Source organism: Ruegeria sp. HKCCA5491 (assembly GCF_013034565.1).
Taxonomy (GTDB): domain Bacteria; phylum Pseudomonadota; class Alphaproteobacteria; order Rhodobacterales; family Rhodobacteraceae; genus Ruegeria.
The window spans coordinates 223375-338717 of record NZ_WQGG01000002.1 but is presented as its reverse complement, the minus strand read 5'-3'; the positions used below and the strand labels follow the sequence as shown (position 1 = coordinate 338717).

At 58.2% G+C, this 115343-nt stretch carries 109 protein-coding genes and 3 tRNA genes (2 of these 112 only partly in view); 46 read left to right on the top strand and 66 right to left on the bottom strand.

Translation table 11 applies throughout. The annotated features are described in order from the left end of the window. The 12 genes from GOV88_RS05395 to GOV88_RS05345 all read right to left on the bottom strand — a co-directional run. Positions 1-1082 carry the 5' portion of an NADH-quinone oxidoreductase subunit D gene (locus tag GOV88_RS05395; RefSeq protein ID WP_171120779.1) on the bottom strand. The gene continues 142 nt to the left of window position 1, outside the view, so the window shows 1082 of its 1224 coding nt (coding positions 1-1082); it begins with the start codon at positions 1080-1082; its stop codon lies off the left edge, out of view. Beyond that, on the bottom strand, positions 1082-1204 hold the full coding sequence (locus tag GOV88_RS20600; RefSeq protein ID WP_255431592.1) for a hypothetical protein: 123 nt from the start codon (positions 1202-1204) through the stop codon (positions 1082-1084). Before GOV88_RS20600 ends, GOV88_RS05395 begins: the two co-directional genes overlap by 1 nt. A 1-nt stretch (position 1205) precedes the next feature. After that, complete coding sequence (locus GOV88_RS05390; RefSeq protein ID WP_171120778.1) at positions 1206-1382, bottom strand: hypothetical protein; 177 nt, start codon at positions 1380-1382, stop codon at positions 1206-1208. 5 nt (positions 1383-1387) lie between these two features. Continuing rightward, the gene (locus tag GOV88_RS05385) at positions 1388-1987 is read right to left on the bottom strand and encodes an NADH-quinone oxidoreductase subunit C (protein ID WP_171120776.1); all 600 of its coding nucleotides are present in this window, start codon (positions 1985-1987) and stop codon (positions 1388-1390) included. Positions 1988-1999: 12 nt separating this feature from the next. Beyond that, positions 2000-2533, bottom strand: a complete 534-nt coding sequence (locus GOV88_RS05380) for an NADH-quinone oxidoreductase subunit B family protein (protein ID WP_171239760.1) — start codon at positions 2531-2533, stop codon at positions 2000-2002. Then, on the bottom strand, positions 2524-2889 hold the full coding sequence (locus tag GOV88_RS05375) for an NADH-quinone oxidoreductase subunit A (RefSeq protein ID WP_050602775.1): 366 nt from the start codon (positions 2887-2889) through the stop codon (positions 2524-2526). The genes GOV88_RS05380 and GOV88_RS05375 overlap by 10 nt, the downstream gene beginning before the upstream one ends. Positions 2890-3076: 187 nt before the next feature. After that, positions 3077-3865: a crotonase/enoyl-CoA hydratase family protein gene (locus tag GOV88_RS05370; RefSeq protein WP_171239759.1), complete on the bottom strand. Its 789-nt coding sequence runs from the start codon at positions 3863-3865 to the stop codon at positions 3077-3079. A gap of 8 nt (positions 3866-3873) precedes the next feature. Continuing rightward, the gene (locus tag GOV88_RS05365) at positions 3874-4728 is read right to left on the bottom strand and encodes a hydroxymethylglutaryl-CoA lyase (RefSeq protein WP_171239758.1); all 855 of its coding nucleotides are present in this window, start codon (positions 4726-4728) and stop codon (positions 3874-3876) included. Positions 4729-4794: 66 nt separating this feature from the next. Continuing rightward, a complete protein-coding gene (locus tag GOV88_RS05360) occupies positions 4795-6723 on the bottom strand; it encodes an acetyl/propionyl/methylcrotonyl-CoA carboxylase subunit alpha (RefSeq protein ID WP_171239757.1) in 1929 nt (642 codons plus the stop codon). A 5-nt stretch (positions 6724-6728) separates the two neighbouring features. After that, positions 6729-7148 (bottom strand): ASCH domain-containing protein, encoded by a 420-nt coding sequence (locus GOV88_RS05355; protein WP_171239756.1) that lies wholly within the window; start codon positions 7146-7148, stop codon positions 6729-6731. A 5-nt stretch (positions 7149-7153) separates the two neighbouring features. Further along, positions 7154-8758, bottom strand: a complete 1605-nt coding sequence (locus GOV88_RS05350) for a carboxyl transferase domain-containing protein (RefSeq protein WP_171239755.1) — start codon at positions 8756-8758, stop codon at positions 7154-7156. Next, positions 8759-10288, bottom strand: coding sequence for an AMP-binding protein (locus GOV88_RS05345; protein WP_171239754.1), 1530 nt, complete (start codon positions 10286-10288; stop codon positions 8759-8761). Between the two features lie 136 nt (positions 10289-10424). On the opposite strand from GOV88_RS05345, the gene GOV88_RS05340 reads away from it, so the two are divergent. Further along, positions 10425-11033 (top strand): OmpW family protein, encoded by a 609-nt coding sequence (locus tag GOV88_RS05340; RefSeq protein WP_171239753.1) that lies wholly within the window; start codon positions 10425-10427, stop codon positions 11031-11033. Positions 11034-11083: 50 nt separating this feature from the next. Here GOV88_RS05340 and GOV88_RS05335 read toward each other — a convergent pair whose 3' ends face one another. From GOV88_RS05335 to GOV88_RS05325, 3 genes are all read right to left on the bottom strand, one after another. Beyond that, positions 11084-12247: an isovaleryl-CoA dehydrogenase gene (locus GOV88_RS05335; RefSeq protein ID WP_171239752.1), complete on the bottom strand. Its 1164-nt coding sequence runs from the start codon at positions 12245-12247 to the stop codon at positions 11084-11086. A 155-nt stretch (positions 12248-12402) separates the two neighbouring features. Beyond that, the gene (locus GOV88_RS05330; protein ID WP_171120758.1) at positions 12403-13593 is read right to left on the bottom strand and encodes a DegT/DnrJ/EryC1/StrS aminotransferase family protein; all 1191 of its coding nucleotides are present in this window, start codon (positions 13591-13593) and stop codon (positions 12403-12405) included. 39 nt (positions 13594-13632) lie between these two features. Continuing rightward, on the bottom strand, positions 13633-14304 hold the full coding sequence (locus GOV88_RS05325; RefSeq protein WP_171239751.1) for an HAD-IA family hydrolase: 672 nt from the start codon (positions 14302-14304) through the stop codon (positions 13633-13635). Positions 14305-14438: 134 nt separating this feature from the next. Between GOV88_RS05325 and glmU the strand changes: the two genes are divergently transcribed. The 3 genes from glmU to GOV88_RS05310 are packed head-to-tail and all read left to right on the top strand — an operon-like array spanning position 14439 to position 18305. Beyond that, a complete protein-coding gene (glmU, locus tag GOV88_RS05320; RefSeq protein ID WP_171239750.1) occupies positions 14439-15791 on the top strand; it encodes a bifunctional UDP-N-acetylglucosamine diphosphorylase/glucosamine-1-phosphate N-acetyltransferase GlmU in 1353 nt (450 codons plus the stop codon). A gap of 3 nt (positions 15792-15794) precedes the next feature. Beyond that, positions 15795-17615 (top strand): glutamine--fructose-6-phosphate transaminase (isomerizing), encoded by a 1821-nt coding sequence (gene glmS / locus GOV88_RS05315; protein WP_171239749.1) that lies wholly within the window; start codon positions 15795-15797, stop codon positions 17613-17615. Positions 17616-17621: 6 nt separating this feature from the next. Then, a complete protein-coding gene (locus GOV88_RS05310; protein ID WP_171122589.1) occupies positions 17622-18305 on the top strand; it encodes a DNA alkylation repair protein in 684 nt (227 codons plus the stop codon). Here the strand turns inward: GOV88_RS05310 and GOV88_RS05305 are convergent. After that, entirely contained in the window at positions 18293-18715 is a 423-nt protein-coding gene (locus GOV88_RS05305; RefSeq protein ID WP_171120749.1) for a hypothetical protein, read from the bottom strand. The genes GOV88_RS05310 and GOV88_RS05305 overlap by 13 nt on opposite strands. Positions 18716-18805: 90 nt before the next feature. On the opposite strand from GOV88_RS05305, the gene moaA reads away from it, so the two are divergent. Beyond that, positions 18806-19816 carry a GTP 3',8-cyclase MoaA gene (gene moaA / locus GOV88_RS05300; protein WP_171122585.1) on the top strand — a complete coding sequence of 337 codons (1011 nt, stop codon included), beginning with the start codon at positions 18806-18808 and terminating at the stop codon, positions 19814-19816. 1 nt (position 19817) lies between these two features. Further along, on the top strand, positions 19818-21140 hold the full coding sequence (locus GOV88_RS05295; protein WP_171239748.1) for a 3-deoxy-D-manno-octulosonic acid transferase: 1323 nt from the start codon (positions 19818-19820) through the stop codon (positions 21138-21140). A 46-nt stretch (positions 21141-21186) separates the two neighbouring features. On the opposite strand, the gene GOV88_RS05290 is transcribed toward GOV88_RS05295, so the two are convergent. The 7 genes from GOV88_RS05290 to GOV88_RS05260 form a co-directional block, all read right to left on the bottom strand. Then, a complete protein-coding gene (locus GOV88_RS05290; RefSeq protein WP_171239747.1) occupies positions 21187-22350 on the bottom strand; it encodes a M20 aminoacylase family protein in 1164 nt (387 codons plus the stop codon). A gap of 40 nt (positions 22351-22390) precedes the next feature. Then, positions 22391-23533 carry an MFS transporter gene (locus tag GOV88_RS05285; protein ID WP_371808216.1) on the bottom strand — a complete coding sequence of 381 codons (1143 nt, stop codon included), beginning with the start codon at positions 23531-23533 and terminating at the stop codon, positions 22391-22393. A 69-nt stretch (positions 23534-23602) separates the two neighbouring features. Then, the gene (locus GOV88_RS05280; RefSeq protein WP_171120741.1) at positions 23603-24880 is read right to left on the bottom strand and encodes a DUF3422 family protein; all 1278 of its coding nucleotides are present in this window, start codon (positions 24878-24880) and stop codon (positions 23603-23605) included. A gap of 108 nt (positions 24881-24988) precedes the next feature. Further along, positions 24989-25345, bottom strand: coding sequence for a VOC family protein (locus GOV88_RS05275; protein ID WP_171120739.1), 357 nt, complete (start codon positions 25343-25345; stop codon positions 24989-24991). Positions 25346-25508: 163 nt separating this feature from the next. Beyond that, on the bottom strand, positions 25509-26960 hold the full coding sequence (locus GOV88_RS05270) for an NAD(P)(+) transhydrogenase (Re/Si-specific) subunit beta (RefSeq protein WP_171239746.1): 1452 nt from the start codon (positions 26958-26960) through the stop codon (positions 25509-25511). Positions 26961-26973: 13 nt separating this feature from the next. Next, entirely contained in the window at positions 26974-28545 is a 1572-nt protein-coding gene (locus GOV88_RS05265; RefSeq protein ID WP_171120734.1) for a Re/Si-specific NAD(P)(+) transhydrogenase subunit alpha, read from the bottom strand. Positions 28546-28676: 131 nt separating this feature from the next. Further along, positions 28677-29126 carry an isoprenylcysteine carboxylmethyltransferase family protein gene (locus GOV88_RS05260; RefSeq protein ID WP_171239745.1) on the bottom strand — a complete coding sequence of 150 codons (450 nt, stop codon included), beginning with the start codon at positions 29124-29126 and terminating at the stop codon, positions 28677-28679. Between the two features lie 195 nt (positions 29127-29321). On the opposite strand from GOV88_RS05260, the gene kynU reads away from it, so the two are divergent. Next, the gene (gene kynU / locus GOV88_RS05255; protein ID WP_171239744.1) at positions 29322-30515 is read left to right on the top strand and encodes a kynureninase; all 1194 of its coding nucleotides are present in this window, start codon (positions 29322-29324) and stop codon (positions 30513-30515) included. Here kynU and GOV88_RS05250 read toward each other — a convergent pair. Further along, the gene (locus tag GOV88_RS05250; RefSeq protein WP_171122568.1) at positions 30508-31101 is read right to left on the bottom strand and encodes a TetR/AcrR family transcriptional regulator; all 594 of its coding nucleotides are present in this window, start codon (positions 31099-31101) and stop codon (positions 30508-30510) included. The two genes, kynU and GOV88_RS05250, sit on opposite strands and share 8 nt — an antisense overlap. Before the next feature lie 82 nt (positions 31102-31183). On the opposite strand from GOV88_RS05250, the gene GOV88_RS05245 reads away from it, so the two are divergent. Both GOV88_RS05245 and GOV88_RS05240 read left to right on the top strand, forming a co-directional pair. Next, on the top strand, positions 31184-31648 hold the full coding sequence (locus GOV88_RS05245) for a (2Fe-2S)-binding protein (RefSeq protein ID WP_171120729.1): 465 nt from the start codon (positions 31184-31186) through the stop codon (positions 31646-31648). A 3-nt stretch (positions 31649-31651) separates the two neighbouring features. After that, positions 31652-33892 (top strand): xanthine dehydrogenase family protein molybdopterin-binding subunit, encoded by a 2241-nt coding sequence (locus GOV88_RS05240; RefSeq protein ID WP_171239743.1) that lies wholly within the window; start codon positions 31652-31654, stop codon positions 33890-33892. A 46-nt stretch (positions 33893-33938) separates the two neighbouring features. On the opposite strand, the gene GOV88_RS05235 is transcribed toward GOV88_RS05240, so the two are convergent. The 3 genes from GOV88_RS05235 to GOV88_RS05225 all read right to left on the bottom strand — a co-directional run bounded on the left by GOV88_RS05235 (position 33939) and on the right by GOV88_RS05225 (position 37566). Continuing rightward, positions 33939-34718, bottom strand: coding sequence for a gamma-glutamyl-gamma-aminobutyrate hydrolase family protein (locus GOV88_RS05235; RefSeq protein WP_171120725.1), 780 nt, complete (start codon positions 34716-34718; stop codon positions 33939-33941). 204 nt (positions 34719-34922) lie between these two features. Beyond that, positions 34923-35348 carry a heme-binding protein gene (locus GOV88_RS05230; protein ID WP_171239742.1) on the bottom strand — a complete coding sequence of 142 codons (426 nt, stop codon included), beginning with the start codon at positions 35346-35348 and terminating at the stop codon, positions 34923-34925. A gap of 82 nt (positions 35349-35430) precedes the next feature. Next, positions 35431-37566 carry a malate synthase G gene (locus GOV88_RS05225; protein WP_171239741.1) on the bottom strand — a complete coding sequence of 712 codons (2136 nt, stop codon included), beginning with the start codon at positions 37564-37566 and terminating at the stop codon, positions 35431-35433. A 204-nt stretch (positions 37567-37770) separates the two neighbouring features. Between GOV88_RS05225 and pepN the strand changes: the two genes are divergently transcribed. From pepN to GOV88_RS05200, 5 genes are all read left to right on the top strand, one after another. Continuing rightward, positions 37771-40323: an aminopeptidase N gene (pepN, locus tag GOV88_RS05220; protein WP_171239740.1), complete on the top strand. Its 2553-nt coding sequence runs from the start codon at positions 37771-37773 to the stop codon at positions 40321-40323. Beyond that, on the top strand, positions 40320-40748 hold the full coding sequence (locus tag GOV88_RS05215; RefSeq protein ID WP_171210442.1) for a hypothetical protein: 429 nt from the start codon (positions 40320-40322) through the stop codon (positions 40746-40748). The genes pepN and GOV88_RS05215 overlap by 4 nt, the downstream gene beginning before the upstream one ends. A gap of 131 nt (positions 40749-40879) precedes the next feature. Next, positions 40880-42136, top strand: a complete 1257-nt coding sequence (locus tag GOV88_RS05210; RefSeq protein ID WP_171239739.1) for a hypothetical protein — start codon at positions 40880-40882, stop codon at positions 42134-42136. Positions 42137-42207: 71 nt separating this feature from the next. Continuing rightward, positions 42208-43779 carry an Asp-tRNA(Asn)/Glu-tRNA(Gln) amidotransferase subunit GatB gene (gene gatB / locus GOV88_RS05205; RefSeq protein ID WP_171239738.1) on the top strand — a complete coding sequence of 524 codons (1572 nt, stop codon included), beginning with the start codon at positions 42208-42210 and terminating at the stop codon, positions 43777-43779. Positions 43780-43937: 158 nt separating this feature from the next. Next, entirely contained in the window at positions 43938-44345 is a 408-nt protein-coding gene (locus GOV88_RS05200; RefSeq protein ID WP_171239737.1) for a DUF4177 domain-containing protein, read from the top strand. 12 nt (positions 44346-44357) lie between these two features. On the opposite strand, the gene GOV88_RS20445 is transcribed toward GOV88_RS05200, so the two are convergent. Both GOV88_RS20445 and GOV88_RS05195 read right to left on the bottom strand, forming a co-directional pair. Beyond that, positions 44358-44582, bottom strand: coding sequence for a GDCCVxC domain-containing (seleno)protein (locus GOV88_RS20445; RefSeq protein WP_254449169.1), 225 nt, complete (start codon positions 44580-44582; stop codon positions 44358-44360). A 31-nt stretch (positions 44583-44613) separates the two neighbouring features. Continuing rightward, the gene (locus GOV88_RS05195; protein ID WP_171120708.1) at positions 44614-44868 is read right to left on the bottom strand and encodes a BolA family transcriptional regulator; all 255 of its coding nucleotides are present in this window, start codon (positions 44866-44868) and stop codon (positions 44614-44616) included. A gap of 107 nt (positions 44869-44975) precedes the next feature. Here GOV88_RS05195 and GOV88_RS05190 point away from each other — a divergent pair, with 107 nt between their 5' ends. After that, positions 44976-45602, top strand: a complete 627-nt coding sequence (locus GOV88_RS05190; RefSeq protein WP_171120706.1) for a J domain-containing protein — start codon at positions 44976-44978, stop codon at positions 45600-45602. A gap of 12 nt (positions 45603-45614) precedes the next feature. On the opposite strand, the gene GOV88_RS05185 is transcribed toward GOV88_RS05190, so the two are convergent. Then, positions 45615-46496: a Hint domain-containing protein gene (locus GOV88_RS05185; protein WP_171239736.1), complete on the bottom strand. Its 882-nt coding sequence runs from the start codon at positions 46494-46496 to the stop codon at positions 45615-45617. Positions 46497-46989: 493 nt separating this feature from the next. On the opposite strand from GOV88_RS05185, the gene cobS reads away from it, so the two are divergent. From cobS to GOV88_RS05155, 6 genes are all read left to right on the top strand, one after another. Next, positions 46990-47973 carry a cobaltochelatase subunit CobS gene (gene cobS / locus GOV88_RS05180; protein WP_171122549.1) on the top strand — a complete coding sequence of 328 codons (984 nt, stop codon included), beginning with the start codon at positions 46990-46992 and terminating at the stop codon, positions 47971-47973. A 7-nt stretch (positions 47974-47980) separates the two neighbouring features. Next, complete coding sequence (locus GOV88_RS05175) at positions 47981-49465, top strand: glycosyltransferase family 25 protein (protein WP_171239735.1); 1485 nt, start codon at positions 47981-47983, stop codon at positions 49463-49465. Positions 49466-49634: 169 nt separating this feature from the next. Further along, on the top strand, positions 49635-50012 hold the full coding sequence (locus tag GOV88_RS05170) for a hypothetical protein (RefSeq protein WP_171120696.1): 378 nt from the start codon (positions 49635-49637) through the stop codon (positions 50010-50012). A 92-nt stretch (positions 50013-50104) separates the two neighbouring features. Beyond that, a complete protein-coding gene (gene cobT, locus GOV88_RS05165) occupies positions 50105-51982 on the top strand; it encodes a cobaltochelatase subunit CobT (protein WP_171239734.1) in 1878 nt (625 codons plus the stop codon). Positions 51983-52036: 54 nt separating this feature from the next. Next, complete coding sequence (locus tag GOV88_RS05160; RefSeq protein ID WP_171239733.1) at positions 52037-53818, top strand: aminopeptidase P family protein; 1782 nt, start codon at positions 52037-52039, stop codon at positions 53816-53818. 60 nt (positions 53819-53878) lie between these two features. Continuing rightward, positions 53879-54220, top strand: a complete 342-nt coding sequence (locus GOV88_RS05155; protein ID WP_171120690.1) for a DUF427 domain-containing protein — start codon at positions 53879-53881, stop codon at positions 54218-54220. On the opposite strand, the gene GOV88_RS05150 is transcribed toward GOV88_RS05155, so the two are convergent. Beyond that, the gene (locus GOV88_RS05150; RefSeq protein WP_171239732.1) at positions 54217-55542 is read right to left on the bottom strand and encodes a hypothetical protein; all 1326 of its coding nucleotides are present in this window, start codon (positions 55540-55542) and stop codon (positions 54217-54219) included. The two genes, GOV88_RS05155 and GOV88_RS05150, sit on opposite strands and share 4 nt — an antisense overlap. 599 nt (positions 55543-56141) lie before the next feature. After that, positions 56142-57767 (bottom strand): PQQ-dependent sugar dehydrogenase, encoded by a 1626-nt coding sequence (locus GOV88_RS05145; RefSeq protein ID WP_171122535.1) that lies wholly within the window; start codon positions 57765-57767, stop codon positions 56142-56144. A gap of 239 nt (positions 57768-58006) precedes the next feature. Between GOV88_RS05145 and GOV88_RS05140 the strand changes: the two genes are divergently transcribed. After that, positions 58007-59374: a DUF3179 domain-containing protein gene (locus GOV88_RS05140; RefSeq protein WP_171239731.1), complete on the top strand. Its 1368-nt coding sequence runs from the start codon at positions 58007-58009 to the stop codon at positions 59372-59374. Here the strand turns inward: GOV88_RS05140 and GOV88_RS05135 are convergent. From GOV88_RS05135 to GOV88_RS05060, 16 genes are all read right to left on the bottom strand, one after another. Then, positions 59371-61056, bottom strand: coding sequence for a chloride channel protein (locus tag GOV88_RS05135; RefSeq protein ID WP_171239730.1), 1686 nt, complete (start codon positions 61054-61056; stop codon positions 59371-59373). The two genes, GOV88_RS05140 and GOV88_RS05135, sit on opposite strands and share 4 nt — an antisense overlap. 80 nt (positions 61057-61136) lie before the next feature. Next, positions 61137-62786, bottom strand: coding sequence for a DNA repair protein RecN (gene recN / locus GOV88_RS05130; RefSeq protein WP_171239729.1), 1650 nt, complete (start codon positions 62784-62786; stop codon positions 61137-61139). Positions 62787-62821: 35 nt separating this feature from the next. Beyond that, positions 62822-63664, bottom strand: coding sequence for an outer membrane protein assembly factor BamD (locus GOV88_RS05125; protein ID WP_171210427.1), 843 nt, complete (start codon positions 63662-63664; stop codon positions 62822-62824). A 127-nt stretch (positions 63665-63791) separates the two neighbouring features. Next, complete coding sequence (gene lpxC, locus GOV88_RS05120; protein ID WP_171210426.1) at positions 63792-64712, bottom strand: UDP-3-O-acyl-N-acetylglucosamine deacetylase; 921 nt, start codon at positions 64710-64712, stop codon at positions 63792-63794. A gap of 213 nt (positions 64713-64925) precedes the next feature. Next, positions 64926-66548, bottom strand: coding sequence for a cell division protein FtsZ (ftsZ, locus tag GOV88_RS05115; RefSeq protein WP_171239728.1), 1623 nt, complete (start codon positions 66546-66548; stop codon positions 64926-64928). A 347-nt stretch (positions 66549-66895) separates the two neighbouring features. Then, positions 66896-67309, bottom strand: coding sequence for a hypothetical protein (locus GOV88_RS05110; protein ID WP_171239727.1), 414 nt, complete (start codon positions 67307-67309; stop codon positions 66896-66898). After that, positions 67296-68630, bottom strand: coding sequence for a cell division protein FtsA (gene ftsA / locus GOV88_RS05105; protein WP_171239791.1), 1335 nt, complete (start codon positions 68628-68630; stop codon positions 67296-67298). The genes GOV88_RS05110 and ftsA overlap by 14 nt, the downstream gene beginning before the upstream one ends. A gap of 8 nt (positions 68631-68638) precedes the next feature. Then, positions 68639-69640 carry a cell division protein FtsQ/DivIB gene (locus tag GOV88_RS05100; protein ID WP_171239726.1) on the bottom strand — a complete coding sequence of 334 codons (1002 nt, stop codon included), beginning with the start codon at positions 69638-69640 and terminating at the stop codon, positions 68639-68641. Continuing rightward, positions 69628-70551 (bottom strand): D-alanine--D-alanine ligase, encoded by a 924-nt coding sequence (locus tag GOV88_RS05095; RefSeq protein WP_171239725.1) that lies wholly within the window; start codon positions 70549-70551, stop codon positions 69628-69630. The genes GOV88_RS05100 and GOV88_RS05095 overlap by 13 nt, the downstream gene beginning before the upstream one ends. Before the next feature lie 101 nt (positions 70552-70652). Then, on the bottom strand, positions 70653-71579 hold the full coding sequence (gene murB, locus GOV88_RS05090; protein WP_171122509.1) for a UDP-N-acetylmuramate dehydrogenase: 927 nt from the start codon (positions 71577-71579) through the stop codon (positions 70653-70655). A 45-nt stretch (positions 71580-71624) separates the two neighbouring features. After that, positions 71625-71879 carry a DUF2484 family protein gene (locus tag GOV88_RS05085; protein ID WP_171120664.1) on the bottom strand — a complete coding sequence of 85 codons (255 nt, stop codon included), beginning with the start codon at positions 71877-71879 and terminating at the stop codon, positions 71625-71627. Continuing rightward, a complete protein-coding gene (locus tag GOV88_RS05080; protein ID WP_171210420.1) occupies positions 71876-72124 on the bottom strand; it encodes a DUF2484 family protein in 249 nt (82 codons plus the stop codon). Before GOV88_RS05080 ends, GOV88_RS05085 begins: the two co-directional genes overlap by 4 nt. A 73-nt stretch (positions 72125-72197) precedes the next feature. Beyond that, entirely contained in the window at positions 72198-73607 is a 1410-nt protein-coding gene (gene murC / locus GOV88_RS05075) for a UDP-N-acetylmuramate--L-alanine ligase (protein WP_171239724.1), read from the bottom strand. Continuing rightward, positions 73604-74701: a UDP-N-acetylglucosamine--N-acetylmuramyl-(pentapeptide) pyrophosphoryl-undecaprenol N-acetylglucosamine transferase gene (locus tag GOV88_RS05070; RefSeq protein ID WP_171122502.1), complete on the bottom strand. Its 1098-nt coding sequence runs from the start codon at positions 74699-74701 to the stop codon at positions 73604-73606. The genes murC and GOV88_RS05070 overlap by 4 nt, the downstream gene beginning before the upstream one ends. After that, positions 74701-75864: a putative lipid II flippase FtsW gene (gene ftsW / locus GOV88_RS05065; protein WP_171120656.1), complete on the bottom strand. Its 1164-nt coding sequence runs from the start codon at positions 75862-75864 to the stop codon at positions 74701-74703. Before ftsW ends, GOV88_RS05070 begins: the two co-directional genes overlap by 1 nt. A 173-nt stretch (positions 75865-76037) precedes the next feature. Then, complete coding sequence (locus GOV88_RS05060; RefSeq protein WP_171122500.1) at positions 76038-76436, bottom strand: rhodanese-like domain-containing protein; 399 nt, start codon at positions 76434-76436, stop codon at positions 76038-76040. Positions 76437-76575: 139 nt separating this feature from the next. On the opposite strand from GOV88_RS05060, the gene GOV88_RS05055 reads away from it, so the two are divergent. Further along, the gene (locus GOV88_RS05055; protein ID WP_171239723.1) at positions 76576-77754 is read left to right on the top strand and encodes an NAD(P)/FAD-dependent oxidoreductase; all 1179 of its coding nucleotides are present in this window, start codon (positions 76576-76578) and stop codon (positions 77752-77754) included. Here GOV88_RS05055 and GOV88_RS05050 read toward each other — a convergent pair. The 9 genes from GOV88_RS05050 to mraZ all read right to left on the bottom strand — a co-directional run bounded on the left by GOV88_RS05050 (position 77751) and on the right by mraZ (position 87433). Then, a complete protein-coding gene (locus GOV88_RS05050) occupies positions 77751-78125 on the bottom strand; it encodes a glycine zipper family protein (protein WP_254428667.1) in 375 nt (124 codons plus the stop codon). The two genes, GOV88_RS05055 and GOV88_RS05050, sit on opposite strands and share 4 nt — an antisense overlap. A gap of 105 nt (positions 78126-78230) precedes the next feature. Further along, entirely contained in the window at positions 78231-79631 is a 1401-nt protein-coding gene (gene murD / locus GOV88_RS05045; protein WP_171239722.1) for a UDP-N-acetylmuramoyl-L-alanine--D-glutamate ligase, read from the bottom strand. A 150-nt stretch (positions 79632-79781) separates the two neighbouring features. Further along, positions 79782-80864, bottom strand: coding sequence for a phospho-N-acetylmuramoyl-pentapeptide-transferase (gene mraY, locus GOV88_RS05040; RefSeq protein ID WP_171239721.1), 1083 nt, complete (start codon positions 80862-80864; stop codon positions 79782-79784). A 24-nt stretch (positions 80865-80888) separates the two neighbouring features. After that, a complete protein-coding gene (gene murF, locus GOV88_RS05035; RefSeq protein WP_171120641.1) occupies positions 80889-82283 on the bottom strand; it encodes a UDP-N-acetylmuramoyl-tripeptide--D-alanyl-D-alanine ligase in 1395 nt (464 codons plus the stop codon). Then, on the bottom strand, positions 82280-83761 hold the full coding sequence (locus GOV88_RS05030) for a UDP-N-acetylmuramoyl-L-alanyl-D-glutamate--2,6-diaminopimelate ligase (RefSeq protein WP_171239720.1): 1482 nt from the start codon (positions 83759-83761) through the stop codon (positions 82280-82282). The genes murF and GOV88_RS05030 overlap by 4 nt, the downstream gene beginning before the upstream one ends. A 22-nt stretch (positions 83762-83783) precedes the next feature. Next, positions 83784-85571: a penicillin-binding protein 2 gene (locus GOV88_RS05025; RefSeq protein WP_171239719.1), complete on the bottom strand. Its 1788-nt coding sequence runs from the start codon at positions 85569-85571 to the stop codon at positions 83784-83786. Beyond that, entirely contained in the window at positions 85568-85936 is a 369-nt protein-coding gene (locus GOV88_RS05020; protein ID WP_171120635.1) for a cell division protein FtsL, read from the bottom strand. The genes GOV88_RS05025 and GOV88_RS05020 overlap by 4 nt, the downstream gene beginning before the upstream one ends. Next, a complete protein-coding gene (gene rsmH, locus GOV88_RS05015; protein ID WP_171239718.1) occupies positions 85933-86925 on the bottom strand; it encodes a 16S rRNA (cytosine(1402)-N(4))-methyltransferase RsmH in 993 nt (330 codons plus the stop codon). Before rsmH ends, GOV88_RS05020 begins: the two co-directional genes overlap by 4 nt. Before the next feature lie 4 nt (positions 86926-86929). Beyond that, on the bottom strand, positions 86930-87433 hold the full coding sequence (mraZ, locus tag GOV88_RS05010) for a division/cell wall cluster transcriptional repressor MraZ (protein ID WP_170384396.1): 504 nt from the start codon (positions 87431-87433) through the stop codon (positions 86930-86932). A 913-nt stretch (positions 87434-88346) separates the two neighbouring features. Between mraZ and GOV88_RS05005 the strand changes: the two genes are divergently transcribed. Next, the gene (locus GOV88_RS05005; protein ID WP_171122487.1) at positions 88347-88571 is read left to right on the top strand and encodes a DUF1127 domain-containing protein; all 225 of its coding nucleotides are present in this window, start codon (positions 88347-88349) and stop codon (positions 88569-88571) included. A 523-nt stretch (positions 88572-89094) separates the two neighbouring features. On the opposite strand, the gene GOV88_RS05000 is transcribed toward GOV88_RS05005, so the two are convergent. Continuing rightward, complete coding sequence (locus tag GOV88_RS05000) at positions 89095-91488, bottom strand: ATP-dependent helicase (protein WP_171210409.1); 2394 nt, start codon at positions 91486-91488, stop codon at positions 89095-89097. A 246-nt stretch (positions 91489-91734) separates the two neighbouring features. Here GOV88_RS05000 and GOV88_RS04995 point away from each other — a divergent pair, with 246 nt between their 5' ends. The 7 genes from GOV88_RS04995 to GOV88_RS04965 all read left to right on the top strand — a co-directional run bounded on the left by GOV88_RS04995 (position 91735) and on the right by GOV88_RS04965 (position 99045). Continuing rightward, positions 91735-92871, top strand: a complete 1137-nt coding sequence (locus GOV88_RS04995) for an alpha-hydroxy acid oxidase (RefSeq protein ID WP_171239717.1) — start codon at positions 91735-91737, stop codon at positions 92869-92871. A 146-nt stretch (positions 92872-93017) separates the two neighbouring features. Then, entirely contained in the window at positions 93018-96455 is a 3438-nt protein-coding gene (locus tag GOV88_RS04990; protein ID WP_171239716.1) for a pyruvate carboxylase, read from the top strand. Positions 96456-96532: 77 nt separating this feature from the next. Next, positions 96533-96916: an MAPEG family protein gene (locus GOV88_RS04985; protein WP_171120624.1), complete on the top strand. Its 384-nt coding sequence runs from the start codon at positions 96533-96535 to the stop codon at positions 96914-96916. Positions 96917-97248: 332 nt separating this feature from the next. Beyond that, positions 97249-97323 (top strand) — tRNA-Gly (locus tag GOV88_RS04980). A gap of 37 nt (positions 97324-97360) precedes the next feature. Next, positions 97361-97435: transfer RNA gene (locus tag GOV88_RS04975), tRNA-Gly, on the top strand. Between the two features lie 84 nt (positions 97436-97519). Beyond that, positions 97520-98386, top strand: coding sequence for a GNAT family N-acetyltransferase (locus tag GOV88_RS04970; RefSeq protein WP_171239715.1), 867 nt, complete (start codon positions 97520-97522; stop codon positions 98384-98386). A 56-nt stretch (positions 98387-98442) separates the two neighbouring features. Beyond that, a complete protein-coding gene (locus GOV88_RS04965) occupies positions 98443-99045 on the top strand; it encodes a hypothetical protein (protein ID WP_171239714.1) in 603 nt (200 codons plus the stop codon). 1 nt (position 99046) lies between these two features. Here GOV88_RS04965 and GOV88_RS04960 read toward each other — a convergent pair whose 3' ends face one another. Continuing rightward, the gene (locus GOV88_RS04960) at positions 99047-99286 is read right to left on the bottom strand and encodes an Lrp/AsnC family transcriptional regulator (RefSeq protein ID WP_050602861.1); all 240 of its coding nucleotides are present in this window, start codon (positions 99284-99286) and stop codon (positions 99047-99049) included. A gap of 155 nt (positions 99287-99441) precedes the next feature. Here GOV88_RS04960 and hisB point away from each other — a divergent pair, with 155 nt between their 5' ends. Beyond that, entirely contained in the window at positions 99442-100029 is a 588-nt protein-coding gene (hisB, locus tag GOV88_RS04955) for an imidazoleglycerol-phosphate dehydratase HisB (RefSeq protein ID WP_171120619.1), read from the top strand. Continuing rightward, positions 100030-100668: an imidazole glycerol phosphate synthase subunit HisH gene (gene hisH / locus GOV88_RS04950; RefSeq protein WP_171239713.1), complete on the top strand. Its 639-nt coding sequence runs from the start codon at positions 100030-100032 to the stop codon at positions 100666-100668. It abuts the gene before it with no gap. Between the two features lie 4 nt (positions 100669-100672). Here hisH and GOV88_RS04945 read toward each other — a convergent pair whose 3' ends face one another. Continuing rightward, positions 100673-101074, bottom strand: a complete 402-nt coding sequence (locus tag GOV88_RS04945) for a DUF2147 domain-containing protein (RefSeq protein ID WP_171120614.1) — start codon at positions 101072-101074, stop codon at positions 100673-100675. Between the two features lie 134 nt (positions 101075-101208). Between GOV88_RS04945 and hisA the strand changes: the two genes are divergently transcribed. After that, positions 101209-101928: a 1-(5-phosphoribosyl)-5-[(5-phosphoribosylamino)methylideneamino]imidazole-4-carboxamide isomerase gene (gene hisA, locus GOV88_RS04940; protein WP_171122473.1), complete on the top strand. Its 720-nt coding sequence runs from the start codon at positions 101209-101211 to the stop codon at positions 101926-101928. 1 nt (position 101929) lies between these two features. Here hisA and GOV88_RS04935 read toward each other — a convergent pair whose 3' ends face one another. After that, on the bottom strand, positions 101930-102376 hold the full coding sequence (locus GOV88_RS04935; protein WP_254449168.1) for a DUF302 domain-containing protein: 447 nt from the start codon (positions 102374-102376) through the stop codon (positions 101930-101932). Between the two features lie 118 nt (positions 102377-102494). Here GOV88_RS04935 and hisF point away from each other — a divergent pair, with 118 nt between their 5' ends. From hisF to GOV88_RS04920, 3 genes are read left to right on the top strand one after another with little or no spacing between them, the layout of a single operon-like run. Continuing rightward, the gene (gene hisF / locus GOV88_RS04930; RefSeq protein WP_170384425.1) at positions 102495-103256 is read left to right on the top strand and encodes an imidazole glycerol phosphate synthase subunit HisF; all 762 of its coding nucleotides are present in this window, start codon (positions 102495-102497) and stop codon (positions 103254-103256) included. Then, the gene (locus GOV88_RS04925; RefSeq protein ID WP_171120606.1) at positions 103253-103570 is read left to right on the top strand and encodes a phosphoribosyl-ATP diphosphatase; all 318 of its coding nucleotides are present in this window, start codon (positions 103253-103255) and stop codon (positions 103568-103570) included. Before hisF ends, GOV88_RS04925 begins: the two co-directional genes overlap by 4 nt. Before the next feature lie 60 nt (positions 103571-103630). Further along, complete coding sequence (locus GOV88_RS04920; protein WP_171122471.1) at positions 103631-104197, top strand: hypothetical protein; 567 nt, start codon at positions 103631-103633, stop codon at positions 104195-104197. Positions 104198-104201: 4 nt separating this feature from the next. Here the strand turns inward: GOV88_RS04920 and GOV88_RS04915 are convergent, their stop codons facing one another. The 4 genes from GOV88_RS04915 to rlmB all read right to left on the bottom strand — a co-directional run bounded on the left by GOV88_RS04915 (position 104202) and on the right by rlmB (position 106498). Beyond that, complete coding sequence (locus tag GOV88_RS04915; protein WP_171122469.1) at positions 104202-104672, bottom strand: CoA-binding protein; 471 nt, start codon at positions 104670-104672, stop codon at positions 104202-104204. 199 nt (positions 104673-104871) lie between these two features. After that, positions 104872-105321 carry a YHS domain-containing (seleno)protein gene (locus tag GOV88_RS04910; RefSeq protein WP_254428665.1) on the bottom strand — a complete coding sequence of 150 codons (450 nt, stop codon included), beginning with the start codon at positions 105319-105321 and terminating at the stop codon, positions 104872-104874. A 108-nt stretch (positions 105322-105429) separates the two neighbouring features. Beyond that, positions 105430-105744 carry a hypothetical protein gene (locus tag GOV88_RS04905; protein WP_171239712.1) on the bottom strand — a complete coding sequence of 105 codons (315 nt, stop codon included), beginning with the start codon at positions 105742-105744 and terminating at the stop codon, positions 105430-105432. Then, on the bottom strand, positions 105725-106498 hold the full coding sequence (gene rlmB / locus GOV88_RS04900; RefSeq protein WP_171239711.1) for a 23S rRNA (guanosine(2251)-2'-O)-methyltransferase RlmB: 774 nt from the start codon (positions 106496-106498) through the stop codon (positions 105725-105727). Before rlmB ends, GOV88_RS04905 begins: the two co-directional genes overlap by 20 nt. Positions 106499-106614: 116 nt before the next feature. Here rlmB and GOV88_RS04895 point away from each other — a divergent pair. From GOV88_RS04895 to GOV88_RS04855, 9 genes are all read left to right on the top strand, one after another. Continuing rightward, positions 106615-106698 (top strand) — tRNA-Tyr (locus GOV88_RS04895). Positions 106699-106926: 228 nt separating this feature from the next. Next, positions 106927-108360 (top strand): site-specific integrase, encoded by a 1434-nt coding sequence (locus GOV88_RS04890; protein WP_171239710.1) that lies wholly within the window; start codon positions 106927-106929, stop codon positions 108358-108360. Beyond that, positions 108357-108908 (top strand): hypothetical protein, encoded by a 552-nt coding sequence (locus tag GOV88_RS04885; protein WP_171239709.1) that lies wholly within the window; start codon positions 108357-108359, stop codon positions 108906-108908. Before GOV88_RS04890 ends, GOV88_RS04885 begins: the two co-directional genes overlap by 4 nt. Positions 108909-109151: 243 nt before the next feature. Next, positions 109152-109403 carry a hypothetical protein gene (locus GOV88_RS04880; RefSeq protein WP_171239708.1) on the top strand — a complete coding sequence of 84 codons (252 nt, stop codon included), beginning with the start codon at positions 109152-109154 and terminating at the stop codon, positions 109401-109403. Position 109404: 1 nt separating this feature from the next. After that, positions 109405-109851 carry a hypothetical protein gene (locus tag GOV88_RS04875; protein WP_171239707.1) on the top strand — a complete coding sequence of 149 codons (447 nt, stop codon included), beginning with the start codon at positions 109405-109407 and terminating at the stop codon, positions 109849-109851. Next, positions 109848-110705: a bifunctional DNA primase/polymerase gene (locus GOV88_RS04870; protein ID WP_171239706.1), complete on the top strand. Its 858-nt coding sequence runs from the start codon at positions 109848-109850 to the stop codon at positions 110703-110705. Before GOV88_RS04875 ends, GOV88_RS04870 begins: the two co-directional genes overlap by 4 nt. A gap of 90 nt (positions 110706-110795) precedes the next feature. Beyond that, complete coding sequence (locus GOV88_RS04865; protein ID WP_171239705.1) at positions 110796-112466, top strand: hypothetical protein; 1671 nt, start codon at positions 110796-110798, stop codon at positions 112464-112466. Then, entirely contained in the window at positions 112463-114706 is a 2244-nt protein-coding gene (locus tag GOV88_RS04860) for a DNA polymerase (RefSeq protein ID WP_171239704.1), read from the top strand. The genes GOV88_RS04865 and GOV88_RS04860 overlap by 4 nt, the downstream gene beginning before the upstream one ends. Next, positions 114703-114987, top strand: a complete 285-nt coding sequence (locus GOV88_RS04855; protein WP_171239703.1) for a hypothetical protein — start codon at positions 114703-114705, stop codon at positions 114985-114987. The genes GOV88_RS04860 and GOV88_RS04855 overlap by 4 nt, the downstream gene beginning before the upstream one ends. A 146-nt stretch (positions 114988-115133) precedes the next feature. Here GOV88_RS04855 and GOV88_RS04850 read toward each other — a convergent pair whose 3' ends face one another. Next, positions 115134-115343 carry the 3' end of a hypothetical protein gene (locus GOV88_RS04850; protein WP_171239702.1) on the bottom strand. 309 nt of this gene lie beyond the right edge of the window, so only the last 210 of its 519 coding nucleotides appear in the window; its start codon lies off the right edge, out of view; it ends in the stop codon at positions 115134-115136.

The following is a 115343-nucleotide window of genomic DNA, read 5'->3' as shown; positions in this document are numbered from 1 at the left end:
TTGGTGCCATCGGCGACGAGATAGACGCCGAACTCGCCCTTAGGGGCTTCGACGGCGGCATAGACCTCGCCCGCGGGGACGTGGAAGCCTTCGGTGTACAGCTTGAAGTGATGGATCAGGCTTTCCATCGAGGTCTTCATGTCCGAGCGTTTCGGCGGGGTGATTTTGCCGCGGGCCAGAACGTCGCCCGGGCATTCGCGGATCTTGGCGATGGCCTGACGGATGATGTGCAGCGACTGGCGCATCTCTTCCATCCGAACCAAATAGCGGTCATAGCAATCACCATTCTTGCCGACGGGGATTTGGAACTCGAACTCGTCATAGCATTCATAGGGCTGCGCGCGGCGCAAATCCCAAGCCAGACCCGATCCGCGCACCATTACGCCGGAGAAGCCGTATTTCTGGATGTCATCTTCGGTCACGATGCCAATATCGGCGTTACGCTGTTTGAAGATGCGGTTTTCGGTCAGCAGACCGTCAATATCGTCCAGAACGGCGGGGAATTCGTGGCTCCACGCCTCGATATCGTCCAGCAGTTCTGGCGGCAGGTCCTGATGCACACCACCGGGGCGGAAATAGGCGGCGTGGAGGCGCGCACCACAGGCACGCTCATAGAACACCATCAGCTTTTCGCGTTCCTCAAACCCCCACAGCGGTGGAGTCAGGGCGCCAACATCCATCGCCTGCGTCGTCACGTTCAGCAAGTGGTTCAGGATGCGCCCGATCTCAGAATACAGAACTCGGATCAGCGAACCTCGGCGCGGTACCTCGACCCCGGTCAGCTTTTCGATGGCCAAGCACCAGGCATGTTCCTGGTTCATCGGTGCCACGTAATCCAGACGGTCGAAATACGGCAGGTTTTGCAGATACGTCCGGCTTTCCATCAGCTTTTCGGTGCCACGGTGCAGCAGACCGATATGCGGGTCGCAACGTTCAACAATCTCACCGTCCAGCTCAAGAACAAGGCGAAGAACCCCATGCGCCGCAGGGTGTTGCGGGCCGAAGTTAATGTTGAAATTGCGGATCTTCTGTTCTCCGCTCAGCGCGTCCGTGCTGCCGTCATCGTATCTTGAGCCGTCCATCAACGCCCTCGTTTCTTCTTCGCTTCGGCCCGAACCCGGACCTTTTCGGCCTCGGCCGCCTTCGCTGCGGCCCCTGCAAGCAGCACACCCAGCACGCCCAGAACAATCAGTTCGCCTGTCATATCAGCGTCGCTCCATCTCTTGCAGCTTCAGCGCCATCATCCACAGCAGGACAATCACGACCGGAGAGATGATGCACGCAAACGCCCAGTTCTTGTTGATCCCGAAATGCGGCAGCAGCTTGATCATTGGCACAACCGTCGCCACCACCAGAACAATCCAGATCAGGAACTCAAACATGGCGGCTACTCCTGCTTCTCATCCCCTGGCAGAATATAATTCGCACCTTCCCAAGGGCTCATGAAGTCAAACTGCCGGTACTCCTGCACCAGGCTGACCGGTTCGTAAACGACACGCTTCTGCGCCTCGTCGTACCGCACTTCGGTATAGCCCGTGGTGGGAAAATCTTTGCGCAGCGGATAGCCGCGGAAACCATAATCCGTCAGAATGCGCCGCAAGTCCGGGTGTCCCGAGAACAGAATGCCGAACATGTCGAACACCTCTCGCTCGAACCAGTTGGCCGAAGGGTGAACATCTGCGATCGAGGGCACCATGTCTTCCTCACGAATGGAAACCCGCAAGCGAATGCGCTGGTTCTGATACATCGACAAGAAGTGATAGACCACGTCGAACCGCTTGGCGCGTTCGGGGTAATCGACGCCCGTAATATCTACAAGGGTCGAGAACTTGCAATTCTGATCAGACCGCAGGAATTCTACGAACTCCACAAGGCTCGACGGTGCGACATCGACGTTCAATTCGTCATGGGTCACATCCCAGGACAAAACACAATCAGCCCGTTTAAGCTCTAACTGCGCGCCGAGTTCTTTGAGTGCTTCGCTCATCTTCCCTCTCCCTCAGCGCACGATGGTTCCGGTGCGGCGGATCTTCCGTTGCAACTGCATCAGACCATAAAGCAGAGCCTCGGCGGTAGGAGGGCAGCCGGGGACGTAGATATCCACCGGAACGATACGATCACAGCCCCGCACAACAGAGTAGGAATAGTGATAATACCCACCCCCATTCGCGCAGGACCCCATCGAGATCACATAGCGTGGCTCGGGCATCTGGTCATAAACCTTGCGCAACGCCGGGGCCATCTTGTTGGTCAGGGTTCCGGCAACAATCATCACGTCGGACTGACGCGGAGAGGCGCGCGGCGCGATGCCAAACCGTTCCGCATCATAGCGCGGCATCGAGGTGTGCATCATCTCAACCGCGCAGCAGGCCAGACCAAAGGTCATCCAGTGCAAAGACCCGGTGCGAGCCCAGTTGATGATGTCCTCGGTCGAGGTCAGCAGAAATCCTTTGTCCTGCAATTCAGAATTCAGGGCCTGGGTTGCAACTTCCTTGTCGACGCCTGCGGTATTTGCACCCGTCATCACTCCCATTCCAGGGCCCCTTTCTTCCATTCATAGGCAAAGCCAATGGTCAGAACGCCCAGAAACACCATCATGGACCAGAACCCAACATCGCTGATGTCTTTGAAACCGACGGCCCAGGGGAACAGGAAAGCAATTTCCAGATCGAAGATGATGAAGAGAATCGAAACCAGATAGAACCGAACGTCGAACTTCATCCGCGCATCATCAAAGGCGTTGAAGCCACATTCATATGCGCTAACCTTTTCAGGGTCTGGATTGCGGACGGCCAGAACCACAGCAGCCAGAATCAGAACGATTCCAAGGCCAACGGCAACGGCCAGAAACACCAGAATCGGGAGGTACTCCCGCAACAGGTCTTCCACGTAAAGCTCCTTTCCTGTGCAGCGCTCGCAGCGACGCACCGTCAATTGGCGTGTTGACTGGACATTCTCTATCCCTGCGTGATCAGAGGGTCAACCGAACAGAAGCGCGCAGGCACCTAATATTCCGTTTCCCTCGTGGGATATTGAGTATGTTGGTTCTGTTTGCGCGATAAGTGACTGTTGGAATTCAGACCTTGCTGTTCCAAACAGGTTTTCTTTTGGCAAAAAACGCGCCGATTCCTTCTTGCGCTTCTTCAGTTTCCCAACGATCCACCAGCGCCCGGATCGTCCCGTCGATCACAGTATTGTTAATCGTCGGTCCCAGCATTCGCACCAAAGCTTTGGCCGAGGCCACGGCCCCCGGCGCGCAGGACAGGTATGGCTCGACCTCGGCCTCGACCGCCCCGGCCAGATCATCGGCATTGACCGCGCGGGCAAGCAATCCCAGTTCCACAGCCTCGGACGCTTCAAAAAGACGTGCCGACATGAATACGCGCCGCGCCCGTGCCTCGCCCATGCGTGCAACAACATAGGGACCAATGGTCGCCGGGATCAGGCCCAATCTCGTTTCTGTCAGGCCCATTTTCACTGACTGAACACCAATTGCCACGTCACACACTGCGGCCATTCCAACGCCCCCTCCAAAAGCGTTGCCCTGAACGGCGCCGATCAACGGTTTCGGCATCGTGTTCAAAGCCTGCAACATTTCGGCCAGCTTACGCGCTTCAACAAAGCGCGTTTCGGGGTCGGCGGCCATTTGATCCTGCATCCAGCTTAAATCGCCTCCGGCGCAGAAGCTTTTGCCCGCGCCTGTCAGGACGACCACCCGCACTGCGTCGTCCTGCCCTAACTGCCCTGCGGCCTGTGTCAGCTCCGATATCATCTGCGCTGACATCGCATTGTGTTTTTCCGGACGGTTCAGCGTCAGCGTCGCGACGCCGCGCGGGTCCACTGCGATTGAAATGGTGTCGAACATGGCCTTACTTATTCCCCTCGCATGGCGCGCGCCATCTGCGCGGCCTGGTCCACGATCTCGGGGGCGATGCCGGTCTCATATCCCAGCCGATGTAAGTGCGACACAACCGTTTCGGTCGCCACATTCCCGGCCGCGCCAAGGGCGTATGGACACCCCCCCAAACCGCCAACCGCGGAATCGAACGTGCGCACCCCCAAAGCGAGGGCCGCGTCTATATTGTCGATCGCCCGTCCGTTGGTGTCGTGAAAATGACCCGCCAGTCTGGTGACGGGCACCCGCTTTTGCACCGCCAAAAGCATATGCGCGACAGTATCAGGCGTGCCCTGCCCGACCGTATCCCCCAGAGACACTTCGTAACAGCCCAGCGCAAACAGCGTATCCGCGACTTCAGCAACTTTTTCAGGGTCTGTCGGGCCATCATAGGGACAGTCCGTCACGCAAGAGACATACCCCCGCACGGGAAGGTCAATATGCCGAGCAGCCTCTAGAATTGGGGTAAACCGCTCGATGGATTCCGCAATCGAGGCGTTGATGTTGGCCTTAGAAAACCCCTCGGAGGCTGAGGCGAAAACAGCAATCTCATCCGCCTTGGCCGCAAGCGCGTCGTCATACCCGCGCATGTTCGGTGTCAGCGCGGCATAGCGCACACCATCGGCACGGGAAATCCCAGCCAGCACTTCGGCACTGCCCGCCATCTGTGGCACCCACTTGGTTGAAACAAAGCTGGCCACCTCGATCCGGTTGAACCCGGCCCGGCTCAGACAATCGATCAACGCGACCTTTTCGGCCACCGGGATTTCCCGCTTTTCATTCTGCAGACCGTCGCGCGGCCCCACTTCGAAGATTTCAACCCGATCACCCATGGCTGCGCCCCTCCCTTATTGCCGCTATGAACCCGACCTTGCCACGTTGCGCCCGCACGGGACAGATCATTCCTCCTCCAACCGGACCAGAGCGGCACCGGCTTCGACCTGCCCCCCGGCTTCGGCGAGCACTTCGGCAACGACGCCATCGCGTGCTGCCAGCAAGGAATGCTCCATCTTCATGGCTTCCAGAACGGCCAGTCGATCGCCTTCCTGCACCGTTTGCCCCACTGTCGCGAACATGGCTTTTACCAATCCCGGCATCGGTGCCTCGATCACGTTGGTGTCGCCAACGGCACTAGTGTCGCGGTCCAGAGGATCGACGATATCGAACGATTGCCCATAGTTTTCGAAAACAGTGACCCTCGACCCTGCCACAGCTACGCGCGGCATGGGCTTGCCACCCACGATCCATTTCCCGGCCTTTCGTTCGGCCAGAACCGAGTCGTCCCCCACCCGCCAAAGCTGTCGGTCCGGCCTTTCGACCTGAACATCCAGATCAATCACGTCTTCGGCCTTCAGTTGGGCCGCCCGATGCAGGGGTGCCCAAAGAGAGAACCCACACTGTTCGTTCGTATCCACCAGCCCCAACGCCGTCATCGCCGCCGAAACACAGGTAGACGCCGTAACTGGGACGGGCCTGATGAGCGCGTCCAAGTCCCGCCCGATCAGTCCTGTATCCACATCCCCCGCCGCAAAACCGGTATGCCGTGTCAACGCCCCCAGAAACCCGAGGTTTGTAACTGTCCCGGCAACTTCGGTACGCGACAACGCCCGATGCAGTTGCTCCAACGCAATCTGGCGTGTTGGCCCGTGCACGATGACCTTGGCGATCATCGGATCGTACCAAGGGCTGATCGTATCGCCCGCCCGAACGCCGCTATCTGCCCGGCAAGCCGTCGGGAACTTCAGATGAGTCAGCTTGCCCGTCGCAGGCAAAAACCCTTTGGGCACATCTTCGGCGTAAAGCCGCGCCTCAAACGCGTGGCCGGTGATCGACAGTTCATTTTGTTTCTTTGGCAGCGTCTCGCCCGAGGCAACCCGCAATTGCCATTCGACCAGATCTACGCCCGTAATGGCCTCGGTCACAGGGTGTTCGACCTGCAAGCGTGTGTTCATTTCCATGAACCAGAACCGATCCGGTCGCAGCCCTTCCGAGGCATCGACGATAAATTCAACCGTGCCTGCACCCTTATAGCCAATCGCCTCGGCCGCCCTGACACCCGCCTGCCCCATCGCCTCGCGCATTTCGGGCGTCATACCGGGCGCAGGCGCTTCCTCGATCACCTTTTGATGGCGCCGTTGCAGGGAGCAATCGCGTTCGAACAGATGCACGGCGTGTGTGCCATCTCCGAAAACCTGCACTTCGATATGGCGCGGTTTGGCGACGAACTTCTCGACCAGCACGGCATCGTTACCAAAGGCTGTACGCGCCTCGCCACGTGCTCTGTCCAAGGCCGACGCAAAATCCTCGGGCTGCTCAACCAGCCGCATCCCCTTGCCGCCACCTCCGGCAACAGCCTTGATCAGCACGGGATAGCCGATGGTTTCCGCCGCACCGGCCAAATGGTCGGGGTCCTGATTGTCACCGTGATAGCCGGGCACAACCGGCACGCCCGCCTGCTCCATCAAAACCTTGGCCGCATCCTTGAGACCCATCTTGCGGATCGCATCCGCAGAAGGCCCGATAAACGTCAACCCAGCGGCTTCGACCGAATCCACGAAATCCGGATTCTCGGACAAAAACCCATATCCGGGATGGATCGCCTGCGCGCCGGTGTCCAGCGCTGCCTGAACGATCACGTCGCCCTTCAAATAGCTCTCAGCCGGTGCCGCACCGCCGATATGCACCGCCTCATCCGCCATTTGTACATGTTTGGCCGAGGCATCCACATCGGAATATACCGCAACGCAGGCCACACCCAACTTCTGAGCGGTTTCCATCACGCGGCAAGCAATCTCACCCCGGTTGGCAATCAGGATTTTGCTGAACATATTTCTTACTCCTCTGACGCCAAATCTTCGATCAGCCGAAACCGTTCGCAGAGCAATTCCATCTCTGGGTCAAATCCACCGTTGCGCTCAAAGTATCGACTGTGATCCTCCCGCCATCCTTCAAGCGTTTCGTTCTCGCCCTCGGCCAAGGCAAACGCTTCGGTCATGTCACAGAACCGGCTGACCGTAACCTCAAGCGTCTCGATCACCAAAGCCGGACGACCATCCCACTCCAGAACAATATCGCGCCGCCCGACCACTGGGGTCTCTGAGCTGCCTTCGGGATAGTCACGCAACGCGCCACAGGTTGCTGTTTTCCGCCCTGCACGAACCAACCCCAACAGTTCAGCGCTCATCGACGCGCTGTCACCGAACTTGAAGGTTTGCGCGCCGGGATAACGAGTCAAAACGTCCTTTAAAGTCATGATGATCACATCCTGAACACGCCAAAACGTGTCTCTTCGATCGGGGCGTTCAAGGCGGCGCTTAGCGACAGGGCCAGCACATCGCGCGATTTGCGCGGGTCGATGATGCCGTCATCCCAAAGCCGCGCCGAAGCATAGAGCGGGTGTGACTGCTCCTCGAACATATTCAGCGTCGGGCGCTTGAATTCGGCTTCTTCCTCGGCCGACCACGTGCCGCCCTGCCGCTCGATCCCGTCGCGTTTGACAGTAGCCAAAACACCTGCCGCCTGCTCACCCCCCATCACCGAGATGCGCGAGTTCGGCCAGGTCCACAGGAACCGAGGCTGATAGGCGCGACCCGCCATGCCGTAGTTTCCCGCGCCGAACGAGCCGCCCACCAGCATCGTGATCTTGGGCACCGAGGTCGTCGCCACAGCCGTCACCATCTTGGCGCCGTGCCGCGCGATGCCCTCATTCTCGTATTTCCGACCGACCATGAACCCGGTGATGTTCTGCAAGAACACAAGCGGCGTTTTGCGCTGCGAACACAGTTCGACAAAATGCGCCCCCTTCTGTGCGGCTTCGGAAAACAGCACGCCGTTGTTGGCGATGATCCCCACCGGGCAGCCTTTGACATGGGCAAACCCCGTCACAAGCGTCTCACCGAACCGAGGCTTGAACTCATCGAACCGAGACCCATCGACCAGCCGCGCAACCACCTCGCGGATGTCATAGGGCGTGCGCAGATCGGCAGGCACAACGCCGAGGATTTCCTCGGGGTCATAGGCCGGGTCCTCAGGGTTGGCCCAATCCACTGTCTGCGGCTTGCGCAGGTTCAGCGACCCCACGGCCCGGCGCGCCAAAGCCAGTGCGTGCGCATCATCCTCGGCCAGATAATCCGCTACACCGGACAGGCGCGTATGCACATCGCCGCCGCCCAAGTCTTCGGCGCTGACCACCTCGCCCGTGGCAGCCTTGACCAGAGGCGGTCCGGCCAGAAAGATCGTCCCCTGTTCCTTGACGATAATCGTCACATCCGACATCGCGGGCACATAGGCCCCACCCGCCGTACAAGACCCCATCACCACCGCGATCTGAGCAATCCCCTTGGCGCTCATCCGCGCCTGATTATAGAAAATACGGCCAAAGTGGTCTCGGTCGGGAAAGACCTCATCCTGATTGGGCAGGTTCGCACCTCCGCTATCGACCAAATAGATGCAGGGCAGATGGTTTTCCTCGGCAATCTCCTGCGCCCTCAGGTGTTTTTTGACCGACATCGGATAGTATGTACCGCCCTTCACAGTGGCATCGTTGCACACCACCATGACCTCGCGCCCCTGCACCCGGCCAATCCCCGCGATCACCCCGGCACAAGGCGCGGCGTCACCATACATCCCATGCGCCGCCGTCGCGCCGATCTCCAGAAACGGAGACCCTGCGTCCAGCAAATTCGCCACCCTGCGCCGAGGCAGCATCTTGCCCCGAGACACATGCCGCGCGCGGGATTTTTCACCGCCGCCCATGCGGGCCGCTTCGGCGGCTTCGGAGATCTGTGCCAGCGCGTCCAGATGGGCGGTGCGGTTTGCCTTGAAGCCCTCAGAGGCGGGCATGGCTTTGGATGTGAGTTTCATTTACGTTGTCTCCAATTCCAACTTCGCACGACGCTTCAATTCCTTCCGAATGACCTTCCCTGTCACCGTCATCGGCAATTCCTCCAGAAACGCCACCTCGCGCGGGTAGGAATATTGCGCCAGACGGGCCTTTACCCACTCCTGCAACTCCGTGCCCGTCGTCTCAGCCCCCGGTTTCAACACGACATACGCCTTGACAATCTCGGTCCGCAGCGGGTCGGGTTTGCCGACCACGCCCACGGTCGCCACCGCAGGGTGAGTCAGCAGGCAATCCTCGATTTCGGCGGGGCCGATGCGGTATCCGGCAGAGGTGATCACGTCGTCATCTCGCCCCACGAACCGTAGATAGTCGCCCTCCCACACGCCACGATCACCGGTGATCAGCCAGTCACCCCGGAATTTCTGCGCAGTCTCCTCGGGCCGGTTCCAGTACTCCAGCAACATCGAGGCCGAGCCGCGCCGGATGGCAACGTTGCCTTCTTTGTCCGTTGGCTGGCCCATGTCATCAATCACCGCCACCTCATGCCCCGGCACCGGTTTCCCGATACAGCCGGGCCGCACCGGGAAGTCTTCGGCGCAGGACGACACGACCATGTTACATTCGGTCTGGCCGTAGAATTCGTTGATCGTCAGGCCGAATGCCTGCTGCCCCCAGGCCAGCATCTCGGCCCCCAGTGGCTCGCCGCCCGACGCGACCGAGCGTAGGCCGGGGACGGCCTGACTTGCCGCTTTCAGCATCCGCAACGCGGTGGGGGGAAAGAACACGTTGCGCACTCCGCCGCGCGCGATCACGTCAGCGCAGACTTCTGGGGTAAATTTCTCAAGCCGCGCGGCGACCACCGGGATGCCCAGCGCCAGACCGGGCATCAGCGCATCGAACAACCCACCAATCCATGCCCAGTCGGCAGGGGTCCAAAGGCAATCGCCGTCGCGTAGGTGATTGTGGCTTATGGATACGCCCGGCAGATGCCCCGTCAGAACCCGGTGCCCGTGCAGCGCCCCCTTGGGGCTTCCGGTTGTGCCCGAGGTATAGATCAGCACGGCGGGATCCTCGGGGCCCGTATCAGCAAAGGAAACCGCGCCATCAGACGGTGCAATCCGGTCAACCCGCACAGAGTGTGCCAAAGCGCCCAACAGTTCCTCGCCTTCTGCATCCGTCAAAACTATCTGCGCACCTGCATCCCGAACCCTTGAGGCCAGCGCATCATGTTTGAATAGCTTAAATAGCGGAACCGAGATCGCGCCGATTTTCCAGATCGCCAAATGCGCTGCGGCGCACCACGGCGATTGGCTAAGAAGTACGCCCACCCGGTCGCCGCGTTGCACGGATATCATCAGTTGGCGCGCGATACCGTCCACCATTCGCTGCAAGCGGTCAAAGGTGACGTCGTCCTGCGTACCCCCGGTCAGGTCGCGAATAGCCACGCGATCACCCGGTTGCGACAGACATTGCCGCGCCATGTTCAATCGGTCGGGAATCAACCAGCCACCACCGGGCTGCAATCCAGGTATGCGCCTAGCGGGACACATTGCCGAAACCCTTTGTTTTCATGACATTTCTTTGGCGATGGGCGCGTTCGCCAATCACACGAACTTGATACAGATCAGAGTTGGCAGCGGACCGTTCGTGCAAAACGCCAGCATCAACAAACCTAAAGGCAGTAAAATGACCAACAAACTCGCCGCTCTGACCCTCTCCACCGCGCTTGTCGCACTGGCTGTCCCGGCTTTCGCCCAATCTCAGGGTGATTGGACCGTCGGACTTGGTGTGGGCTATCTCGACCCGAAATCCGACAACGGCACGCTGAGCAATGGCGCCAGCGTCGAGGTTGACTCGGACACGCGCCCGATCTTTACAGTAGAATACTTCATTCGTGACAACCTTGGCATCGAATTGCTGGCTGCAACGCCCTTCAGCCATGACATTACCTTGGCTGGCAGCATCGACGGCGGGACCGTCAAGCACTTGCCGCCCACACTGTCGCTGAACTATCACTTCCCGACCAACAGCGCGTGGAAGCCTTACGTTGGCGCTGGTATCAACTATACCGTCTTCTTTGACGAAAGCTCGGCTCTGGGCGATCTGGAACTGGATGACTCGGTTGGTGTCTCTCTGCAGGCTGGTCTGGATTACATGGTCACCGAAAAAGGCGCCGTGCGTCTGAACGTGCGCTGGTTCGACATCGACTCTGATGTCAGCCTCGACGGAAACGACCTCGGTACTGCCGAGATTGATCCGTGGCTGGTCGGCGTTTCCTACGTCCATCGCTTCTGACCCTTCGAAGAAACGCCCCGCAGTTCCCTCGTCTGCGGGGCGTTTTTCCATCACTCCATCCCGCTCATCAGTTCCCGGCCGATCAGCATCCGGCGGATTTCACTGGTGCCCGCGCCAATCTCCATCAGCTTGGCATCGCGGAAAATCCGGCTGACAGGAGAATCCGACAGAAACCCGGCCCCGCCCATTGCCTGCACCGCCTGATGCGCCTGCGTCATCGCCGCCTCGGACGCGTAAAGGCAGCACGCCGCCGCATCCTGACGCGTCACATCCCCGCGATCACACGCCTTGGCCACTTCGTACACATAGGCGCGGGCTGAATTCATCGCCGTATACATATCTGCGATCTTTCCCTGCATAAGCTGGAAGCTACCGATGGGTTTCCCGAATTGCTTACGCTCGGCCAGATAGGGCATGATCTCATCCAGACAGGCGGCCATGATGCCTATACCGATTCCGGCAAGCACCACACGCTCATAGTCCAGGCCAGACATTAGAACCGCGACACCCTTCCCTTCTTCGCCAAGCACATTTTCAAACGGCACTTCCACGTCTTCAAAGACCAGCTCGGCCGTATTCGACCCGCGCATCCCCAACTTGTCGAAATGGGGTGAGGTGGAAAAGCCGGTCATCTCTTTCTCGATCAGAAAGGCGGTTATCCCACGCGACCCGGCCTCTGGGTCAGTCTTGGCGTAAACGACCAGAGTATCCGCGTCCGGTCCGTTGGTGATCCAGTATTTGCTGCCGTTCAGACGGTAGTGATCATTGCGCTTCTCGGCCCGCAACTTCATCGACACCACGTCGGACCCTGCCGACGCCTCGGACATCGCCAGTGCTCCCACATGTTCACCCGAAATCAAGCGCGGCAGGTATTTCGTCTTTTGTTCATCCGTTCCGTTCAACTTGATCTGATTGACGCACAGGTTCGAGTGGGCGCCATAAGACAGTGATACCGAAGCCGAAGCCCGGGCAACCTCTTCGACGGCGACGGTATGGGCCAGATACGACATGCCCACCCCGCCAAATTCTTCGGGCACCGTTATGCCCAACATCCCCAAATCGCCCATTTCCTTCCAAAGCTCATTGGGAAACGCGTTCGAGGCATCAATCTCGGCGGCCATCGGCTTGACCCGCTCCTGCGCCCAGCGGTGAACCATTTCACGCAGGGCATTCACATCCTCGCCCAGATCAAACTGCATGGTAGCCGCGAACATATGCGATCTCCTCCCTCGCATTAATGAACAGTTGTTCAATAAGTATCAGCGAATCTTTTCCGGGTCAACGACGGCCATGCAGAAACACACCACCGACCCGTCAGGGGTGGTGGTGTCAAAGCATCAAGTGTGCGCTTTCAGCGCACTCCTTTGGATTACGATTGGTAGACCGCCCCGACCTCGGCCCAGATGATCCGCGCGATCAGTCGGCAATCATCCAGAGAGAATGTCAGCGGCACGCGCATGTCCATGATCCCGGCCAGCACCCGGTCACTGGCGGGCAAAGGCGCGCTGTCGGCGTAGCGCCAGCTATCATAGCGCGAGGTAAACCCGGTGGGCTCGGCCCCGCCGAACCACTTCAACTCGACCCCACGCGTAGCACAGCGGCGGATCACTTCGGCAATACGCTCGGATGACCAGTCCAACAGCAGGAACTGAATGGACGAGCCCACATAGGTCTCACCCTCGGGCCGCTCGACAATCGTCAAGCCGGGCGTTCCGCGCAGCCCCTTTTCAATCTCGGCATAACGCTCATTCCAACGCGCGACCTGTCTATCCAGATCCCGCAGTTGAGGCCGCAGGATCGCCGCCCGCAGATTATCCATCCGACCCGAAACATTGGGCGTGGTGTACTTGATCCTCTCAAAAGCCTCAGGTCCCGGCGCGGCCAGATGGCGTTCGTACAGCATATAGGATCCCGACAGCATCGTGGCCTTGGCCGCCAACTCCTCATCATCTGTGATCAGCAAGCCGCCCTCGCCCGAGTTCACGTGCTTGTAGGTCTGGCAAGAATAACACCCGATGGCCCCCTGCCGCCCCGACAGTTGCCCGCGCCACGCGGCACCCATCGTATGCGCGCAATCCTCGATCACGGTCACACCCGCGGCGTCGCACATCTGCATCAGCCGATCCATGTCACACAGATGCCCGCGCATATGGCTGAGCATCAGCACCCGCGCCTGATCAAGCTTGCTCTCAAGATCATCCAGATCAATTACCAGCCCTTCGGTCACGCCCACGAACACGGGCTTTGCCCCGACCGAGGCAATCGACCCCGGCACAGGGGCCAGCGTGAAGGCATTGGTCAGAACCGGATCACCGGGCTGCACACCCACCGCACGCAATGCGGTCGCCAGCGCATAGCCGCCCGACGACACGGCCAGACAGTATTTCGCCCCCATCTGCGCGGCAAATTCCTGCTCCAGCAAAGCAGTTTCGCCCAGCTCTCCGGGCGTCACGTTATAGCGATGCAACCGCCCGTGACGCAGAACCGCCAATGCGGCCTCGATCGCTTCGTCAGGGATGGGTTCCTGCTGTGTGAAACTGCCAGTGAATGTCTCGGTCATACGCCCGTTCTGAGGCCGCGCGTGCGCAGCGTCAAGGGCTTACGCCACCGCTCCAATAAGGCTGGTCACAACCTCGGGCAGATCATCGAAGTGATGCAGCAACGCTTCGGGCTCAAGCGCGGCCATATCCGCGCCCGACGGACCAAACGTCACCAACACCGAAGGAACCCCAGCGGCGCGCGCAGTATTGCGGTCAGTATCGGAATCTCCGATCAGCACACAAAGATCGGGATGCCCCCCTGCCCGCCGCGCGGCCTCGCGCAGAGGTTCGGGATCGGGCTTACGAACCGGCAGGGTGTCGGCCCCCACCAATGATGCGAACTGCTCCCGCACGCCCATCTGGGTCAGCAACTGATCGGCAAGAGCTTCGGGCTTGTTCGTGCAAATCCCCACGCCGTACCCCGCGACCTTCAATGCCTCAACCGCATCAAGTGCACCTGGGTAGAAATGCGTATGGGTATCAATGGCCTGCGCATATGCGTCCAGCAGCATTGGATAATATACCTGAATCGCCTGTTCATCATAAACCCCGACACGCTTCAATCCGTGCGTCAGCATCATCCGGCCACCCCGCAGCGCGACCGCAGCATCCTGCCCGTGAACCAGAACATCTCCGTGCCCCATATGGCGGAAACAGTGGTTCGCGGCTTCAAGCAAATCACCCGAGGTATCGGCCAATGTCCCGTCCAGATCGAAGATAACCGTTCGCATCGCGCCTCCTGCTTCGGCGGTTTTTCGCCGTATCCTGTTGCAAACGGCAATCTTGTTTGATCGCTGAACCGCTTGCGCCTTTGCCCTCAGCGGATAAAACGGACCGCAACAAAACACAAAGAGAAAACGATTTCATGAGCACCGCCCTTGTCATCCTTGCCGCAGGTAAAGGCACCAGGATGAATTCGGACATCCCCAAGGTCCTTCATCCAATTGCCCAGACACCGATGCTGGTTCACACCATGCGCGCCGGATCGGTTCTATCGCCCGAGCGCACCGTGATCGTCACCGGGCACGGGTCCGAGGCTGTGGCGAAAGTGGCGACCGCCGAAGACGAAACAGCCCGGATCGCGGAGCAGACCGAACAGTTGGGCACCGCTCATGCCGTCGCTCAGGCGCGCGCTGCGCTGGAGGGGTTCAAGGGCGACGTGGTGGTTTTGTATGGCGACACTCCGTTCCTTCAACCCGAGACACTGGAGCGGATGATCGAGGCGCGCGCGCAAAACGATCTGGTTATCCTCGGGTTCGAAGCCGCCGATCCCGCGCGCTATGGTCGCTTGGTCATGAACGAAGATCATCTTGAGCGGATTGTCGAATTCAAGGATGCTTCAGATGAAGAACGCGCGATAACCTTCTGCAATTCCGGTCTTTTGGCGTGCGACGCAGAGGTGTTGTTTTCCCTGATCGGCGCGGTGGGTAACGGCAATGCAGCCGAGGAATATTATCTGACCGACGTCGTGGAAATCGCCCGCAGCCGTGACCTGAAAGTCACCGCAATTGCCTGCGACGAGGCCGAGACGCTGGGGGTCAACTCGCGCGCTGATCTTGCCGCTGCCGACGCTGTATTCCAAACCCGCGCGCGGTCAGAACTGCTGGGCCTTGGCGTGACTTTGATGGCCCCTGAGACCGTTTATCTTGCCGCTGACACGATCATCGGACGCGACACGGTTATCGAACCGAATGTGGTATTCGGCCCCGGTGTCACGGTCGAAAGCGGTGCGACGATCCGGGCGTTTTCGCATCTTGAGGGCTGTCACGTTAGCCGAGGCGCTGTCATCGGCCCCTATGCCCGCCTGCGCCCCGGCGCGGAACTGGCCGAGAACACACGCATCGGGAATTTCGTCGAAATCAAAAATGCCGAGATCGCCGAAGGCGCGAAGGTCAATCACCTTAGCTATATCGGGGATGCCTCCGTTGGCGCGGATTCGAATATCGGGGCGGGTACGATCACCTGTAATTATGACGGGGTGATGAAGCACAAGACCACGATAGGTGAAAATGTCTTCATCGGATCGAACACCATGCTTGTTGCACCCGTGACCGTGGGCGACGGAGCCATGACAGCGACCGGCACCGTGGTCACGCGCGACGTCGAGCCCGACGCTCTGGCTGTGGCGCGCGCCAAGCAGGACAACAAACCCGGCTATGCGCGCAAATTGTTTGAGATGCTCAAGGCGAAGAAGGCTCGCCGCGACAAAGGAGCCTGACCTATGTGTGGAATTGTAGGCGTTCTGGGGCAGCACGAAGTCGCCCCCATTCTGGTCGAAGCGTTGAAACGTCTGGAATATCGCGGCTATGACAGCGCCGGGATTGCAACGGTGAACGGCGGTGACCTGGGGCGTCGCCGGGCCGTGGGAAAGCTGGTGAACCTCAGCGATCTGCTGGTGCATGATCCCCTGCCCGGCAAGTCCGGCATCGGCCATACACGCTGGGCCACCCATGGCGCACCTTCTGTGACGAACGCGCATCCGCATCAGGCGGGTCCAGTGGCCGTGGTACATAATGGCATCGTCGAAAACTATCGCGATCTGCGTACAGAGCTGGCCGAACATGGCGTAGGCTTCATGACCGAAACCGACACCGAAACTGTCGCGCTGATGGCCGAGCACTACCTGTCAACGGGGCTTTCCCCGGTTGAGGCGGCCTTTAAAACAATCGACCGGTTGGAAGGCGCATTTGCTCTGGCATTTCTGTTTGAAGGGCAAGAGGACCTGATCATCGCCGCGCGCAAGGGATCGCCGCTGGCGATCGGGCATGGGGATGATGAGATGTTCGTCGGTTCGGACGCCATTGCGCTGGCGCCGCTGACGGATCGCATCACCTATCTTGAAGAAGGCGACCGGGCGGTGCTGACCCGTACCACGTTGGAAATTCGTAACGAAGCGGGCGATCTCGTCAACCGTGACGTTCGCCAGATCAAGCTGGACACTGCGCGTACTGACAAAGGCGGGCACAAGCACTTTATGGCCAAGGAAATTGCGGAACAGCCCGTGGTCGTGGCCGAAGCAATCCGTTCATATTTGCCCACCGGCGGTGATGAGGTTGCCCTGCCCGCAGAACTGGACTTTACCAAGCTCGACCGTTTGACGATGGTTGCGTGCGGCACCGCCTTTTATGCCTGTTTGACCGCCAAGTACTGGTTCGAGAAACTGGCCAAAATGCCGGTTGAGGTCGATATCGCCAGTGAATTCCGGTACCGGGAACCTCCGATCAGTGACCGGACCGCGGCGCTGTTCGTTAGTCAGTCCGGTGAAACGGCCGATACGTTGGCGGCCCTAAGGTACTGTGAAGGCAAGGCGGACAAGATCATTTCGGTGGTCAATGTCCCCGAAAGCTCAATCGCGCGCGAAAGCGATGTGACGCTGCCCATTCATGCCGGGGTCGAGATCGGAGTGGCCTCGACCAAGGCTTTCACATGCCAATTGAGCGTGTTGCTGATGCTTGCACTAAAAGCCGCCTCGGATCGCGGGACGTTGACGGCAGAAGAACTGGCCGACCACGCCGCCGCATTGCGCGGCTTGCCTGCGGTGCTCAACGTCGCGTTAGAGCAGAACGACGCGATCCGCGCATCCGCCCAACGACTGTCCGAGGCACAGGACGTTCTGTTTTTGGGGCGCGGCCTGATGTATCCTCTGGCCATGGAAGGCGCACTAAAGCTAAAGGAAATCAGCTATATACACGCCGAAGGTTACGCGTCTGGCGAGCTGAAACACGGCCCAATCGCCCTGATCGACAAACATATGCCGGTGGTTGTGATGGCACCGCGTGACGCGGTTTTCGACAAAACCATATCGAACATGCAAGAAGTGATGGCACGCAAAGGCAAGGTCATTCTGATATCAGATGGCGACGGGATCGCCGAGGCTGAGGACGGCGTCTGGAGCACGATCCGCATGCCACTTGTTCATGAAAGCCTCGCCCCGATCCTCTATTCGGTTCCTGCGCAGTTGCTGGCGTATCACACGGCCGTCGCCAAGGGCACAGACGTGGACCAGCCACGCAATCTGGCGAAATCTGTTACGGTGGAGTAGCGATCCGTGGACGCCTATCTGGATCAGATCAAGGAACATGCCGATCCCGAGCGCGCCACGCAGATGGCGGCCTATCACAAGGCGGCCCGTCCTTATTTAGGGGTCGCAAACCCTATCTTGAACGACCTGACAAAAGCGTGGCGGCGAGACCTTGACGTGGCCTCTCGGGTCCAATTGGCCGATGACCTGTGGCAGACAAACATTCATGAGGCACGCTTAGCCGCCGCCAAATTGCTGACACAGGCGCGCATTCGGCCGGATGATGCGGCTTGGGAAGTACTGCAAAGCTGGTTGCCGGATTTCGATGCCTGGGCCGTTGCGGACCACGCGTGCATGGCCATGCAAAAGCGGCTGTCAGCCGACCCAGAAAGGCTGGATCAGGTCGGAGGCTGGACATCCTCAGACCACATGTGGACACGTCGCGCGGCATTGGTGGCAACCCTGCCATGGACCAAGCAAAACCACCCCAAGCCGGATGATCTGGACCGCCGGGATCGTATTTTGACCTGGGCCGCAGGATATGTCCCCGACCGTGATTGGTTTATCCAGAAGGCCATCGCATGGTGGTTGCGCGAGCTTTCCAAGCACGACCCATCCCGTGTTGTCGCGTTCCTACAAACATATGGTGATGCAATGAAACCCTTTGCGCGCAAAGAGGCCGGAAAATACCTGAAGGATCAGTTTGAGTAGACCTCAAGCTCGACCAATTCATCGAAAGGCAGCAGCAATGCCCGCATCGCGTCCAACGACAAACGGCTGCCCCCGCCTTCCGGCCCAGAAGCAGGCACCAGCGTAATGTAGGCCTGAGCGCCAGTTCTTGGAACGACCACCCGCCCGGTGAATTCGGTGTCGACCAGCGGTGTTTCCAACCAGCGCCCCGGTGTTGTGGGGTCACCCAGACTGGCCACAGTGGTTTTCGGACCAACCCAACTTGGGGCAGCCACAGCAACAGGTTCGGGGTCAGCTACGTCAGCGACTTCTACTGCTTCGGGCTCGGCTTGAGCCTTCTCACCGTCGCCGCCAAAGACGCGATCTGTCGTGGACCGGACGGTGTCGCATCCCGCAACAACTGCAAACAAAACAATAAATGCAATCCTCATACTGGTAATCTACCGTTCCAACGGCCTCTGATCTAGACCAAAGCACAGTTCGCCCTTGTCGCAGCGGGGTCACCGCTTTACCTATGGTGCATGACTGCTGCTCCACTAATCGACCCGTTTGCCCGTGCAATCACCTACTTGCGTGTTTCCGTCACGGACCGCTGCGACTTTCGCTGTGTTTATTGTATGTCCGAAGACATGAAGTTCCTGCCCAAAAAGGACCTTCTGACTTTGGAAGAACTGGACCGGATGTGTTCGACCTTCATCAACATGGGCGTCGAAAAGCTGCGCATCACAGGGGGTGAACCTTTGGTGCGCCGGAACATCATGGCGTTCTTCAACGCGATGACACGCCATCTGGAAAGCGGGGCACTTAAGGAGTTGACCCTTACCACCAACGGATCGCAACTTCATCGTTTCGCAGACGACCTCTACGCAGCCGGCGTGCGCCGCGTGAATATCTCGCTGGATACGCTGGACGAGGACAAATTCGCCCAGATCACACGCTGGGGACGCCTGAAACAGGTCTTGAAAGGCATTGACGCAGCTCAGAAAGCCGGGCTGCGCATCAAGATCAACGCCGTTGCCCTTAAGGGTTTCAACGAAGAGGAGCTTCCCCAAATCACGCGGTGGTGCGCCGAGCGCGACATGGATCTAACCTGGATCGAAGTCATGCCCATGGGTGATATCGGCAATGAAGACCGCCTTGATCAGTACTGGTCGCTGAAGGACGTGCGCAAAGAGTATGAAAACCACTACACAGTCTCTGATCTGGCCGAGCGCACGGGCGGACCGGCGCGCTATGTGCGGCTTGAGGAAACCGGACAGAAAATCGGGTTCATTACACCGCTGTCCCACAATTTCTGCGAAAGCTGCAACCGTGTACGCCTGACCTGCACCGGTGAATTGTATATGTGCCTTGGTCAGGAAGACATGGCCGACTTGCGCAGCTCACTTCGGGATCATCCCAACACCGAAGAGCCGCTGGAACACGCGATCCGCGCGGCCATCAATCTGAAACCCAAGGGCCACGATTTCGACTATTCCCGCCAGTCCGTCGACGGAAAGATGAGCCGTCACATGAGTCACACAGGCGGCTGACATGCCCGATCATTCAGAACGGCCGACGCTGCTATACACCCTGTATTGCGGCCTGACCGGCGTTGCCGCGCCAATCGTTTGGCAGACGGTTCGAAAGAAACTACAGGCCGCTGATGTCCCGGTTGAGCGTCAACACGAACGGCTGGGCCATGCAAGCCTGCCGCGACCAAATGGCCAACTGATCTGGTTTCATGCGGCAAGCGTCGGCGAAACCCTGTCCGTCATCACCCTGATCAAACGCCTGGGTCAGCGCTTGCCCCAGGCCGAGTTCCTAATAACGTCCGGCACACCGACCTCAGCCGCGTTGATCGCAAAGCGGATGCCCCCGCGCACGCGCCACCAATTCCCACCGCTTGACACGTCCGGACCCGTTCAGCGCTTCCTGACCCATTGGCGACCGGACGCTGGTATTTTCGTCGAAAGCGAAATCTGGCCCCGGCTCATCGTTGAAAGTGCAGATCGCAAGATCCCGCTGGCCTTACTGAACGCCCGCCTCTCAGACAAATCTGTCGAGGGATGGAAAAAGCGACCAGTAACCGCACGTTTCATTCTGGATAAGTTCAGTCTTTTCCTGACCCAAAATGACAAGGCGGCCGAAAACTTGCGCCAAATGGGGGCTGCACCGGAACGGGTTCAATCAGGCACCAACCTCAAGGCTATGTCCGACCCCCTGCCTGTTGACCAGAACACAGTATCGCAAATCCAAAACCAGATTTCAGGCCGCCCCGTGTGGATCGCCAGTTCCACCCATCAGGGCGAGGAAGACGCCGTTCTTGCCGCACATGCACAGTTGCTCAAACAACGCCCCGACTTGCTATTGCTTCTGATCCCCCGCCACCCGGAACGCCGGGACGAAGTTCACGCCCTTATCAAACAAACCGGACTAACGGCCGCGTTTCGGTCCTCTGACCAAGCAATCACGGACACAACACAAATCTACGTGGCAGACACTTTAGGGGAAACCGGCACGTGGTACGCAATCTGCCCCATCGTGTTCCTTGGCGGCTCATTGAAGGAAATCGGAGGACACAATCCCTTCGAACCCGCACAAGCCGGCGCTGCAGTCATCACCGGGCCCGGTTATTACAATTTCGCTGAAACATTCGCGCCCCTGATCGAAACCGGAGGTGCGGTGGAAATAAACTCTGCCCCGCAACTGGCAGCTATCGTTGACAAATGGCTATCTGACCCAAGCGCACTGAATTCAGCACGGACAGCCTCAAAATCCTGCGTCAATACGCAGAAATCGGCCCTGAATGATGTCGTCGAAACCCTATGTACCAGGCTTGATCTACGGCCTCAGGATCCCTCTCCATCTGGCTAAAAATATCCCGGGGGTGTGGGGGCAGCGCCCCCACCCACGCTGCCATTCACGCAGCGGGCATTCGCTGTTCAACAATTTCTGCCCACCAACTGCAACCGGCAGGAATCGCCTCATCGTTGAAATTGTATTCCGGGTGATGCACAGCCGCTGAATCGCCGTTTCCAACCAGAATATAAGCCCCCGGTCGCTCCTCCAGCATAAAGGCAAAGTCCTCGCCCCCCATGACCAACGGTGCCTCAGCGCACTCACCGGCCACGGATCGCGCGACATTCGCTGCAAAATCAGTTTGCTCATCGCTGTTCACCATCACGGGATAGCCGCGGTAATACGTTACTTCTGCCGCTCCGCCGAATGTGGCGGCAACCCCGTTGCAAATTTCACCGATCCGCTTTTCAGCCAGCCCCCGCATCGCTTCGCTCATCGTGCGCACCGTACCTTTTAACCTGACCGTCTGCGGGATCACGTTGAAAGCTGTCGAAGACGTTTCAAAAGACGTGACCGACACGACAATCTGATCAATGGGATCAGCATTGCGCGACGCAATGGTCTGCAAGGCCATGACCGCTTGCGCGGCAAGGACAGTCGTATCGACTGTTTCATGTGGCTTGGCCGCGTGGCCCCCTTTACCTTCGAATATGATATCAAACTGGTCGGTCGCGGCAAAAAAGGCACCGGGGCGTATGGCAAAGCTTCCGACCGGACGTCCGGGCCAGTTATGCATCCCATAAACTTCCTGAATGCCCCAGCGGTCCATCATCCCGTCTTCGCACATCTCACGACCACCACCGCCGCCCTCTTCGGCGGGCTGAAAGATGACAACGACAGTGCCGTCAAAGTTTCGCGTCTCCGAGAGGTATTTCGCCGCCCCCAACAGCATCGCCGTATGACCGTCGTGCCCGCAGGCATGCATGGCGCCCTCAGTCTTGGACGTATAGTTCAGCCCCGTCGCCTCATGAATCGGCAGCGCGTCCATATCAGCCCGCAATCCGATAACGTTGCCTTTTGTATCGACCTTGCCTTTGATGATGCCCACGACACCCGTGCGCCCGATCCCGGTCACGACCTCGTCACAGCCAAATTCCCTCAGCTTTTCCGCCACCAAAGCACTGGTGCGATGGGTTTCGAACAAAATTTCGGGATTCTGGTGGATATCACGCCGCCACTCGGTGATTTCGTTTTGCAGTTCCGCGAACCGGTTCTTTATCGGCATGTCTACCTCCCATATTGTTCTTGTTCCCTGCTCTTGGCAGTCAATCCAGTGCAGCAGGTCGCAACGCACCGGACAAGATAACTATCATGATTGCAAGCGGCAGCAGGGCCATAAACGCCAACCGCAATGTAAGCATCTCTGCCAAAAACCCAATAAGCGGAGGCCCGATCAACAACCCGCCATATCCCAATGTGGCCACGCTTGCGATGGCTTGGCCGGGCGGGACATTTGGATCGTTGGCCGCTCGGCTGAACGCTAAGGGCATAATGACAGCATAACCGATGCCCATCAGCGCAAAGCCTGCCAGCGCCAATTGGGGCTGCACCGCCGAAACGACGCCCAGAACACCCAATGCCGCGCACACGCCACCAAATCTGGCCGTCGCGACAGGCCCAAACCGGGCGATGACGACGCCTCCGGCCAACCGAAAGGCGACCATGGTGACTGAGAATACAGCGTACCCCAAGGCCGCGATACTCTCGGCTGCGCCCGTCACGTCCCGCAGGAAAATCGCGCTCCAGTCTGCAACCGCGCCCTCGCCCAATGCACCGCACAGGGCTGTGAATCCGACAAGGATCAGTGCCCCGGATGGCAGGGCAAAAACCGCCCCGCCGGGCGAAGCCGCCCTGCGCGACGTCCAGCGCACCCAAGACAAAACCAGCGCCAAACCAACCACAGCACCGCCCGCCAAAAGAAAGTGCTGCATTACAGTCATACCAAGCTGCACGGCACCGTACCCACTCAGCGCACCCAGCCCGGCCCCAAGGCTCCACATCGCGTGAAACGAAGACATGACGGGCTTGTCATAGGCTTGTTCAACTTCAGCAGCCCATGCGTTCATCGCGACGTCCATCGACCCGTGAAACGCCCCGAATATGAATAAAAAGGCCGCCAGCGCCCAAAAACTACCGGCAACAGCCAACAGAACCAGCGAAAGCGTGTAGAGAACCGCGATGACTCGCGTGATGGACACCGCCCCAAACTTATCCGTCAAACGACCGGTTATAGGAAAGGAACAAACGGCCCCAGCCGCCATGAACAGCAAGCCAAGGCCCAAAGCCTCGTGCGTCAGGTCCAGCCTGTCCCGTACCGCGGGGATACGGGATGCCCATATACCGAACAACGCACCATTCAGGATGAACATGGCGGCTACAGCCCGCCATGCGGCTACGATTCCAATCACCGGTCTACCCTCAGCTCTCCGCCTGCCCCGGTCAGTACTACAGACACGGCACGGAATGGCAAACGAGGTTTACTCCAACCGCCTGCGAATTTGCCGGATCGCAAACCAAACGGTCAGCACAACTGGGATCGTGACAATCGCCGTCAGCATACCTTTGCTTATCCCGGCCTTGGTCAAAGGATACAAAAGGTAGCTGACCAACGAGACCGCATAATAGCTGATGGCAACCACCGACAACCCCTCGACCGTGTGCTGCAAACGCAGGGCCAGATCAGCGCGACGGTCCATACTTTCCAACAGCGCTTGATTCTGCGCACTGCGTTCCACATCCACCCGGGTCCGCAACAGCTCTCCTGCGCGGATGGCCCGATCCGACAGGGCCTGCAAGCGCCGCTCAGTCGACTTCACGGTGCGGATCGCGGGGTCATAGCGCCGCATCATGAAATCGGCAAAGCTCTGACGACCCTCAAACCTCTGCTCGCGCAACACCTCGATGCGTTGATTGACGATGGCTTCATATGCGCCCGTTGCACCGAACCGAAACGAACACCGGGCAGACAATGTCTCCAGCTCAATCGACGTGGCAAGCAGGTCCGGCAAAAGCTCGTCAGGATGGGCCGAATTGTCGGTCATCTGCCCCATCAAATTGGTAAGTTGCGCGTCCAACTCACCAATCCGGGGCGTCAATTGCTTGACGCGGGCAAAACCCAGCATCGACATCGCCTTGTATGTTTCGATCTCGCACAGGCGCTGAATGATCCGCCCCGTCCTACGCCGCCCGGTGCCTTTGTTCACAAACAGCGCAAAGCGCATATGTCCAGCCGGATCAATCCGGAAGTCGCTCGCGCATATGGCCGCATCATCCAATACTCTAGCCACAGCAAGACTTTCCGGCTCAAACCAATCGGCCAGAGCGTCCTTGGCAGCCGCATCGCTTTCCAGGTCCACCACCCGCATCATGGCCGAGGTAACACGCTGACCCGGACTTGCCATCAACCAGTCCTGTGGAAACACCTCAAAATCGGCAGGATTGAAGGCACGGTCGCTGACATTCTGCGTGATCGCAGTATAAGTCACAAACTCGGTATGCTGCTCCCATTTGAGCCAATGACGGCCAATCTGACCCGCATAATGGGTGGCCTCAGGCTGCGGATGCGGCGCGCCATGGCGATCCAGCAGATTGATCAAATGCACCATATCTTCGTGCCGATCCCGCCCGACAGCTTCAGTAGTTTTCTTTATGGCCAGAAACACCACCGTGCAGGGCGTCGATGCCACCGGAAATGGGCGCGCATGCAGTTCGTTGGCCAGCGCATAGCGCAGCGGATGATCATCGATAGGCGTCATTCTGGGCTCCGGGTCTGACCAGCGCACTATACGACACCTCAAAAATACATCAATTCTCTTTTTATTTCATATGCTTACAAGGATACAACGGTATACAAATCCGCTATCTCATTGATTTGGTTGCCACAGCTCGATCGGGTTGCCCTCGGGGTCGTGAAGTCTGGCGAATTTTCCGACCTCGCTGTCCCATTCGGCCCGAGTCTCCACAGGGATTCCAGCGACCTCAAGCTGCGCGATCATCGCGCCCAAGTCGTCCACTCGAAAATTTATCATCCATTGCTGTTCGGTGCGCCCGAAATAATCCGTATCCTGCGCGAATGGCGCAAAGACCGTATACCCGGCACTCTGTTTCCAAGGCAGCGGGTTGAGCTGGTTCACACCAAGATGCTCTTCATACCACCGTCCAAGCGCCTCCGGATCACGAGCGCGAAAGAACACGCCGCCTATGCCATTTACTTTCTGCAAAACCTACCCATTCGCGAATACCTTCTCCCCAAAGATACCACATCTCGCCCGCTTCATCTGGCCAGAAATATCCTGGGGGGTTTGGGGGGCAAAGCCCCCCATCATTCACCAAAAAGAAAAGGGCGCCCATCGGCGCCCTTTCCAATCTACCTATAAGGATAGATCAGTCGATCATCGGCAGCAGCTTGTCCAACGAAGCCTTCGCGTCGCCATAAAACATGCGCGTGTTCTCTTTGAAGAACAGCGGATTTTCGATGCCCGAATAGCCAGTTCCCTGACCACGTTTGGACACAAACACCTGCTTGGCCTTCCAGCATTCCAGAACCGGCATCCCGGCAATCGGGCTGTTGGGGTCTTCCTGCGCCGCAGGGTTCACGATGTCGTTCGAGCCGATTACGATGGCCACATCCGTTTCCGGGAAGTCCTCGTTGATCTCATCCATTTCCAGAACGATGTCATAAGGCACCTTCGCCTCGGCCAGCAGCACGTTCATGTGACCCGGCAAACGACCCGCAACGGGGTGGATCGCAAAACGCACCTCTTTGCCCTTGGCACGCAGCTTGCGGACCAGTTCGGAAACCGACTGCTGTGCCTGCGCAACCGCCATACCATAACCTGGAATGATGATCACACTGTCAGCGTCATTCAAAGCAGCGGCCACGCCATCCGCGTCAATCGCCACCTGCTCGCCCTCAACTTCCATCTGCGGGCCCGAGGTGCCGCCAAAGCCGCCCAGGATCACGCTGACAAAGTGCCGGTTCATCGCCTTACACATGATGTAGGACAGGATCGCACCGGACGAACCGACCAGCGCACCGACCACGATCAGCAGGTCGTTGCCAAGGCTGAAACCAATCGCTGCCGCAGCCCAACCCGAATACGAGTTTAGCATCGACACAACCACCGGCATATCCGCACCACCAATACCCATGATCAGGTGATAGCCGATGAACAGCGCCGCCAGCGTCATCAGGATCAGCGGGAACAGACCACCCGACGCGGTGTACCAGATCAGACAGATCAGCGAGAGACCCGCCGCCGCCGCGTTCAGCGCATGACCGCCAGGCAGCTTGGTCGCCGCAGATGTCACTTTGCCCGCCAGCTTGCCATAAGCCACGACAGAACCGGTAAAGGTGATCGCACCGATGAAGATACCCAGGAACAGTTCCACATGCAGGATGGTTAGTTCCGCCGCCGTTTTCTTGGCGATCAGCTTGGCAAATGCGCCCAGATCGGACAGGTCCGCCTCTTTCGCGCTGTCAGCAATCGCCATGACCTGCGCAACGTTGCCGATCTCAAAATGCGCGTTGAAACCAACGAACACAGCCGCCAGACCCACCAGCGAGTGCATCGCGGCCACAAGCTGCGGCATCTCGGTCATCTGCACGCGTTTGGCCACGTAGGAACCAATCAGACCGCCACCTGCGATCAGCAACAGCGACAGCAGCCACAGGCCGGAACCCGGACCAACCAGCGTGGCGAAAACCGCCAGCACCATACCGACAATGCCGTACCAGACAGCGCGTTTGGCGCTTTCCTGGTTCGACAACCCGCCCAGAGACAGGATGAAAAGGACAGCCGCGACAACATAAGCGGCAGTGGTGAAGCCAATCATCTACCCGGCCTCCTTAAGATTTCTGGAACATGGCGAGCATGCGCCGGGTGACAAGAAAGCCGCCGAAGATGTTGATCCCGGCCATAAAGACAGACAACGCCGCCAGCAGAATGACCAGGAACGAACCCGACCCGATCTGCATAAGCGCCCCAACGATAATGATCGACGAGATCGCGTTGGTGATCGCCATCAGCGGGGTGTGCAGGCTGTGCGCCACGCCCCAGATCACCTGGAAGCCCACGAATACGGCCAGCACGAACACGATGAAGTGCTGCATGAAGCTGGCCGGAGCGACCAGACCAACCAGCAGCATCAGCGCGCCGCCGACACCCAGCAGGGTGAACTGCTGCTTGGTCTGCGCCTTGAACGCCGCAATCTCCTGCGCCTTTTTCTCTTCCGGGGTCAGTTCTTTGACCTCGGGCTTTTTCTGCGCCGCGATGGCCTGCACTTTGGGCGGTGGTGGCGGGAAGGTGATCTCACCTTCAAAGGTCACGGTCGACCCGCGGATCACGTCATCTTCCATGTCGTGATTGATCTGACCATCCTTCTCGGGCGTCAGGTCTGCCATCATGTGACGGATGTTAGTCGCGTAGAGCGACGAGGACTGCGACGCCATCCGGCTGGGGAAGTCGGTATAGCCGATGATGGTCACGCCATTGTCGGTCACGATCTTCTCATCCGCGACGGTCAGCTTACAGTTGCCGCCCTTTTCCGCGGCAAGGTCAACGATAACCGAACCCGGCTTCATGCTTTCGACCATATCTTTGGTCCAAAGCTCGGGCGCTTCGCGGTTCGGGATCAGCGCGGTGGTGATCACGATGTCCATTTCAGGGGCCAGTTCACGGAACTTGGCAAGCTGCGCGTTGCGGAATTCTTCGGACTGGACCGACGCATAGCCGCCGGTGGCTGCGCCATCCTGCTGCTGCTCTTCAAAGTCCAGATAGACGAACTCGGCACCCATGGATTCGACCTGCTCGGCCACTTCGGGGCGCACGTCGAACGCATAAGTGATCGCACCCAGCGAGGTCGACGTCCCGATCGCGGCCAGACCGGCCACACCGGCACCAACGATCAGCACCTTCGCAGGCGGGACTTTACCTGCAGCCGTGACCTGACCGGTGAAGAAACGGCCAAAGTTGTTGCCGGCCTCGATCACGGCACGGTAACCCGCGATGTTCGCCATCGAGGACAGTGCATCCATCTTCTGAGCACGGGAAATACGCGGAACCATTTCCATGGCGATCACGTTCGCGCCCTTGGACTTGGCCAGTTCCATCCCTTCTTCATTGCCCGCCGGGTTGAAGAACGAAATCAAGGTCTTGCCCTTGGTCAGGCGCTTCAGCTCGGTTTCATTCGGCTGACGTACCTTGGCAACAATATCCGCCGCCTTCCATAGGGCCGCAGCGGTTTTGACAATCTCAACGCCTGCGGCTTCATAGGCTGCATCCGAGAATCCAGCCGCAGCACCCGCACCGGTTTCAATGGCACAGTCATAGCCCAGTTTTTGAAGCTGAACGGCTGAGTCCGGAGTCATCGCGACCCGGTTTTCACCGTCCATAATCTCTTTTGGTGTTCCTATCTTCACCGGCATTATCCCCCTAATTTTCACTCACATTGAGCGGGTGGTCGGTATTGTTCATCAAGCATCCATGTATCCTGCGCAATATTATTTCGCAAGCGCAGCAATATTAACGTGGTGTCATTTTACGTGAGTCCTCAGATCCATCGGCGCGTGCTACGCTCGTATCGCGCGAAGTCTGCGCGGAACGTTCTGCGCATTCTATCTTCTTCGGGCAGAATAAAACGCCGTTCCAGCAGCCAGACAAAAACAGGTATCAGTGCCAGCGATAAAACTGCATCAAAGCGCAGAAGCAGCCCCGTCAGAATCAGAACGTCACCCAAGTAGATCGGATTGCGGCTGCGTTTGAAAATACCGCTTTGAATCAACGAACTGGGCGTTTCATGCGGGATAACTGTTGTCCGGTGTTTGCGGAACTCGGTAATGGCAAGCAGGATAAGGATAAACCCGCCTCCGATCAGAATGCCGCTCAGCAAATCCGTGAAGCCACCGTCCAGCGACAATCCCATCGACAGGTATCGGGCCTGTAGCCACGCCAGAACCGCGCAGCCCAACAACCAGACCGGAGGTATGTCAATTTTGCGCATGGTTAAGTAACTTTCTGCTCGGTAGCGAGGCTAAATGTCGCTTTTGCATGATGATCTATCGCTTTCCGACAGGAATCGCAAAATCGCAGAAAGTCGCAGGAAATTTATCTCACCTTTCACCCTCACCGACGCCGATAGACAGACAAGGTCGGATGGGCTAGCCCTTGGTCGACACACAAAGACGAAGGCCCGCCAATGACTGACTTCAAAGCAACCAAGGCTATGTTCGACCTGCCGGATGGCGTGGTTTATCTGGACGGCAATTCGCTGGGCCCCGTACCCAAGGCAGCGACGTCGCGAGTTGCTGAGATGATGACCGAAGAATGGGGTAAGATGCTGATCACCGGCTGGAACAAGGCCGGATGGATGGGGTTTCCGATCGGATTGGGCGATCGCATCGGCCGACTGATCGGAGCAGAGCCCGGCAGCGTGGTAACCGGCGACACATTGTCAATCAAGGTTTATCAAGCGGTGGCCTCGGCGCTGGAACTGTGCCCGGATCGCAAGGTCGTGCTGTCGGACAACGGCAACTTCCCCTCTGACCTTTATATGGTGGATGGGCTGCTGCGCTCTTTGGGGCCGGACTATGAATTGCGCGTTGTCGCACCCGAGGATGTGGCTGCGAACATCACCGAGGACGTGGCCGTTTTGATGCTGACCGAAGTCGATTACCGGTCGGGCCGGATGCACGACATGAAGGCGCTGACGGAACTTGCACACGCCAACGGAACCATCACGGTCTGGGATCTGGCCCACTCTGCCGGGGCAATTCCTGTGGACTTGTCTGGCTGCAATGCCGACTTTGCGGTGGGATGCACCTACAAATACCTCAATGGCGGCCCCGGAGCGCCTGCGTTCATCTACGTCGCACCACGCCTGACTGACCGTGTTCGCCCAGCGCTGTCAGGTTGGCTTGGGCATGAGGCCCCCTTTTCCTTCGATCTCGATTATCGCCCCGGCAGCGGGATCGAGAGAATGCGGGTAGGCACCCCTCCGATCATCCAGATGACCGCCCTGTCCGCTGCAATGGATATCTGGGACATGGCTGACATGGCAGACGTGCGCGCCAAGTCCATCGCGCTGACTGAATTGTTTATCAACCGGGTCGAAGCCACCTGCCCCGAGCTGCGCCTTGCCAGTCCGCGCGACGCAAAGCAGCGCGGCAGCCAGGTCTCATTCCGCTTTGAAGAAGGCTATGCGGCTATGCAGGCGCTCATTGCCCGCGGAGTTATCGGAGATTTTCGCGCGCCCGACATCATGCGGTTCGGATTTACGCCGTTATTTATCGACGAGCAGGATGTTGAACGCGCGGTGGACATTCTGGCCGATATTATGGCGAACCGGTTGTGGGACACCCCGGAATACAAGCAACGCCAGCGGGTTACCTGAGCGCAAGCCCAGCTCCGACAATCGTGGCAAAGTTCGAGTTCATGCGGTCGAACTGCTGGTAATCCGTGGCGGCGATCTTGTTACCGCGCAGAGCAGCGCCAATCATTCTGGCCGTTTCTCGCGGGCTGTCGAACAGGCGTATCCGCCCGTTTTCTACCTCGCGTTCAAGCCAGTTCGCGTAAAGCTCCAGCAACTGCGCCTCGCCTTGCGTGACAATGTCAGATGCCATGGAAATACCCGCGTCCAGCAGTTCGAGCCCATGTGCTGAAGACATGATCTCTGCCATCCCGTCCGTCTGAACGCGGATCGCGTTTCCGAAAACCTGTGACACCGGACCGTCCGCATTCAGCGCCTTGGCAACGGCTGCTTTCTTTTCCTCGTAGTGCAGCTCTGTCAGTTTTCGCAGAATGGCTTCTTTGTTCTCGAAGTACAGGTACAAAGCTGGGCGCGACATCCCCGCACCTTTTGCTATGTCATCCATCGAGGTCTTCTTGAATCCATAGGTCGAAAAGACCCGCAGAGCGGATTCAAGGATAGCCCGGGTTTTTTCGTCGAGCGCAAAGTCTCTCATCTGAACCTTTGACATTTTTTGTTTCATTTGTCAGTTGACTGACTGACATCTCGTATTAAATATGTCAGCACGTCAGCAAAGCCAAGAGGGGAACACCATGGCGACCAATTTGAACGTTAACGGTACGTCGTACCAGGTGGATTTGCCTGACGATGTTCCCCTGCTTTGGGTTCTGAGGGATGAGGTTGGCCTGACCGGTACCAAATTTGGCTGCGGTGTTGCCGCCTGTGGTGCCTGTACTGTCCATATCGACGGCGAGGCCGTGCGGTCCTGTCAGGTTGCGTTGTCTGATGTCTGGGGCGACGTAACAACCATCGAGGGTCTCGGCACTCCGGACGCGATGGCCAAGATCCAGCAAGCTTGGGTCGACCATCAGGTTGCGCAATGCGGTTACTGCCAATCAGGTCAGATCATGCAAGCGGCGGCCTTGCTGGCCGAGAACCCCTCTCCGACAGATGCTGACATCGACGACGCGATGCAGGGCAACCTGTGTCGTTGTGGAACCTATCCACGCATCCGGGCCGCAATCCACGATGCGGCTTCCAAGTTGAAGGAGGCGTAAACAATGGCATCTGTTGGTAAAATCCTTCGCCGCACATTCCTGATAGGTTCAGCAGCTATCGTCGGCGGCGTTGCTTTTGGTGCGTATTACGTTACCCGTCCGGCAGCGAACCCGCTGAAACCGGCAAAAGGTGAAACCGCACTCAGCCCGTTTATTCTAATTGACCAGCAGGGCGTGACCCTGTTCGCCCCACGCGCCGAGATGGGACAGGGCGTGATGACCACCTGGGCTGCCCTGATCGCAGAAGAACTGGACGTCGAGATGGACGATATCCGCGTTCTGCATGGTCCTGCTGCGGCAGCCTACTATAACTCTGCTCTGGTTGGCGAAGGTCTGCCGAACAAGGGATATGACATCTCCGACTTCCAGCACAATCTGGGTGAAGCCCTTGGTGTCCTCGGCAAAACCCTCAGCTTGCAAGTCACCGGCGGCTCGACCTCGATGAAAGACGGATTTGGGCGTATGCGCGAGGCGGGAGCAACCGCGCGGGAAACATTGAAACAAGCGGCGGCGGACCGGTTGGGCGTTGACCGCGCGCAGTTGAAAACCGAAGCGGGCGTGGTGATCGCACCGGATGGCACACGCATCCCCTATACGGAACTGGCCGAAGCCGCAGGCCGGATCGACCCGCCTCATGCGGAACTGCGCGATCCGTCGGACTGGCGTCTGCTGGGGCAGAATCTGCCGCGCGTGGATATCGTAGGTAAATCCACCGGCACCGCCGAGTTCGGCATAGACGTGCGCCCCGAAGGTCTGAAATTCGCTTCGGTTCGGATGAATCCCAAGCTGGGCGGCGAGATGAACGGCTTTGATGCCAGCGCGGCCCAGTCCATGCCCGGCGTTGAAAAAGTCGTGGATCTGGGCAATGGAGTGGCGGTTGTCGCCACCAACACATGGCTGGCTATTCAGGCGGTCGAGGCGATCGACGTCGATTGGGCCGACGCCCCCTACCCGTCCGAGACCGAAGACCTGTTCACCACCATCGCCCAGGCGTTTGACGACGCGCCAAACTCAACCATGCGGGACGATGGCGATGTGGACGTGTTGCCCGACGGCGCGACCGAGATCACCGCCGAATACCGCGTGCCCTATCTGGCGCATTCCACGATGGAGCCGATGAACGCCACCGCGCTGTTCACCGGCACCAAGCTGGACCTGTGGTGCGGTAATCAGGCCCCGACCCTGTTGCTGATCCGCGCCGCAAACACCGCCAATCTGGACAAGGATGCCGTCGAAATTCACACCACCTATCTGGGCGGCGGCTTTGGGCGGCGCGGAGAGTTGGACTTTGCCGAGATTGCCACCAAGGTCGCGATGGCCATGCCCAACGTTCCGGTCCAGACCACCTGGAGCCGCGAAGAAGATATGCGCCACGATTTCTATCGCCCCGGCGCGCTAGCGCGGATGCGGGGTGCGGTCAAGGATGGTACAGCGGTCCTGATCGACGGCAAGGTTGCGGCCCAATCCTGCACCCAGCAAGCTGTCGAGCGGTATACCGGTATGCCGGGCGGCGGCCCTGACAAGGTGCTGGTCGAAGGTCTGTTCAACCAACCCTATGCGGTGCCGAATTATCGCATCAGCGGTCACATTGCAGATCTGGACGTGCCCGTGGGGTTCTGGCGCTCGGTCGGCAACAGCCATAACGGATTCTTCCACGAGACGTTCATGGATGAGATGGCCCATGCCGCAGGACGTGACCCGCTGGAGTTTCGTCTGGAACTGGCCAAGGCCGAATTCGCCCCGGCTGCGGGTGTTTTGCAGGCCGTCAAGGACATGTCCGGCTGGACCGGTGAAACCCCCGATGGCGTCGGGCGCGGCGTTGGGATGACCTACAGCTTTGGTACGCCAGTCGCACAAGTGATCGAAGTTGTTGACGAAGATGGCACCATCCGCATCGCTAAGGCGTGGATCGCCTGTGACGTCGGCCTCGCGCTGGACCCCGGCACGGTCAAGGCACAGATGGTCGGCGGCATGATCTATGGTCTGTCGGCGGCGGTAACGGGCGAGATTACTTTCTCGGACGGTGAAGTCGAACAGTACAACTTCCCCGACTATGACGCCCTGCGGATGCACAACGCTCCGCTCACCGAAATTCGGGTTCTTGAAACCAACCCGCGTCTGGGTGGTGTTGGTGAACCTGGAACACCTCCGTCCATGCCAGCTTTGGGAAATGCGCTTTTTGACCTGACAGGTGAACGCGCGCGGACGCTACCCCTGATCAATCAGTTCAATCTGCTGGTTTGATCGCGTTGCGCCGGTCTGGTTCTTCTCTCCCGGACCGGCGCACGAATTACGCACTCTGCTGGATGAGCCTCGCGCCGGACCCTTCAGACCAAGCATGAACGGCTGCTCCGAACGCTTTGAACAACGGCCGCGACACGGGATCGTTTTCAGCATCCCATTCCGGGTGCCATTGAACCGACAGGGTGAAGCCCGGCGCATCCTTGACATAGATCGCCTCTGGCGTCCCATCCGGCGCATGGCCTTCAATCACGATCCTATGTCCCACGGTTTTGATACCCTGCCCATGCAGCGTGTTTGTCATCACCTCACAAGCCCCCATAAGCCGATGGAACACACCACCTTCGGACAGGGTCACGATATGGCGCAGCGCGAATTTCTCTTCCAGCGTTCCATCGGGCGGCATACGGTGGTTCATCCGACCCGGCAGCTCGCGGATTTCCGGATACAGCGTCCCGCCCATTGCGACGTTGACCTCTTGGAACCCTCTGCAGATACCAAAGAACGGCTGCCCTCGCTCGACGCAGGCCCGCACCAGCGGCAGGGTGATCGCGTCACGCGCACGGTCAAATTCACCATGCGCTTCGGTCTCGGGCTCACCGTATTCTTCCGGGTGAACGTTTGGCCGACCACCCGTCAATAGAAAGCCGTCGCACACCTCAAGCAATTCTTCGACCGAGACATAACGCGGATCAGCCGGGATCAGCAGCGGCAGACAGCCCGACACGTTCGCCACGGCTTCAGAATTCATTGTCCCGCCCGCATGGGTCGGGTATTCATCGTTCATAAGGTAAGAGTTGCCGATGATACCGACGACGGGCCGAGACATTCCGCTTTCCTAATCTGTTGCGCGTTTCACGAAAGCTATCCGCAGGGTCAAAAGCGTGCAATAGCACACCCCCTGTGTATCAGCGCAAGTACATGTTCACCCCTGCACATTAGGGCACCTGTGACGGCACTTGCCCATTTTGGCGTCGTTCCGCGAATTCCGCAGATCAAAGAGCATCTGCTGCTCGCGGAATATTTCAACCAATTAGACTTCGCCGACCAGACCAGCAGCCTCAATCCCAGCCATCGCCGCAACCGCATCATTGTCCGAGGTATCGCCGGTCACGCCGACAGCCCCAATCACAGCGCCCTTCTTATCGCGCAGCAACACGCCGCCCGGAACCGGGACGACCTGCCCGCCATACACTCCGTTCACGGCGGCCATGAAATAAGCCTGCGCCTCGGCCCGCGCCATCTGCGCCGTGCCCGCTATGCCCAGCATGACCGAGCCATAGGCCTTGCCCTGCGCAATCGCAAAGCGGCCTGGCGCGGCACCATCTTCGCGTTCAAACGCAATCACATGCCCGCCGGCATCCAGAACTACAACCGAAAGCGGTTTTAATTCCAACTCACGGCCCTTTTCCAAAGCTTTGCGCACAATGGTGCGCGCCTTACGCAATGTAACAACCAACCCTGATCCCTTTCATCTGGCCAAAAATATCCTCGGGGGAGCGCGAGGGGGCAGACAGCCCCCTCGTTCCCATCCTATCCACTCAACCCAAGCTGGCTTTCAGCTCCAAACGGCGGGCGTGCAGGACCGGCTCGGTATAGCCCGAGGGCTGCACCCGACCTTTGAAAACCAGATCACAGGCCGCTTGAAACGCAATACCGTCAAAATCAGGAGCCATCGGGCGGTAGCTTGGGTCGCCCTCATTCTGACGATCCACCACGGCGGCCATCTTCTGCATCGCGGCCATCACCTGTTCCTCGCTGACCGCATCATGATGCAGCCAGTTGGCCAGCGCCTGCGATGAAATCCGGCAAGTCGCGCGGTCTTCCATCAGGCCGATATCGTTGATGTCCGGCACTTTCGAACAGCCCACACCCTGATCGACCCAGCGCACCACATAACCAAGAATGCCTTGCGCGTTGTTCTCGACCTCACGCGTAATTTCATCATCGCTTAGGTTACGCTCGCCCAACAGCGGAACCGTCAGCAGATCATCCAGCGTGCCGCGTGCTCCACCGGCGGCAAGCGCATCCTGACGGGCCAGAACGTCGACCTTATGGTAATGCGTGGCGTGCAGGGTTGCGGCGGTCGGTGACGGCACCCAAGCGCAGGTCGCGCCGGACTTCGGGTGGCCGATCTTCTGATCCAACATGTCCCCCATCCGGTCGGGCATCGCCCACATGCCTTTGCCGATCTGCGCCTTGCCCTTCAGACCACAGGCCAGACCGATATTGACATTGCGATCCTCATAAGACGCAATCCACGGTGTCGCTTTCATATCGCCTTTGGGCAACATCGGGCCTGCCTCGATCGAGGTATGAATCTCATCCCCCGTGCGGTCCAGAAAGCCGGTGTTGATAAAGGCCACACGCGATTTCGCGGCGCGGATGCATTCCCGCAGGTTGGCCGAGGTGCGGCGCTCTTCATCCATGATGCCCAATTTCACGGTGTTGCGCGGCAGGCCAAGGATGTCTTCAACCATATCGAAAATCTCAACCGCAAAGGCCACTTCGGCGGGGCCGTGCATCTTTGGCTTGACCACATAGACCGACCCCTTGACCGAGTTTCCGCCCTCACGCTGCAGGTCATGCATCGCAATCAGCGTGGTGCAGAGCGCGTCCATCAGGCCCTCGCCAATCTCATTGCCATCACCGTCCAGAACGGCCGGATTGGTCATCAGGTGGCCCACATTGCGGATCAGCATCAGCGAGCGGCCTTTCAACACGGCCTGTTCGCCGCCTGCGGTGGTATAGGTCAGGTCATCAGCCAGCTTCCGAGTGAAGGTGGTGCCGCCCTTGGTTACCTCTTCGGCCAGATCACCCTTCATCAGACCCAGCCAGTTGCCATAGGCCACGACCTTGTCCTCGGCATCCACACAGGCGACCGAGTCCTCGCAGTCCATAATCGTGGACAGCGCCGATTCCAGATGAACGTCAGCAATTCCAGCCGGATCAGCCGCGCCAATATTACTAGAGGCATCGACGACGATTTTCACATGCAGCCCGTTATTCTTCAGCAGTACGAAATCGGGCTTCTCAGCCTCACCGCCAAAGCCAACAAATGCCGAAGCGTCGGCCAGCGCGGGTACCAGCGCACCGCCTTCGACGCGCAGATCGGACACATCGGCCCACGACCCTGCGGTCAGCGGCACAGCATCATCCAAAAAGCTTTTGGCCCAGGCAATCACACCGGCGCCGCGCGCTTCGTCATACCCTCCAGCGGCGGGCAGATCACCCATCGCGTCGGTTCCATACAGCGCATCGTACAGGCTGCCCCAACGTGCATTGGCGGCGTTCAGCGCAAAGCGGGCATTGGTGATTGGCACAACCAGTTGCGGGCCGGGAATGGTGGCAATCTCAGGGTCGACATTGGCGGTTTTGATCTGAAAATCTTCGCCTTCTTCGACCAGATAACCGATCTCACGCAAGAAGGCTTGATAGGCGTCGGCGTCATGATCCTGACCTTTGCGGTCCACGTGCCATGCGTCGATCCGGCCCTGAAGCTCTTCTCGTTTGGCAAGAAAGGCACGGTTTTTCGGTCCCAACTCGGCTACCATCCGCGACAGACCATCCCAGAACGTATCGGCGGATACACCGGTTCCCGGCAGGGCCTTGCCCTCGATGAATTCGGCCAGAACCGTATCGACCTGAAGTCCGCTGCGTGCCTGTCTGCTGCTCATTTGGTGTCTCTCCGCCATTGTGCGCCATTGTATGCAGCCTGCATTTAGGCCGATTGTTTCCGATAGGCAACTTTCGACGTCACATTTAAACCCTTCGGCGTTGCACGAAGCTGCTTCAAATACGACAAGGCAATGAAGCCGCTGTTGCAGCCCATCGCCTCAGGCCATAACGTCGCGCCAGTTATCAAATGATGCGAGGTCCCGATGCGCGACGCTGCCCCCCAAACGATCTACCTGAAAGACTACACGCCGTTCGGCTACATCGTGGATAGCGTGCATCTGACCTTTGATCTGGCCGCACACGCCACCCGCGTCACCTCGCGCATTGCGTTCCGCCCCAACCCTGAGGCGACGGACCGCACATTCTTTTTGCACGGCGAAGACCTGACCCTGATCCGCGCGTCCATTGACGGCATCGATGTCACGCCCGAGGTGACCGACAAGGGTCTGACCGCCCCTGCCCCCGATGCACCCTTTGTTTGGGAGGCTGAGGTTGAGATCGACCCCGGCAACAACACCGCGCTTGAGGGGCTGTATATGTCGAACGGCATGTACTGCACCCAGTGCGAGGCCGAAGGGTTCCGCAAGATCACCTACTACCCCGACCGTCCCGATGTGATGTCCACCTTTACCGTGCGCATCAACGGCGATCTTCCGGTGTTACTGTCCAACGGCAACCCAAGCGGCAAAGGCGAAGGCTGGGCCGAATGGACCGACCCATGGCCTAAACCCGCCTATTTGTTCGCGCTCGTCGCGGGCGATCTGATCGCGCATCCCGGCCGATTCACCACCATGTCGGGCCGGGACGTCGAACTGAACCTCTGGGTGCGTCCCGGCGACGAAGGTAAATGCGCTTTTGGTATGGAAGCGCTGAAAAAATCTATGAAATGGGATGAAGACGTCTATGACCGGGAATACGATCTGGACGTGTTCAACATCGTGGCCGTCGACGATTTCAACATGGGCGCGATGGAGAACAAGGGGCTGAACATCTTCAACTCTTCCGCCGTTCTGGCCAGCCCCGAGACCTCAACCGACATGAATTTCGAACGGATCGAGGCGATCATTGCCCATGAGTATTTCCACAATTGGACCGGCAACCGCATCACCTGCCGCGACTGGTTTCAGCTGTGTTTGAAAGAGGGGCTGACCGTGTTCCGCGATGCGCAGTTCACGTCCGACATGCGCTCGGCCCCGGTGAAACGTATCCACGATGCCATCGACCTGCGCGCGCGGCAATTCCCCGAGGATAACGGGCCTTTGTCCCATCCGGTGCGACCCGAAAGCTTTCAGGAAATCAACAACTTCTACACCGCCACCGTCTACGAAAAAGGCGCCGAAGTCATCGGGATGCTAAAACGGCTGGTCGGGGATAAGGCGTACACGAAGGCGCTGGACCTGTATTTTGATCGTCACGACGGTCAGGCCTGCACCATCGAAGACTGGATCAAAGTGTTCGAGGATACGACGGGCCGTGATCTGTCACAGTTCAAACGCTGGTACAGCCAATCCGGCACCCCCCGCGTGACCGTGGCCGAGGATTGGGCAGACGGCACCTATACTTTGACCCTGTCGCAACGCACCGAACCGACCCCGGGGCAGGATGAGAAACTGCCGCAGGTGATCCCGGTGGCCGTGGGCCTGCTGAGCCCCAACGGGGATGAGGTCCGCGCGACCGAGGTGCTGGAACTGACAGAGGCCAGCCAGAGCTTTACCTTCACAGGGCTGGCCGCCAAACCGACGGCTTCGATCCTGCGGGATTTCTCGGCCCCGGTCATTCTTGAACAAGATCAGAGCAACACCGAACGCGCCTTCCTGCTGGCCCATGACACGGACCCGTTCAACCGCTGGCAGGCCGGGCGTTCGTTGGCCGAAGACACTCTGTTGGCGATGATCCAAGCCGGCGCGTCGCCTGATGCCGACTATCTTGACGGGCTGCTGGCCGTGCTGCGCGATCGTGATCTTGACCCGGCATATCGTGCACTGATGCTGGGCCTGCCGACACAATCGGAACTGGCGGCAGCTCTGCACGAACGCGGTTTAACACCTGATCCAATGGCGATCTGGACCGCAGTAGAAACCCTGCGGCAGGTCACGGCGCAACACGTGCAGGACTTGCTACCGCGCCTGCACAGCGAAACCATGATTGATGCGCCCTTTAGTCCTGACGCCGATCAATCAGGCAAGCGTGCGCTGGGTGGGGCGGCACTGGCGCTGACCACGCGATTGGATGGCGGAGCCAAGGCCGCTGTCAGCTATGAGACCGCTGACAACATGACCCTGCAACTTTCCGCCCTATCCTGCCTACTGCGCGCTGGCAAAGGTGAGGCTGAATTGACCACCTTCTACGATCAGTGGAAGCACGATCGGCTTGTGGTGGACAAATGGTTCGGCCTACAGGTCGCGATGGCCGCACCTGAATCCGCTGCGGATTCAGCACGCAAACTGACTGAGCATCCAGATTTCAACTGGAAAAACCCAAACCGATTCCGCGCGGTCATGGGGTCTTTGGCGATGAATCACGCTGGCTTCCACCGCGAAGACAGCGCTGGGTATGCGTTGCTGGCCGACTGGTTGATCAAGCTGGATCCGGTCAACCCGCAAACCACCGCAAGGATGTGCTCGGCCTTTCAGACTTGGAAACGCTATGACGCGGGCCGTCAGGACCTGATCCGCACGCACCTGAGGCGCATTGCCGATACAGCGGACTTGTCGCGTGATACGACCGAAATGGTCTCGCGTATTCTGGGCGCATGACACCGTTCACTTATACACGTCATAACCGAACACCCCGAACGGTCGTGATTCTGATCCTTGTGTATGCGGCGTTGATTTCGCTGGTGATCCTGTTTGACGCCGTCTGGTGGCTGATTGGGTTGCTGGCGCTTCCTACGCTGCCGGCCCTTTGGGACGTTGTACGGGATACCAGCGCGGGCCTGTCGCTTGATCAGAACAAGCTGAATTGGTTCACCGGCAATCGAACAGCCGAGGTGAAATTGTCGGAAATTGACTATGTCCGCTTTGACACCCGCTGGGATTTTTCCGTGCGCGTTTCGTTGATTACGATCTCGGGAAAACGAATTCGGCTGCCGGATGAGTCGATCCCCCCACACGCAGAGTTTGAGTCCATCTTTGAGCGGGCCGGGATCCGAGTGGAGCGGCATCACTTCAGTGTATTCTGACGGCAATGCCGGGAAAAAAGTCTCACTGTTCACCAAAACGACACAAATACCCCCCCAAATCTTGAATTTGATGCAAATTCCAGAGAAACTTGGTTCCTAAGTTTCCAGTTTTTACAGTTCCGAGTTTCACCATGTTCCGGTTGTTCCGCACCTCTTCATCCAACGCACAGGCTTCTTCTCTGCCGATGCCGTCCGACTTGGCGCTTTCGCCTGAGGTCGCTGCGGCAATGCCTGATCAGGGGCAGTTGAATATCCCTGTAGCAGAGCTTCAGGCCGAGGATCTGGTGGGTCGCAAGACGATCGAAGCCGGGCGTCATCTGGCGCGTCAGGGCCGCTGGTCCGAGCTGTCGCGGCAAATGCGGGCCGCGGACGAGGCTCGGGAGTCTGCGCCTGACGGTATGCCGATTGCAGACCTTCTGGCGTTTGGTGCCCGCGCCGACGTTGTTCTGGCGGTTGAGCACGCGCTTTCTGATTGGAAAGCGCTGTCTGATTATGACGTGCTGTGTGGCATTTCCGAACTGGAAGACGAAATGCGAGAGCACGAAGGCGATCCGATGATCGCACTGGTTGTTGCACTTGCACATATTGATTTGGCCTGGGCATGGCGCGGGACCTCCGTAGACGCGAAATTGCCGCCCTTGCACCAATCGCGCTGCGCTGCACATTTCGACCGGGCGGCAGCAATCCTTCCGAAATGCCGCGAGGCCGCACCCGAAAGCCCGCTTGTTGCTGCGGCCGACTGCGCTCTGCTGGCCGGGCAACGTAAGTCGAACATCCGGGTGGCCGACAAATACGAGCGTCTGATTACTCTGGACCCGCACAATCAGCGTCACATGCGTGCTATGGGCACCCACCTGCTGCCGCGTTGGTTCGGCAGCTATGAAGAGCTTGAGGTTCAGGCCCTTCGCAATGCCGCACGGACACACGAAATCTGGGGTGCTGGCGGGTATACCTGGGCGCAGTTCGACGCGATTGCCCTTGATCCAGAGGCATGTGCCCGGCTGGACGTGGAATATTTCCTGGAAGGGCTGCGTGACATCCTGCGTCAACGCCCCGATCAGGAAACCGTCAACATGTTGGCCGCTTATTGCGCCATCACCATTCAGAACGGGCTTGGCCTGAACGAAAAAGCCAATGAAGTACGCGCGCAAATTCATGAGGCTGCGAACTGGCTGATCCGTGACCACATGACCGAGCTGCATCCGCTGATCTGGGCGCATGCTGCGAATGGGTTCAACAACTCGGTCCGCATCAACTCGCCCGAGAGGTTTGCGGCGCGTGGTCACCGCGATGCCCTGCGTGCGATTGGCGATTTGTTCCGTGAAGAATTGCGCAGCGGCATGGACGTCACCTTTACGCCTTCGGGTCTGCACCTGTCAGGTCACTGATTCCCCCTTGCTCCTTTGGCGCAGCGCGCCTAATACGCAGGCTTAGACTTCTGCGGAAATAGAGGCGCTCCATGCTCGACCTGACATACGAAATGCCCAAAATCAAAACCATTGCCGGGGCCAAGCACGATTGGGAACTGGTCATCGGGATGGAGGTGCACGCTCAGGTCTCATCCAACGCCAAGCTGTTTTCTGGTGCATCGACCCAATTCGGGGCGGAGCCGAATTCGAACGTGGCCTTTGTGGACGCCGCGATGCCGGGGATGCTGCCGGTCATCAACGAATACTGCGTTGAACAGGCGGTGCGCACCGGGCTGGGCCTTAAGGCGGATATCAACCTGAAATCGGCCTTTGACCGCAAGAACTATTTCTACCCCGACCTGCCGCAGGGCTATCAGATCTCCCAGCTTTACCACCCCATCGTGGGCGAAGGTGAAGTACTGGTGGAAATGGGCGACGGCACCGCGCGCATGGTTCGGATCGAGCGCATCCATATGGAACAGGACGCGGGTAAATCCATCCACGACATGGACCCGCATATGTCCTTTGTCGACCTGAACCGGACCGGCGTCTGCCTGATGGAGATTGTCAGCCGCCCCGACATCCGTGGCCCCGAAGAAGCCGCCGCCTATATCGCCAAGCTGCGCCAGATCATGCGGTATCTGGGCACCTGTGATGGCAACATGCAGAACGGCAACCTGCGGGCGGACGTCAACGTGTCGATCTGTTTGCCGGGTGCGTATGAGAAATATCAGGAAACACAGGATTTCTCGCATCTGGGCACACGGTGCGAAATCAAGAACATGAACTCGATGCGCTTTATTCAACAGGCCATTGAGGTTGAAGCCCGCCGTCAGATCGCCATTGTCGAAGGTGGTGGTGAGGTCGAGCAGGAAACCCGCCTGTACGACCCGGACAAGGGCGAGACACGCTCGATGCGATCCAAGGAAGAAGCGCATGATTACCGCTATTTCCCCGACCCCGACCTGCTGCCGCTTGAGATCGAGCAGGCGTGGGTGGACGACATCGCCGCCAAACTGCCCGAGCTGCCCGACGCCAAGAAAGCGCGGTTCATCGAGGCGTTTGGCCTGACCGACTATGACGCCTCGGTCCTGACCGCCGAAGTTGAAGCAGCCGACTATTTCGAAGGGTGTGTTGCAGCGTTTGAAGAAGGAGGATTCCCTCTCCTTAAACCACACTCGAAGTCAACTAAAGGTATCGGCTTTGACGCTAAGAAGATCGCGAACTTCTTGATTAACGAACTGTTCGGGCGGTTGAACAAAGACGGCAAGACCATACGCGAATGTCCAATGTCGCCGGCCCAATTCGCGGTTATCCAACTGCTCATGGCAAAGGGAGACATCTCAGGCAAGATCGCCAAGGACCTGTTCGAGATCGTCTATACCGAAGGCGGCGACCCCGCGCAGATCGTGGAAGAGCGCGGCATGAAGCAGGTCACCGACACCGGCGCGATTGAGGCTGCGTTGGACGAGATCATCGCCGCCAACCCCGCTCAGGTTGAAAAGGCCAAGGTGAACCCGAAACTAGCGGGCTGGTTCGTCGGTCAGGTGATGAAGGCCACCGGCGGCAAGGCCAACCCCAAAGCTGTGAACGAGCTGGTGAGCAAGAAACTAGGCGACTAAGTCATCGAAAATTAGTGCAAGGGCGGCAAGGGGCATCCCCTCTGCCGCCTTTCTTTTGCGCTGTGGCGTGGCAACACACGCTGCGGACTGCGCGAAGATGACTTTCCCAATAGCCTCAACATGCTAGATTGCCGGGAACGAACAGGTAGGAAGAACCGATGCCGCGCTACGAATACAAAGTTGTCCCCGCCCCGCAAAAAGGCGGCAAGGCGAAAGGGGCCAAGACCGCCGAAGACCGGTTTGCCGTCTCGATTGAACAGGTGCTGAACCAGATGGGTCAGGACGGCTGGGAATACCAGCGCGCGGAATTACTGCCCAGCGAAGAGCGTTCGGGCCTGACCAGTTCTACCGTGAACTGGCGCAATGTTTTGGTCTTTCGGCGCGAAATTGAAGTGAACTTTGTCTCAACCCGTGGCCCAAGCGAAACGCCCGAGGGTGTACCGCTGGCGCAGCCCTTGCCCGGACCCGAGGCCGTTGTGGCCCCAGCCCCTATTGCCGAAGAGGTGAAAGAACCCCCACTGTCGCTAAAAGCGGCAGAAGCACCCGAGCAACAAGAGAAACCCTAGCCAAGTTCGAACTTATCCGCAGCACGCCTGCCCCGCCTGAATCGGCGGGCATGGCACTGTCGCGTAGGAGCAATAGACACAGCAATCACCTTCCAGCGGCTTCAAGATTTCACGACACGATTTGCATTCGTAAAACCACTGGCACGCGTCTGTTGGCATAGTTTCCGTTTCGACATGTCCGCAAGCGGGACAAGTCAAAGTCGACTCGAGAATTATGGTTGTCTCTGTGTCTTCCATCTCCCCCTCCTCAATAAACGAGTTGGCGCATTTACTCCCCAATATCCAGCGCCAGCGCGTGAATACGTGGCACGATATCGCCGAGCGCTTTATGCACAGCCCTGTGACGCGCGACTCGGGATTGCCCCTTGAAAGCGGCCGCGCGGATACGGACGTTGAAATGGCTCTCACCGCCCTCTTGATACCCCGAATGCCCACGATGGCTTTCGCTGTCGTCAACTACCTCAAGCTCATGCGGATCAAAGGCAGCTTGCAGGCAGGTTCGGATTTCGTCGGTCACAGTCATTTTTACGCCTAGCGGTAAAAATTTTACCGCCCCCCTCTTCTACTTTCGGCTGCTTAGACTAAACTGCTGCCTCCGAGTCGAGAAGATGCGTTCTTAAGGATCACAGCATGACGAAATCAGACCCTTTCGGATTCGATATGTCCGTCTCCAGCGCCAAGAAAAAGAACCCGCGCGGGCGCCGAGGGATGTCGGGCGCGTCTGAGACATCGGTGCGAATCTGCGACCATGAAGGCTGTGAAGAGGCGGGCAAGTTCCGCGCGCCCAAAGCGCCGGATGTGCTGGATGATTTCTTCTGGTTCTGCCAGCAACACGTGCGCGAATACAACCAGAAATGGAACTTCTTCGACGGCACGACCGAGGCCGAACTGAACGCGCAGCGGTCGAAGGACAAAGTGTGGGAACGTGAAACCAAGCCCATGGGTGACCCCGAAGCCCGTGCATGGGCGCGTTTGGGCATAGAAGACCCGCATCAGGTTCTGGGCGCAAACGCCACCAAGAACCCTGGCCGTACTTCCGGCGGCGGTGGCCGCCGTCTACCCCCCACTGAACGCCGCGCGATTGAGATTCTGGAAGCCAATGACAGTTGGACCAAAGCCGAGGTGCGTAAGGCTTACAAAAAACTGATCAAAGTACTGCACCCGGATATGAACGGCGGCGACCGGTCCCAGGAAGAACAACTGCAAGAAGTCGTCTGGGCCTGGGATCAGATCAAGGACAGCCGGAATTTTAAGTAATTCGGCACATCGCTAAAACAAACCTTGCAATGCGTTGGCTTCGGCCCGCTTGAGGCAACGCAGCCGCGTTTTTAGCATTGATCTGGTACCTTCCAGTTCGGGAAATAACGCAAGCAATTCGGCGACGTCCTCGCGCTGAAAGGACTTTAGCGCGCGATCCCCCAGATACAGGCTTTCGCTGTGCAAACCGTGGGAAGTCAGTGTAGCGTGTTCCTCGCAGGCGATGTGATAGTACGTCACCGGCTTATCTGCTTGCACTTGATGAACCGTATCTCCGTTGACCAGATGAATAGCGGCGCAAAATACGCTCTCTTCACCAAACAGCAATTCGGCCCGCCACCCCTCGAGAACGATCCGGTGCTGGGGTGACACATATAGATCCCGGTTGGGCAATCCCGCACCCAACGCGTCCCGTTGGATCCGCACTGGCCGGTACTTTGGCTGTATACGCAAGGTCTGCGAAGTAAGGGTTCGCTGACCGATCCAGACAATGGGTAGAGATTGTCCCCCTGCCCCGCGAACCCATTCCCCAATTTTCAGGTCTTCTACCGGGCGTGGACCCCGATCTGTCTCGATTAATGTTCCCGCCACAAAGCATGGCGGGTCCGTTGGGTCGAGATCGCCCTCATCAATCTTCCAATTTCCGGTTTGCATTGGGCCAGTCGGATCATCGGTATCCCAGGCATAGATATTGCCGCCAACTTGGATAAATTCACCGGATTCCCCTGTGCCCCGATAGTTCCCTTGACCAAGATAGGTATAGGGCTGAAAGGTCGTTCCCCCATCAAACGAAATTGTCTGGCCATCAATGATCGCGGTTTGGGTCGAGTTGCGAACGATATAGTCGCCACCACCGGTGGTCCCGACATTATGAAGGAGCACGACAAATGGCATGGACCGCGCCCCTAGCCCTGCAAGGTATCAAAACAGTCCGACCACCGCCCGACATGACGCAGCAATCAAAAGAGGCTTTGATCTTGGAACCCATGACCAACACTCTGCACTCATACAAAAAACACCATGTATTATCACCTTAATTGTCAATTAACGCAAATCAAAGGCGCGCAGGCGACTATTCGGGTGATTGCCGCAGAGCCATCCGAGAATTGCTAAAACGTCCCGACAGACGACCGATGACCGGCTCAGAATGAATGGTTGGGAAACATGTCAAACTCGCCCTGGGCTGGTGAAGCGACACAGCCCCAAAGGCCCTCAGCGACATTTCTCAGTGACGAAAAATACACGACTTTCAGGCCAGCACCGAAGAAACACCCGCCTGCGCCACTGCTCAGGCGGCTTTCCCTTGCCCTTGCTCTCAATATGTTGCACCACACACAGTGTCGAAGGCCCCTCGTGAGGCTGCGGTATCAGGATAAGGACGACAGGCATGGATTGGCCGATTGACGCAAACGCAAAACCATCAGAAGAGATTTCGGTTCGCGAAGTCTTCGGCATCGACACCGACATGCAGGTCAAACGCTTCTACGAAGTGACCGAGCGGGTGCCCGAGATTGATCCGACCTATAAGTTCGACCCTGATACCACGCTGGCGATTTTGGCAGGATTTACCCACAACCGCCGGGTGATGATCCAAGGCTATCACGGCACGGGTAAGTCGACGCATATTGAACAGGTTGCCGCGCGTCTGAACTGGCCCGCCGTGCGCGTTAATCTCGACAGCCACATCAGCCGGATCGACCTGATCGGCAAAGACGCGATCAAACTGCGCGACGGCGTTCAAATCACCGAATTCAGCGAAGGTATTCTGCCTTGGGCCCTGCGCAATCCGGTTGCGATCGTGTTCGACGAATACGACGCCGGGCGCGCGGACGTGATGTTCGTGCTGCAGCGCGTGCTGGAAGCCAACGGCAGCCTGACCCTGCTGGATCAGAACGAAATCCTGACGCCGCACCGGTATTTCCGCATGTTCGCAACCGCCAACACCGTTGGTCTGGGCGACACGACGGGTCTGTACCACGGCACCCAGCAGATCAACCAGGCGCAAATGGACCGCTGGTCTTTGGTCGCAACGCTGAACTACCTCAGCCATGACGCTGAAACGATGATCGTTCTGTCCAAGGCCCCTCATTATAACACGGCGGAAGGACGCAAGATCGTTAGCCAGATGGTCACTGTTGCAGACCTGACACGAACCGCCTTCATGAATGGCGATCTGTCCACAGTCATGAGCCCCCGAACGGTCATCAACTGGGCGCAAAACGCCGAAATTTTCCGCAATGTCGGCTACGCGTTCCGCCTGTCTTTCCTGAACAAATGTGATGAACTTGAACGTCAGACGGTTGCCGAGTTCTACCAGCGCTGCTTTGACGAAGAACTGCCTGAAAGCGCGGCAAACGCCTCATTGGGATAAGTCGTAAATGCTGTTCGGATCTGACCCGCGTCCGTCCACCGGACTCGGTGTCTTTGAGGGCATTATCGACCGGATTATTGTCTTGAGCCTTCCCGAGGCTCAGGAACGTCGCGATCGTATCCCTTCTCATCTGGCAGAGTACGGGATCACTGCATTTGAATGGCATGACGCTTTTACGCCGGATCATCCAGCCGTTCAGTCGCTCTATGAAGAACAACGCATAGCGACGTTCCCGCCGTGTTTTCGGTGCGGGATGAACGATTGCGATTGCCCTAACAACGTGCTGATTCCTCAGCAGGTCGCAAACTTTGCCAGTCACTTGGACATATGGCGGCTTACCAGTCAGCAAGACGGTCGGGTCCTCGTGATGGAAGATGATATTGTGCTCCACCCTTGGACGTCGCGTGTATTGCGAAAGCTCTGGCACGGGATCGAGCGTGGAAACATCGACTTCACCCCAAGATCAACAATGATGTTGCGACTTGGGTGGGCATTGTCCAAGGATCATGGTCGTTTCAAGCGGTTCCGCACAAATCACAAGGTCAGAATGTCGAACCCGTGCTATGCGCTCACTTCGGGGTTTGCCGCAAAGCTCATTGATCGCTTCGACCGTGTGGACACAACGTCGGATGTGTTTTTGCATGGCGAGGTTGCGACGCCCGAGGATTCTCTCACGATTTTCCCGCCTGTTGCTTCGGATTTGTCCTGGTCCGAAGGCGCAACGGATTCCTACATTCACCCCAAGAAAAACCGCTTGGAATACCTGAAGAAACACAATCGGGGCACTGAACTTACCGAGTTTGAGCGTCGGTTGAAGCACCATGTTCAGCATGTATATCAACGACCAATTTTATGCGTAGGTCATCCTCGAACCGGAACTGGTTTCGTGGCCGAACTGTGTACCAAGTCCGGCTTGGATGTCGGTCACGAAGCTGACGGTAAGGACGGCATTAGTTCGTGGATGTTTGCGGTGGACGCGGCGGAAAACCCTTGGGCCGCTGACCCGGTCGCCCAAACGCGCAAAGCCCTAAAGTGGCAATTCATGATCCAGACGGCTCGGGATCCGGCCACAGCCATTCCCTCGATTATTCGCGAAAACGCACATGCCCCTGCATCATACGAGTTTCGCCGGACCCACATTCTTGCGGAAACAGGGATTGATCTGAACGGTTTTGAGACTGATATCGAACGGGCTATCGCGTCGCTTGGCTTGTGGGCGTCCATCATTCGTGGGCAGAACCCGGACTTTGTATTCCGAATTGAAACCGACTCTGAGGCCCTGATCGACTTTCTTCAGGACAAAGGTTTCAAGGTTCACAAGGACAATCTGGATATCGGCCCTGTAAACGCCGAGAAGCTGTATAAGGGCAAGCATCACGAAAAACCTCAGATCGACGCAGAACAGTGGGAAGTGATCGGACCACAAGCCCGGGCGCTTCTGAATGAATACTGTGAGGAATACGGCTACAACTCCCCCGTGGGAGCAACCTAGTCAAATTTTCCGCCTTATCGGGCCCCGATTTAGCGACCACATTGGTTAAAACCATATATCAATGTTGTGTTTTGATCACGTAGCGCGATGTATTTTGTATAATTAAAGTATATACAATTAATATCCATGCTACATTCACCACATGTCATGTTTCAGATTTCTTTTAATCGTGGTCACGATTGCCGTTACGTTTTCCTCGCCGGTTGCAGCCCTTCCTTCCAAGCCCACTGACCGGGCAGAGTTGTTTGCCGTATGTTCAGGACGGCTCGAAGCATTGGCTGCGCGGCAAAAGGCCCGCTTGGGTAGCAAAGCGAATTCGGCAGAGATCCTTCGCGTTCAATTTGACCAGATGCTCGAAGCGGTGTTGCCTTGGGCGCTGTCCGAAGGCGTTGAGGAGCATCAGCCCAAACGCTGGCGTGTGCGTGGCTGGGTTGAGGTCGCGTATCTATTGGCCGATATGGACTACAGCTTTGATGCCCGGATCGCCGCTGGGGCTGAACTCCAATTGGAGCACCGGATATCCGAGTGCCGCGCCGTCCTGTTGTAACCCTGTTTGCATGAAAACAGGGCTGGCCCTATGGTCAAGACCCCGGAATGGTTCTAGGTTGCCGGGACAGAACACAACCGGACCTGCCGCCGATGAGCAAACCAATCGATAACCCCGCTGATCCGTTCAAGAAAGCTTTGGCCGAAGCCACAAAAGTGATGGCCGATGATCCCGAGCTGAACGTCTCATACACGGTCGATCCGTCGGGCATGTCGGGTGAATCTATGCGCCTGCCGCAAGTCAGCCGCCGCATGACTCGCGAAGAGGTTCTGCTGGCGCGCGGAACCGCCGATGCACTGGCGCTGCAACGCAAATACCACGACGATGCAACGCACGCACGCTATGCCCCTCCGGGAGATATGGCGCGCGATCTGTACGAAGCGATGGAGACCGCCCGGTGCGAGGCGATGGGCGCACGGGACATGCCCGGCACCGCGTCCAATATCGACGTCAAAATTGAACACGAAGCTATCCGCCGTGGGTATGACCAGTGCAAACAACCTGCTGATGCGCCTTTGGCCGTTGCGGCAGGTTATCTGATCCGACATCTGGCGACTGGTCGTGACCTGCCCCAGGCAGCAGATAACATCATGAACCTTTGGCGCGGATTCATCGAAGAACAAGCTGGGGGAACGCTTGAAAGCCTCGATGATATTCTCTCGGATCAGGCAGAGTTTGCAAAGTTTGCCCGTAAGATGATCAAGGATCTGGGATACGGCGACCAATTGGGGGATGACCCTGACGAGCTGGACGAAGAACAGGAAGATCAGGCCGAGGACGACGCAGAAGAACAGCCCGATCCTGATAGCACCGGCCAGGACGATCAGGATGAACAAGAAGCCGATGCCACCCCTGAGCAATCTCAGGAAGAGCAGCAGGACCAATCTCAGGCTCAGGTCTCGATGGACGAAATGGCCGACGACGAGATGGGCGAAGAGGCAGAGATGCCCGAAGGCGAGGCCCCCCTAGAGCCGCCCGCCCCGCCTTCGGCCTCTGAGGCGGACCCTGATTACAAAGTCTACCTGAATACTTTTGACGAAGAGATCGAGGCCGAGGATTTGGCCGAACCCGCCGAGTTGGAACGGCTGCGCGCCTATCTCGATCAACAGCTTGAACCGCTGAAGGGCGCGGTCAGCCGTCTGGCCAACAAACTGCAACGCCGCCTGCAGGCGCAGCAGAACCGATCGTGGGAATTCGACCGTGAGGAAGGCATTTTGGATGCTGGACGTCTGGCACGTGTCATCGCGAACCCGACAACTCCGCTCAGTTTCAAAATCGAGAAGGATACCGAGTTCCGCGACACCGTCGTGACGCTTTTGTTGGATAATTCCGGGTCGATGCGTGGGCGTCCGATCTCGATCGCAGCGATATGCGCTGATGTTCTGGCGCGGACGCTGGAACGCTGCAATGTTAAGGTCGAAATTCTGGGCTTCACCACCCGCGCCTGGAAGGGTGGTCAGGCACGCGAGGCGTGGCTGAACGACGGTCGCCCCCAGCAACCCGGGCGGCTGAACGACCTTCGCCATATTATTTACAAGGGCGCGGATGCTCCGTGGCGTCGCGCACGCCCCAACCTTGGCCTGATGATGAAAGAAGGTCTGCTGAAGGAAAACATCGACGGCGAGGCGCTGGAATGGGCGCATCGTCGGATGATGGCCCGGCGCGAACAGCGCAAGATCTTGATGGTGATTTCCGATGGTGCGCCGGTCGATGATTCAACTCTCAGCGTTAACCCTGCAAATTATCTGGAAAAACACCTGCGCGACGTGATCGCAATGGTTGAGAAGCGCAAGATGGTCGAACTGCTTGCTATCGGGATCGGCCATGACGTGACGCGTTATTACGACCGCGCGGTTACAATTACGGACGTGGAACAACTGGCCGGTGCGATGACCGAACAATTGGCAGCACTGTTTGACAGCGACCCAAGGGCGCGCGCCAGGGTCATGGGGATGAGGAAAGTGGGCTAACGCGCCTAATCCTAAAACTAAACGGAGTGCACTCCGATCTGAATGAGGTGAGACATGTTTCAATCCTTTGCCGTGACCGCACGTCCGGAACAAGGCCCACCGCGCTTGGCTGCGCTGCGGACGGAGCTAGCGCAAGCGGGGTTGGATGGTTTCCTGACCCCGCGCGCGGACGCGCATCAGGGAGAATATGTCGCCCCACGGGACGAGCGTCTGGCGTGGTTGACCGGATTTACCGGATCAGCCGGATTTTGTGTTGCCCTGTCAGACATCGCAGGCGTGTTTGTTGACGGACGCTACCGTACTCAGGTCAAGGCACAGGTCGCGTCCGACTTCACCCCGGTGCCTTGGCCCGAAGTCGGCCTGAGTGCGTGGTTGAAGGAACAACTGCCGAACGGGGGAAAAGTTGGCTTTGACCCTTGGTTGCACGCCGCCGAGCAGATCTCAGCCGCCCAGAAAGAGCTGTCCGGCAGTGGTATCGAACTGATGCGCAGCGATAACCTCGTCGACCGTATTTGGAACGACCAACCGGAGCCGCCATTAAATCCCGTCAAGGCTCACCCTCTGGAATTCGCTGGAGAAACCGCAGAAAGCAAAATCACACGCTTGGCCACGGGCCTGCGCGATGCAGGATGTTCGGCCGCTGTGATTACCCTGCCGGACTCGATCATGTGGCTGTTGAACATTCGCGGCTCAGATATCGGCTACAATCCTGTGGCACACGGATTCGCGATTCTACATGCCGATGGGCTGGTGGATCTGTTCATGGCCAAGGAAAAACTGGTCATTCCTCTGGGTGACAGGGTGAATATCCACGAACCGAACGCGTTCTTGGACAGCCTCGCTGCGCTTGATGGCAAGGTACAGGTCGATCTGGGCACGTTGCCACAAGCCGTAGCGGATATCTTGTCAGATCGGATGATTGACGGCGGCGACCCGTGCGCCCTGCCCAAGGCCTGCAAGAACCTGGCCGAAATCGCTGGCAGCGCCGAAGCGCACTTGCGCGACGCCGTAGCGGTTGTCGAAACCCTGTGCTGGCTGGATGCACAGACCCCCGGCACAGTGACCGAGACCCAAGTCGTTACCCGGCTGGAAGAAAACCGACGCAGGGACAACGCCCTGCAGGACATCTCGTTCGACACGATCGCCGGAACCGGCCCCAACGGTGCGATCATGCACTATCGCGTGACCGAAGAAACCGACAGCTTGCTAAAAGACGGACACATACTGGTTCTGGACAGCGGCGGCCAGTATTTGGATGGTACGACAGATATCACCCGGACCATCGCCGTCGGAGAGGTCGGCGAAGAGGAAAAAACCTGCTTCACCCGCGTGTTGAAGGGCATGATTAACATGTCCATGTTGCGCTGGCCCGTTGGTTTGGCAGGACGCGACGTTGAATGTATCGCGCGCGCACCGCTCTGGGCGGCAGGGCAGGATTTCAATCACGGGGTCGGCCACGGGGTCGGCGCTTATCTAAGCGTTCACGAAGGCCCCCAGCGTCTGTCGCGTGTCAGCTCTGTCCCGCTGCAACCCGGTATGATCCTGTCAAACGAACCTGGCTACTACCGCGAGGGCGCTTTCGGAATCCGGATCGAAAATCTGGTGGCTGTGCAAGAGGCGCCCGCCCTGCCCGGTGGTGATGCCGAACGCGCGATGCTGAACTGGTGTACTCTGACTTTTGTCCCAATTGACCAACGGTTGATTGTGGTCGAGATGCTTACCACTGACGAACGCGATTGGCTGAACGCCTATCACCGCGACGTTGCGGAAAAAATCAGGCCTAGGCTGGGCGCAGAGGCGCAGCTGTGGTTGGATGCCGCAACCGGGCCGGTCTGACACCGGACTGTTACAAACACCGGGCAGAGGAGAAGCCCAGAACAAAGGGATGGAATACGTATGACCAAGATCACAATCCGTAAAGCACCGGGCAAATGGAGCGTCCGGTCCGGAGGCGCTATCCTTGGTGAAAGCACAAATGCGCTGGAGCTTTTGGAAGGCGATCTTGACCCTGTAATCTACTTCCCTCGCTCAGACATTGCCATGGCGTTTCTGGATCGCACCGAAAAACGCACGCATTGCCCGCACAAGGGCGATGCCACGCATTTTTCGATTGTGAACAAATCCTCTGTCACTGAAAACGCAGCATGGAGCTACGAAGACCCAATCCCATCAGCCCTGGAAATCAAGGGCTACGTTGCCTTTTATAAGATCGAGTCGGTCAAGGTCGAACAAATCTAGATCGCCTCTTTCACCGCCTCGACAGTTGCCATGTCATGACGGACACGTCCGAACGCCTGCGCCATTGAGGTCAACGTATGCGGAGGGCAGCCAATCTCAGGCAGGCAGGATGCGTCGATCACACGGACCTTCCCGTCGAAAGCAGATCGCACGACCCGATCCACGGGCTCAAGACGCTGCCCAAGGGTCAGCCTGTGATAGTGAAACCCTTGACCGGGGTCAGTGATGCCCAATGCGCTGCGCACGCCATGAGAGGCGAGCCAGTCGAGAAGATGCTGCAAGTATTCGTCCATATCCGGTTTCGGCGTCTGTATCGCCTCTATCCGGTCCTGGCCCGGTAAATGGTGGAACTGAACCAGCGTTTTCGGTGTCCAAATCCGCACTGGCTGGACAAAATCAATAATGCGTCCAATGCGTCGACCACGGAAGTGAGGCCCCAGACCAAACCTGGTCGTTAGCATACTCAGCGGGGCTTGGGACACCGTGTAGACTGAGGCAAACAGCTTACAAAGCCCGTCTTGTTTCCACTTGAGCGTCAGCGCGTTGAAATTCCCTCGGTTCGTATAGCTGCGGGGCGACCCAAGTATACGGGCGAGCCTGAGGCAATTGATCGTGTAAGGTGCATGATCACGAAATCTGATCTCGGTCGCTGCCCTTAGGCTACGTGCCAGCAAAGTTGCCGTGCCAAGAACACCGGCAGCCAGAAACACGCGACGAGCCTTAATCCGGGTACCGTCGTCAAGCTCTAACCGAACAAGTTCCTGTTCGGTTTCGATACGCTGTACCCGACCGTTGCGGATTTCGACATCCGGCATTTCACGCAGGCGCTTTTCCACCGCATTTGCCATAGCGCGCAATCCAGACCCGGGCTCGTCCTTGGTTCCCGTCAGAAGGCGCGGTGCGCTTTTTTCAAATCCGTTTTCCAGTTTCTGCCGACGAACGCCGCCAACCACTTCAAAATCGGATTGTACTGCGTCGCACGCTTCGCGGTAAGCCCGCCAGTTTTCAAGGAATCGTCCCTGTCCCCAAGGGTCATCCCTGTCATAGACCTGAAGCTGTTTTCCCCAATAATTGGCCAAACCACCAATTTCTGCGGCAACAAACATTGGAGGGGCATCTCCGGACACTGCCGTTCGTTCGGCCAAATAGGCGGGCTCGCGCCGTTCATAAGCAACCGAAACTATTTTGGCCGGCCCCCCCTCAAAGGGTTGGGACGTCGCACCCGTAACAACAACCAACGATCCGGAATAACCCTTCATCGCGGTCAGGGCGGCATAACCAGCAGGGCCAGCGCCGATCAATGCGGCATCAAAAACGCGCATGCAAAGACCCTTTTCTACACGAAACCGGATTTAGAATTCGCTTTCCGCCCCGGCAATTCATCGGAACACGTGCGTGAACCAAAGGGTACTCTGCGCATCTGAAAGGTTCAGAGCGGAGTATTCGGAACTTCCACAAGCAATAGATGGCCCAAGTTCTGCCAAGCGGCCCCAAAAGCGCCGGACACCATGCACGCGCAGAGGCAGTCGTGTAATTTGATGTACACAAAGCGAGACGCAGTAAAAACATAATAAGTTGCCCCCAAATCTCATGAGCCTTGGTGCAAGTTCGTATATTTGTCGTCTAGTTGTTTGAAATTACGTGTATTCGTAGTGCCAGATACCCGGTTAAGAAGAACGAATACCAATTGAACTCAATAAATTATCCGGGCCAACTTTGCCGATAATAGCTGAAATTTGCTGTTTGAATCAAGAAAACAAGCCATTCCAATGGGCGTCGAACAAGTTCCACTGCTGGCTCGGTGCGTTCTTAAGCACGCAAGAATGCCCAAAGCCCAACTTTGCGGCGATTGCTGTTTCCAAGCAAAAATCCGTGCTGCTTCAGACGCGCCCGAGGCCTTCCTTCACACAAAAATCAGAGGTTATTCAGCCTGCTCGCGCAGAGAAATCAGGATATCCACCAAGGCGTTAATTACTTCTGGGTCGTCCAGCGCTGGGTCAGGCATCGAGGTGTCCTGGGCCACAGATTGCGGATTGTCCAGAAATGCTACCAACTGCTCGCGCGTCCACTCTCCTCCGACCGACGAAAGCGACTGCGAATAGTCAAAATCTGTGAGACCCGCGATCTTTCTGCCGTAGACCTCGCCCAATGACGGGGCGCTTGCGCTAGGAAGTACGCCAAAACCGTGACATTCGGCGCAACCGTCCAACGCGGTTTCGACCGCGCCGACGGTTCTGTTCGACAATCCAAGATCGCCAATTTTGGCAACAGCGAACTGGTAGCTTGGATCAAACTCTCCAACCGTCAGATGCAGCACCTTTTTCTGGTCGGTCCAAAGTGCGATCGTGTCTCCATGCTGATGGACATAGCGGATGCGAAAGCCGAGCGGAATGCGCTCGGCGAACAGGATGCCTTCGCCGTTCGTGCGAATGCGGAACAGGCTGTTTCCGGCCAAGGACCCCGCCAGCATGTCACCATCCCACGCTGGATGGAAGTCATCCACCGGCGCTAATGAACTTACGGCGACCGAGGGCAACCACGAATAGGCTGGAAGCTGGAATTCCGGGTGGCGTCCGTAATCAAGCGTATCCGGCAAAGGCAACTTATTGTACCGCGTACCCAGCGAAACCTGCGGCCACCCGTAATCTGAGCCCTCACGAATAAGGTTCAGTTCATCCCCTCCGCGACGGCCATGCTCGACCGTCCACAAGCGGCCATCGGCATCAAACGCGATCCCCTGCATGTTCGAGTGACCCTGACTGAGAACGCGGTGCTCACCTGTTGCCGTATCGACGGCAAGTACCTTGCCGTACATCTGGTCAGGATCCTGCGACAGCGCCACCGGCGAATAGGTTCCGTCCATCGCATAGTCGCCAGCGGCCAGATACAATGTCCCATCATCGTCGACACGGAACCGACCGCCTGCCATATGGCCCTGAATCGCGCGCCCGTCCGGGTTGGGCGCAAGACAGGGATCCGTTGCGTATAGAATGGTCCAGTCATCCGAACTGATTGAAACCGCATCGGCAGAGGTGCCGTTCAGCGGAGCAGTGGACAAGGTCGTGCGATAGCAATTGTCGGCTTCTACCCACTCGGTGAATGAGACAATCAGCTTACCGTCGACGACGTCTACGTCGTTATAGCGAAAGTAAAAATGCGCAAAGTTGTAATCCGGGTTGGCCTCTTCGAAATCAAGCATGGTCTCCCACCCGTTGGGCGGCGGCGCAATATCAAGCGTCACGGCTTCATCGCCGCTGACTTCGAAAAACCCGCCTTCATGGGTCATGACGATCAAGTCTTTTCCCAAACTGGTCAACGCACCACCGCTGCCCGCACGGTCCACGGGGACGTCCAGTTCTTTCATGTTGAGGGCGGTGAAAATGGTTTCGACTTGCGCAACGCGATCCCCAGACCAGATCGGAGCGGAATGAGTTATCCCAACATGACTTGTGCGCAGTTGGTGGACTTCCCACATCATCAGGCCCAGCGAACCTGCCAACGTCACCGTGATAACGGGGCTACTCAACAGTCGTTTCACAATGCTCATTGCCTGACCTCAACCAAGTTTTTTTGTTATCCGCCATTACTGCGGGTGCTGCTCGGGCTCATAGAAACCGGAAACTTCAACAGTATCAACCCGGCTTGCCAATTCCCGCGAACGATTGCGGTCAATAGACTTCAACCACGCCCCAAATCGAACAAACTTCACGCGTTCCTCACGCGCCTGTTCAATGCAAGTGAACCGATTTGCGGGCAAAATGGCACAACACACCATCGGAGGACGCCATGTCGATCACCCGCCGCAGTTTCGTCGGAGCATTTGGGGCCGGGCTTGCCCTGCCCACAGCGTTGTGGTCACAATCCGATCCTGTTTTGCAGGCGGTGCGTTCCACCCTGTATGGCAGCAATTCCGAGTTTGCCGAAGGAATGTCTTATCTGGTCGCGCGTGGAAATCCGGATGTCGTCCTTGCCCTGCTGACCGCGATGCGGTACGGGCGGCAGCGAAGCAACGAGATCACCGGCGTGATGCGCGATCTTACGGGCGAGACTATCGGAACCGATTGGTTCGATTGGATGCTGTGGCAAGAGAACAACCCGCAACTGACCCCACATCCGTCGCTGATCCCATTCAAGCGCGAGGTGCTATTGGGAATCGATCCGAATTTCGACGATTTTCTGCGCCCTGAATACCTTCAGCCCGAGAAGATGAAAATCCGGCTGGAAGAGATCACATGGGGTGGGGTTCACAAGGATGGTATCCCATCTCTGGATAATCCGACACTGGTGCCGGTGTCTCGGGCGGAATACCTGAAAGACAGCGATCTGGTTTTCGGGGTCTCGATCAACGGAGACACACGCGCCTATCCGTTACGGATTATGGGCTGGCACGAAATGTTCAATGAAGTCATCGGCGGCGTACCTGTCGCGCTGGCCTATTGTACGTTGTGTGGTTCTGGAATTCTATTTGAAACGCAAGTGGCCGGGCGGAGCAAGCCTCTGGTCTTTGGCTCATCAGGTTTTCTATACCGCTCGAACAAGCTGATGTTCGACCGCGAGACACACTCGTTATGGAACCAGTACACCGGCAAACCGGTTGTTGGCCCCTTGGTCAGCAGCGGGATTGAACTGAAGCAGCGACCAGTTGTGATCACCACATGGCAAAGCTGGAAAACCTCGCACCCGGACACCAAGGTTCTGTCCCTCAAAACCGGGCACCGCAGAAACTATGGATCGGGCGTAGTCTATCGCGATTACTTCGCATCGCCCGAGTTGATGTTCCCGGCGCTGGTCGATCAATCCAGACATCAGCAGAAGGACTATGTGTTCGCCATTCGTCAATTTGGCGCGGCGCGGGCTTGGCCTTTGAACGCGTTCAGCAAGACCCGCGTAATCAATGACGCAATCGACAACAAGGCGCTGGTTTTGGTCGGAAACCCAGACAAGCGCACGGTCCGGGCCTACGAGAGGAAGTCAAACCAATTCACGGCGTCTGACAGCGGTTTGGTTGATCAGGCGGGCCGGAAATGGACAATGACCGAAGAGGCCTTGATCGGGCCTGATGGCACCCGGTTGCCACGCGTCGCGGGACATATCTCGTACTGGTTTGCGTGGGATAACTATCTGGGGGACGCCGCGACTGTGTATCCCGGTTAAGAATGTTCCTCGGCCGCCGTCGCCGCCAAAGCCCGGTTATAGGCTTTGAGCGCGTCTATGTGGTACAGGGCACCAACGGGGTTTTCGCAGCCGTCCTCATCCACCACGACGACCGGAATGCACGGGATGTCCACCCGGTCGAAGTAAGGCATCGCGGCCTCTAACGTGGCGCTGGCCTGAACGCACAGGCCTTGTTCTATCAGATCCTGTGCTTCGTCCTTGGTGATTGACCGTGGATCACCGATCGGGCGCATCACTGATCCGGCGCGAAGCATCGCCAACAGATAAGCCTGCGGGCCAGCGGCCAGGTGGACATCGCGGCGCTCAAGCTGTGTCAGGAAGAACGATCTGTCGACTAAGCGCGAGGCCAGCGCGGTCGACATGGACACCGAAACCATTACGGCCAGACCGATTTGCCAGTCTCCGGTCAGCTCAAAAACAATCATCGTGGTCGATATTGGCGCACCCAGCACCGCGGCGGCAACGGCCCCCATCCCCGCAAACGCATAGAGAGTATGCGTGCCAGATACATCCGGCAGCAGACCCGTCGCGACAAGGCCGAAGGCCAACCCGGTCAGCGCGCCGATCATCAGCGAAGGCGAGAACACCCCGCCCCCCATCCGTCCGCCCATCGTAATGGCCAACGCAACGGTTTTGACCACGGCAAAGACAATAGCAGCGGAAAGCACCAAATCTCCGGTCAAGGCACGGACCGTGGTTTCGTATCCAACCCCGATGATGTGCGGGAACCAGATCGCCAGAAGCCCCAGCATCGCGCCCGACACGGCTGGCCGCAACCAACGCGGCAGGGACAATCGGGCCTGAATGTGGTTGCCGAAGTCCTCGGCGAAAAAGATTGATCGCATCAGCAGCAGGGAAACTAGCCCGCAGATCAGGCCAAGGATCAGAAATGCGGGTAACTCGACATAGAATTGCAGCGAGCCGGGCGTTTCCAAAACGAACTCGGTGACGTCGCCATATTCCAACCTGTTGATCACCGTGCCCGCGACCGACGCGATGACGATCGGCGCAAATGCATGCACCGCAAAATGCCGCAAGACGACCTCGAGCGCGAAAAGCGCACCCGCGATCGGAGAATTGAAGCTGGCCGATACTGCGGCCGCAACCGCACATCCCAACAGGTCGCGCCCGGTAATGCCGTCGGCGTTAATACGGTCGCTGACCCATGTCGAGATGACACCGGCCATGTGCACCACCGGACCTTCGCGGCCCGTCGATCCGCCCGTACTTAGTGTAATCAGGGACGCGAACAAGGACGCGATCCCGGCCTTGCGTTCAACCCGGCCATCGGTCAGCGCCGCGCCCTCAATCACGTCGGCGACGGAACGAACGCGCCCGTCATCGGTGAATCTGTGCAGGATGATGCCAACAACCAGACCGCCAATGATGGGCGTGATCAGGATCACGAACCACGGCAGCTTTTCCGCATGGCTATGCAGCAGCAGGATGTCTTCGGTGTCATAGACATAGGCCTGAAGAGCCCGGATTGCCTTGCGAAATCCCAGCGCCATGAAGCCAGCCGCGATCCCGATGGCCAAAGCAATGAACCAGAACTGAATTTGGCTGGGGCCCCGACGCCGCATCACCCGCCACGCATCCTTCATCGCGGCCAGAGCCTGATTGAGCTGGTTGCGCAAAACGGTACGGGTCGACTGAGTCATGTGCCCTCGGGGATCAATTCATATGCCTTACTAAGCCACGGTGGGCACATATAAAAGGCGGATCGCGCGGGTGTGAGCAGCTATGCGTCCAACAAGGCACGGGCGGCGGCGCGCGCTTCGTCAGTTATGGTATCGCCGGCAACCATTCGGGCGATTTCGTCCACCCTGTCAGGATCAGCCAGCGGGATCACCGTCGAAAGCGTCTGACCGGCCGTGACATGTTTCTGAACCCGCCAGTGATGCGCGGCTCGGGCGGCGACCTGCGGTGAATGCGTCACCACAAGAACCTGCCCACCATCCGCCAAAGACGCCAGTCGACGGCCAACAGCATCCGCCGTGGCACCGCCTACACCCCGATCAATCTCATCAAAGATCATGGTGTGCGCACTGTCTTCCCCGGTCAGGCACACCTTGAGTGCCAGCAGAAATCGGCTGAGTTCCCCGCCGGACGCGATCTTGTTCAGCGGACCGGACGGGGCACCCGGGTTGGTGGCAACCGTGAAGGCAACCACGTCAATACCTTCGGGGCCGGGGTCGCCTGGGGTCACTTCGGTCCGAAACACCGCACGCTCCATTTTCAACGGTGCCAGTTCTGCCATTACGGCTGTGTCCAACTCGACGGCAGCCTTTTGCCGAGCGGCGCTCAGAGCCGAAGCAGCAGCGTCATAGCGTTCCTGCGCGGCCGCAACCGCAGCGCGCTGATCGGCCAGATTCGCGTCCCCTGCTTCCAAGCGGTTCAAACGGTCCCGCAAGGTCTCAGCAAAGCCACCCAGATCATCGGGGGCAACGTCGTGTTTTCGGGCCAGCGCGCGAATAGCAAAAAGACGCTCTTCGGTCAGCTCCAACTCGGATGGGTTGAACTCAAGCGCGTCAAGACAGGCGCTGACACCGTCTTGCGCCTCACCCAATTCGATCGAGGCGCGGCCCAACGCGGCAATCGGTTCCTCCAACTGCCCACCAGCATTATCGGATACACCTTCCAGCCAACGCACGGCGTCAGACATCGCGCCCTCTGCGCCGTCGCCGCCCAGCAAATCGAAAGCGCGGGCAACGTCGTCACGGATGCGCTCGGCACCCTGCATCAATCGACGACGTGCATCCAGATCAGCATCTTCGCCCGGTTGCGGGTTCAACTGATCAAGTTCGGCTACCGAATGGCGCAGAAACTCTTCTTCGGCGCGCATCGCTGTCAAAGCAGCCTCGGTCTGGGCAAGAGCTTTGCGGGCGCGCGACACTTCAGACCACGCGGTGCGAACGTCGGCAAGCTGCTCACCAGCGCCCGAATAGCTGTCCAGCATGGCCCTGTGACCGCGCGGATTCAACAATCCGCGATCATCATGCTGACCATGCAGCTCCACCAGAGTCTCAGATAGCGCCCGCAGCACCTCGCCCGAGCAGCGCCGGTCATTGACCCAGGCTGTCTTGCGCCCTTCGGCTGTGTTTACGCGGCGCAGGATCAATTCCTCTCCGGCTGGCAATCCGGCCTCCGCCAAGATTGCATGGGCCGGATGGTCCGGGGACAGTTCAAATTCGGCCACAACCTCGCCCTGAACAGCGCCCTGACGCACCAGTTCGGCCCGACCCCGCCACCCCAGAACGAAGCCGAGCGAATCCAGCAGGATTGACTTGCCTGCCCCTGTCTCGCCGGTCAACGCGTTCAAACCCGGTTGAAACGTCAGTTCCAACCGGTCGATGATCAGCATGTCGCGGATATCGAGGGCGCGCAGCATCGGGTCTTAGCGTCCCACGCCTTTGGTCATGGCGATTACAACCACTCACCCTTGATCGTCTGGCGATAGATCTGGCTGAGCCAATTATTTCCTCGGCTCTTCAGGTCCAGCCCACGCGAGGTCAACAGCTTGTAACCCGCGTCGTACCACTCGGACGACTGATAGTTGTATCCCAGAATCGCACCGGCCGACTGCGCTTCGTCCACCAGACCCAGCGACAGATAGGCTTCGATCAAACGATACAGCGCCTCGGCTGTGTGCGACGTGGTCTGGAAATCCTCAACCACGACACGGAACCGGTTGATGGCTGCGGAATAATGATCTTGGCGCAGGTAATACCGGCCAATCTCCATTTCCTTTCCGGCCAGATGGTCAAAAGCCAGATCGAATTTCAACACCGCCGACGTTGCGTATTCACTGTCGGGATAAACTTCGATGACCGTGCGCAAGGACTGAAGCGCCTGAAATGTCAGGCCCTGATCACGCCCGACCTCGTCAATCTGATCATAATAGCTCAGCGCAAGCAGGTACTGGGCATAGGCCGCATCTTCATCCGTGGGGTAAAAGTCGATATACCGCTGCGCCGCCGCCCGGCTTTCTTCATAGTTCTTGTCCGAATGGTATGAGAACGCCTGCATGATCAGCGCGCGTTTGGCCCAATCGGAATAAGGATACAGACGTTCAACTTCCGAGAAGTACCACGCCGCATCATCCGAACGATTCTGCGACAGCTCGTATTCGCCGCGCGTGAAAATCTGTTCCGGAGTGAACCCTTCCAGGTTCTGATCGCGGTCCGCGCCTTGTCTGCCGCAAGCCGTCAAAACTGCTGCCAGAAGAATCGCCGCTGCGAATCTGACTGCCGCTTTGGTGCCAACCATTCCGCCTATCCTTGTCGTCTTGATTATTGGGGCAAACCCCGGATTTGGCCTTGGTTTAGCACATATAATTGCGGGGCAAAACGCCTTAGTAAGCCCTCTGGCGCAATTGTCGACAGAGTTGATCCAATCAGGCGACTTCGGGGATTTCGTCCCACACAAGGCCTTGCCCCGGCAGGCGCGCGGCCTGTTCGGGCGTGCAAAGGATCGGACGAACGGCACCCGGCGTTTCAAACAGCTTGCGCAGCAAGGTGTTTGTCATCGCATGGCCCGACTTGTCGCCTGTGAAATGACCCAGGATCGGCCCTCCGGCTAGGTAAAGGTCACCCAGAGCGTCCAGCATCTTGTGACGCACGGCTTCATCAGCGTGGCGAAGTCCGCCGGGGGTCAACACTTCGTCCCCCTGAACAACCACGGCGTTTTCCAATGTTCCGCCAAGCGCAAGACCGTTCTCGCGCATTTCTTCTACGTCTGTGCGGCGGCAGAACGTACGGCAATCGCTCAGCTCGCGCGCAAAGGATCCGTTACGCATATCCAATGTCTTGGTCTGACTGCCAATCGCTGCGTCTTCGAAATCTATGTGGAAGTCGATGATCAGGCCATCGGCGGGCGCGATTGAGGCGCTTGCCCCTTCGCGGGTCGCTGTTACGGGCTTGAGCACTTCGTAGGCCAGAACCGGGCTCGCCTGCCGACGCACGCCTTTGGTCATGATGCCGCGCACGAAGTCGATCGACGATCCGTCCATGATCGGAACTTCGGGGCCGTCAATCTCGATCAGAGCGTTATGAACACCGCACCCGGCCAAAGCTGCCATGATATGTTCGATGGTCGACACCGACACACCCGCGTCGTTCACTAGACGGGTACATAGCGGAGTGCGTTCCACCACGTCGTAGATCGCCGGGATCAGCGCGTTGCCCAGTTCGATATCCGACCGCTTGAACCAGATGCCGTGACCGGCGGCCGCTGGCTTCAGGACCATCGTCGCTGGTTTGCCGCTGTGCAGCCCGACGCCTGTAAACGTGATCGGAGTTTTGAGCGTATGTTGCAAAATGAACCTCAGTGAGTGGTGTCCGGCCCATCCCGACCGTGTTGGACATTCAGTTAAGGAACACGGGCAAAAGGCTCAACTCACTCTTTGTAACTGAATGAAACATGTATGTAACAGATCGGCAAAAGACTGCTTATATCCACCTAAGGTACTGTATTTAAATTAAAAAGGGCCGCCAAGTGGCGACCCCTAAAACGTATATTGTTACCGTGATCAGTTCGCTTGACGCCGCAGAAATGCCGGAATTTCGATGCGATCCTGTTCGGGATCGGCCTCATCCTGTGCTGGTGCCGTAGCGTCAGATTGGCGCATAACCGGCTGTTGGCGCGGTGGTTGCGCCGGAGTATCGGCCGCGTGCCCCGTCATCCGGTCGATCAAACGGTTGAAGCCAAACCGGGGACGATCAGCCTCAGTATGGGCCGTCGGCTGAGGTGCGGGCTGCGGTGCCGTCGGGCGCGGCGCTGGGTGGCCACGCTCGGACGCCGGAACGTTCTGAACTGCGGCTTGCAGGCGCTGCAGGGCCTCGGGCGACGGGGTGCCCGCCGCTGGTTGAGGCTGAGGCGCGACATAGTTTTCCGGAGCAGGTTCAACCGGCTCGGGGGTCGGTTCGAACTCAGCGACCTGCGGCTGATAGGCCGGAGGGGGCAGGCCATCATCGTCTTGTTCAGCACGCGGCTGGTACTGTGGTTCCGTCGGTTCCTCGGTCGTTTCAAACAACGAAGGTTCGCGGTTCACTTCGGGCTGAGGCTCAGTAACGACCTCTTCCGCTGCGACGGGAGTCTCTTCTTGCAGCGGTTCTTCTGCCGAAACTGTGCGTGTCAGTGGGGCTGACATCGAACGACGGGCAACGGGGACGTCATCGTGCTTTTCACTGGCGTCAATACCGGTTGCGACAACCGAAACGCGCATGCCGCCTTCCATCGCGGTATCCAGGGTCGAACCAACGATGATGTTCGCCTCGGGGTCCACTTCCTCGCGGATGCGGTTGGCGGCTTCGTCCAATTCGAACAGGGTCAGGTCGTGCGAACCGGTGATATTGATCAGCACGCCCTTGGCACCCTTCAGGCTGATTTCGTCCAGCAGCGGGTTGGCGATTGCCTTCTCGGCCGCCTGAACCGCGCGATCTTCGCCGGTCGCCTCGCCCGTACCCATCATCGCCTTGCCCATCTCGTCCATCACGGCGCGGACGTCGGCAAAGTCGAGGTTGATCAGACCCGGACGCACCATCAGGTCGGTCACGCCCTTCACGCCCTGATACAGAACGTCATCGGCCATCGAGAACGCCTCGGTAAACGTGGTCTTTTCATTGGCCAGACGGAACAGGTTCTGGTTCGGAATGATGATCAGCGTGTCAACGACCTTTTGCAGCGCCTCGACACCGTCTTCGGCCTGACGCATCCGCTTGGCCCCTTCGAACTGGAAGGGCTTGGTGACAACACCAACAGTCAGAACGCCCAACTCACGCGCAGCCTGAGCGATGATCGGAGCAGCGCCTGTACCGGTTCCACCGCCCATGCCGGCGGTGATGAAACACATATGTGCGCCCGCCAGATGATCGACGATCTGTTCGATGCTTTCCTCTGCAGCCGCAGCCCCAACGGTAGGCCGCGCGCCAGCGCCCAGACCCTCGGTCACTTTGACGCCCAATTGCACCCGCGCCGAGGAATGGCTTTGCTGAAGTGCTTGTGCGTCGGTATTGGCGACCACGAAATCCACGCCATCCAACTGTTTTTCAATCATGTTATTGACAGCGTTACCGCCTGCGCCACCAACGCCAAATACAGTAATCCGAGGCTTCAGTTCGTCGTGCCCGGGCATCGAAAGATTCAATGTCATGCTCTGTCCGCCTGTTTATATGATCCGCCAAAGCGGTGTTTTTCTTACCTATCCTTCAACAATCCTACCGACCGAAACGCCAAAGGTCACGCCAAAAATCGCCAGAATCCACAAAATATGGAGGAAATAAGGCGGATCACCGCCGTATTTTGCATTGATTGCCAGATGTTGCGGATTGAACTCAAAGCACCACGAAAAATGCGACCGGCACACCGCAGTTGGCGGGCGCGTCACCTAAAAATCCATCATCTTCTGTGTGCGGAAAACTGCTCAGGTCCTGCCGCGGGGCCTCTGACGGGCCCTGTGGATATTTTGCGGGATTTCAACGGCGTCCGCAACACATTTCTTTAGCCAATTGGGGCACTTGGACAGTTCAGACCGTCTTCGGAAATATCACGAACTTCTTGGATTTCAGTATAGGCGAATGTGGCCAGACGAACCATCAGCCGATCCTCGTGCGCAAAGGGCCACCAGCAAACCGGAATGCCGTCGACATCATCGTCATAGAGAAAGCAGATCTGCCCGTCAGGAGTTGTAATCTGACCATAGACACAACCCCTGCCCTCCATTCGCCAAACCGAGAGAGTCGGGCTGAGGAATTCTTCGGCCCCCACCAGATCGCCGCTCGGGTAGTCGTGGAACTTGACGGTTTTGCCCTCGACCGCGCTTAGAAACGCCTCAGGCGGGATGCGAGTCTGGGCCGATGGGGTAGTGGGAATCGCAGCGACAAGCGCCGCGATCAGGACCTTACCAATTGTCACGGAACCAGCGCACTGCGCGCTTGAAAGGGCGCGCCGCATAGGTATCGACCGGGATTTCAAAGTCCCACCACTCATCCTGCGGATGCGCCGCGAACAGGCTAAGGCCCACCGCCGAGGAAAATCCCGGCCCGGTTGCCGATTGCGGCAACCCGTGAACACGAAGGGGGCGGCCAAGGCGGACGCGCTGACCCAGAATACGGGTCGCAAGCCCATCGAGGCCCATGATCTGGCTACCACCGCCCGTTAGAACAATCTGCTGACTGGGCATGTGTTCGAACCCCGCAGCATCCAGACGAATGCGGACCTCTTCCAGGATCTCTTCCACACGAGGACGCATGATCCCGATCAATTCGGCCCGGCTAACGGTCCGGCGATCGTGCTCCCAGTCGCCGGTATCGCCACCGATGTCGATCAGGTCACGATCATCTGCGCCTGTCGCATGAACCCCCCCATTGAATGTTTTGATACGTTCAGCCACATGCGCGGGAACACCCAACCCCATCGAGATATCCGAGGTCACGTGATCACCGCCCATACGCACGCAATCGGCGTAGATCATGTGTTTCTTCATGAAGATCGACACGCTGGTCGTGCCACCGCCCATGTCAATACAGGCCGCGCCCAGTTCCTGCTCGTCCTCGACCAAGGCCGAAACACCCGACACATAGGCCGAGTTCGCGATCCCGGCGAGCTCTAGATCACAACGCTTGATACAGCGCACGATGTTCTGGATTGCAACGGCGTCAACGGTGAGCATGTGCATGTCAACGGCCAGCGATTGCCCCATCTGACCGCGTGGGTCGATCAGGCCAGAGCGGTTGTCCAAAGCAAAGTTCACCGGCTGCGCATGCAGCACTTCGCGCCCCGCACCGTAATCGGGAACGTCGCAGGCATTCAGAACGCGACCAACCTCGGCCTCAGTCACGACCTGCCCTTCCAGATCGACCTGAGCGTCCAAACCGTAAGATCGGGGATTGGCCCCCGAAAAACATGCGATCACGTGATCCACGCGGATATCGGCCATCTTCTGCGCTGTTTGCAGCGCGGTTCGAATGGCGCGCTCAGTTTCCTGCATGGCCGTGACTTCGCCGAACTGCACGCCACGGGACCGGGTCGTTGCAGCACCAATCACGCGAAAGCCGGACTGACCGGCGAGCGATCCGATCCCGCAGTCTTCGTTCAGGCGACCGGCGCCGTCAAACCGAAGCACAAGGCAGGCAATCTTTGAGCTGCCGACATCCAGAATGGCAACCACACCGCGCTGCATTGCCTGTCTGCGCATTTGCCGCATGGCCCGTTGAGACTGATAAAGGTCCGTCATCATAATCGTTACTGCCCGCTACTTACATCTACTTTTGTATTCCACCAGTCTTCGCTGGCAGCTTTGGTCATTCGGATGGTTGGTCGCTGACCCAGACGCATATCAACAACGGCCACGTCGCGTTCCAGCAGATCCTGAACTTCGTTTACGGCCAGCACGCGCTCCAACGCCCGGACGGGGCGTTCTGTCGGCAGCATGATGCGCTGTCCCCGATCCAGCACCAGATCCCAGCGGCGTTCGCCTATACGCACTAGCCCGCGCACCCGGTTGCCAAGGCTGCGCGCCGTCGCCAACAGTTCCAACGCTTGCGGCACATGGGCATCGGCACCCTTGCCCGCGATCAAAGGCAGGCCGGAGTGGTCCTTGCGCGAAACAATTCGTTCGACATGCGCGCCGGTGTCATCCAGCAGCTCGATACCGCCCCGCGTACGCCAGACGACAACAGGCTGGCGCTCGACAACATCCACCTGAAGGATTCCACCCGGACGAACGCGCACGGTCGCCGATTTGACAGGGTCCAGCCCCGTGATCGTATCGCGGATCTGATCGGCATCCAGATCCCAAGAACTGATCGGGAAATCCAACGGCACCACTGCACGGATATCATCCGCCAGACCGGGGCCTGCCCCGTCGATCGCCATCAGGTTGACCATGAATTCGGGGCGTTGCTGGATAGAAGTCTTGATATCGTTGGCATAAGCCACCAACGCGTCGCGCCGCTCTGCCGCGCTGAAATAGAGGCCAACAGCCGCGCAGATCGCAATAATCGGCAGCCCAACCTTCAGGCCGCGCCGCACACCCGGTGTCAGCATCCAACGCTGCATCCGGTAGCTGAGGCGCGAGGGCGCGGGGTCAAAGCGACGGGACTTGCGGCCAAACAGCTTTGCGCCCTGCAAACGCAGTTTCGGCTCAACATCGTGATGTTCGCCCGACGCGAAATCCGCATCCGGCCCTGACAACGGTTTTGACCGGTGTATGACAGGTGCGTGGGTGGCTCTTAACGGTCGCATGAAGCATCCTCCACCACCCAGGCGCAAAGCTGTCCGAACGTCATACCGCAATGTTCTGCCTGCTCGGGCACCAAAGACGTTGGCGTCATACCCGGTTGCGTGTTGGTTTCGAGCAGAAACAACCCATCCGCGCCCATGCTGTCATCCCAGCGATAGTCGGTACGGCTTACGCCCCGGCAACCCAAAGCGTTGTGGGCCTTAATTGCGTATTCCATGCAAAGTTGGAAAATGTTCTGCGGAATATCAGCAGGCAGTACGTGCCACGAACCGCCCGGCTTATACTTGGCGTCATAGTCGTACCAGCCGCCATCCGTCATGATTTCGGTCACTGTAAGGGCGCGATCCCCCACCACCGTCACCGTCAATTCACGCCCGGCCACGTATTTCTCGACCATGACATGTTCGGGCATATCATCCGACAGTTTCGGCGGTCCGTTGGACCCTTCGTGAACGATGTAGATCCCTACGCTGGACCCTTCGTTATTGGGCTTGGCCACGTAGGGCGGCTCCATCACGTGAACTTCGACAACCTCGACCTTGGGCACGATCACGCTGGGTACGACAGGCAGACCCTCGGTCTGGTAAATTTCCTTGCTGCGCTGTTTGTCCATCGCCAAAGCCGAGGCCAGCACGCCGGAATGCGTATAGGGTATCCGCATCCATTCCAGCAGACCCTGCACGCAGCCATCCTCACCCCAGCGGCCATGCAGGGCGTTGAAAACAACATCTGGCTTGATGTCCAAAAGGCGCGCGTAAAGGTCGGGACCCGCGTCCAGCTCGACCACTTCAAAGCCTTCTCCCCTGAGGGCGGCTGCGCATTCGCGCCCGCTGCTGAGTGACACCTCGCGTTCTGCCGAGGGGCCGCCCATCAATACCGCCACTTTGGGGTGTGTCCTGCTCGACTTACCCACTTAGCGCCTCAATGTCCCCGGACCTTATCTGGTGGTCCGTAATCGTTTATACCCTTGATCCGTCGCCTGAATTTGCCTGTTTTGGTCTGACGGTTGGGGTCTTAATCTGTCTGCGGATCACCGACCCGCATGATTTCCCACTCTAGCGTGATGCCGCTTGTTTCGTAAACCTTTTTTCGCACCTCTTCACCCAGACCTTCAAGGTCGGCGGCGGTTGCGGTGCCAGTATTGATCATGAAATTCGAATGCTTGGGACTCATCTGCGCGCCGCCTCTGGCCGCGCCGCGCATTCCCGCATCGTCAATCACCTTCCACGCCTTCAGATCATGCACATCATCGGCTTGGCCGGTCGAGGAATACCCCGCCGGATTGCGAAAAGTGGACCCCGCGCTGCGGTCCTTGGTGGGCTGGGTTTCGTCGCGTTTCTTCAGTTGCGCGGTCATGCGATCATGCAAGACCTGCGGATCAGCGGAAGGCCCCTCAAACGTCGCCGAGATCAGCACCGCACCTTCGGGCAGGTCCGACTGGCGATAGCTAAAGTTCAGCTCGTCAGGGGTCAGGTCCACAACGTCGCCCTGACGGGTCACGATAGTCGCATTGCGCAGGACATCCGCCGTGTAGCTGCCATAACACCCCGCGTTCATCCGCACAGCACCACCGATAGACCCGGGAATGGTGCGCAGGAACGTTAGATCAACCCCCGCATCCGCCGCTTTGCGCGCAACATGCGCATCCAGCGCAGCAGCCCCTGCCGTTACTCGGTTGCCTTCGACGCCAATGCCATTGAAGCCCCGCCCCAAACGGATCACAACCGCCCTCAGCCCCCCGTCGCGCACAATGAGGTTAGAGCCGACACCCATCGGAAAAACCGCCATGTCTCCGGGAAGCCGCCGCAGGAAATCCCGCAGGTCCTCCAAATCGGCTGGTTGGAACAGATAGTCCGCCGGCCCGCCGACGCGCAGCCATGTCAGATCATTCAAAGGTCGGTTTTCAGAGAGTTTGCCGCGTGGCGTGGGAAGAGCTGTCATGCCTGCTAATTCGCGGATTTGAACCTGCAACGCAAGCTGTATTGGTCAGAGCGTCGCGCCAAGTACTTTGCGCACCCACCGCCCCAGATAGATCACCGGCCAGCGCAACACGGACATTCCCGCCGCCAGAACGACCAAGCCAATCCAGGGACCATTTTGCAAAGTCACATAGCCAAGGATCGGAATGCCAACAGCAATCAGAACATAAGCCCTGGTCCAGTGGTTGTCTTTGCTTGGGATCATCGCCAGCACATTCGCAGCGATCCCCCACATGAAAGCAAGGGCAAGAGACAAGTTCACTCTTCTACCTCCTGCCCGGTCCAACGGTGCCAGTAATGACGGATGGGGTTGCGGAACATTGACGCAAAGGCAGCAAAGGCCAGCACTGAAAAGAACCAGCCGAAATCATGGCCTAACCAGACGATAAGTGCAGGTGCCGCCACGAACAGAACAACGCCGGGTGGAAATTGCAGACGCATCGGCAGCATGGCCACGACGGTCGAGGCCACCACCCACAATCCTGCAAATACCACTGAATAAACCATTCGCCCCTCCAAGGACGCTTTCTGGCGAGTCCGACCACGCTCTTTAAGGTTGCGCGTCGGCAGAGTCCATTACTTATCCAGCCTGCTTGCGCAGCAACCGTTCCGGCAAACCATTGGCCCATGCGCTGATCGTACCGGCCCCCAGACAGACGACCATGTCGCCCGGACGGGCCTGTTCGCGGACCAGCCGTTCCAGATCGTTTTCATCCAGCAGCGCGCGGGCATGGCGGTGGCCGTGGCGGATCAGGCCCTGCACCAGATCATCGCGGGATGCCCCCTCGATCGGATCTTCTCCGGCGGCAAAGATTTCGGCAATGGCGACCACGTCGGCGTCATTGAAACAGGTGCAGAAATCATCAAACAGGTTTGACAGGCGTGAATACCGATGCGGTTGATGCACTGCGATTACGCGGCCTTCGGAAGCCTGACGTGCAGCTTTTAGTACGGCGGCGATTTCAACCGGGTGGTGGCCGTAATCGTCGATAATGGTGACACCGTCGACCTCTCCAACCTTGGTGAAACGGCGATTGACGCCGCCGAAATTGGCCAAAGCCTCGCGGATTTCCGCGGTTTTCATACCCAGATGACGGGCAACGGCCACGGCGCTTAATGCGTTCGAGACATTGTGGTCGCCCGGCATCGGCAGCGTGCAGCCTTCGATCACCGTGTTTTCATATTGCAGATGAACATCAAAATGCGCGACGCCGCCCTTATAGGTCAGGTTCACCGCCCGCACATCGGCCTGCGCGTTAAACCCATAAGTGCGCACGCGGCGGTCGGTGATACGACCCACCAGCGTCTGCACCTCGGCATGATCCGTGCAACAGACCGCCAGCCCATAGAAAGGCAGGTTCGAGACGAACTCATAGAACCCATCGCGAAGTTTATCGAAATCGCCCCAATGCTCCATATGCTCGGGGTCGATATTGGTGACAATAGCAATGGTTGCGGGCAAACGGTTGAACGAGCCATCCGATTCGTCGGCCTCGACCACCATCCATTCGCCCTGCCCCATCCGCGCGTTGCTGCCATAGGCGTGAATGATGCCGCCATTGATCACGGTGGGGTCGAAATCTCCGGCGACCATGAGTTCAGCCATCATGGTGGTGGTGGTTGTTTTGCCATGGGTTCCGGCGATGGCAATGTTGGACTTCAGGCGCATCAGCTCCGCCAGCATGTCGGCACGGCGCACCACCGGCAGGCCCTGCGCACGGGCACCGTCCAATTCGGGATTCCCCGCCTTGATCGCAGTAGACACCACCACAACGGCTGCATTTTCAAGGTTTTCGGCGCGCTGGCCCACGAAAATCTCGGCCCCCAAACCGGCCAGACGGTCAGTGATCTTGGACGCTTTCAGGTCCGAGCCCTGCACCCTGTAGCCCAGGTTCAGCAGAACCTCGGCAATCCCGGACATCCCAATCCCGCCGATCCCGACAAAGTGGATCGACCCTACGTCTTGCGGCAGTTTAGTTGCTGGATTCATGTGGTCTCCTTCTGCGCCAACTGTTCGACGAGGTGCACCAGACGCTCGGTCGCATCGGGCGCGCCGGTCGAGAGGGCGGCGTGGGCCATCTTTTGCGCGGCTTCGGGGTTTGTCAGAACTGCGGTGATTTGCTCGGTCAGCGCTGGAACGTCAAGCAGGTTTTCCGGGATCATGATCGCGCCCCCGGCCTGCACCAACCCGCGAGCATTGGCGGTTTGGTGATCTCCGGCAGCAGCGGCAAAAGGGATCAGGATCGAAGGCCGCCCGATTACCGAGATATCGGCAACGCTGGAGGCACCCGAGCGGCTTATGACAAGTTGCGCATCGGACATGCGTCGTGGGACGTCATCGAAGAATGGCAAGACTTCGGCGCGAATTCCGTTATCGGCATAAAACGCGGTGACACGTTCGCCATCCTCATTCCGCGCCTGATGCGCCACGCGGATATGGGCGCGCAGGGCTTCGGGCAATGCCGCGATCGCACCGGGCACAACGTCGCTGAGAATACGTGCCCCCTGCGAGCCGCCCATAACAAGCACAGACATCGGGTAGTCGCCGGGGGGGATGTACCCCGACGCTGCACGCTCTAACACGGCGGCGCGGACCGGGTTGCCGGTGTGGACCCCCTGCGCGCCGTCTGGCAGGTCCGTGGGCCACACACCGCAAGCCACCTGCGCCACGCGCTTGGCAAACAACTGGTTCACGCGGCCCAGCACACCGTTCTGTTCGTGGATCATGCGCGGGATTTTCAGCAACGTTGCCGCCCCCAACGCAGGGATTGAGGGGTATCCACCAAAGCCGACAACCACGTCAGGTCGGTCGCGCATCATCTGCATTGCCATGCTGGTCACGCCGCCCGCGATCTTTGGGCCCACCATCGCTTTGGCGGCCAAACCGCCCCGCGCGAAAGTGGCGGAACTGGCCTCGACAATCTCGGTCGAATGAGGAAAGCCACCCGTATAACGCGCACCGCGCGCATCAGTTGACAAACGGACGCGCCAGCCTTTGTGCAGCATTGCCTCGGCCAGCGCCTGTGCCGGGAACATGTGACCCCCGGTGCCGCCCGCCGCAATCAGAAGATAAGGTGCTGTCATCAACCTCGTCCGCGCAGTATGTCGCCCAGTTCGCCCTGTGGCCGGGTGCGGGTAAAGGCCAGCAACATGCCAACCGCAATTCCACCCGCAATCAGCGAGGAACCACCATAGCTGACGAACGGCAATGTCATGCCCTTGGCGGGCAGCAGACGCACGGCCACCCCCATGTTGATCATCGCCTGAACGCCGAACATGCAGGCCAGACCTGTCCCTGCCAGACGGATGAACATGTCGCGTTCACGCATCAGCCGCAGGAGCGAACGCACGACGATCAGCGAATAAAGCGCGATGATGATCAACACCAGGATCAGGCCGTATTCCTCGGCCGCAACAGCTATGATGAAATCCGTATGCGCATCTGGCAACGACCATTTCACCTGCCCCTCGCCCACGCCCACACCGAACAACCCGCCCTCGCGGATCGCGTTGGTGGCATAGCCAAGCTGGGTGGTCGGATCGACCTCTTGGTTCAGGAAGCCGTCAATGCGGCGCGCAAAATGTTCCGAGTTCGAATATGCGAACATCCCGCCCAGAACGACCGCGCCCGCCATGCCGACCAGCAGCAGCATCGGCGCACCGGCCACGAAATACATCACGCCCCAACCAAACAGGATCAGGCAGGCCTGACCAAAGTCGGGTTGCAGCACCAACATCGCCACGATCGCCATACACAGCGCAAAAGACCACAACCGCCCCGGAGGGCCGTTGATTTCCTGCGACGCGGCCAGCAACCACGCAGCCACGACGATGAAACCGGGTTTCAGAAATTCGGACGGTTGCAGCGAGGCAAAGCCCAGCGAATACCAGCGCACCGCCCCTTTACCGAAATCGGTCCCGAAGACAGGCAGAAAGGCCAGCGCCACAAACGCGCCGAGAAAACCCAGCACAGCCAGTCGCCGCACCAAAGTCGGCGACATCATCGAGGTCAGCAGCATCGCAATCAGAGCTAAGCCGCCGAACAACGCCTGCCGCTCAACGTAGTGAAAAGGATCAAACCCATTGCGGCTTGCCAGCGGCGGCGAGGACGCCAACCCCAGCAACAAGCCGATGACAAACAGGATCAGAACGCAGGACATCGTCCAGCGGTCAATCGTGCGCCACCACTTTGGTAGAATCGGTTCGCCGCGCTGGTCCTGGACCGCGCCATACACCATCTCAGTCATGAGATACCGCCACTCTCTGCCTCGTTCACGTCCCGTTTTCGGGATCTGATTGAGAGTCTATCCCGGTTTTTGCCTTTGGGCCAGTAAAATGAGGGGTTTGAGCAAAAACAAACCGCCGTCAGCAAAGTCCCGCCGGGACGGGGGTTTGCGGAATGATGTTCGCCTAAATCTGACTACTCAACTTCTTCAACCGGTGCACCGGACTTGGCCCAAGCGGTAAACCCACCTTCGATATGAACAACCGGCTTTAGCCCCATCTCCATCGCGATTTTGGCACTAAGCGCCGACCGCCACGCGCTGGCGCAATAGAACACGTAGGTCTTGTCCTGATCAAAGACGTCCTTGTGATATGGGCTTTCGGGGTCGATCCAAAACTCGAGCATCCCTCTGGGGCATGAGAATGCTCCGGGGATCTTGCCAGACCGTTTTAATTCGCGAAAGTCGCGCAAGTCGATCAGAACGTGGTCGTCACTGTCTAGCATGGCTTGGGCCTGCTCAACCGAAACCGACGAAACAACGGCATTCGCTTCGGCCAGCAGTGCCTTGATTCCCTTTGTTATTGTCTGGGGCATATTGGACCTTTCCTGAATACGTCACGCATCGGTGCAGAGAATACCCGACAGCTCATAGCATCAAAGAAAGGGCCGCGACAAACATGGCATGCACCAAGTCCCCCTTGCCATCCCAGGTAATCCGCGCCATGCGCAACACATGGACTTTGACACGATCATCCTTGGTGCCGGGGCAGCCGGTATGATGTGCGCCGCCCATTGCGGTGGGCGCGTATTAGCGATCGACCATGCGAAGGCCGCGGGTGAGAAAATCCGTATCTCGGGCGGCGGGCGCTGCAACTTTACGAACATGTACGCAGGGCCTGGCAACTTCCTGTCGCAGAACCCGCATTTTTGCAAATCCGCATTGGCCCGGTACACCCAGTGGGATTTCATCGATCTGGTCTGGCGGCACAAGATTGCGTGGCACGAGAAAACGCTAGGGCAGTTGTTCTGCGACGGTTCCTCAAAACAGATCATTCAGATGCTGATGGATGAGATGGCGAATGCAGGGGCCGAATTGTGGGTCCGGGCCGAGTTGAGGGACCTTCGCAAGACGGAAAGCGGGTTCGCCCTTGACGTCGATCGCGAAGGACAGCGCGTTTCCCTGACCTGCGCCAATCTGGTGCTGGCCACGGGCGGCAAGTCGATCCCCAAAATGGGTGCGACCGGGCTGGCCTATGACATCGCGCGACAATTCGGGTTGGGCATTACTGATACAAGGGCGGCGCTGGTGCCATTCACGTTTTCGGACGCAAAATTCAAAGAGCTTTCAGGCGTTTCCCTGCCTGCCCGACTGTCGAACACGCGCACCAGCTTTGACGAAGCGCTGCTGTTCACCCATCGCGGCCTCAGCGGACCGTCTGTCCTGCAACTGTCCTCTTACTGGCGCGAGGGCGAAGACATCAGCGTCAATCTGATCCCTGATCTCGCTCTGTTTGACGTGCTGCGCGATCAGCGGCAGGCCGGAGGGCGCAAAGCTCTGACCACCGAACTGGCCCGACACCTGCCCAGTCGTCTGGTGGAATTCCTCAGCCGCATCATCCCCATGCAAGGCAATCTGGCCGACCAATCCGATGCCGCTCTGATTGAACTGGTCAAAGCCCTATCAAACTGGCAACTGACCCCATCTGGCACCGAGGGCTACCGCACCGCCGAGGTCACGTTGGGTGGGATCGACACCGACGACCTTTCGTCCAGAACGATGGAGGCCAGGGATGTCCCCGGCCTCTATGCGATTGGCGAAGCAGTGGATGTCACAGGCTGGCTGGGCGGATACAACTTCCAGTGGGCGTGGTCATCGGGCCACGCCGCCGGAACTGCGATCGCGGGCCGTTAACCTACGACGTTATACCCACGTCCGCGCATACAGTTGCGCACGATCACTTCCTGATTTTGAGTATTATTAATCGCGCTCGCACCCGCACCTACAAGCGCACCTGCAACGGCGGCACGCCCCAGATCGCTGGCGCTGTCGTCAATGATCGCCTTGGTGCCGGCAGCACCCGCCGCGCCGATGGCAGCAGCGCCAGCCGTCCGGCTATCCACTGTCGGCTGAGACCGTGCAAGCGCCTGACACTGGGCCAGATCCGCGTTGTAGTTTGGCCCAACCGGTCCATCGACGACCGGCTGGTAATTGGCACCGACATTGGAGCAGGCTCCAACCACCAAAATAGCGGGCAGGATCAAAGAGAATTTACGGTATGGCATAATCATAACCTCACGTTGAATTTGAAGGCAGGCAAAACCAATAATCTTGGCGCGTCAAGCTGATAGCAACTCAGCTTCGCTCAACCGGCGATCAATTGCAAACCTCTATTCTGACAGCCTCTGCCGAACCTGCGCCTCAAAGTCTTCTCCGCGTCGCTCGAAACTGTCGTATTGGTCAAAACTAGCCGCCGCTGGGGCCAATAGCACAGTTTCACCCGGCTGCGCATCCGACATGGCCTGCGCCACGGCCTCGGCCATCGTCGTGCAAACCAGCGTTTCCGCGTCAAGCTGCATGGCAAATCCGGCCGCCTCGCGCCCGATCACATAGGCTTTGATGACTCTGTCCGATGCTGCGTTCAATGCCGACAATCCGCCCTCTTTCTCTAGCCCACCGCAAATCCAGCGGATTTTTCCAAACGCGTTCAGCGCTTTCAGAGCACTGTCCACGTTGGTGGCCTTGGAGTCGTTCACAAAAGTGACGCCATCTGCTTCGGCGATGATCTGGCTGCGGTGCGGCAAGCCGGGATAGCTGTGCAGTGCGTCCTCGATCACGCGGGGGGCTAAGCCCAACGCACGACAGGCTGCGTATGCCGCGCATGCGTTCTGGTGGTTATGGGAACCGGGCAGTCCCTTGATCCCACGCATGTCAATCGACCCGGCCTGCCGACCTTTGCGATATTCCGACAAAAACCCCTTGCGTGCGAAGACCTGCCATCCGGGGCCCGTCAATTTGCGTGCGACCGATACGCGGATCACCCGGTCATCAGAGAGCCCCTCGGCAAGCTGACCGGCCAAAAACGCTCCTTCTTTTTCGTCGATGCCGATCACGGCGCGGTCTGGTCCGCCTTCGGCAAACAACCGGCGCTTGGCTGCAAAATACCCGCCCATCCCGCCGTGTCGGTCCAGATGATCCGGTGAAAGATTGGTGAACACCGCTACATCCGGCGTCAAAGCGCGGGCAAGTTCTGTCTGATAGCTGCTCAGTTCCAGCACCACGACAGAGCCATCCCCGCCCGGCTCAATATCCAGAACACCCCGCCCGATGTTCCCCGCCAACTGAGCCTCTCGCCCCGCTTCGGTAAGGATATGATGGATCAAAGCGGCCGTGGTCGATTTACCGTTCGACCCCGTAACCGCAATCACGCGCGGAGGCATATCGTAGTTGTTCCATTCCGCACCCGCGAAAGAGCGGAAGAACAGCCCGATGTCGTTGTCTACCGGCACGCCCGCATCCAATGCAGCGGCCACCACAGGGTTCGGGTCAGGATAAAGATGCGGAATACCCGGCGAGACGATCAGCGTGGCGATGTCGTCAAACGCGCCATGGCGCAAAAGGTCGGCGCAGGCAAAACCTTCGCCTTCCGCCTTCTCGCGGGCCGCTGGGTTGTCATCCCAACAGACCGGCTCTGCGCCGCCAGCCCTTAATGCGCGTGCGGCGGCCAGCCCTGACCGACCAAGCCCCAGAACCGCAACTTTATGTCCTGAAAACCCTTTGACCGGGATCATGCTGCCCACCCTTTTTTGACTTTGGCTTGGGCGTCACCCTGCGCAGAAGACCCCCTCATTGGCAAGGGGATAGACAGGCTCGCGCGCCAGCGCGAGCCGGGCCCAACAGGTGGCAGGTGGACCGAAGGTCCGCCGAACCTGGCGGGAGGGCTACCGGACCTTCAGCGTCGCCAGACCAATCATCGCGAGGATCAGGGAAATGATCCAGAACCGGATCACGATCGTCGGTTCCGCCCACCCCTTTTTCTCATAGTGATGGTGGATCGGCGCCATCAGGAACACCCGACGCCCGGTGCGTTTGAAGTACAGGACCTGAATGATCACGCTCAGTGCCTCGACGACGAACAGACCGCCGACAACGGCCAGTACCAATTCGTGCTTGGTGGCAACTGCGATTGCACCCAGCGCGCCCCCTAAGGCCAGTGACCCGGTATCACCCATGAACACGGCGGCAGGCGGCGCATTATACCAAAGAAACCCAAGCCCCGCGCCGAAAAGCGCCGAGGTAAAGATAAAGATTTCACCCGTTCCCGGCACATAGTGCACGTCCAGATATTCGGTAAAGTCGACCCGGCCCACCGCATACGCGATGATCCCCAGCGTCGATGCCGCGATCATTGCAGGCATGATCGCAAGCCCGTCCAACCCGTCGGTCAGGTTCACGGCATTCGCCGCACCCACAATCACGATAATCGAGAACGGAATGTAGAATATCCCCAGATTGACCAGCGTGTCCTTGAAAACCGGCACGGCAAGCTGGTTCTGCAAAGCCTCGGGATGGTGCAAAGTCGCCCATAGCGAAGCCAGAACCGCAATAAAGATCCCCAGAGCAAGCCTCATTTTACCCGAAACGCCCTTAGTGTTCTGCTTGGACACCTTGGCGTAATCGTCGGCAAAACCAATGGCTGCGTAAGCCAAAGTTACGAACAGCACCATCCAGACATAGGGGTTGTCCCACCGCGCCCAGACCAGAGTAGACGTCACAAGCGCCCCGACTATCAGCAGGCCGCCCATGGTTGGCGTTCCGGCCTTTGAGAAATGCCCCTCGGGACCGTCATCCCGGATCGGCTGACCCTTGCCCTGCTTGCGGCGCAACACATTGATCAGCGGTTTTCCAAACAGGAACCCGAAGATCAACGCAGTCATAAAGGCCCCACCTGCACGGAACGTAATGTACCGAAAGAGGTTAAAGAAATCCCCCCCGTCCGACAGGCCGGTCAACCAATAAAGCATCTTAAAACCTTTCTCGTGCGGCGATCATGGGTCAGGCGCGCTCCCTTGCCCCATTTTCCGCAAACCGTCAACAATCTGTGCCAAAGCCATGCTCAGTGAGCCTTTGGCCAATACGGTATCACCGGCTCGGATCAGCTCTGGCAAACGCGCGACCATTTCAGTGCTGGTTTCAAACCAGAGGCCGCGTTTTTCGTCCGGCAAAGCGTCGTGAAGCGTCTTCATCAGTGGGCCGATACAGTGAACACGATCAACACGTTGCATGGCATCCACGTGGGCCATATTGGCGTGCATTTCGGCTTCTTGTGCGCCCAACTCTTTCATATCGCCCAAGAACGCGATCCTACGGTCACCCTGCGACGCGGCCAGCACATCCAGCGCGGCCTCCATCGAGGTTGGGTTGGCGTTATAACTGTCGTCCAGCAATTCGACCTGACCGCCCGCAATCAGCGCAATCTGCTCTCGCACCCCGCGCCCCTTGACCGGAGACCACCGGGCCAACCCAGTAATCGCGTCGTCCAGTTCAACGCCCATCTCTACACAGGCGGCCAATGCCCCCAGCGCGTTCATCGCAAAATGCGTGCCGGCAGATTGTACGTCAAACTTGAATGGGACATCGCCCACGGTCGCCGACGCATGTACCGAATCCGAGGCCTGCGTGACATCTTTCAGCACATAATCCACAGCGGATCGCCCGAACTCTACGACCCCAGCCCCGTTTTCCATTGCACACTCGCGTAGAATTTCTGCGTGTTCCACATCCGCGTTGACGATCGCCGCGCCACCTTTGGTCAGACCTTCGAAAATCGCAGCCTTTTCATGGGCGATTCCGGCAACGGACTCGAACGCCTCTAGGTGGACAGCCGCCACGGTCGTTACCAATGCCACGTGGGGATGGGCCTGCCTTGCCAAGGGCGCGATCTCTCCGGGGTGGTTCATGCCAATCTCGATTACCGCGTAGTCGGTGTCGCGCGGCATCCGGGCCAATGTCAGAGGAACACCCCAATGATTGTTGTAGCTGGCAACGCTGGCATGTGTTTTTCCCTGCGTTTCCAAGATAGTAGACAGCATTTCCTTGGTCGAGGTTTTCCCGACACTGCCCGTAACGCCCATCACCCGCGCATCCGTGCGCGCACGCGCGGCCTGCCCGAGCGCCTCCAACCCTGCTTGAACGTCGTCCACGATCAGCAGCGGCGCATCTTCGGGCACGCCTTCGGGCACACGGGACACAAGCGCCGCACCTGCCCCTTTTTCCAATGCCTGCGCAACGAATTCGTGCCCGTCACGCGCCGCTGTCAACGCTACGAAAAGATCGTCGGGCTGCAGGGTTCGCGTGTCAATGGACACGCCGTTTGCTGTCCAATCCGCTGTAGCACGCCCACCGGTTGCTTCGGCGGCTTCGGATGCGGTCCACAAAGTCATGCGACCCTCCCGTCAAGTGCAGCGACGCTTATGCTGGCCTGTTCCACATCGTCAAATGGCAGAACCTGATCGCCAACAATCTGGCCTGTTTCATGCCCTTTGCCTGCAATCAGCAGCGCGTCGCCGGGTTGCAAGGCATCGACACCGCGGAGAATGGCCTCGGCCCTGTCTCCGACTTCGGTTGCACCCGGTGCCCCTTGCATCACGGCCTCGCGGATCACTGCGGGGTCTTCGCTGCGCGGGTTGTCATCCGTTACAAATACCACATCGGCGTTGTTCGCCGCGGCCTTGCCCATCAAAGGGCGCTTTCCCGCATCCCGATCGCCACCCGCGCCAACGATTGCAATCAGCCGACCCATGACATGCGGGCGCATCGCCTTGAGCGCAGTCGCAACCGCATCCGGCGTGTGGGCGTAGTCCACGAACACCGCCGCCCCATTCTCTCGCGTTGCAGCCAGTTGCATTCGTCCACGCACGGTTGTCAGGTGCGGCAAGGTTTCAAAAACGCGCTCGGGATCATCTCCGCCCGCGATCACAAGCCCGCAGGCCAAAAGGACATTCTCGGCCTGAAATCCCCCAATCAGGTTCAGGCGCGTTTGAAAGACCTTTCCTTTCCACGAAAAGCGCAGGTCCTGACCCGTGGCATCGAAACGCTGGTTCATCAGACACAGGTCTGCATCACCCAAACCAACGGTCAGCACATCCTGCCCCCGGTCTTCGGCGATCTTACGGACATGCAGCCCTTTGGGGTCGCTCATGTTGATAACGACGGTTCCGTCCTGCGGCAGAACGCGATCGAACAGACCGGCCTTGGCCGCAAAATAGGCCTCAAACGTTTCGTGGTAGTCCAGATGGTCCTGCGTGAAGTTTGAAAAGCCCGCCGCAGTCAGATTCACCCCGTCCAGGCGCCGTTGTTCCAAACCGTGCGACGACGCCTCCATCGCGGCATGGGTCACACCGTTTTCTGCCGCTTCTGCGAGACAACGGTGCAGGGTTATAGGCTCTGGCGTGGTATGGGCCAGAGGCGCGGTCCAGGCACCTTCGACACCGGTTGTGCCAAGATTGACCGCGGCGTGGCCCAGCTCCATCCAGATCTGACGTACAAAGGTCGCGACCGACGTCTTGCCGTTTGTCCCGGTCACGGCAACGATAGTCTGCGGTTGAGAGCCAAACCAAAGCGCCGCACATCCCGCCAGCGCCTGACGAGGGTCTTCAACGACGACCAGCGCCGCATCCGAGCCCGACAACTCATCCGCCGCGATCACAGCACCCTCGGCATCCGTCAGGATGGCCGCAGCGCCCATCCGCAGGGCGAACTGGATAAACTCGCCCCCGTGAACCCGCGTTCCGGGAAGGGCTGCGAACAAGTAGCCTTCCTTAACCTCTCGGCTATCGACGGCTAGCCCGGTAATTTCCGGGTTTGCGCCACCTCGGGCGGTCAGGGCCAGTTGGCTGAGTTTCTTTGTCCTTGTGCCCATCGCCCACCTCTTGCCGGACAGTCTAATTTGAGGTCAGCGTTATAGCAGCGCGCGCCTCAGGCTCAAGCCGGGGACGCAAGCCCAGCAAAGGCGCGACACGACCGATCAATTCGGCAGCCACGGGCACCGCTGTCCAGCCCGCCGTGCGGCGCTTTTCGCCATAGGCAACAATGGACGGCTCGTCCAGCGTGACGATCAGAACGTATTTGGGATCATAGGCCGGAAAAATCGTCGCGAAGGTCGCGATAACCTTGTCATCATAGTAACCACCGCGTGGCTTAGGCTTGTCGGCTGTGCCGGTTTTACCGGCGACATCATACCCCGCCACGTCCCCGAAACTCGCCGTTCCGTCCGTGACCACCTTGCGCAACATCTTTTGCGCCTGAAGCGCGGCACCATGTGACAGCACACGGGGACCATACTGAGGGCCGTTCTTACGCAACACCGTTGGGCTAACATAGTGCCCTCCATTGGCGATCGCCGCGTAACCGGCTGCCAGATGCATTGGGCTGGTCGACAGCCCATGGCCATAGGAAATGGTCACAGTGCTCAACTCGCCCCATTTCTTGGGCTTGAGGGGCTCGCCACCTGCGGCTTCGACAATCTCAAAGGGTGTGGGTTCGAACATGCCGAGCGCGCGCAAGAACTCCTGTTGACGCTGCGCGCCGATTTGCAGCGCCAGCCGTCCGGTACCCCGGTTCGAGCTGTGAACAATCACATCCGCGACGCTGATTTTACCGTAGTTCTTGCCGTTGAACTCACCAATTGGAAAGCGTCCGATCCGCATAGGCCCAGACGTGTCGATGATTGTCTCAGAATTCACCAGCCCCAGTTGCACCGCCTGCGCGGCCGTGAAGATCTTGAAAACTGATCCCAGCTCGTACACGCCCTGCACATAGCGGTTGAACAAGGGGCTGTCAGACGGATCAAACCCCGAGGTCGGCGGGCGCGGACGGTCGTTTGGGTCAAATGACGGCAACGACGCCGCCGAGATCACTTCACCCGTATGCGCGTTCATCAAAACGGCCGAGGCACCCTTGGCGTTCATGATATTCATGCCGCCATACAGAACCTGCTCGACCGCAGCCTGAATGGTCAGGTCCAATGACAGTTGCAGCGGCTTGTTCCCATTGGCCGGGTTGCGCAGATAGTCATCAAACTGTTTCTCGACCCCGGCAACACCGATCACCTCGGCTGCGCTGACGCCTTCACGCCCGAATCCCGATCCGCCAAGAATATGCGCGGCCAGCTTGCCGTTGGGGTACAGCCGCATCTCACGCGGGCCGAACAGAATGCCGGGATCACCGATGTCGTGAACGGCTTGTTTCTGTTCCGGCGAGATACGCTTTTTGATCCACAGGAACTTGCGGTCGCCGGTGAAATCCTTGACCAGACGTTCTTTTTCCAGATCAGGGAAAATCGCGACCAACTGATCAGCGGCGGCCACCGGGTCGATCATCAGGGGCGGCTGGGCATAGACCGAATAGGTGTCCAGATTGGTTGCCAGAATACGCCCCTCGCGGTCGACGATATTGGCCCGCTGCATGGCAATCGCGGCACCGGGGGCGCTGGCCAGCGGCTCTTGCGCCTCGGATGTTGCCAGCATCCCCATGCGAAACCCAACCACTGCAAAGGCACAGAAAAAGAACAGGCCAAGCACCAGAAGCCGCCCTTCTGCACGGGCGCGGGCGTGATCCTTCATGTCTTCGTGGCGCTTCCTGATATATTCACGTTCGATGGCCTTGGGGTTTTCCCCCCGCGCGCGTGCATCAAGGATACGGGCCAGAGGTCGGAGGGGCGTGCGCGTCATGGGATCTGCACCTCGCCCAAAGCCTGAATGTTAGTCAGCGACTGCAGCTCAAACGGGTCTACGATCGGCAAGTCAGGGTCTTCTGCATATGCAATTTGGTCAGCGCGCCCGAACTGCTCGGCACGAAGGGGTAGCAAACCCAGACGTTCAAAATTCAGATCGGCCAGTTCGCGCAGTCGATCAGGGCGATTAAGATACGCCCATTCCGCGTTCAAAACCGCAAGCCGGACCTGAGCCACGCCAATCTCGCGCTGCAACTTCTGCGTTTCCTTAACGACCTGCTGGGTGCGATAGTTCTCTTGATACGCCCAAAGCGCCAATCCGAACACGGCCAAGGCAGTCAACGCATACAAAACACTTTTCATTTTGCCCTTCCCCCAAGTTGCGGCATCCCAATGGCGCGGGCATCAATTTCCCCCGCCGGTGCCTCGGTCCGCACTGCGACACGCAGCTTGGCCGAGCGCGCGCGCGGATTTTCCTGTAATTCCTGTTCATCCGGTCCAACAGCCTTGCGCGTCTTAAGCGTAAACTGCGGCTGGTCCTGCTCCACCTCAGGCGCATAGCGATTTGCACGCCCAGTCTTGCCAGCACGTGACTGAAAGAACCGTTTGACCATGCGGTCCTCGATAGAATGGAACGTCACAACAGCCAGTTGCCCGCCCGGCTTCAAAGCACGTTCCGCAGCCATAAGCCCTTGGAAAAGCTCTTCATATTCCGCGTTCACCGCGATCCGCAGGCCCTGAAAGCTGCGTGTCGCCGGATGCGATTGACCCGGTTTCGGACGCGGGAGGCAGGATTCGATAATCTCAGCCAGTCGCAGTGTTGTGGTAATCGGCGCCTCGGCCCGCGCCTTCACAATCGCCTTGGCAATCCGGCGGCTAGCGCGTTCCTCGCCAAAATGGAAAAGGATGTCGGCCAGTTGCGCCTCGGTCGCTGTGTTGACCAAATCGGCAGCACTCTCGCCTTCCTGACTCATCCGCATATCCAGCGGACCGTCTTTCATGAAGGAAAAACCACGCTCCGCCTGATCCAACTGCATGGACGAGACCCCAAGGTCCAACACCACCCCATCCAGATTCTGTGCGTATTCATCCATGCGAGAGAACACACCCTGCTGCATCACCAGTCGGTCACCGTATCCACCCACCCAATCAGCGGCCATCTCAAATGCCAGCGGATCACGGTCCACACCGATAACCTTCTCGGCCCCGGCTTCCAGCAAGCCGCGCGTGTACCCTCCCGCTCCAAAGGTGCCGTCGAGCCAGGTGCCCGAGACAGGCGCCACGGTCGCAAGCAACGGACGCAGAAGGACAGGGATGTGGGGTTTTTCGGTGGGGGTTTCAGCGCCGGCCATGCCGTTACGCATCCCCGGTGCCGTCTAGGAACTCCAGAGGGTCAAAGTCCCCTGGCTGTTCGTCCAACCATTCTTCGGCCGAAGCCAGTTCTTCCGATTCATATGTTTCGGGCTTCCAAATCTGGAACGTGTCCCCGGCGGCAATAAAGAACGCCTCGCCCTCAAGTCCGATCTTGTTGCGCAACTTAGCAGGCAACACCAGACGACCGGTCTCATCCACCGTGGTCGGGAAAGACTGACCGTGGAACATGCGTTGCAGCAGTTTCCGCTGCATCGAACCACGCGGCAGCGCGTCGATCTTGTCATCAACCTCGTCGATCGCCCGCATCGTATAGCATTCAAGAAACTTCCGGCGGTGATCGCCGTAGACAATAACAAGCTCTGGATTATCGCCGGGCTGCCAATTGGGGTCACAGGATTCAAGCACACGGCGAAAAGAGGCCGGGATCGAGACCCTGCCCTTCGTGTCCACCTTATGGTGGCTTTCACCTCTAAACCTGCGCGCCAAGACGACTGTCCCTTTCGCTTGCGCCCCACCTAAAATTCACGTTCCCCCCGGATGAAAAACGGCGGGTTGATCTGCTGCCACTGATCAACCCGCCGCATTGACCCGCTGAGCGGGAAGTCCAGCTGCGCGCGCCACCTGGGGGGATGTCTGCTCGCCCGCGCGCCGGATCTCTTGAGTGATGAAAGCGAGATGCCTGTATGAAACCTGAATTTTATTGGTTCGGGGTCGTTTGGTGCCCCATGTGCCTCGTCCTCATCGGATGCATAAGGGATGACATGGGAATTCATGGAAATCAATAGGAAAATTCGCCCGCTCATGACTGAAGACCCATCCTAATAAGGCCGCAACCAAAAGGAAAGACCACTAATTGCACCATAAATTGTCTGCCTGCAGAATTTAGGCACCACATATAGTTGCAGTCACGTTGACCCAATCTATCCCATGATTTCCCAAAAATTTTTCAATTTTTGTGATTCCCAGCCCCAACCACACGGCAACACCGCACAAAATTAGTCGAATCACCCAGCCTCAGACATGGCTGCACCACCTAAATTCAACTGCAGCCCAGGGCGCGCCCACGAATTCCCATAGCTCTAAATTTCGCCCAGCCCGCGCCTCAACTCTCAAGACGGGATTTACAATATGCACAAATTTCGGAATATGCCGCCCAATCAAGGGGCAAACCCATGCACCCTGAAATCGCGCCGAGGCGATGCCCCTCATGCGCAAGCGGCCAAAAGTCATATTTTAAAGGCACTTTCACCGCAAGGTTTACAACTTGTTGATATCCATGCGTTTGCTGCATAGCAGCAATGACTACGTAGGCTATTGTGCAGGCGCAGCATTTGCCTATTTTTGTAACCAAGCAAGCGCTGGAACACTCCGGCGACAACATACAAACCGGGTTACGCACATGGCTGTAGCAACACATCATACTGCGCTGAAGAACGCGCCCGCAACCGGCTTGGCTTCGTTGATCGAGGCCGCAAAGGCCCGGTACGCGCGTCACCGCGTCTATCGTCAGACCGTAAATGAACTGTCTGAACTTTCGAACCGCGAACTGGCCGATCTGGGCCTGCACCGCTCAATGATCCGCCGGCTGGCACTTCAGGCCGCAGAAGAATTCGCCGCGCGTTAATCGCGGCACGACATAACCGAGATCAGGTCCTTCCTCCTCCCTTTAGGACCTGTATTACAGCAGCGGCATCTCTCCTCCTCCCTGATGCCGCTGCACCAAATACCGGCCCAACCTGCCGGAAACCGACACACCGGGTACTCCTCCTCCCTTTCCCGGTGTTGAAAGCGCGCGGCGACGTCTCTCCTCCTCCCTGACGTCGCCGCGTCTTACAGATACCGGGATCAGACCCGGAGACGGATACATCGGGGCTCTCCTCCTCCCTGCCCTGATGTTGAAAGAGCGCGACGACACCTCTCCTCCTCCCTGGTGTCGTCGCGACTTACACATACCGGGATCAAACCCGGGTTCGGATACATCGGGACTCTCCTCCTCCCTGTCTCGATGTTGCAAAGAACGGCGGTTTCCTCTCCTCCTCCCTGGAAACCGCCGTTTTTCTTTGCCCAAAAACAAAAAAGGGGACGCAAACGCCCCCTGCTTCTTCTGTTAAAATACTTCGGAGCGCGAGGCAGAGCCTCACAATAACTCAGAACGGCACGTCATCCTTGGCAGATAAGAACCGCGAGACGACCTTCTTCACCCCGGCCTTGTCGAAATCGACTTCGACCTTGTCACCCTCAATGCCAATCACCGCGCCATAGCCGAACTTCTGGTGAAAAACCCGTTCACCCAAGGTGAAACTGGCCACCGCTGTCGCATCAATCACAGTGTTCCGGCTTTCGCGGGGCTGAGACGTCCCATATTGCCCCTGACGCGCCTGCATCCTTTTCCAGCCCGGGGAATTATAGACATTCGCTTCGGCTGCTCGGCTTTCGATGCTGGCCGTAACCTGCCCCCCACCGTAAAGACCCGGAGGCGTCAGAACTTCCACGTGATCTTCCGGCAATTCATCAATGAATCGCGAAGGCATGGAGTTCTGCCACTGCCCGAACACCCGCCGATTTGCAGCAAAGGAAATCGTGCAAACTTCTTCGGCGCGGGTAATTCCCACATAGGCCAAGCGCCGCTCTTCCTCGAGCCCCTTGATACCGGATTCGTCCATTGACCGCTGTGACGGGAACAAGCCATCCTCCCAGCCCGGCAGGAACACGGCTGGAAACTCCAACCCCTTGGCCGCATGCAGCGTCATGATCGAGACCTTGGCGCCGTCGCTGTCCTGCTCGTTATCCATAACCAGACTGACATGTTCCAAGAATCCTTGCAGATTCTCGAAATTGTCCAACTGATTGACCAGTTCCTTGAGGTTTTCCAACCGCCCCGGTGCCTCGGGCGTCTTTTCATTCTGCCAATGGGCCGTATAGCCGGATTCATCCAGAATGATCTGCGCCAGTTCGATATGCGATACTTCAGGCTCACCAAAACGAAGGGGTGCGCCGTTGTCGATGACCGTATCATCCTCGACCTCAATCCTCGGGCCGCGCGTCATCGCGTTCCAGCGCGCCAGCCCCTCGATTAACTCGCGCAGCGCCTTGCCACCTTTACCCTTAATTAGCCCATTGTCGACCGCAATCCGCGCGCCATCGACCAGCGAAACACCGTGTTCACGCGCGGTCATTTGGATCGTCTGCTGCGCCTTGTCGCCCAAACCTCGTTTCGGCGTGTTCACAATTCGCTCAAACGCCAGATCGTCGCCGGGGCTGACCACCAGCCGGAAATAGGCCATGGCATCGCGAATCTCCATCCGCTCATAGAACCGAGGGCCACCGATCACCTTATAGGGCAGGCCAATGGTCAGAAACCGATCCTCGAACGCGCGCATCTGGTGCGAGGCGCGGACAAGAATGGCGATCTCATCCAGATTCATAGGACGAATTCCGCGCGTTCCACCCTGCAAGGCGTCGATTTCCTCACCGATCCAACGGGCCTCTTCCTCGCCATCCCAGTGGCCGATCAGATTGACCTTGTGGCCGTCTTCGGCATCCGTCCACAGCTCTTTGCCCAGACGGTTTTCATTGCCGCGAATGACGTTCGAAGCTGCGGCCAGAATATGCGGGGTCGAGCGGTAATTCTGTTCCAGCCGCACCACGAACGCGCCTGGGAAATCCTTTTCGAACCGAAGGATGTTGCCCACCTCGGCCCCGCGCCAGCCATAGATCGACTGGTCATCATCGCCCACGCAACAGATATTCTTATGCGCCCCGGCCAACAGCCGCAGCCACAGGTATTGGGCGACGTTGGTATCCTGATACTCGTCCACCAGAATGTACCGGAACCAGCGTTGATATTGCTCAAGAACATCCGCGTGGGTCTGAAAAATCGTGACCATGTGCAACAGGAGGTCACCGAAATCGACCGCGTTCAGCTCGCGTAGGCGGGTTTGGTATTGGGCATACAGCGCAATACCTTTGTTGTTATACGCCCCCGCATCTGCAGCGGGCACCTTATCGGGTGTCAGAGCACGGTTCTTCCAATCGTCGATAATCCCCGCCAGCATTCGCGCGGGCCAGCGTTTGTCATCAATATTGGCCGCTTGGATTAGTTGCTTGAGCAGCCGTAGCTGATCATCCGTATCCAGAATGGTGAAATTCGATTTCAGATCGACCAGTTCCGCGTGACGGCGCAGCAGCTTGACGCAGATCGAGTGAAACGTCCCCAGCCACGGCATCCCCTCGGCGGGTTGTCCTAGCAGGCGGCCCACACGTTCTTTCATCTCGCGCGCGGCCTTATTGGTGAAAGTGACCGACAAAATTTCGTTGGGTCGCGCGCGTCCAGTACTGAGCAGATGGGCTATCCGCGCCGTCAGCGCCTTGGTTTTACCTGTCCCGGCACCAGCCAACATCAGCACAGGACCATCCAACCGCTCGACAGCTTCACGCTGCGCTGGATTCAATTCGTCCAGATAAGGCATAGGCCGCGCGGCCATGGCCCGCGCAGACAGCGATGCGCCTTCGAAGGCGTCCATTTCGTCGAAACTGCTCATATCGTCAAACTACGCTGGTTACGCCGCGAGGGAAAGAGTTTGTTCACGCCTTGTTCACAAGACATTCCGCATTGATTTCACACCAATTCTACTCGGATTGGTATGGTGGCCCGACAGACCGTTGGCCTTCTTTCAACGCTTGTGTGCGCTGTTTACCGTCGGATTTACGGGTGCCAGAAAGTGAAACCAAACGCGCCAAAAGGGTAATGTGCTTGCCGAATCGCGCCTTAGGTCTGATCAATCCGTATGGACCTACACAGCAGCTATCCCGGAATTGCCGACCTAAAACGCCGCGCCAAACGCAGGATTCCGCATTTCGTGTGGGAGTATCTGGATAGCGGAACCGGGTCCGAGGCAACTTTGCGACGCAACAGGGTCTCACTGGATCGCATGGGGTTTCTGCCGTCGATCCTGCATGGCCCGTTGGAGTTTGACACACAGCGTCAATTTTTGGGTCAAACCTATCCATTGCCGTTTGGAGTCGCACCGATCGGCATGGCGGGGTTGATCTGGCCCGACGCCGAGGAGTTGTTAGCCCGGGCGGCAGCGACGGCTGGCCTGCCCTTTACCCTGTCAAACGTCGCCACGCAAAGCCCCGAGGATGTGGCCCCTCATCTGGGACAGAATGCGTGGTTTCAGCTTTACCCGCCAAAAGACCCCGACATTCGCCGGGACTTGCTGGATCGAGTAAAACAGGCGGGATTTTCGACACTGGTGATGACTGCTGATGTTCCCGTTGCGTCACGACGCGAACGCCAGACGCGGTCTGGCCTGACCAACCCGCCTAAACTGACCCCGCGCTTGCTAATGCAGATTGCGCAGCGTCCGGCATGGGCCATGGCAATGGCACGTAGTGGCCCGCCAAGGATGCGGACACTGGACAAATACACCGACAACTCCAGCAACCTGCCCCCGACGGCGCATGTCGGGTATCTGCTTAGAACATCGCCGGATATGGAGTATGTGCACTGGCTGCGGGATGCATGGGATGGCAACCTAATCGTCAAAGGCGTGATGCGGGCCGAGGACGCAGAGCCCCTTAAGAAGGCCGGCGTTGACGCGATCTGGATTTCGAATCACGGGGGGCGGCAGTTTGATGCAGCACCATCCAGTATTGAGGCCCTGCCAGCGATCCGGGCGGCGACCGACCTTCCCCTTATCTTCGACAGCGGGGTTGAAAGCGGGCTGGACATACTGCGTGCGCTGGCACTTGGGGCTGATTTTGTCATGCTGGGCCGTGGCTTCATGTACGGTTTGGCCGCATTAGGTCAGAATGGACCAGCGCATGTGATCGACATTTTGCGGCAGGATCTACAGGCGAATATGGGCCAACTGGGCGCCGAAAATCTGGGGCAGATCCCTCCTAGCCTAACACTGGATTGATGCCGCAGCGCAGCGCGTGTAATAAGATAGCGCTAACAGAAGGCGTTTGCGAGCGTTAACATGCCGGTTCTACCCAGAACGACTGATTTACGTGCGCGTATTGTCCGCCTATCAACACGGCCAAAGAAGTAGGACCGGGACCTGACATGACCGACTTTAACAAGATCCTGATCGCCAATCGCGGCGAGATTGCCATTCGCGTGATGCGCGCGGCCAACGAGATGGGCAAACGCACCGTCGCTGTCTTCGCCGAAGAAGACAAGCTGGGCCTGCATCGCTTCAAGGCGGATGAGGCATATCGCATCGGTGAAGGGATGGGCCCGGTTGTAGCATATCTCAGCATTGATGAGATCATTCGCGTCGCCAAGGAATGCGGTGCTGATGCGATCCATCCCGGTTACGGCCTGTTGTCGGAAAATCCCGATTTCGTGGATGCCTGTGTGCAAAACGGCATCACCTTCATCGGCCCCAAGGCAGAAACAATGCGCGCCCTTGGTGACAAGGCCAGTGCCAGGCGCGTTGCGATTGAGGCAGGCGTGCCGGTCATCCCGGCGACCGAGGTCCTAGGTGACGACATGGATGCGATCCGTGCTGAGGCCGCCGAGATCGGCTATCCCTTGATGCTGAAAGCATCTTGGGGCGGCGGCGGACGCGGGATGCGCCCCATCGAATCCGAGGATGAGCTGGAAGAAAAAGTTCTGGAAGGCCGCCGCGAGGCCGAAGCCGCCTTTGGCAATGGCGAAGGCTATCTGGAAAAGATGATCACCCGCGCCCGCCATGTCGAAGTGCAGATTCTGGGCGACAAGCATGGTGAGATTTACCACCTCTATGAACGCGACTGCTCTGTGCAGCGCCGCAACCAGAAGGTCGTGGAACGCGCCCCTGCCCCGTATCTTTCCGACGAACAGCGTGCAGAGATCTGTGAGTTGGGCCGCAAGATCTGCGCCCATGTGAACTACGAATGCGCGGGCACGGTCGAATTCCTGATGGATATGGAAACCGGCAAGTTCTACTTCATCGAAGTAAACCCCCGCGTTCAGGTTGAACACACCGTCACCGAAGAGGTCACGGGCATTGACATCGTGCAGGCGCAGATTCTGATCGCCGAGGGGAAGACTCTGGCCGAGGCCACCGGAGCGGCCAGCCAGTCGGATGTGCATCTGAACGGCCACGCGCTGCAGACCCGCGTCACCACCGAGGACCCGCAGAACAACTTCATCCCCGATTATGGCCGCATCACTGCTTATCGCTCAGCCACCGGGATGGGCATCCGTCTGGATGGAGGCACGGCCTACGCAGGTGGGGTGATCACGCGGTATTACGACTCGTTGCTGACCAAGGTGACGGCCAAGGCCCCCACGCCGCAGGCCGCAATAGCGCGGATGGACCGCGCCCTGCGCGAATTCCGTATTCGCGGCGTCAGCACCAATATCGACTTTGTTATCAACCTGCTGAAACACCCGACCTTCCTGTCGAACGAATACACCACCAAATTCATCGACACGACGCCCGACTTGTTCAGCTTTCAGCGCCGCCGCGACCGGGGCACCAAGGTTCTGACCTATATCGCGGACATCACCGTGAACGGGCATCCCGAAACCAAGGACCGCCCCGAACCCCGCGCCGATCTTAAAGAGGCTAAGCCCCCCGCACTGAAGGCCGAGCCGCAGATGGGCACGCGCAACCTGCTTGAACAAAAAGGTCCGCACGCCGTGGCTGACTGGATGAAGGCCCAGCGGCAGTTGCTGATCACCGACACGACCATGCGCGACGGGCATCAGTCGCTGCTGGCCACCCGGATGCGGTCGATCGACATGATCAAGGTCGCTCCGACTTTCGCGGCGAACCTGCCGCAACTGTTCAGCGTCGAATGCTGGGGCGGTGCGACGTTCGACGTGGCTTATCGGTTCCTTCAGGAATGCCCGTGGCAACGACTGCGCGACCTGCGCGAGGCGATGCCGAACCTGATGACCCAGATGCTGCTGCGTGGCGCGAACGGGGTTGGGTATACCAACTATCCCGACAATGTGGTGCAGGAGTTCGTCCGGCAAGCATCGCAGAACATCGACGTGTTCCGTGTGTTCGACTCGCTCAACTGGGTCGAGAATATGCGAGTAGCTATGGATGCAGTCGTCGAGAACGGCAAAATCTGTGAAGGCACCGTTTGCTATACCGGCGATATTCTGGACCCCGATCGTGCCAAGTATGACCTGAAATATTATGTCGGCATGGCGAAAGAGCTGCGCGACGCGGGCGCGCATGTGCTGGGACTGAAGGATATGGCGGGGCTGATGAAGCCAGCCTCGGCCAAGATTCTGATCCGCGCGCTGAAAGAAGAGGTTGGGCTGCCGATCCATTTCCACACCCACGACACCGCAGGCATCGCCAGCGCCACCATTCTGGCGGCGTCCGAGGCGGGCGTGGACGCGGTGGATTGCGCCATGGACAGTTTCAGCGGCAACACCTCTCAGGCGACGTTGGGCACCGTGGTCGAGGCCCTGCGCCACACCGATCGCGACACCGGGCTGGACATCAAGGCGATCCGTGAGATCAGCGATTATTTCGAGGCCGTGCGCGGTCAGTACGCGGCATTCGAATCCGGCCTTCAGGCCCCGGCGTCTGAAGTGTATTTGCACGAAATGCCCGGCGGTCAGTTTACCAACCTCAAGGCGCAAGCACGGTCTTTGGGGCTGGAGGAACGCTGGCACGAGGTCGCGCAGACGTACGCGGACGTGAACCAGATGTTCGGTGATATCGTGAAAGTGACGCCCTCGTCCAAGGTGGTGGGTGACATGGCGCTGATGATGGTCAGCCAGGGCCTGACTCGCGATGACGTGGAAAGCGCGGATACGGATGTGGCATTCCCCGACTCGGTCGTCGATATGATGCGCGGCAATCTGGGTCAGCCTCCGGGCGGGTTCCCCGATACGATCATCAAGAAGGTGCTGAAGGATGAGGCACCCAACACCGAACGCCCCGGCAAGGACGTGCCCGCCGTCGATCTTGAGGCCACCCGCGCCGAGTTGTCCAAACAGTTGGAAGGTAAAGAGGTTGATGATGAGGACCTGAACGGGTACCTGATGTATCCCAAGGTGTTCCTCGACTATATGGGCCGCCACCGGGTCTATGGTCCGGTCCGGACCCTTCCCACGCGCACCTTCTTCTATGGCATGGACCCCGGCGAAGAGATCACGGCCGAAATCGACCCCGGAAAGACGCTGGAAATCCGCTGTCAGGCGATCGGTGAGACTGACGAGAATGGTGAGGTCAAAGTGTTCTTTGAACTCAACGGCCAACCCCGCGTGATCCGGGTTCCCAACAGACTGGTGACGTCATCCACACAGGCCCGACCCAAGGCCGAGGCGGGCAATCCCAACCATATCGGCGCGCCAATGCCGGGGGTTGTTGCGACCGTAGCCGTATCCGCCGGTCAAGAGGTCAAAGAAGGTGATCTGTTGCTAACCATCGAAGCCATGAAGATGGAAACCGGCATCCATGCCGAACGTGACGCGGTGGTCAAGGCCACTCATGTCCAGCCCGGAGGCCAGATTGACGCAAAGGACCTGCTGGTCGAACTGGAGTGAACGCTCTAGTTTCATGATCAAGTGACGGGCCGCTCGGACAACCGGGCGGCCTTTTTCGTAAGTTAAGGAAGGAAACCATGTTGTCCATTACACCGATCTACGCCGCTTTGCTGGCAATCGTTTATGTCTTTCTCAGCGGATGGGTCATCAATACGCGCCGGACACAGAAGATTTCCTACGGCGACTCTGGTGACGACAGTATGCTCAAGTCCATTCGCACGCATTCCAACTTTGCGGAATACGCGCCGTTTGCCTTGTTGCTGATCGCGATGGTCGAGCTTCAGGGTGCCGGGGGCGTATTGGTGAACATTCTGGGCCTTGGCCTACTGACGGGCAGGGTGTTCCACGCCTATGGGTTCGGCAAAACACCGCAGATCGTCATTCTGCGTCAGATGGGCATGATTCTGACATTCGCTGTTTTGCTGATTGCTGCTGTCGCCAACCTTGTTCTAGCGCTTTGAGTTGTTCTCGGGCTGAAACGCCGAAAGGCGTTCAACCTGTCAGAGGTTTGGACACTATCGTATGGGCCGACGTCCAGACCTGAGTTGGCTCGACGCTCTGCTCTGCTGGAATATGCGATAAGATCGCGGCAATTGTCATTAAAATGGCCAATGCCGTGATTTTGTATCTTTCTTTGGGTTTCACCTGTCACCTCCGTCGTTTTTTGCAACTCTCTGAACCTTCAACGCATTCACAGAAGAGTTCCGTCGCCAAAAAAGAAATTTTCCAAGAGATGCGTTTTTCCGCTTGCAGCCCCGCTTGGGAATTTATACATCCCTCCTCACTCAACGGCGCGGGCGTAGCTCAGGGGTAGAGCATAACCTTGCCAAGGTTAGGGTCGGGCGTTCGAATCGCCTCGCCCGCTCCATTGAGAGGTCTTTAGGACCGATACATATGTATCTGATGCGGGCGTAGCTCAGGGGTAGAGCATAACCTTGCCAAGGTTAGGGTCGGGCGTTCGAATCGCCTCGCCCGCTCCAGATACGATTGTTTCCTAAACTTTTCTGGTTTCCTGCCGAATGTTGCGCCATTGTATTGGCATTAACGATTGCAGGATTTTAACGATGTCAGATTATTCTATCCGGCCCCTTTCGGCCGTAGAGTTGCAGTATGCCGTCGATTGGGCAGGCAGCGAAGGATGGAATCCGGGCTTGCGCGATGCGGAATGTTTCCGCTCCACTGACCCGGAAGGGTTCTTGGGCGGGTTCCTTGATGGGGACATGATCGCCTCGGTCTCAGCGGTGAACTACGATGACGCGTTTGCCTTCCTGGGTTTTTACATCGTGCGCCCCGAGTTTCGTCACCACGGTCACGGGCTAGAGATCGCGCAGCATGCTCTAGCGCATTGCGAGGGGCGCAATATGGGGCTGGATGGCGTGGTCGAGCAGCAGGACAACTACCGAAAGTCAGGCTTTTCCTTTGCCTATAACAATTATCGGTTCGGCGGGACCATCGGTGAAGTCCTACCGGAACTTGGTCAGGTGCTGGGTAACGGCGTTGCACCACTGGAATCTGCCACAAACGCGCTGCGCGCCTATGATCGTAAATTGTTCCCTGCCCCGCGCGACGCGTTCCTGCAAAGCTGGCTGGGCGCATCGGATCATATTTCACGCGTTTATTCCGAGAACGGTCAGATAAAGGGCTATGCCACCCTGCGCCCCTGCCGATCGGGTTACAAGGTTGGTCCACTTTTTGCGGATGAGGTTGGCATCGCGCAGGCACTTTTGGCCAGCTTACTGGCCGCTGTACCCCAAGATCATCACGATCACGACGTCTTTGTCGACATGCCACAACCCAACGATGCCGCGTTTGCAATGGCCAGACAGGTAGGGTTGACCAAAGTCTTCGAAACCGCCCGGATGTATTCCGATCACGAACCGGAAATTGACCTCAACCGAATCTTCGGAGTGACCACGTTCGAACTTGGCTAACGCCAGGTTTCGAGACCCCGCTTCGACGTCCAACCTTATGCGCAGGGACTTTATGCATGCTGGGAGAACACCAAAAACGGCTGTTGCAGGACATGTTCGAGAACCTGCCGGGGATCAGCTTTTTGATCCTGTCCCGTGCCACTGACGATTTGCGTCTGGCCGAGTGGGTCGGAACCGTGCTCGCGACCCTTGTGTGCCTGGCGTATGTCAAACGGGTTCTGCGCGCACATCCCATCTTGTTGGGGATCAATATTTTCATGGTGGTCATAACACCTTTGATCGAAATTCTGGTGCTGTCCGGCAGCCGGAACGCAGCTGATCTATTGATCGGCAATATCGACTCACTTGTGCTGGGCAGTGTTTTCTTAACGGGCGTTGTGTTGACCCTGTTCACAGCCAAAGGCTTTCTGACCTATGACGCAAAAAGCGCCAAGCAAACGCGCATCCATTCCACGGCAATGTTGGCGCTGTGCGTCGCCGGGATTGTCTGGTCCGCAGCCATGGGACAGAACTACCTGATAACGCTGGCGGTTCCGCTCATGGTGCTTTTTGGATGTCAGCGCTTTCTGCGTGCGGGCGCGACAGACCGTCAATCGCGCGGAGGCGTTTTACTAAGCGGGACCATACCGATGGACCCGCCCGCCGAGACTGTCGCCTGATCTAGAACGCCTTGAATGTCATCGTGGTCAGCGACCTTTCTATATTCGGTATCACCAGCAGATGTTCGTTGATGAAATGCCCGACATCTTCGGTCTCGGGGATATAGAGCTTTAGCAGCAGATCGTATTCGCCGCTGGTCGAATACAGCTCGGAATGGATTTCGCGCAGGGCGATTTCCTCGGCCACCTTGTATGTTGTGCCGGGTTTGCAGCGGATTTGGATGAAGACGCAGGTGGACATGGGCCGAGCCTTGGTTGTTCAGGTTGCTTGCAGGCTGGCACGGGCCGCGCCGGGGTGCAATCCCCTGCAACAGTTTGGCGGGAAAGACAGATGCGGTCTGGAAAGTGCTGCCCCTCCGCGTCTATAAGCGCGGCTGTAGCAAAAGGAATTCGCCCATGCGCAGCGCAAAGATCAGCCGTCAGACCGCCGAGACCGAAATCTCGGTCGAGGTCAATCTGGACGGCACCGGCCAGTATGACAACCAGACAGGCGTCGGGTTCTTCGATCACATGCTGGACCAGCTTGCGCGCCATTCGCTGATCGACATGACGATCCGCGCCAAGGGTGATTACCACATCGACGACCACCACACCGTCGAGGATACGGGGATTGCGCTGGGTCAGGCGCTGACGCAGGCGTTGGGTGACAAGAAGGGCATCCGCCGGTATGGCGAATGCCACCTGCCTATGGATGATGCGCAGGTACGCTGCGCGCTGGACCTGTCTGGCCGTCCGTTCCTGATCTGGAATGTCGACCTGCCCACGCCCAAGATCGGCACGTTCGACACCGAATTAGTGCGTGAGTTCTTTCAGGCGCTGGCCACCCATGGCGGCATCACACTGCATATCGACCAATTGCACGGGTTCAACAGCCACCACATTGCCGAGGCAGCGTTCAAGGCGGTCGCGCGCGCGTTGCGTCTGGCGGTTGAAACCGACCCGCGCAAGGCCGATGCGATTCCGTCCACCAAGGGCGCGCTGTAAATGCTGACAGCCATTATCGACTATGAGAGCGGCAATCTGCACTCGGCAGAGAAGGCGTTTCAACGCATGGCGAGCGAGTTGAATGCGGGCGAGGTGGTTGTGACCTCGGACGCAGACGTCGTTGCGCGCGCGGATCGTCTGGTTCTGCCGGGCGACGGCGCGTTTCCCGCCTGCGCTGCCGAGTTGCGGGGCCACAAAGGTATTTATGACGCCATGGTCGAGGCGGTTGAGCAAAAGGGGCGACCGTTTCTGGGTATCTGCGTCGGGATGCAGCTGATGGCGTCAAAAGGCCATGAATACACCGAGACTGACGGTCTGAACTGGGTTGCCGGGGACGTGGTGCGCATCGCCCCTTCCGACAGCGCGCTAAAGGTGCCGCATATGGGCTGGAATAATCTGGTTTTCGAATGTGATCACCCGGTCTTTGACGGGGTGAAGTCGGGCGACCATACCTATTTCGTCCACTCCTACCATTTTCGCGTCACCGATCCGGCGCAACGGCTGGCCTATGTGGATTATGGTCAGGAAGTCACGGCCGTGATCGGCCGCGACACGATGATTGGTATGCAATTTCATCCCGAAAAAAGCCAGGATGTGGGCCTGCGTATGATCGGGAATTTCCTTACCTGGGCCCCCTGAGCCCTTATTGAACGCGGGTCCAGGTCTGACCACGGCAGACCAGACCACCCGCGACACAACCCTTGACGGTCAGCGCATTCTGGCTGTCCAGCGTCATCTTCGAGTTATAGGTCTTGTCCCGGTCCGGCGCCCAGATCTTGCCGTTGTCATAAGCGCCGTTGCCCTCGGGCTCCATGTCCCAGATGATCTTTTTGCCCAGGTTCTCATAGGAAAGTTGCTGATTGCCGTTGCCATCAAACGCGGTGTCGATGGTACCGCAGATCGCACTGCCGCACGGTGCAATCGTCACGTGCAGATAGCCGCCTTCGTCGCCGGGTTCGGTCTTCCACAGACCGTCAACTGGGTCAGCCGATGCTACCGTGGAAAAAACGCACAGGGCTGCCGCTGCAATGATTGAGTGTTTCATGATGTTCTCCCTTAGATGGCGGTACTGTGTCGCGCAGCAACCGAACCGGCAAGATTAACCCCACGTCGCGTTGCATCCCCTATCCGGCTTGTGCGATATCCCGCGCGTACAACTCCGATATAGGGCCGCCCAAAATGATCCTCTACCCCGCTATCGACCTCAAAGACGGCCAGGCCGTGCGCCTGCTGCGCGGTGAAATGGACAAGGCAACCGTATTCAACGAAGACCCTGCGGCGCAGGCCAAAGCCTTCGTTGATGCCGGTTGTGACTGGCTGCATCTGGTTGATCTGAACGGTGCCTTCGCGGGCGAGCCTGTCAATGCTGCACCGGTCGAGGCGATTCTGGCGGCCTGCAACGTACCCGCACAACTGGGCGGCGGCATCCGCGACATGGCCACCATCGAAACATGGATCAGCAAAGGACTGGCGCGGGTTATTCTGGGCACTGTGGCAGTAGAGAACCCTGACCTGGTGCGCGAGGCGGCGCGTGAATTCCCCGGCAAGGTCGCCGTGGGCATCGATGCCCGCAACGGCATGGTTGCCACCAAAGGCTGGGCCGAAGAAACGGACGTGCAAGTAACCGATCTTGCCCGCAGCTTCGAGGACGCGGGCGTTGCGGCCATCATCTATACTGACATCAACCGCGACGGAGCCATGCAGGGCCCCAATATCGAGGCAACTGCCGACCTTGCCCGGGCCGTGTCAATTCCAGTGATCGCGTCAGGCGGCGTCAGCTCTTTGGACGATCTGATCGCTCTGCGTGATTGCGGCGTGGAGCTGGACGGCGCGATTTCAGGGCGCGCACTTTACGACGGCGCGATTGATCTGGCCGAAGCCATCCGCGCCCTGAACTAGGTTACTGCGTGGCCGCAGCAGTCAACTTGGCCAATGCGCCGCGCATTTTTTCGATCACCGGCGAATTCTCGACCTCGTCCAACTCGTCCATTGTCTCTTTGGGGTCTTCATAGGCCAGCCAAACCTGACCAACAGCGTCTTGATAAGCCTGAACCTTCAACGGCAGGAACAGGCCGGCCCTCGGGTCGATCTGCATCGCGGGTGTGCCCAACTCAGGATTGCCAAAGATTAGGACCTGATTGGCGGGGATCGGGGTACCAACTTTTTCGGCACCGGCTGCATGGTCGACCCGGGCGAATACGGTTGCGCCCGCATTGCCAACGGCTGCCTCGAGCGCATCCAGTGCTTCAGCGACAGATTTGTCTGTAGGGATTTTGATAATATCGTCAGCCATAGCGGACAGAGTACCTCCGAAAATCAGAAACGTTGCCAGTATCAGTTTGTGCATATCGGAATTCCTTTATTGAATTTCACCCCAGTTTTCACAGCTTTGCGCCGTGCGGCAATCACAAGTCTGGCATCGGCGGGGCTTTGCCGTTAGAGGTGCCCGTTATAGAGGATACCACATGCTAAAAACCCGCATCATTCCCTGTCTGGATGTCGCCGATGGCCGTGTGGTCAAGGGCGTCAATTTTGTTGGCCTGCGTGATGCGGGCGATCCGGTAGAGTCGGCAAAAGCTTATGACGCGGCCGGAGCCGATGAGATCTGTTTTCTCGATATCCACGCCACCCATGAAAACCGAGGCACCATGTTCGATGTGGTCCAACGGACTGCCGAACAGTGCTTTGTGCCTCTGACCGTGGGCGGCGGTGTGCGCACCAAAGAAGACGTGCGCGCCCTGCTGCTGGCCGGTGCTGACAAGGTCAGCTTCAACTCGGCGGCTGTGGCGAACCCGGATGTGATCGCGGAATCGGCGGATCAGTTTGGCAGCCAGTGCATCGTCTGCGCGATCGACGCCAAAACTGTCAGCCCCGGAAAGTGGGAGATATTCACCCATGGCGGGCGCAAGCCCACAGGTATCGACGCAGTTGAATTCGCGAAAACCGTGGTCGCCAAGGGTGCCGGGGAAATCCTGCTAACTTCGATGGATCGCGACGGCACGAAAGCTGGGTTCAACCTGCCTCTGACCCGCGCCATTTCCGACGCCGTAGACGTTCCGGTTATCGCTTCTGGTGGTGTTGGCAATCTCGACCATCTGGTAGAAGGCGTGACCGAAGGCGGCGCAAGCGCTGTTCTTGCCGCTTCGATCTTTCATTTCGGCGAGTACACAATCCGCGAGGCCAAAGAGCATATGGCAGCCGCAGGTATTCCGATGAGGCTGACATGAGCATCCTGCAAGATCTGGCCGCAACCATTGAGGCCCGCAAAAAGACTGATCCAGACAGCAGTTGGACCGCCAAGCTGCTGGCCAAAGGCCCGGAAAAATGCGCCGAGAAGTTCGGGGAAGAGGCCGTCGAGGCGATTATCGAGGCTGTCAAAGGCGATCAGGCAAAACTGACGTCTGAGGCTGCGGATGTGTTGTATCATCTTCTCGTAATGCTGGCCGCGCGTGACGTCGCTTTGGACGATGTGTTGGATGAGCTGGCGCGGCGTCAGGGCGTCAGCGGCCTGGAAGAAAAGGCAGCGCGACCAAAGGGGTGACGCCTGCCCTCGCAATCTCGTAATGTGGTTCGGCAAGGTTCACGGATTGAAGGCGCGGATATGATCAAAGCTTTGGCGTTTGTATTTGCGCTTGGAATACTGGGGGCCTGTTCAGTCGCACCGCCGTCAACCGGAGACGAGGTTCAGCGGCTTGCGGCCGAAATTCGCAGCCTTGGCCCGGATATCGACCCCGAAGAAGCAGAGCGTGCGGCGCGCATCGCTTATTCCTATACCGCGCAGTTAGCACAGGAATACGAAATCACCGATCCCCCACTGATTCACAACGCCAAGGTCAACAAGGGTTTGCGCCCCCGGGGGTTGTGCTGGCATTGGGCCGAAGACATCGAACGGCGGCTGGATCAGGAAGGCTTTCAAACGCTGGAGATGCATCGCGCCATCGCCAATGCAGATAACCCGTTCCGCATCGACCACAGTACCGCCATCATCAGCCGCAAAGGGGAAACTATGTATGATGGTGTCGTACTGGACCCCTGGCGGTACGGTGGCACCTTATTCTGGTCTCCGCTGCCGGAAGATACGAAATACGAGTGGGTGCCGCGCGAAATCGTTCTGGAAAAGCGACGGCTAGAGCAGGTCGCGCGACTGAAGCCCCTGCCTGGCACCTGAACATTCAAAGCTTGGACGATATGACCCCGGTCGCGAAGCCGCCCATGCGCAGTTCTCCGAAAAGGCGTTGATATTCGATTTTCGGGCAACGATTCATCACAACATCAACACCGCGTGCTTCGGCTACGGCGGCGGCTTTGTCATTTTCCACGCCAATCTGCATCCAGATTGTGCGTAGACCAGGAAATGCCCCAAGCGCCTCATCAACGATTGGCGGAACTGCTTCTGAGCGCCGGAAAATATCCACCATATCCACCTGCTCTGGAATATCAGACAGCGAAGCCCGCACTGTTTGACCAAACAGCTCCTTACCTGCATGGCCCGGATTCACGGGAATAACGGTATACCCCTTGAGCGACAGGTAACGCGCCACATAGTAACTTGGCCGCACCGGATTCATCGAAACACCGACAACGGCAATCGACTTGGTTCGCTGGAGGATGTCTTTCAGAAACGCATCAGAGTATTCGGTCATGCGCCCACCCTATTCGGACGACACAGAATAAAAAAGCGCCCAGGTAAAAACCTGAGCGCAAGTTGTTGGAACGAGGGACAGTGAAATGACCCGCGGCAGTTCCGTTCCGCGGTCACTGTGACATTTAGGCATAAGTTGAGAGAAAAAAAGAGGGGGTGCGCAATTTTGTGATGACAGATCACAAAAAGCGGAAACCCGCCTATTGCTCGTATAGCGCGGTGGGCCAATGTGCTTCGGCCATGCGGATGTATTCTGCAGTGTCGGTGTTCCATACTTGCTCGATCCCAGGTGAGTGCGTCAGGTACAGCCGTCCGTCAATCACTGTCCAAAGCTTCGGGTCTGTACTCACCAACTCTCCCATCGCCATGGCATACGCGCAGTATCCGCCGAACTGGGGCGCATAGGCCCTTGGGTTCATCTCGAAAGCATCGCGATTCTCGGCCGAGGCAAAGTGCCATTCGGCACCCTTCCACTTTACCGAAAATTCAGGAAGCCCAAGGCGCGGGGTGTCTTCGGTGAAATACGAAACCGCATCATATCCGGCCATAACTGCCCCGTCCGTCTGATAAAAGACGGGCATGTCCTGGGCAAACGCCGCCGGAGCAAACAGGGTGGCGGCCATCGCGCCAAGTAGGAAACGTCGGTTCATAATCACCAAGTCATGGTTTGGGGTTCAGTGTATCAATTTGCAATTTTTTGACACATCCGAAACCCCCATTAACGAGTTTGTGATCGCCTGAGATGCGAATACGTCCCCTCAATCAAAGATATCTTCAACCACGTCCCAGGCTTCATCCAGAACGCGCGAAAACAAACCCTTCTTCCTCTTTTTCTTCTTGTTCTTGTACGGGTGCTGGGTTTTCGCGGCATTACGAACCGGCTTGCTGTCCGAAAGTTTGCGCTTGGGCACCATTTTCAGGTCGTGCAGAGGCGCGCCGCAGCTTGAACAACTTAGCTCATGACGCTGCTTTCCCCTTAGAACCAGCGCCGCGCGGGTTCCACAGTAGCAGCAGGTGGCGATTTTTGAGGGCGTGGAAATGGTGCTCTCCTGTTTATCTGTGCCTTGAGGCATATAGGGCAATCGCAGCCGCGTTTGAGACGTTCAAGGACCCGAACCCACCCGCTGCGTCGATTTTCACCAGATGATCAACGGTTTCCTTGGTCTTCTGGCGCAAACCCGGCCCTTCGGCGCCAAGCACCAACGCCACCGGGTGATCCAGTTTGCCGTCCAAAGTGGCCTCGATCGTAAGGTCCGCTTCACCGTCCAGCCCCAGCACCATAAAGCCCATACCCTGCAACTCGACTATTGCGTCGGCCAGATTGCGAACACGAAGGTACGGCTGCCTTTCCAGCGCCCCACTTGCAGTTTTTGCCAATGCCCCCGTTTCCGGTGCCGAATGATGGCGCGTTCCGATAACTGCGCTGGCCCCCAGCACTTCGGCCGAGCGTAGAATCGCCCCGACGTTGTGCGGGTCTGTCACGCGGTCCAGTAGGATCACGCGCGGATGTTCTCGCCCGATACAGTTCTCGGCCAGCCCACCCCAGTCCAGGGGCTTCACTTCCAATGCCGCGCCCTGATGCACAGACCCCGGATCAATCGGGGCGGTGAATTTGCGTGGATCGACCATCTCGGGCTCAATCCCTGCAAACTCAATGGCTTCGGTCAGCTTGTCCCGCGCATTTCGGGTCACAATCAAGCGCAGCTTCTGCCGATCCGGGTTCATTAGGGCGTCGCGCACAGCGTGCAAACCAAACAGCCACACGGTGTCCGACGCCGCAGCTTTGCGCGCCTGTTCCTTTTCAACGACCCACTTGGGTTTCTTCATTTCTTGGGCCTCCGGGCCGGGAAATCGGTTTCCTGCGCCAAAGCGATATTTTCCTGTTGACGCTCCTTTAAGGCGCTAGTAATCACGCCTCCACGTCAGGTGCAACGCCTGACAGTGGGCGACAGGCCGCAAGGTGTGGCAGGGGACTGTAACTCCCTCGCGGAGACGCACGCCTGGTTCGATTCCAGGGTCGCCCACCACTACAACTCCCAATAAAATCAGTACTTTACGCACACCCGCCCTGTGTCCAATCACATCGACGTGGATTCGGCCAACTGTTCGCAAAATACCGCAAAATCACGCAACTATACGGGGGAGTCTGGAAAACTTACGGAATGAAACCTACCTTAATCAGGCCGATTCGGTGGCCCCGATGCGACTGGTACTCGCACCAGGGCCGACACGCTGATTGTTAGGAGAACTACAGCATGCCTAAGAAGGGAATTAGCAAAGCGGACAAGATTCGCAACAACGCAGAAGCAACCGCGCGCCTGCGCGACGACATTCTGCATTTAACCAGTGGCGCACTACGTGCCGCAGTAATCCGCGCCATCGACATCGGGGAGAACGGCAAACAGGCCGAACTTACCGACGAAGATTATCTGAAGATGAAACCAGGCGAGTGTGTCACCGACCCAAACGCACGCGGCCTGATCATGCGCCGGGGCAGTCAGGATGCATTCCGCTGGTACTTCCGCACTACAGACGGACCAGGATCGACACGGCAGGTTGAGTGCTACATCGGGGATTATCCGAAGACATCTATCGACGACGCCAAAAAGACCGCCAACGAACTGCGGAAATTGCGCCGGAGGGGAACTATCCGCTTCAGCATCAAGAAGGACGGCAGACATCGGGCGATACCTGCCGAGCGCCTGCTTAACCTCGACGTTGAATCCGTCATGACCATGTCCGAACTCGTGACTAAGTTTTTGGAGGAATACGTTGACCTCAAAAAGCGGCCTAGTTCTGCGAAGGGCGACCGCCGCCTGCTGACGAAGTATATTGACGCCCAGATCGGCGATAAGCCCGTAATGGAGGTTACCGGACCGGACCTGCGCGTCATTATCCTCGAACTGAGCCAACGGGCACCGCGCGAAGCCGAAAAACTGCTGACTGTTGTGACAACCATGTTCAACACAGCGTTTGGCCGTAATAAGCGCATTGCCCTGCCCGAGCCGTGGTTGGATCTGGACAAATACCCCGATCCTCTCTTGACCATCGGCACTCTGGAAAGCCGTGAAGCCAACAACCGTGCGGTGGACGTGTTTGAAGCACGCAATCTGTATGATCGTGCACCCGATGTCCTGGGGCCGCTGTATGGTGACGCTGCACGCCTTCAGCTTTTGTGCGCCTGCCGGATTTCAGAAATCACCGATTTGCCGTGGGCCGAAGTCAATCTCGACCAGCGCCAGATCAAATTGCCAACGGAGCGCACGAAAAACGGCATGGAGCATATTATCTATTTGAGCGATCAGGCCGTCGAGATTCTGGAACAGCGCCGTGCGGACGATCCAGATGGGGTGTGGGTATTCCCGAGCGTGAAATATCCTGACGAGCACATTTCGTCAGACACCCTGTCCAAAAACATCGGGACCAATCGTGCCGCCCTCGGGGTTGACGCAAAGTACCGTAGTCATGATGGCCGTCACGCCTTCACCACATGGGCCGGGGAACAAACTATTCCGTTGGAGGTACGCAACCGCTGTACCAACCACAAACCGGCAAAATCGAATATCGACTCCGTTTACAATCATGCGACACTGAAGGAACCGGCACGCATTGCGTGGCAACGGTGGGCCAACGCACTGGCAGGCGTGGCCGACGACAATGTCGTCAAATTCGACGGAGCGGTGGCATGACGGACAAACCGAAGGTTTTTGTACTGGTCGGGGAAGACTACGACGACCCCACCCGCTATCGGAACATGGTCGCAGGGATCGTACACGCGCCGCAGACGCTCGAAGAAGCACTCGACCACATCGGGGTGTATCGTCAGCATATCGAACGCTTGGAATACGCCCTGGGAAGCGCAACATCCGACCATGCACACGCCCGCAACACGCTGTCCGAGATAAACAGCAAATACGGTGATCTTCGCGAAAAGCACGCCGAAGACGGCCTAGGCTTCACACAAAAGCTGGACGACATGGACGCAAGGTATGTCGCCCCGAGAAAGACCGGCGCGACCAAGACAAACGCCACCCAGGATGTACAATTCAATACGTACTGGATTAGGTACGTCGACGTATGGGGCAACGGTGGTCGAGGGGCCGCCCAGCGCGTACAGAACTCCATTGTCCGCGATGGAGACGTGCACTTCAAAACGCGCGATATCCCGCAATTGAAGACCATTGCTAGGGCGATGAAGGAAATCATCCGTCGCAGGGACGCGGGTGAACTGGACTGACACCCGATGCGGTAGGCTACATGTAGTTACGAACTCGCCTCGGGTAAATGTTTACAAAAGGTCGCTCACGTCGTTCACGTCGCTCACAGCGTTGTTTTTAAAAGCGTAATCTGTGAGTGACGTCCGGTTAGGTCACCCACAACGTCACTATTTAGGGCACACCGCTAGCGGTGTGCCCTTTTCATACCCGTACCTCAGTTACGCAGGAAGGACACTGTTCGTAACTTCTCGGAGGTACTCGTTTTGTCCAAAACCGACCAAATCGGTCCACACCTGCGCGACGGTCAATATGGCCACCGCAATTGGCGCGTTCCGGAACTCACAAACCCCGATAGCAATGGATACCTTTGCGGGCGCACAAAGCTGATGGAACTGATCCACAGCGGTGCTTTCGGCAATAGCGTCCGCCGTGTTGGTAACCGTCTGGTTATCGACGGCACAGCTATCGACGAATTCCTCAAGTCCCAATCAATCACACCTGGTGAGGCCGCATAAAATGCCTAAACCCCAAAGTCGTCTCCACACTGTAAATCCCACTCAATCTAAACCCGCAAAGCGCAAAGCCTTCGGAAGCCGTGTCAAAGCCGTGGACCTCGAAGACGGTCTGCACACGCTGGATGTGAAATCCGCCACCATCGACACAAACCCGAATGGCAACGAACTGGTGAATGTCGCGTTCACCATCGACGAGAACACCGTTTTTCTGCCTGCACCCCTGGTGACCGACGGGCCGGACTCGGGCGCACGCTATTACATGCAGAACGGCGCAATCGTCGACTCGCTAATCATGGCCTGCGGCGCGCAGGGCGAATATGCCGACGATCAACTCGTTGATTGTGTCGGCAAGACCGTTACGATTGAGGTGGGCACCCGTTTGATCAGGGGCACGCCGACAAAAGTACTGGTCGACGCACACCCCGCTTCAGATGCGTATTCGGCATGAATACAATTGCCGAGATCGCCAGCCCGTTGCAGGACATGGGCTGGCCACCTGTACCCACCGCCGGTAAGGGCGGTGCAATGCGGGGCTGGAATACCGCAAACACGCGCTTCTGGTCTGAAATCGAACTCCTGCGCATGGAACGTGACTTTCCCGACCACAACGTCGGGATTGCCCTGCAACCGACCAATCTGGCCATAGATGTCGACATCACAGACAGGCACGCCGCCAACCAGGTGCGCCAAATACTGGAAACCCACATCGGGGTGACGCCAATCATCCGCTATGGGTCCGCTCCAAAGTTTGTGGCGCTGTACCGAAGTGCCGGAGATATCCGGTCGCAGAGGAAAAACCCGGTCGAGATCTTTTCGGGCACCGGCTTGATCGTTGGTTTCGGTATCCACCCGAAGACCCAACGCCCGTACCACTATGAGGGGCCTACGCCGTTGGACATTCCTGCGGATTCTGCGGATCTGCCGTTGGTGACCGCAGACGCTATGGACCGTGCTCTGGTCGACATGATGTCGATTATCCAGGCGCATCGGGCGGCACGCACGGTGAATGTGCGGCTTGCCACCACTTCATGGTTCGACCGCTGGCATGGCCTTAAACATCTGGGTTGGTTTATCGCCACAAAGACAATCGCCACGGAAGCCAACTGTGCCGAGGCGCAAGGTCGCCATGACGCGTTCTGGACGTTGATGAACATTGCCACCCGATGTGACCGGGAACCCGACGAACTGATGCACGTTCTTTCCGTCTTCGCGCCGGACCTGCTCGACTATCTCAGCCCCGCAGACGACCCCGATTACATCGAACGGACCACCGAATACGTCCTGCATCAGGGTTCCAGATAACGAAAACGGACCGGTTAGCGAAACTGGTTCGTCTAACCCCAATAAATAAGGCTGGCCCGTGGGACACAGGGTCCGTCGGAGAACATCCCAATGCCCAACGACCCATTCGCCCCAGACGACGAGACGACCACAACCCCGCTCGAAGACATGCTGGTCGACTCGACCGAAGACGCAGAAGGCGACGGCGGCAAAGTCGACAAAATGGTCGCTCTCCTCCTCAATCCGGAAAACGGTTTCGGGTTTACGCGCAACCACTCCGACGATGTTGTCCTGATGCATACGAACCGTCTCGGGCACATGCGCACATATCAACTGGACAGTGCCGCATTCGCAAAGTTCGCGAGGGCCGTAAGCGTCCGCTGGTTCCGTAGTGTCCTCAAGAAGGACCAAATCTCCGAACTGTCCGACACGCTGTCCGCACTAATAAGCACCGACGGATCAGACCCGCAGGACTTTCATATCCGTGCCGCCCGCGAGAAAAACTATGTTTATGTCGACATCGGGGATGACCCGTGGCGCGTTATCCAGGTTGCGCCGACCGGCTGGAAAATTCTGCCGTATTCCGAATGTCCTGTGATCTTTGTGCGCGCCACCCATATGCAGGAACTTCCCGAGCCTGTCTTGGAAAAGCCGACAACCGCGTTCCGCCTATTTGAAAAACACATGAATACCGGCACGCCCTATGAGGCGCGGCTGATGTTCCTGTTTGCCGCATTTGTGCTGTCCGGCAAAAAGCCCTTCCCGATCTTGGCACTTATTGGCGGCGAAGGATCGTTCAAATCAACTATGACCGTAATGTTGGCGTCGCTTATCGACCCGAGCGCGACACCGCTGAAGCGCCCACCAAAGACCGCCCGAGACTTCGTTGCCGCCGCGAAAAACCGGTATCTCCTCAACTATGAAAACGTGTCCCGTCTGAGCGGTGAACTGTCCGACGACATGGCCGCTGTCGCAACCGGGGCCAGCCTGGGGTCGAGACGGCTTTACACCGATGCGGATGAAGCTGTTTTTCATGCCGCCCGTCCACAGATTGCCAACGGAATTTCGGCTTTTATCACCCGCCCAGATTTGGCCAGCCGGACTTTGACTGTCCGCCCTCCGTTTGTCTCGGAGGGTGACCGCCTGCCCGAAGCGAAGGTTTGGGCCGATTGGGAGGAGGACCGCCCGCGCATATTGGGAGGCCTATTGGAGATGATGTCTATCGCGTTGGCCAACATGGACACCGTCGACCTGTCCTCCCTGCCCCGCATGGCGGACTTCGGACAATTCGCCCTCGCCTGTGAGCCTGCCATGCACCAGCTATGGCCCGCCGGTACTGTCGCAGAAGATCTAAAGCAGAACACGGAAAGTTCACGTCGTGCCGCTATGGATGCCAATCCAGTGGCCGGGGCTATCATTGCGCTGTTTTCCGATCCCAAAACCCGCAGGTCTGCCGCTGAACGTCGGACGGACGATCCGGAACAAAAGCATGCCGGTGCTGTCCGTCGACCTCGCCTATCCACCGATGAGGACGGAAATATCGTCTGGCAAGGCGGTGCAGATAACCTGGTGTCCGCTGTTGCCCCCTATGTGACCACATCGGTGCGGGCAGATAAGGACTGGCCGACCGACCGCACAATTCGTGAAAAGCTGTCCCGTTGCGAAGGTCTACTCGACCGCGCCGGTATTCGTGTCGTGTTCCACAGTCGGAGGCCCGACCGGTCCAACATCGACGACATCGTTTTGATGCTCGACCCCTCCAAATCCGGGGGTCCAACATGACTTTACCGAAAATTTCTGCGCTTAAACGCAGAAAGCCCAATAAAACAAAGCCTCCCCTGCGGATAACAGATCCCACGACGGCCCTCAAACGCCTGCGCAAAGCTGAGGGCACGCTCGAACGCCACCCAAACGGGGATATTCGCGCGACCTGCGAGAACGACCCTGATGCCGCCGCATGGATTATGGCCTACCCAGCGCAGGTACATGACATTGTTCGCCCGCAGGTAAACCCCGAAGGCCGCCAACGTGTGGACGCCGTGCTGAAACCCTTCGATGTCGTCTATGTGCCCGCAGACAAAGCACAGGACCACATCGAGCGTATTCTGTCCGAGGCACAAGATACCGGCGTGATCTGCTTTGACACCGAAACCATGCCGTTGCCCGAGTATGTATCGTTTATCGAGGTAAAGCTGACGTTGAAGGGTACACCCGCCGTGTACCAACCGAAGACCGGTGACGCAGGCGCAGCCCTCGATCCCCTGCGCGCCCGTCCGAGATTGTTGTCGGTGTTCACCGGAGGAAGCGACACAATCTATGTGTTCGACGCGCTCAACGGTGGATGGGATGTGCTATCCGAGCTGTTCCGGAAAGCCCCTTCCCTGGCCGCGCACAACGCAAAGTTTGACCTGCGTATGCTGGCCCGCGAAGGGATCGAGCCGGATTGCCGCGTCTATGACACGATGTCCGCCTGCACGCTTTTGACCGGGCAAACGAAAATAGGCCTCGCACAAGCCTGCAAAGATCATCTCGGGGTTACAATTCCGAAGGGGCTAGGGGCCAGCGATTGGTCTACTGACGAACTTTCCGAAGATCAGATTAGATATGCCGCGCTCGACGCTGTTCTGGCCTATGAGGTTTGGGCCGTTCAGCGCAGGGAATTCGATGCGCAGGCCGAGACGGTCCAAGACCTGTTTGACGAAGTCCTGCCCGCTGTCTCTCGTATGGAAAGCAACGGCCTTCTACTCGACCGCGATCTGCACGCCCAGAAAACCCGCGATTGGGAAACGGAACGCGATGCCTGTGCCGCTCGTCTCGTACAGGAGACAAACGGCCATTTAATCAGCGACCGACCGACGCCCGCACAGATAGCGGCATACATCGAGGCGACTGTGCCCAACGATGTTCTGCACAAATGGCCACGGACAAAAACCCGCAAACTCATAACCGGCAAAGACATTCTGAAGCAGCATGAGCGCGTCTTGCCAGGTGCTTCCACTTTGCGCCTGTTGCGGACATGGCAGAAAGCGCTGTCCAACTACGGCCAACCGTTGGCAGACATAGCCGGTGCAGATGATCGTGTTCGGGCCAGCTATTGGATTGCCGGAGCAAACACAGGCCGCTCCTCATCGTCAGGCCCAAACATCCAGAACCAGCCAAAGCGCAATCCGCTGTTGAGTGGGTATCGCGATATATTCTGCGCACCCGAAGGCCATGTTCTGATCACCGCAGATTTTAGTCAGATCGAACTGCGTATTCTGGCCGAGATTTCCGGCGATGAGGACCTGCGCAAAGCCTTTGCCGAGGGAGCGGATATTCATACGCAGACCGCCCGCGCAGTGACTGGCAAAACCGATGTAGACAAACACGACCGTAGTTTGGCGAAGGCGCTGAACTTCGGATTGAGTTTCGGAATGGGTCCAGCCGGATTTCGCGACTATGCCGCCAACGGATATGGCGTCCACCTATCACTTGATGAAGCTGGTCAGGCCCGAGACGCATTTTTTGACGCCTACATCGGGGTGCGAGATTGGCAACGCACGCACGCCGCTGAATGCCGTCAACTAGGATATGTCGAAACCCGTCTCGGGCGTCGTTGGTACTGGCAATGGGGTGTATCAGCACACACCGACCGCGATATCGAAGCCATGTCAGAATATCAGCGACGGGACGCTCTGAACGGATTTTCATTCACTAAAGCCTTGAACATGCCGATTCAGGGCACCGCCGCAGAACTGATGCACAGGGCGACTATCAAAACCGATGCCGCCCTGTCTGGATCTGATGTCCTCCTATGCGCCGTGATTCACGACGAACTGGTCCTTCAGGCACCCACCGATGTCGACCTTGTGAAGCGCACAATCGCCGTTGTCGAACAGGCCATGCACGACGCATGGCGCGAAACATTTCCGGATGCCCCTTCGACTGAACTGGTTGAGGCCACAGTCGGGCCGACCTGGGGCACTCAGTACAGCGTTGACGACTGGTTGGCGCAGATAACCCCAGAACAGGAGGACGCATGAAACGCATTACCGATTGTCACGTCTGCAGCAGTCTCGTCGTGATCGAACTGGACGCCGCCGACCAGCATCATTTCAAACGCAACCCTGACGACTACATCAGGGGTGAATGTGAGGAATGCGAAGCAACCGTCCACATGTCGACGCGCCCCTCCTGTGATCGCTGTCCTGATGGCGTGCACCTGGACGACAACTGCACCCATCCCGTCTGCGGAAACCACCACTGGATCGTAGACGAACGCGAATATCGCCCCTGCAATACGGATCTAATGGGAGGTGTATAATTGCGATGCGGTCATAGCTTTAGTGATCGCCGGAACACTGGCATCTACATTGGTCAGGGTGGGACGATGAGCGTCATGCAATGGCGAACAATGAACCCTGGTTGCCTGTTTTGCTGGAGTGGGCCTCAATAGCACAGTTTTTGAATTCAGCTTTCAACGCCTGTTTCATTTGTCGGATGCTCACGGCTTTCTACGCGACTTTCTGCATTATCCCGCATCTCATCAATCAATTCTTTAACGTAGTCTAGCATCATGTAGTTGGCGTTATCATAGCCCTTAAACACGCCGCCGTGGTCGCCCAGAATAGCCAATGCCGTACCTTCGCTCCATTTGAGTTCCGCCGGAGCTTTAAGCGT

Coding starts and splice junctions, on each gene's coding strand:
- GOV88_RS05195 (WP_171120708.1), bottom strand. CDS start 44,868: ATGACTGTGACCGACGAAATCCGAACCTGCCTGCAAGCTGCCTTTGAT.
- GOV88_RS04920 (WP_171122471.1), top strand. CDS start 103,631: ATGATCAAAGCTTTGGCGTTTGTATTTGCGCTTGGAATACTGGGGGCC.
- hisB (WP_171120619.1), top strand. CDS start 99,442: ATGCGCAGCGCAAAGATCAGCCGTCAGACCGCCGAGACCGAAATCTCG.
- GOV88_RS04890 (WP_171239710.1), top strand. CDS start 106,927: ATGCCTAAGAAGGGAATTAGCAAAGCGGACAAGATTCGCAACAACGCA.
- GOV88_RS05070 (WP_171122502.1), bottom strand. CDS start 74,701: ATGACAGCACCTTATCTTCTGATTGCGGCGGGCGGCACCGGGGGTCAC.
- GOV88_RS05055 (WP_171239723.1), top strand. CDS start 76,576: ATGGACTTTGACACGATCATCCTTGGTGCCGGGGCAGCCGGTATGATG.
- GOV88_RS05160 (WP_171239733.1), top strand. CDS start 52,037: ATGTTTCAATCCTTTGCCGTGACCGCACGTCCGGAACAAGGCCCACCG.
- GOV88_RS05150 (WP_171239732.1), bottom strand. CDS start 55,542: ATGCGCGTTTTTGATGCCGCATTGATCGGCGCTGGCCCTGCTGGTTAT.
- GOV88_RS05225 (WP_171239741.1), bottom strand. CDS start 37,566: ATGAGCAGCAGACAGGCACGCAGCGGACTTCAGGTCGATACGGTTCTG.
- GOV88_RS05325 (WP_171239751.1), bottom strand. CDS start 14,304: ATGCGAACGGTTATCTTCGATCTGGACGGGACATTGGCCGATACCTCG.
- GOV88_RS05125 (WP_171210427.1), bottom strand. CDS start 63,664: ATGGTTGGCACCAAAGCGGCAGTCAGATTCGCAGCGGCGATTCTTCTG.
- GOV88_RS05025 (WP_171239719.1), bottom strand. CDS start 85,571: ATGACGCGCACGCCCCTCCGACCTCTGGCCCGTATCCTTGATGCACGC.
- GOV88_RS04875 (WP_171239707.1), top strand. CDS start 109,405: ATGCCTAAACCCCAAAGTCGTCTCCACACTGTAAATCCCACTCAATCT.
- hisA (WP_171122473.1), top strand. CDS start 101,209: ATGATCCTCTACCCCGCTATCGACCTCAAAGACGGCCAGGCCGTGCGC.
- mraY (WP_171239721.1), bottom strand. CDS start 80,864: ATGCTTTATTGGTTGACCGGCCTGTCGGACGGGGGGGATTTCTTTAAC.
- GOV88_RS05380 (WP_171239760.1), bottom strand. CDS start 2,533: ATGGGAGTGATGACGGGTGCAAATACCGCAGGCGTCGACAAGGAAGTT.
- murC (WP_171239724.1), bottom strand. CDS start 73,607: ATGAATCCAGCAACTAAACTGCCGCAAGACGTAGGGTCGATCCACTTT.
- GOV88_RS04915 (WP_171122469.1), bottom strand. CDS start 104,672: ATGACCGAATACTCTGATGCGTTTCTGAAAGACATCCTCCAGCGAACC.
- GOV88_RS04855 (WP_171239703.1), top strand. CDS start 114,703: ATGAAACGCATTACCGATTGTCACGTCTGCAGCAGTCTCGTCGTGATC.
- GOV88_RS05385 (WP_171120776.1), bottom strand. CDS start 1,987: ATGAGCGAAGCACTCAAAGAACTCGGCGCGCAGTTAGAGCTTAAACGG.
- GOV88_RS05235 (WP_171120725.1), bottom strand. CDS start 34,718: ATGTCTCGGCCCGTCGTCGGTATCATCGGCAACTCTTACCTTATGAAC.
- GOV88_RS05360 (WP_171239757.1), bottom strand. CDS start 6,723: ATGTTCAGCAAAATCCTGATTGCCAACCGGGGTGAGATTGCTTGCCGC.
- GOV88_RS04910 (WP_254428665.1), bottom strand. CDS start 105,321: ATGAACCGACGTTTCCTACTTGGCGCGATGGCCGCCACCCTGTTTGCT.
- GOV88_RS05260 (WP_171239745.1), bottom strand. CDS start 29,126: ATGCGCAAAATTGACATACCTCCGGTCTGGTTGTTGGGCTGCGCGGTT.
- GOV88_RS05140 (WP_171239731.1), top strand. CDS start 58,007: ATGTCGATCACCCGCCGCAGTTTCGTCGGAGCATTTGGGGCCGGGCTT.
- GOV88_RS05290 (WP_171239747.1), bottom strand. CDS start 22,350: ATGCCGATAAAGAACCGGTTCGCGGAACTGCAAAACGAAATCACCGAG.
- GOV88_RS04985 (WP_171120624.1), top strand. CDS start 96,533: ATGTTGTCCATTACACCGATCTACGCCGCTTTGCTGGCAATCGTTTAT.
- GOV88_RS05060 (WP_171122500.1), bottom strand. CDS start 76,436: ATGCCCCAGACAATAACAAAGGGAATCAAGGCACTGCTGGCCGAAGCG.
- GOV88_RS05005 (WP_171122487.1), top strand. CDS start 88,347: ATGGCTGTAGCAACACATCATACTGCGCTGAAGAACGCGCCCGCAACC.
- GOV88_RS04860 (WP_171239704.1), top strand. CDS start 112,463: ATGACTTTACCGAAAATTTCTGCGCTTAAACGCAGAAAGCCCAATAAA.
- recN (WP_171239729.1), bottom strand. CDS start 62,786: ATGCTGCGCGCCCTCGATATCCGCGACATGCTGATCATCGACCGGTTG.
- GOV88_RS04935 (WP_254449168.1), bottom strand. CDS start 102,376: ATGCACAAACTGATACTGGCAACGTTTCTGATTTTCGGAGGTACTCTG.
- GOV88_RS04925 (WP_171120606.1), top strand. CDS start 103,253: ATGAGCATCCTGCAAGATCTGGCCGCAACCATTGAGGCCCGCAAAAAG.
- murF (WP_171120641.1), bottom strand. CDS start 82,283: ATGACTTTGTGGACCGCATCCGAAGCCGCCGAAGCAACCGGTGGGCGT.
- GOV88_RS04995 (WP_171239717.1), top strand. CDS start 91,735: ATGGACCTACACAGCAGCTATCCCGGAATTGCCGACCTAAAACGCCGC.
- GOV88_RS05270 (WP_171239746.1), bottom strand. CDS start 26,960: ATGATTGGCTTCACCACTGCCGCTTATGTTGTCGCGGCTGTCCTTTTC.
- glmU (WP_171239750.1), top strand. CDS start 14,439: ATGAGCACCGCCCTTGTCATCCTTGCCGCAGGTAAAGGCACCAGGATG.
- GOV88_RS05355 (WP_171239756.1), bottom strand. CDS start 7,148: ATGACTTTAAAGGACGTTTTGACTCGTTATCCCGGCGCGCAAACCTTC.
- GOV88_RS05000 (WP_171210409.1), bottom strand. CDS start 91,488: ATGAGCAGTTTCGACGAAATGGACGCCTTCGAAGGCGCATCGCTGTCT.
- GOV88_RS05330 (WP_171120758.1), bottom strand. CDS start 13,593: ATGACCGAGACATTCACTGGCAGTTTCACACAGCAGGAACCCATCCCT.
- murB (WP_171122509.1), bottom strand. CDS start 71,579: ATGACAGCTCTTCCCACGCCACGCGGCAAACTCTCTGAAAACCGACCT.
- GOV88_RS05245 (WP_171120729.1), top strand. CDS start 31,184: ATGGCGACCAATTTGAACGTTAACGGTACGTCGTACCAGGTGGATTTG.
- GOV88_RS20445 (WP_254449169.1), bottom strand. CDS start 44,582: ATGGAAGACACAGAGACAACCATAATTCTCGAGTCGACTTTGACTTGT.
- ftsA (WP_171239791.1), bottom strand. CDS start 68,630: ATGACGGACCTTTATCAGTCTCAACGGGCCATGCGGCAAATGCGCAGA.
- GOV88_RS04960 (WP_050602861.1), bottom strand. CDS start 99,286: ATGTCCACCTGCGTCTTCATCCAAATCCGCTGCAAACCCGGCACAACA.
- GOV88_RS05215 (WP_171210442.1), top strand. CDS start 40,320: ATGACACCGTTCACTTATACACGTCATAACCGAACACCCCGAACGGTC.
- GOV88_RS05030 (WP_171239720.1), bottom strand. CDS start 83,761: ATGGGCACAAGGACAAAGAAACTCAGCCAACTGGCCCTGACCGCCCGA.
- moaA (WP_171122585.1), top strand. CDS start 18,806: ATGACTGCTGCTCCACTAATCGACCCGTTTGCCCGTGCAATCACCTAC.
- pepN (WP_171239740.1), top strand. CDS start 37,771: ATGCGCGACGCTGCCCCCCAAACGATCTACCTGAAAGACTACACGCCG.
- GOV88_RS05100 (WP_171239726.1), bottom strand. CDS start 69,640: ATGCGACCGTTAAGAGCCACCCACGCACCTGTCATACACCGGTCAAAA.
- hisF (WP_170384425.1), top strand. CDS start 102,495: ATGCTAAAAACCCGCATCATTCCCTGTCTGGATGTCGCCGATGGCCGT.
- GOV88_RS05350 (WP_171239755.1), bottom strand. CDS start 8,758: ATGAAACTCACATCCAAAGCCATGCCCGCCTCTGAGGGCTTCAAGGCA.
- GOV88_RS05250 (WP_171122568.1), bottom strand. CDS start 31,101: ATGTCAAAGGTTCAGATGAGAGACTTTGCGCTCGACGAAAAAACCCGG.
- kynU (WP_171239744.1), top strand. CDS start 29,322: ATGACTGACTTCAAAGCAACCAAGGCTATGTTCGACCTGCCGGATGGC.
- GOV88_RS04885 (WP_171239709.1), top strand. CDS start 108,357: ATGACGGACAAACCGAAGGTTTTTGTACTGGTCGGGGAAGACTACGAC.
- GOV88_RS05365 (WP_171239758.1), bottom strand. CDS start 4,728: ATGGGTGATCGGGTTGAAATCTTCGAAGTGGGGCCGCGCGACGGTCTG.
- GOV88_RS05210 (WP_171239739.1), top strand. CDS start 40,880: ATGTTCCGGTTGTTCCGCACCTCTTCATCCAACGCACAGGCTTCTTCT.
- ftsZ (WP_171239728.1), bottom strand. CDS start 66,548: ATGACATTGAATCTTTCGATGCCCGGGCACGACGAACTGAAGCCTCGG.
- GOV88_RS05370 (WP_171239759.1), bottom strand. CDS start 3,865: ATGTTCGACACCATTTCAATCGCAGTGGACCCGCGCGGCGTCGCGACG.
- rlmB (WP_171239711.1), bottom strand. CDS start 106,498: ATGAAGAAACCCAAGTGGGTCGTTGAAAAGGAACAGGCGCGCAAAGCT.
- GOV88_RS04905 (WP_171239712.1), bottom strand. CDS start 105,744: ATGCCTCAAGGCACAGATAAACAGGAGAGCACCATTTCCACGCCCTCA.
- GOV88_RS05390 (WP_171120778.1), bottom strand. CDS start 1,382: ATGTTTGAGTTCCTGATCTGGATTGTTCTGGTGGTGGCGACGGTTGTG.
- GOV88_RS05145 (WP_171122535.1), bottom strand. CDS start 57,767: ATGAGCATTGTGAAACGACTGTTGAGTAGCCCCGTTATCACGGTGACG.
- GOV88_RS05305 (WP_171120749.1), bottom strand. CDS start 18,715: ATGAGGATTGCATTTATTGTTTTGTTTGCAGTTGTTGCGGGATGCGAC.
- GOV88_RS05050 (WP_254428667.1), bottom strand. CDS start 78,125: ATGCCATACCGTAAATTCTCTTTGATCCTGCCCGCTATTTTGGTGGTT.
- GOV88_RS05080 (WP_171210420.1), bottom strand. CDS start 72,124: ATGGTTTATTCAGTGGTATTTGCAGGATTGTGGGTGGTGGCCTCGACC.
- GOV88_RS05340 (WP_171239753.1), top strand. CDS start 10,425: ATGACCAACAAACTCGCCGCTCTGACCCTCTCCACCGCGCTTGTCGCA.
- GOV88_RS04965 (WP_171239714.1), top strand. CDS start 98,443: ATGCTGGGAGAACACCAAAAACGGCTGTTGCAGGACATGTTCGAGAAC.
- GOV88_RS05175 (WP_171239735.1), top strand. CDS start 47,981: ATGCTGTTCGGATCTGACCCGCGTCCGTCCACCGGACTCGGTGTCTTT.
- GOV88_RS05155 (WP_171120690.1), top strand. CDS start 53,879: ATGACCAAGATCACAATCCGTAAAGCACCGGGCAAATGGAGCGTCCGG.
- GOV88_RS05190 (WP_171120706.1), top strand. CDS start 44,976: ATGACGAAATCAGACCCTTTCGGATTCGATATGTCCGTCTCCAGCGCC.
- cobT (WP_171239734.1), top strand. CDS start 50,105: ATGAGCAAACCAATCGATAACCCCGCTGATCCGTTCAAGAAAGCTTTG.
- GOV88_RS20600 (WP_255431592.1), bottom strand. CDS start 1,204: ATGACAGGCGAACTGATTGTTCTGGGCGTGCTGGGTGTGCTGCTTGCA.
- rsmH (WP_171239718.1), bottom strand. CDS start 86,925: ATGGCCGGCGCTGAAACCCCCACCGAAAAACCCCACATCCCTGTCCTT.
- GOV88_RS05200 (WP_171239737.1), top strand. CDS start 43,938: ATGCCGCGCTACGAATACAAAGTTGTCCCCGCCCCGCAAAAAGGCGGC.
- GOV88_RS05020 (WP_171120635.1), bottom strand. CDS start 85,936: ATGAAAAGTGTTTTGTATGCGTTGACTGCCTTGGCCGTGTTCGGATTG.
- GOV88_RS04970 (WP_171239715.1), top strand. CDS start 97,520: ATGTCAGATTATTCTATCCGGCCCCTTTCGGCCGTAGAGTTGCAGTAT.
- GOV88_RS05345 (WP_171239754.1), bottom strand. CDS start 10,288: ATGTGTCCCGCTAGGCGCATACCTGGATTGCAGCCCGGTGGTGGCTGG.
- GOV88_RS05135 (WP_171239730.1), bottom strand. CDS start 61,056: ATGACTCAGTCGACCCGTACCGTTTTGCGCAACCAGCTCAATCAGGCT.
- GOV88_RS04865 (WP_171239705.1), top strand. CDS start 110,796: ATGCCCAACGACCCATTCGCCCCAGACGACGAGACGACCACAACCCCG.
- ftsW (WP_171120656.1), bottom strand. CDS start 75,864: ATGACTGAGATGGTGTATGGCGCGGTCCAGGACCAGCGCGGCGAACCG.
- GOV88_RS05185 (WP_171239736.1), bottom strand. CDS start 46,496: ATGCCATTTGTCGTGCTCCTTCATAATGTCGGGACCACCGGTGGTGGC.
- GOV88_RS05335 (WP_171239752.1), bottom strand. CDS start 12,247: ATGTTCGCGGCTACCATGCAGTTTGATCTGGGCGAGGATGTGAATGCC.
- gatB (WP_171239738.1), top strand. CDS start 42,208: ATGCTCGACCTGACATACGAAATGCCCAAAATCAAAACCATTGCCGGG.
- glmS (WP_171239749.1), top strand. CDS start 15,795: ATGTGTGGAATTGTAGGCGTTCTGGGGCAGCACGAAGTCGCCCCCATT.
- GOV88_RS05240 (WP_171239743.1), top strand. CDS start 31,652: ATGGCATCTGTTGGTAAAATCCTTCGCCGCACATTCCTGATAGGTTCA.
- cobS (WP_171122549.1), top strand. CDS start 46,990: ATGGATTGGCCGATTGACGCAAACGCAAAACCATCAGAAGAGATTTCG.
- GOV88_RS05280 (WP_171120741.1), bottom strand. CDS start 24,880: ATGACGCCTATCGATGATCATCCGCTGCGCTATGCGCTGGCCAACGAA.
- hisH (WP_171239713.1), top strand. CDS start 100,030: ATGCTGACAGCCATTATCGACTATGAGAGCGGCAATCTGCACTCGGCA.
- GOV88_RS04870 (WP_171239706.1), top strand. CDS start 109,848: ATGAATACAATTGCCGAGATCGCCAGCCCGTTGCAGGACATGGGCTGG.
- GOV88_RS04945 (WP_171120614.1), bottom strand. CDS start 101,074: ATGAAACACTCAATCATTGCAGCGGCAGCCCTGTGCGTTTTTTCCACG.
- murD (WP_171239722.1), bottom strand. CDS start 79,631: ATGATCCCGGTCAAAGGGTTTTCAGGACATAAAGTTGCGGTTCTGGGG.
- GOV88_RS05295 (WP_171239748.1), top strand. CDS start 19,818: ATGCCCGATCATTCAGAACGGCCGACGCTGCTATACACCCTGTATTGC.
- GOV88_RS04990 (WP_171239716.1), top strand. CDS start 93,018: ATGACCGACTTTAACAAGATCCTGATCGCCAATCGCGGCGAGATTGCC.